The organism is uncultured Plantibacter sp., from assembly GCF_963518075.1.
In the GTDB taxonomy this organism is placed as follows: Bacteria; Actinomycetota; Actinomycetes; order Actinomycetales; family Microbacteriaceae; genus Plantibacter; species Plantibacter flavus_A.
Genome location: NZ_CAUQHZ010000004.1, coordinates 112979 through 226589 on the forward strand (window position 1 = coordinate 112979; position 113611 = coordinate 226589).

Here is a 113611-nt window from a genome sequence, read left to right on the forward strand (position 1 = left end):
AGGCGTCCGCCACTGACGGCGGCGATGGATGCGATGCTGATGATGCGACCGGAGCGCTGTTCGAGCATCGAGGGCAGGACCGCGCGCGTGACGTTGAACACCGAGTTGAGGTTGCGGTCCATCTGGGTCATCCAGGTCTCGTACGTCATCTCGTGGAAGAAGCTAACCGCGCCGCCGCCCGCACCGTTCAGCAAGATGTCGACCCCGCCCCACTCGTCGACGATGCCGCCGACGGCAGCTTGGACGGCGTCGAAGTCGGTCAGGTCGGCCGTCGCCGATGCGGCCCGCACCCCGTGTGCACGGACGAGCTCCGCCGTCTCCTCGAGCCCGGCGGCGTTGAGGTCGAGGCCGGCGACGTCGGCCCCCTCCGCGGCGAGCTTCTGGGCGATCACCCGGCCGAGCGCTCCTGCTGCCCCGGTGATGACGGCTCGTTTGCCCTGCAACCTCATGTGCGGTTCCGTTCCTCGTCCGGCGGGTTGAATCGCCGTGCATCGTCGTTGACTGTGGTCGTGCCGACATGATCGAGATCACGGGACGACGATCACCCATTCTCGTCGCCGTCTTGAAACGTGTCAATATGCATTCCGTCCAGCCCTCGTCATGCTCGAAGTGCCTCGCCGAGCGGAACTGATCCAACGCTTGACATGCGACCCGTGCGCGGTTAGCCTCGGCCATTGAAACGCTTCAACTTTGCTCGCGACCATCACCGCTCGCGTCTCAACATCACTGCCACATCTTCAAGGAGGAAATGTGTCCACAGCGCACCGGGCCCCGAAACGTCGGTCGGCCACCGCCATCGCCGCTCTCGGCGTCACCGCTCTCGCCCTGACCGCCTGCGCAGGGAACGGCGGTGCCTCGAGCGCCACGTCGTTCGACTACCTCGCGGCCGTCGAGAACTCGATCGTCCGCGATGAACTCACCGCTCTCGGCGACGGCGCGTGCGCCGCGAACGAGAAGGCGCTGCCGCTCAAGGTCGAGACCCTGCCCCAGGCCGACGTGCTCCAGCGCGTCACGCTGCTCGCCAGCCAGAACGCCCTGCCCACCACCTTCACCGCACCGACCGCACCGCTGCGGCCCGGCGGCACCCTCGGCGACGACGACACCGTCCTCGACCTCGAAGACACCCTCACCGAGCTGGGCGTCATGGACGACATCCTCCCCTCGGCCGTCGCCACCGTGAAGAACATCTACGGCGACCGGTTCGTCTCGATGCCCTACCAGTACAACGTTGAGGGCTTCTTCTACAACAAGACGATGTTCACGGACCTCGGCATCGCGGTCCCGCAGACGTGGGACGAACTGCTCGACGCCGCCGACACCGTCCAGGCCTCCGGCAAGTCCGCCTTCACGGTCTCCGGTGCCCAGGGCTGGACGATCACCCGCTACATCAGCACCTACCTCTTCCGGCTGCTCGGCCCGGACGCGATGAACGACATCGCCTCGGGCGACGCCAAGCTGACCGACCCCGAGTACGTCGAGGCGATCACCGCCGTCGCGGACCTCGGCAAGTACTTCGGTGCCGGCATCACGACGATGGACATGCAGACCGCGACGAGCGAGTTCTTCACCGGCAACGCGGCCATGATGTACAACGGCACCTGGATGCTCGCCGACGTCTACAACACCGAACTCAACCAGATCGGTGAGGACGCCGTGGGCTTCATGCCGTTCCCGACCGTCGAGGGCGGCAAGGGTTCGATCGACCAGTACCCGGCCAACACCGGTGCGGCGACCTCGTTCTCCACGAAGGGCTACGACGAGGAGAAGGTCGGCGGCTGGCTGAGCTGCATCGCGGAGAACTACGGCTCCAGCGTGCTGAAGAACCAGGGCGTCATCTCCGGGTTCAAGCTCAACGAAGAGGTGACCGACGTCCCCGCGCTCACCGCCGAGGTGCAGGGCATCATGGCCGACACCGATGAGACGGTCACCTGGTTCGAGACCTTCCTCCCCGAGAAGGCCGGCGTCGACGCCCAGACCAACGCCGCCCCGCTGCTCACCGGCGGCATCTCCCCCGAGGACTTCGCGGCGCTCGTCCAGGCCGGCGTGGACGCGGGTCTCAAGAAGTAACCGGCGATCCGGTCGCCCGGCAGTCGCCCGGCGACCGGATCCGTCCGTCCGCGGACATCCACCTCTGCAGCGGGTCTCGCACCTCGCCGCCCAGCCTCACGGTCCCCCGACCGACTCAGGAGCACAGCATGAAAGACGTCCTCGGCGACAGGAAGGCCATCGCCATCCTGCTGGGCCCGGCCCTGCTCATCTTCACCCTGGTGAAGCTCGTCCCGGTGATGTGGTCGTTCGGCCTCACCTTCTTCCAGGGCGACCTGCGCGGCTTCGAGTTCGTCGGCCTCGACAACTTCGCCCAGCTGTTCGCCGACCCGACGGCACCGGAAGCGATCTTCTTCAGCATCAAGTACTCGCTCATCGCGACGGTCGCGCAGATCGCCCTCGGGTACGCTCTCTCCCTCTTTTACGTCTTCGTCCTCAAGAAGGCGTCGACGCTCGTCCGCACGCTCGTGTTCTTCCCCGTGGTGCTGCCGACCGTCGCCGTCGGTCTGCTGTTCAAGCGCCTGTTCGAGGTCGCGCCGCAGACCGGACCGGTCAACGCCATCCTGAACGGCTTCGGCATCGACTCGGTGGACTGGTTCAGCTCGCCCGACAGCGCGTTCGTCGTGATCATCATCATGGACCTCTGGCGGTCGATGGGCTTCTACGCCGTCCTGCTCTATGCGGGGCTCCTCGACATCCCCGAGGAGGTGATCGAGTCGGCCCGCATCGACGGCGCCCGCGGCCTGAAGCTCGTCCGGTACATCATCGTGCCGCTGTCACTCCCCGTCCTGCTGTCCGCGGTGATCTTCAGTTTCAACGCGACGCTCAAGGTGTTCGACTCGGTGCTCGCCTTGACGGGCGGCGGGCCAGGGACGGCCACGACCCCGCTGACGCTCTACATGTACAACACGACGTTCACGTACCAGAACTACGGCTACGGCTCGACGCTCGCGTTCGTGCTCACGATCATGTGCTTCCTCGTGACGCTCCTGATCTTCAAGACCTCCCGCAAAGACCTGACGAAGGACTGACGCCATGACGACCGCCATCACCCCGGCGCCCGGCGCCACCACACCGGCCTCGAGCGGCAGCGGCGACGGATCCGGCACCGCCGTCCGCCGGCCGAAGATGCGTCGCGCTCCTCGCTCGCGCGCCTACTACCTGCGGAAACTGCCCTCGGTCATCCTCATCGGACTCCTGCTCGTGATCGAGATCTACCCGATCGTCTGGCTGTTCCTGTCCTCGTTCAAGAACCAGCGCGAGTTCCTGCAGGAGTCCACCTTCTCCCTCCCGGAGTCGTGGAGCTTCGACAACTACGTCACCGCCTGGACGACCGGCAACATCTCGCAGAACCTGCTCAACAGTGTCATCGTGACCCTGCCGTCACTCGTCTTCATCCTCATCTTCGGCGTCGCCGCCGCCTTCGCCCTCGAGGTGATGGTGTGGAAACGCCGCAACCTGACGCTGCTGCTGTTCATCTCCGGCATCATGATCCCGGGCCAGATGATCCTCGTGCCACTCTTCGTCGCCTACTTCAGCCTCGGCCTCACGAACACGTACTGGCCGATGATCATCACCTACACGGCGCTCGGGATGCCGCTGACGGTCTTCATGATGACCGCCTACTTCCGGGCCGTGCCGCGCGAGGTGTTCGAGGCGTCGACGATCGACGGAGCCGGCATCATCCGTTCCTTTTGGTCCATCGGACTGCCGATGGTGCGGAACGCGCTCTTCACGATCGGGCTCGTCCAGTTCCTCTCCATCTGGAACGACCTGCTCATCTCGCTGACCTTCACGACGAACGCCGACCTCCGCACCATCCAGGCGGGTCTGCTGAACTTCAGCGGGGAGTTCGGCCAGGTCGACTACGGGCCGCTGTTCGCGGGCATCTGCATCAACGTGTTCTCACTGCTCGTCGTGTTCGTGTTCCTCAACCAGCGGATCATGAAGGGGCTGGCATCCGGCGCGCTCAAGGGGTGACGCCGAAGTGCCCGAGGACCGCAGGATGGACGACATGATCGACGACGACACGACCCACACCTCCTCCACCGACCGGACGACCGCGGCAGTGGCGACACCAGACGACCTCCGACCGCTCGGCTCGACCGGGCTCGTCGTGAGCCCGGTCACGGTCGGCACCTCAGGACTCGGCACGCCGGCGAGCGCCGACGGCTCCACCGGCCCGGGCTCCACGGCGTTCGCATCGGCCGCCCTCCGTGGTCCGAATCTGCTTGTGGACACGTCGAACAACTACTCGGACGGACGCAGCGAGACGGCGATCGGCGACGCCATCCGTCAGAGCGGTCTGCCCGAGGGACGCGGAGTGGTGACGAAGGCCGACCAGGATCCGTCGACGGCGGTGTTCGACCGCGACCGGGTGCTGCGGTCCTTCGAGGAGAGCCTCGAGCGGCTCGGCGTCGAGCGCATCCCGGTGTTCCACCTGCACGACCCGTACTCGGTGTCGTTCGAGGAGGCGTCGGCACCGGGTGGTGCGATCGAGGGCATGCTGGCACTCAGGGAGCAGGGGCTGGTCGACACGATCGGGATCGCCGCGGGTGCCATCAGCGTGATGCTGCCCTACGTTCGCACCGGCGTCTTCGACGTGCTCCTCACCCACAACCGGTTCACCCTCGTCGACCGATCGGCGACCGGCTTGCTGGAGGAGGCGCGCTCGCTCGGGATGGGCGTCTTCAACGCGGCTCCGTTCGGGGGCGGACTCCTCGCCGGACGGCGCGGGCGCGACGGCAAGCCGGCCACGTACGCGTACCAGGCCGGTTCGCCCGAGTTGCTGGCCTGGGTCGACCGTGCCGACGAGCTGGCCACCCGCCATGGCGTCCCGCTCGCGGCTGCCGCACTCGCGTTCTCGACGAGATCGGAACTCGTCGACTCCACCGTCGTCGGGATGAACCGGCCCGAGCGATTGGAACAGGTCGAGACGCTGCGAACGACCCACATCCCCGAGGACTTCTGGTCGGACCTCGACGCACTCGGCACCCCGCCGAGCACCATCACCGACTGAGCCCGTTCTCCATCCATCCATCCACCCACCCGCTCCCCTTTCCCTTCCACTGTCCCTTTCTCAGGAGTCCGCCGGCGTGGCGTCCGCTGGCCGGGCCGGCGCGCCGATGACCTCCTGAGAAAGGGACGCCCGACGATGAAGGCCGCATCACGATGAAGGTTGCACGACGATGAACGACTCAGCAGGGCTCGCGGCGTCGTGGGTCGAAGACCCGATCCCGGGGACCGGCCGGCGGCGACCCCGTGCCGACGAACTGAGCGACGCACGTCGGCTGTCCCTCAACGGCGACTGGGCGTTCACGCTCTCGCCCACGGCCGACGGGACGGGCGACACCTTCGGTGATCCGTCGCTCGACGACTCCTCCTGGGACCGCATCCGGGTGCCCGCGCACTGGGTCCTCGAGGGCCACGGGCAGCCGCTGTACACGAACACCGCGTTCCCGATCCCGATCGACCCGCCTCGCGTGCCCGAGGAGAACCCGACGGGCGACTACCGCCGTACCTTCACCCTGCCGGAGGACTGGCGTCGCGCTGACACGGTGCTGCGCTTCCAGGGTGTCGACTCCTGCGGGACCGTGTGGTTGAACGGTGTGCTCCTCGGCCACAGCAAGGGCAGCCGTCTCCCGGTGGAGTACGACGTCGGCGAGCACCTTGTCCCCGGTGAGAACGTCCTCGCCGTGCGGGTGCACCGGTGGTCGAGCGGCACGTACCTGGAGGACCAGGACATGTGGTGGTTGCCGGGGATCTTCCGCGACGTCGACCTCCTGGAACGCCCGGCCGGCGCGATCGACGACGTCCAGGTCCGCGCGAGCTACGACCATCGCGACGGCATCGGCGTCCTGCGCGTCGACACCGACGTCCCCGGCCTCGTCGACGTCCCCGAGCTCGGCATCCTCGACCTCCCCACCGGCACCGCGACCGCTCTGCCGGTCGAGCCCTGGAGCGCCGAGGTACCGCGCCTCTACACGGCGCACCTCAGGCCGAGGCCGACCGATGAGACGCCCGTGGCCGACGAGACCGTCGAGCTGCGCATCGGGTTCCGCACCGTCTCCATCGAGGACGGCCGCTTCCTCGTGAACGGCGTCCCGGTGCTGTTCCGCGGGGTCAACCGGCACGAGCACGACCAGGACCGCGGCCGTTCACTCGACACGGAGACCATGCGGCAGGACATCCTGCTCATGAAGCAGCACAACCTCAACGCCGTGCGCACGAGCCACTACCCGCCCCACCCGGACTTCCTCCGCCTCTGCGACGAGCTGGGGCTGTGGGTGGTCGAGGAGTGCGACCTCGAGACCCACGGCTTCATCTACACCGACTGGGCCGGCAACCCGCCGACGGAGCCGGTCTGGGGCGACGCGATGCTCGACCGTGTCCAGCGGATGGTCGAGCGAGACAAGAACCACCCGTCGATCGTCGTGTGGTCGATGGCGAACGAGAGCTGGGTCGGCGAGAACTTCGACGTGCTGGAGCAGTGGATCCGCGAGCGCGATCCGTCTCGGCCGATCATTTACGAGCGCGATCCGTCGTATCGGAACTCGGACTTCTCCAGCCTCATGTACCCCGACCAGGAGCTGCTCGAGGCCATCGGCCGTCGCGAGGAACCGAGCCCCGTGGGCGTCGTGGCGGGGTCGCCGGACGACGTGCGTCGGCGGCGACTCCCGTTCCTGCTCTGCGAGTACGCGCACGCGATGGGCAACGGCCCGGGGTCGCTCGTCGACTACCAGCGGATCCTCGAGTCCTCCGACCGGTTCTGCGGCGGCTTCGTCTGGGAGTGGATCGACCACGGCTTCCGCAGCACCGACGCCGCCGGGAACGAGTTCGTCATGCACGGTGGCGATGTCGCCTTCCGACCGAACGGCGGACGCTACTGCCTCGACGGACTCGTCTTCGCCGACCGCACGCCCTCCCCCGGCCTCGCGGAGCTGCACGCCGCGATCAGTCCGGTCGAGCTCCTGGCGGACGCCACCACCGGCACGCTGACGGTCAGGAACAAACACGACATGCGGTCACTCGATCACCTGGCGCTCCGGTGGCAGCTGGAGGACGACGGCCTCGCCGTCGCGTCGGGTGCGTTGACGACACCGCCCGTCGACCCCCGGAGCGCGGCGACCGTCGACCTGCCGGCCGAGGCGACCGTGCCGACCGCCGGTGTCGATCCCGTCTCCGGCGCACCCGTCGAGCGTTGGCTCACCGTGCGCGCGGTCCTGGCGACCGACGAGCCGTGGGCGGCAGCGGGACACGAGGTCGCGTTCGGGCAGGCGCGGATCGCCGCCGACCGACCGGCGGATCCGACCGGCGTCACCGTTCCCGTGGCGGCCGCGGCACGCAGACCCCTCGCTCACGCCGACCGCACGCCGGGCCACCGCATCACCCTCGGCGCAGGCTCCTTCGACGCCCGCACCGGCCGACTCCGCGCGCTCGGCGATCTCGAGTTCGACGGGCCCGTCCTCGACATCATGCGCGCACCCACCGAGAACGACCGGGGCCAGGGGCCGCGGAACACGGCCGCAGCCAGTTGGAAGCTCACGGGACTCGACCGCTTCCTCCACCGGACCGACGCCGTCGAGCGGATCGACGACGGGCAGGGCGGCGGCCTGCGGGTCGCCGGCCGCAGCGCCCCGGCCGCGCACGGGCTCGGCCTGCACTGGACGTTCGACTGGACCGACGTGGGCGGCGCCCTGGACCTGTCGGTCACCGTCGTCCCCGAGGGGATCTGGGAGCACACCCCCATCGGCGATCACGTGCTGACGCTGCCGCGCCTGGGCCTCCGACTCGGACTACCGGGCAGCTACACGGATGCGACCTGGTTCGGTCGGGGCCCCGGCGAGTCGTACGTCGACAGCCTCGCCGCGGCGCGCGTCGGTCGCTTCACGAGCAGTGTCGACGGGCTCCAGACCGACTACCCGGTGCCCGAGGAGAACGGCAACCACGTCGGGACGCGGTGGGTGGAACTCTCCGGCGACGGCCTGCCGACCCTGCGAGCCGAGCAGCTGCAGGACACCGGCTTCGACTTCACCGCCAGACGATGGACGAGCGAAGCGCTCGAGGAGGCCCGCCACCCGCAGGACCTCCGAGACTCCGGCCGTGTGTGGCTCAACCTCGACCACGCGCAGCACGGGCTCGGCAGCTCGTCGTGCGGGCCGGCCCTGCCCGAGCGCTATCGGGTGCCGGTGGCGGAGACGACCTTCGGTGTGCGGCTGCGGACGCTCACGCCCGACCCTGCAGGATGAGGTTCCAGTACACCCAGGGCAGGACGTGGCGGTCGGCGATGAACGTGAACCGACGCTCCTTCGCGAGTCCGTTCCAGAACGGGATCGAGGGCTTCGGGCGGTAGCGGTCGTCGAACTCGGCGAACACCACCGTCCCGCGGGAGACCGTGAACGGGCACACCGAGTAGCCGTTGTAGACCGTGCTCGGCTCCCGGCCGGACCGCACGGCGACGAGGTTCTTCGCGAGGGTCTTCGTCTGTTGCCTGAGGGCTCCGCCGGACTTCGAGCTCATCACCGCGGCGGCGTCGCCGAGCGCCCAGACGTCCGGGAAGCGCGGATGCCGCAGGGTCAGCGAGTCGACCTCGACGAAGCCACCCGGGTTGCCGGGCTCGGCGAGCGCCGTTGCCGCGAGCCAGTCCGGAGCGGACTGCGGCGGCACCGCGTGGAGGACGTCGTAGGGGATCTCCTCCCGAAGTCCCCCCGTCACGCCGTCCTGCCCGCGATCCGGGCCGTCCTGCGGGTCGGTCCGCGCGATGGTCACCACGCGCTGCTCCGGGTCGACCGCGACGAGCTCGCGCGAGAACCGCACCTCGATGCCGTACTCGGCGACCTTGCGGTCGAGTTCGGCGTCGATCATCGGCATGCCGAACATCGTGGGTGTGGGCACGACGAGCACCACACGGATGTCGTCGAGGACGCCCGTCTGCCGCCAGTGGTCGCACGCGAGGTACATCGGCTTCTGCGCGGCACCCGAGCAGCTCGCAGGGCCGGCGGGCTGCGTGAACACGACGGTGCCGGAGCGGACCGACCGGAGCACGCGCGAGGCCTTCTGCGCGTACTCGAACGTGTAGTTGGAGATCCCCACCGGCGAGGCCATCGCCTCCGTCAGACCGGGCACGGCGTCCCAGTCCTGCTGGATGCCCGGAGCGACGATGAGCTGGTCGTACTCGACGGCGGTGCCGGATTCGAGTGTCAGCGTCTTCGCGACCGGGTCGACGGACCGGACCCGGTCCTGGATCCAGGTCACGCCCTTCGGCGTCACCGCGCGCTGGGGCCTCGTGGCCACCGACGCGGACGCGGTCCCGCCCGCGACGTGCGAGAACATCGGCTGGTACCGGTGGTGTTCGCGCGGTTCGATGACCGCGACGTCATCGACCCCGTATCGCCGGAGCCTGCCGGCGACGGACAGACCGGCGTTGCCGCCACCGATGACGACCACCTCGTGATGGAGCGGAGCCCTGCTGGAGTCGGTCACGGTGGCGGCGGCGCTCAGGATCCGGACTGACCGCGGCCGGTGGCGTTCTGCAGCCGGTCGATGTGCTCGGAGGCCTGCGCCTTCGTCAGGTCGGCGGGGAGCTCCTCGCCGGCCTCGCGCGCCAGAGTGTCGAGGTAGCTGCGCTGCGGGCCGGTCATCGGCTCGTCGCCGGTGACCCAGTCCTCGGGGTCCTTGCTCGCGCTCGTCGAGCTGTCGTCGCCCCGGGCCCCGAGGGTCTCCTCGGTGGCGCCGATCGTCTCGGGTGAGCCGGAGGTCGTGGCGTCGGGGGTCGTTGCGTCGGTCTGTTCTGCGTCAGTCATGCGGCAACGCTACGTCGAGCGGGCGATCGCGGAGGAGGGGTTGCGCGTCCACGTCGGACCGGTCTCGGAATAGCGATGGACGACCCCCGGTTGACCCAGGCGACCGCGTGCGGCCGCACCGTCCACGAAGGAGACCCATGTCCGACACCGCTTCCGGAACCGACCGATCCGCCGACGACCCCGCTTCGTCGCAGGGCGTCGCCATCGGCATCCTCGGTGCCGGCAAGGTCGGCACGGTCCTGGCACGACTCGCGGTCGCCGCCGGCTATCGGGTGCTCATCAGCGGTTCGCGCGACGCCGCCCGGATCGCCCTGACGATCGACGTCATCGCTCCGGGTGCCGTCGCCACGACCGCCGCCGAGGCAGCGACCCAGGCCGACATCGTCATCCTCGCGCTGCCCCTCGGCAAACATCGCTCGGTGCCCGTCGACGAGCTGCGCGGCAAACTCGTCATCGACGCCATGAACTACTGGTGGGAGGTCGACGGCCACCGCGAGGACCTCAGTGCGCCGGAGACCTCGACGAGCGAGCTGGTCGCCGCCTTCCTGCCGGAGTCCCGGGTCGTGAAGGCGTTCAACCACATGGGGTACCACGACCTCGACGGGGAGCCACGTCCCACCGGCGCACCGGGCCGCAAGGGCATCGCGATCGCCGGCGACGCCCCCGCGGACCGGGCGGCCGTCTCGGCCGTGGTGGACGCCCTCGGGTTCGACCCGGTCGAGATCGGGCCGCTGCGCGCTGGCGTCGTGCTCGAACCGGGGCACGAGCTCTTCGGGGCGAACATCGGTGCCGACGAGATCCGCGAGGTCGCCGAGGTGCGGGCGTTGGCCGAAGCCGAGGCCGGCGTCCGCTAGGCGACGCGGCGGGTTCCCGGACCGGTCTCGACCGTTCGTACCACTCTCGGGTGCAGCGCCGACTTTGGGCGTGCCGACCCGGGTCGCCTCGTCGAGCGCGTCGTCAAAGCCGTACTCAGCGAGGAGGAACGCCCGACCGGCCTCGGATGCCCCGTCGCCGGTCAACGGCATCGCGCTCGCGCGAACCGGGGTGCACTCATCCGTCGATCGTCCGATCAGCGCCTCGTTCGTTTCCGTGCCGATCAGCCCCGCACTGCCTGCTCGCGCTCGAACTCGTCCCGCCAGGAGTACTCGGGCTCGAAACCGAGTCGTGCGCGGGCCTTGTCGATGGACATGAGCGTCTCGAACTCGCCGAGCCCCGCCCGCAGCGGGACGCCGGGGAAGTGCGTCGCCGCGAGCTCCGCCGACGGCACGGTCGTCCCGTTGTCGGAGGCGCACACGTCGTAGACCTCGAAACCGGGCTCCGCTCGCGTCAGCGCCAGCGCGACCGCCTGCGCACCGTCGCGTGCGTCGACGTAGCTGAACAGGAGGTCGCGCCGGTACCCGGGCTCCGACGCCCGCGCGAACGTCCCGTACTCCCCGGGCGCCACGACGTTCGTGAACCGCAACGCGGTGATCGACGTCCCGTCGGCCCACCGCACCAGCTGTGCGGCCATCGCCTCCTCGGCGACCTTCCCGAGCGCATAGGTGTTGTTCGCGCGACTGACGGTCTCGTCGATCGGCAGGAACTCGGGCGCCTCATCGAACGGGAATCCCATGGCCGTGATGCTCGACGCCGCCACGATCGTCCGGATGCCCGCCCGCAGCGCCGCGTGCAGCACGTTGAACGACACGGTCAGGTTGTTGTGGAACGTCGCCGCATCCGGCACGAGCCCGTTCACCGGGATCGCGGCCAGGTGCACCACGGCGTCGAGACCTGCGAACCTCGCCGTCACCCCGAGCAGACTGTCGATCGTCTGCCCGTAGTCGGTCAGGTCCACACGGGTGAACCCCGGCCCGGCCGTGCCCGCGACGTCGAGTCCGTGCACGTCGTGGCCGTCCCGCAGCAGTCGTTCGACGGTGGCGGAGCCGAGCTTGCCCGAACTCCCGGTGACGGCGATGCGCATACGGACGATCCTAGGCTCGGGCCGGGAAGTCGGCGGGCAGCGGGAGTGCGGTCACCACGTGCCCGCCGGCGTCCTCCTCGTTCGCGTGCAGATGGCCGACGCGCCCACCGGCCGGGAGTCCCGTCTCCGTGAAGAAGCCACGGATCGTCTCGTACACCTCGACGATGTCGTGGGTGTCGCCCGCCTGCGTCAGCACGATGTCGCCTGACTGCACGTAACGCTCGCCACCGTCGACGAGCACCTTCCCCTTGCCCTCGGTGATGAACCAGATCTCGTGGTCGTCGTGGTGGTGCCGGTCGAACCGTCCGCCGTCGACCGACACCGCGAACCGCCCGATCGTGCCGATCTCGCTCCAGTCCGGCTTCGAACCCGGATGCACCCAGGAGCCCGGTTCGATCACCGGCATCAGCGATCCTGCTTCCAGCTCGGCGCCGTTCCGGCGTCGAGGATGCGCGCGTCGGGCAGGCCGTCGAGCCCCGTCTCCGCGCCACCAGGGGTGTACACGACCGACAGTCGCAGCGGGCGCCACGTCGTGTTGTAGGTGGAGTGCACGGTGTCCTTCGGGATGTACACGGCGTCGCCCTCGCGGATCGGGAACGCGGGACCGTCGCCGACGGTCTGCACGCCCTCGCCGGAGATCACCGTGATGACCTCCTCCTCGCCCGGGTGCTGGTGGGGTGCGTGGCCCTGTCCGGGGTAGACGATGACCTCGCCGACCGTGAGTCCGGCGCCCTCGTCGAGGTGCGGGGTGACGAGCCACTTGATGGTGCCCCAGTCGAAGACCCGGGTGGGGACCTCGTCGGGGCGACGGCCGGCGGTGGCGGGGGTGATGGCTGGTTCGGTCATGGGATGCTCCTCGTCGAGTGGTCGGGTGGTCGGTCGTGCCGTCGGTCAGCGGGTCTGGATGGCCTTGAAGTCTTCGATCTGGCGTTTGATCGCCCGCTCGGTCGGGAGGCGTTCGGCCGAGGACGCGCCGAAGAACCCGGCGACGCCCGTCGTGTTGGCGAGGATGAAGGCGGCGTCCTCCGGTTCGGCGATCGGACCGCCGTGGCACAGCACGATGACGTCCGGGTTGATCGCGACGGCCGCGTCGCGCATCTCCTGCACCCGGTGCGCCGACTCCTCCAGCGAGAGTGCCGTGGTCGCGCCGATCGTGCCGGCCGTCGTGAGGCCCATGTGCGGGACGAGGACGTCAGCACCCGCCTCGGTCATCGCGACCGTCGACTCGACGTCGAAGACGTACGGGGCCGTGAGGAGGTCACGCTCGGCGGCGAGGCGGATCATGTCGACCTCGAGGTCGTAGCCCATGCCCGTCTCCTCGAGGTTCTGGCGGAAGACGCCGTCGAAGAGCCCGACGGTCGGGAAGTTCTGCACGCCGGTGAACCCCATCGTCTTGAGCTCGTCGAGGAAGCGCTCCATGATCCGGAACGGGTCCGTCCCGTTCACGCCGGCGAGCACCGGGGTGTCGCGGACGATCGGCAGCACCTCCCGACTCATCTCCACGACGACCTGGTTGGCGTCCCCGTAAGCGAGCAGGCCCGACAGCGAGCCGCGACCGGCCATCCGATACCTGCCGGAGTTGTAGATGATGATGAGGTCGACGCCGCCCGCCTCCGCGGACTTCGCCGAGATGCCGGTGCCTGCCCCGGCGCCGATGACGGCCTGTCCGCGCGCGACGGTGGCGCGAAGTCGTTCGAGTGCGATGGTCCTGTCCATGGTCAGTCCTGTTCCGTGGTGTCGGTGCGGTTCCTGTCGCCGTCTCGCTCGATCACAGCGTGGAGGGCGTCGGCGGCGAGCCTCGCGAACACCGGATCATTGAGATGTTCGGGACGGTCGACGACCGTGACCGCGCTGCCCTGCACACCCGCGAGCACGGCTTCCATGAGTGCAGCATCCGCCTCCGCGTCGCGGAAGGGCAAGCCCTCGGCGTCGAGCGCCGAGACACCGCCGCGCGGGATCAGTAGCACGGTGGGGGCCTCGGCGCCGCTGAGCTTCGCCCCGATCCGCTCGCCCAGCTCGCGGTTCTCGTCGACCGTGGTGCGCATGAGCGTCACCGTCGCGTTGTGGACGAAGAAGTCGCGATCGGCGAACCGCTCCGGCACGGTGTCGCGAGGGCCGAAGTTGACCATGTCGAGCGCACCGAGGCTGACGAGCTGTGGGACGCCTGCCGCGCCGGCCGCGGTGAGTCGGTCTGGGCCCGCCGTCAGCACGCCGCCGACGAGATCGTCCGCGAGTTCGGTGGTGGTGAGATCGAGGACCCCTGCGAGCATGCCGCTCCGGGCGAGCGATTCCAGGGCCCGCCCGCCCGAGCCGGTGGCGTGGAAGACGAGGACCTCGTAGCCGAGTTCGTCGAGGCGCTCGCGGGCCACGTCGACCGCCGGCGTCGTGACCCCGAACATCGACGCCCCGACGAGCGGGCGGTCCGTCCGCTCGGCGGACGAGGCCGGACCGCGCGCCTGCGCAGCCGCCGCCATGCCGGCGATGGCCGCCACCGCGTTCCCGAGGACGGCACGGGAGATCTGATTGATCCCGGCGATGTCGACCACGCTGTACATGAGCGTCACGTCGTTCGCGCCGACGTACGGCGCGACGTCCCCGGACGCCATCGTCGACACGAGGAGCGTCGGGGCCCCGATCGGCAGTTCGCGGAAGACCCGGGCGGCGATGGCCGAGCCGCCGCTGCCACCGAGGGCGAGGACGGCGTCGACCCGCCCGGTGGCGTGCAGTCGGCCGATCACCGTCGCGGCACCTTCCGCCATCGCACTCACGGCGGCTCCACGGTCATCCGCGGCGAGCAGCGTGTCGAGATCGGTCCCGCCAGCGGCGGCCACCTCGTGGTTCGGGTGGTCCACGGCAGCGTCGTACCCGTGGGGCTCGCGCGTTCCGGCGTCGACGACCACGACGTCCGCGCCCAGTTCACCGAGACGACCGGCGACCCATCGGTACTCGGCACCCTTCGTATCGAGGGTGCCGACGAGCGCGACGGTCGGTCTGGCTGGTGCTTCGGGTGCGGTCATCGTCGCTCTCCATCGTCGTCGTCGTGAGCGCAGGACGGCCGTGTGTCGGCGCGCCCCACCTGACGGATCCGCTTCGACCTCGCCAGCGCCTCCATCCTGGTCCAGGTTTTGAAACGTGTCAAGAAGTGTTGCATCTTCCTCGCTTTCTCGCATACCAACGCTGTAGCATCGGCTTTTGAAACGTGTCAGAGTTGATCGCCGAGCGAGCTGCGACGCGCCCAGCCTGACGAAAGGACCAGCAGCCACGATGGTGACCACGAGCGCCCCCAGATTCGAGCACCTCCGCGAGGCCCGAGGGATCGGCGACGCCACCCCGAGGCTGAGCTGGACGAATCTGGCGCCCGCCGGCTGGGAGCAGCACGCCGCCGAGATCGAGATCACCCGCGACGGACGGGTCACGACCACGGGCCGGGTCGCCACCGGTGAATCCGTCCTCGTCGCCTGGCCCGCCGCTCCGCTCCGCTCGCGTGAGGTGGCATCGGTACGCGTACGGGTGTGGGGTACCGACAGCGGCCCTGGCCAGGCGGTCGAGGTGGCCGACTGGAGCCCGGTGGCGACGGTCGAGGCCGGCCTGCTCGCACCGGGCGACTGGGTCGCGGTGCCGGTCGCAGCCGACTGGGATGAGGAGCCGGAGAGCGACACGCGTCGGCCACCGCTGCTGCGGCGGGACTTCACCGTCGGTGCCGACCTCGTGTCGGCGCGGTTGTACCTCACAGCGCACGGTGTCTACGAGGCGGAGATCAACGGTCGTCGCGTCGGGGACGAGGCGCTCGCGCCGGGTTGGACCAGCTACGCGAGCCGGCTGCGCACAGCGACGCACGATGTCACCGAGCTCCTGCACCCCGGCGACAACGCGATCGGCTCCTGGATGGGCGACGGCTGGTACCGGGGTCGACTGGGGTGGCGCGGTGGCTTCCGCAACCTGTTCGGCTCGGACCTCTCGCTCATCGCCCAGCTCGAACTCCGCTATGAGGACGGTCGCGTCGAGACCATCGCGACCGACGAGCACTGGCGCGCCTCGTTCGGCCCCATCGTCAGCTCCGGCAACTACGACGGTGAGCACTACGACGCCCGCGAGGAGCTCCCCGGATGGTCGGAGCCCGGCTTCGACGACCGCGGGTGGGCCGGCGTACGGATCGGCACACGCGACTCGGCCACCTTCGTCGCACCGCAGGGACCCCCGGTGCGCGCGACGCAGGAGGTCGCGCCGATCGCGGTCCTCACGAGCCCGAGCGGCAAGCGCATCCTCGACCTCGGCCAGAACCTCGTCGGTCGACTGCGGATCCGGGTCACCGGTCCGGCGGGCGAGACGGTCGTGATCCGGACCGCGGAGGTCATGCAGGAGGGCGAGATCTACACCCGTCCACTCCGCGAGGCGAAGGCGACCGACAGCTACACCCTCGCCGGCCGCCCGGCTCCGGCGGACGGCGGTCCCGCGGAGGAGTGGGAGCCGCGGTTCACGATCCACGGTTTCCGGTACGCGGAGATCACCGGATGGCCGGGCGATCTCGACGAGGCGGTCACGAACGGCGACGTCGTCGCGCGGGTCTACCACTCCGACCTCGAGCGGACGGGCTGGTTCGAGAGCTCCGACGAGCGGGTGGACCGCCTGCACGAGAACGTGCTCTGGAGCATGCGTGGGAACTTCGTCGATCTCCCCACCGACTGCCCGCAGCGGGACGAGCGCGTCGGCTGGACCGGCGACCTGCAGGTCTTCGCGCGCACCGCCTCGTTCCTGTACGACGTGTCGGGCATGCTCGGCTCCTGGTTGCAGGACGTCGCGGTCGAGCAGCACGAGGACGGCACCGTGCCCTGGTACGTCCCGTTCATCCCCGACGACGGCCAGTGGACGCCGAACCGACCCGGCGCCGTGTGGGGCGACGTCGCCGTCCTCACCCCGTGGGTGCTCTACGAGCGCTTCGGCGACATCGGCGTCCTCGCGGCCCAGTACGACAGCGCGAAGCGGTGGGTCGACCTCGTGCACCGCCTCTCCGGCCCCGACCACCTGTGGAACGAGGGGTTCCAGCTGGGCGACTGGCTCGACCCGGCCGCACCACCGGATCGGCCGGCGGAGTCGCTCACCGACCGCCACCTCGTCGCCACCGCCTACTCGGCCTGGTCCACGGCGCACCTCGCGAAGACCGCCGCCGTGCTCGGTCGCATCGACGACGCCGAGCACTACGCCGAGCTCGCTGAGGCGACCCGCCGGGCGTTCCTCGCGGAGTACGTCGGCGAAGACGGGCTGATGACGAGTGATGCGCAGACCGCGTACTCGCTCGCGATCGCGTTCGAGCTCCTGCCGGACCCAGCAGCAGTGGACCGTGCCGGCGAGCGGTTGAGCGCCCTCGTCGCCGCCGCCGGCAACCGCATCGCGACGGGCTTCGTCGGGACGCCGATCGTCAGCGACGCGCTCACGACGTCGGGCCATCTCGACCGCGCCTACGACCTGCTGCTCGAGGACGAGTGCCCGTCCTGGCTGTATGCGGTGGGCCAGGGAGCGACCACGATCTGGGAGCGCTGGGACAGCATGTTGCCCGACGGGACCGTGAACCCGGGGCAGATGACCTCGTTCAACCACTACGCGCTCGGAGCGGTGGCCGACTGGCTGCACCGGGTCGTCGCCGGCATCGCTCCGTCCGCACCCGGCTACCGCTCGATCCTGTTCCGGCCCCGACCCGGCGGTGGGCTCACCCACGCCTCGGCCGTGCACCTGACGCCCTACGGTCGGGCGTCGATCGTTTGGCGGATCAAGGCTGACACGCTGCACGTCGAGGTCGAGGTGCCCACGGGGACGACGGCCGTCGTCGACCTGCCGGGCGCCGAGCCGGTGTCGGTGACGAGCGGTACGCACCGCTTCGAGGAGCCCGCGCCAACAGGAGGCCCGGAGCAGCTTGTCAGAGCAAGATTGCGATAACCAAAGCAACTCTGCCCACGCTCAGGAGGAGCTGCCGATAGGTGCAAGGCTAACCTTTCGGCGTTCAGTCTTTGCGCGACTCAGCGGGACTAGCTCACGAAACGCCGTGGACGGCGTATCTGCAGCGCACTGATGGCCACAAGGGAGCCACACGTCGCCTCACGACTAGGTCTTCTCAAACCGACAACCCAGGAAGGCAGGAGGAGGACACCTCATACCTGGATGCTCATGACCGGCAGGATTGACTGTCAACACCTGCGCTCTCACGACACGGCGTCCATTCGCTCCCCGGCCTTTTCGGATGACTAGCTAGCTTTGGAACGCAAATGGCTGCAGGTCATGCTAGCGTCCCATCAAGACGCGCGCCAGGAGCAATAGTGACGACAGATGAACAAACAGCCAATGAGTCGATTGTGGAACCCCCTCCTGCCTACGTTGGGCGGGTAGGGATTCTCCTTTTCGCGCAACCGCATCGTGAGCGCGCTGAGTCCGGGTCGCCGATCCCGACGACAGAAGACTTTTATGATCGCCTGATTGGCGCACTAGATGGCGACCCGCGTGTCGGGGAGGTCCGAGCAGCAAAATCGGGCGAGAACGTTTTTCGCGAGAGAAGGTACTCGATGGCCGGCCAAGGAGAACGTCTTGCGACTGATGCGCCGGCCGCGCCTCACCGCCACATCCACGTCGCAGAATTCGAGACACCGATACTTTTGAATCTACACGTTCCGAAGCGCCTGCAAGCGGGCGGCGGGGACGAACGCTCAGTCCCTGCCGATGAATACTGGGTCTCATGGGATGGAGTGCAGCTCCTCGTTTTGTGGGACTACAGCGCTTCGAACCGCCCGACGGGCTTTTACGGCGGCTTGATCGCAGTATCCGTGCTCCACGACGCTGTGAAGAAGATTGGGTTGACAACTAAGAGTCAACCCTGCGGTCCGTATTGCTCCTTCCCGTTCTCACATCAAGACCTACTCATCGCTCCGGACTTGGACACTACTACAGCCAAATTTGCCGACCGGGGCGAGAACCGCATTCGGGTGAGCTGTCCGCCAGAGCCGGATCCGCTCGAACTTGCAAGGCGGCTGTCGCGCCGCCTATCACATTTGGTATCAACGTTTGCTACCATGCGCAGTTTTGGCGAGACCGTCTCCGGCGCGGAAAAGCTGGCACGCCAGGACGTGTCATCGTTGCTAAAACTCCAATACGAGCTCGCAGAGACGAATGCAATGCATCCCTTGAAGAGCTTGCCCAAGCGATGGAGACAACGTGGACGCCGCAAGCAGATGGCTCATCTAATCGCGAAATTGTGGATGCGTTTAGCAACTCTGGAAGAAAACTATCGCCATTGGAAAGAAGGCCGCTTCTTGTATGACTCGAGCGCCCGGAGCGACGGCCTAGATCTGATCTTTCGATTGGAATATCCACAGTCTCAGAATAGTGTCGGATCCGTCGACATCGTGAGCCTTCGCGCCACAGTAGAACAACTGTCCGCCAGGGCGGATTCACACGTAGTCGCTATTGCCACGATTGCGGGCGCCACATCAGGTGCAGTCGTAGCGGGTTTCGCAACATTGCTTGCCTCCTTGAATGGGGCATGACTCGTAACAATCTTTGTGGGCTATCTTGAACAAAGCCCATCTGCGTATCTAGGCCATTTGTGACATTCGGCAAAGGCGACGAAACCAACGGGGCCATTGCCAACCGTCGGCCTGTTGCAGTCCGAGGCGGTTTCGGCGACCAGCGGGGCTCACCAGTCGGTGACTGCCCCGACGCTCTAGATCCATTCACCGGAATAGAACCGCTCCGCGCGACGCTGTAGTCAGCGTGAAGAAGATCGGGTTCCTGTCCTTCGGACACTGGCAAGACGTTCCGGGCTCCAGCGTGCGCACCGGACGTGACGCACTGCTGCAGAGCATCGACCTCGCGGTCGCGGCGGAGGAGGTCGGTGTCGACGGTGCCTACGTGCGCGTGCACCACTTCGCCCGGCAGCTCGCGTCACCGTTCCCACTGCTGGCGGCGATGGCGGCGAAGACCTCGACCATCGAGCTCGGCACCGGTGTCATCGACATGCGCTACGAGAACCCGCTCTACATGGCCGAGGAGGCGGCGGCCACCGACCTCATCAGCGACGGCCGACTGCAGCTCGGCGTGAGCCGGGGATCACCCGAGACGGCGCTCCGCGGGTCGGAGTCGTTCGGCTACGTACCGGGCGACGACGAGACCGACGCGGACATCGCCCGCTCGCACACCGAGGTGTTCCGGGCGGCCATCGCCGGAGCCGGTGTGGCCCGCGCGAACCCGCAGATGACGGGGACGAACGGACTGCTCGCGATCCAGCCGCAGTCGCCGGAGCTCGGCGAGCGCATCTGGTGGGGTGCCGGCTCGCGGTCCACGGCGGTGTGGACGGCGGAGCAGGGCATGAACCTCATGTCGTCGACGCTCCTCACCGAGGACACCGGGGTGCCGTTCGACGAACTGCAGGCGGAGCAGATCCAGATGTTCCGCGACGCCTGGTCCGAGGCCGGTCACGAGTGGCAACCGCGGGTCTCCGTGAGCCGCAGCATCCTGCCGCTCATCGACGACGAGACGCGCCGCTACTTCGGTCTGCGCGCCCAGGCCGACTCGAAGGACCAGGTCGGACACCTCGACGGCGGACTCGCGCGCTTCGGCCGCAGCTTCATCGGCGAGCCCGACGCCATCGCCGCCGAGCTCGCGGCCGATGCCGCCGTGCAGGCCGCCGACACCGTCCTCGTCACCGTCCCGAACCAGCTCGGCGTCGACTTCAACGCGCGCATCCTGGAGTCGATCGTCAAGGACATCAAGCCGGCGCTCGGGTAGCCCCCGAGGTTCACAACTCCTGCTGATCGCCCGTCGGCAGGCTGACATGCGCACCAGGCGCTGTCTCCACGGTCGACGGCAGACCATCCGCAGGAGTTGTGGTCACCTCGCTCAGGCCAACAGCTCGTCGAGCATTGTCGGCACCTGCCAGGCGCCGGCTCCATCGCGCTCGAGCGGGAGCTCGGCGGTGATCGCCGGGCCGGCGGTCGGCAGCGGCGCGAGGATGCGCGGTTCCGGCTCCAGAACCACCTCGATGCCGGTCGCCTGCAGCTCCTCCACGTCGAGCACGATGAGCACGAGCGGCAGCTGGAGTGACCCGTAGACGCGCTCGAGCACTTCGGGCAGCCGGTCGGCGGTCGTCGCGTGGACGAAGCCGGCGTCGACGAACGGCACGGCTCGCGTCGACACCTCGTACTCGCCGAACGGCCGACTGGCCTCCCAGTCGTCGACGATCGCGACATGCAGGATCTTCGTCATCTCCACCCTCTCCATTTAATGAGACGTTACCGTATCATTAGAGCATGGAATCGAGACGTGGTCGCCCGACGGCAGCCGAACGCGACCGCCGCCGCGACGCGATCCTCGACGCCGCCATCCGCCGGTTCACCGAGTACGGGTACGGCGGGACGACGATCGAAGGGATCGCCGCCGACGCCGGCGTGACGAAGCGGACCATCTACACCTGGTTCGGTGACCTCGCCGGCGTACTGACGGCGGCGGTCGAACGGCAGCACGGGTACCTCCTCGCGGCCGACCGGCCAGGGTCCGAGGCGGAGCCCCTCGAGGACGCGGCGACGCGACTCGTGCTCGCACTGCACTCGGACGTCTCGGTCGCGCTGCACCGACTCGTGATCGCGGAGTCTCCGCGCTTCCCCGAGGTCGCCGCCGGTTTCTACGCGGCCGGCCCGGCCCGCTCGATCGCGTTCCTCTCCGGCCATGTCGGCGAGCGGGCGGAGCAGCTCTACACGCTGCTCCTCGGCGAACCGCATCGACGCAGGCTGCTCGGCCTGGCCGCTGCGCCGACGCCGGATGCAGCACGGGCGCACGCCCGCGCGTGCCTGGCACTGGTCTCCAGCAGGAGCCACCCACCGCGCGCTCAGCGGTCGTAGACCTCGCGACGGTGCGCGATCCTGAAGACGGTCACCAACACGACGTCGTCGAGGATTTCGTAGAGGACGCGGTAATCGCCGACCCGAATCCGCCACGCGTTGTCGAATCCATCCAGCTTGCGCACACCAGTCGGTCGGGGGTCGGCCTCCAGCTCACCGATGGCGAGGAGCAGCCGTCGCCGCAACGGGGGATCGAGTTTCCTGAACTCACGAGCGGCAGCGGAGGTGAACTCGACCACGTACCTCGTCAAGCGTCGAGCTCGGCGCGCAGCTCGTCGAATGAAACGCGGGTTCCGTCGTCTTCAGCCCGAGCCGCCCGGAGCTCCGCCTCGTCTCGTGCCGCCTCGAAAGACTCCAGCAGTTCGAGGTCCTCAACACTGATGACCACAGCCGCGAGTTTCCCGTGCCTCGTCACACCGATCCGCTCGTGCGCATAGCCGACCCGCCCGAAGACGTCTGCGAGGCCTTCACGAAGCTCTCGCGTCGAGAGGGAGTGGGTGATTGTGTTCATCGCCCGATGGTATCAAACTGTGTACACAATTACATCTGTTCACAGATGGGGTATTCGGGGCATCAGCGTCCGGAAGTACGCTCAGCGGTCAAGCGTCACCACGTCGCTCAGGCCTGCGGTCGCGTCGGCGGCCAGGACGCCGTCACGCGCGAAGTCGGCCCACATCTGACGCAGGAAACGTCCGCGTCGATCGACCTCCTCCCAGGTCGCCGAGCCGATGAGCGCCGTCCGGCTCCACGATCGTTCGGTCCCGAGCAGGAGCGGCAGGTCGGTCACGTGCGACGCGCCGTACGGGCTGCCGGGCGGCGCCCAGCTGAGCTCGTACCGCGTGGCCCGACCACCCGACGCCCGATGCCGTTCGACGAACTTCCGGGCGTCGCGGGTGTAGGTCACGTGCGTGGTCGCGCCGACGAGCGCCCGCCGGATGGGGTCACCGACGAGCGGCGCCGAGGTCATGCGGGCGAAGGCCGGAATGAGCGGCACGTACAACCGGGTCTCCTCCGTCGTCGAGCCGATGAGCACGTCGATGCGCGACGCCACCTCACGCCAGGCGGTGTCGCGGTCGGCCTCCGCCGGAAGCGGCGCGTGACCGTACTGGGTGCCGAACGCCATGCCTCCGCGCAGTCCGAACCGACGAGCGGCTCGCTCCACCCGCTCCTCGAGCGCCAGCAACTCGACCACCGGCGTGTCCCGTGTCGGGCTGCCCGCCGCTCGCATCATCGCGCTCGCCATCTTGGCGCGCCCACTGCTGATGCCGAGGGGCGCGCTCTGGATGACTGCCCGCTGGAAGAGTCCCGCGGTGCCGTCGCTGATCATGAGGTGCGCGATCGCATCGCCGCCCGCCGACTGCCCGAACAGCGTGACCGACGCCGGATCGCCACCGAACGCGCCGATGTGCTCGTGGATCCACCGGAGCGCGAGGACGAGGTCCAGCAGGCCGAGGTTCGCCGGCAGCGTCTCGCCGTCACCGAGGAAGCCGAGGATCCCGAGCCGGTACGTGACCGACACCACGATGACCCGCTGCTCGACGACCAGGCTGATCGGATCGTAGACGTCGAGGTCGCCGGCACCCGTGACGTAGGCACCACCGTGGATCCACACCATCACCGGCAGCGACTCGTCCGGGCGCACGTCCGCAGGGATCGTGATCGAGAGCGCCTGGCAGTCCTCGGAGTCGACCATTCCCTCACCGGCGCCCTCGAGGACGGCCTCGAGCACTCGCGAGGAGCGCTGCGGTGAAGCAGGCGCCCGCTCGAAGGCCCGGAACGGCACTGGATCGCCGTCGGAGCCGACGGGAAGACCGGTCGACTCCGGCACCTCGAAGCGACCCGCGCGGGCGTACGGGATGCCGCGAGCTCGCACCACCGCGCCATCGACCCGCCCCAGGATCGTGCCGAGGGAGGTCTCGAAGCCGCGTACGTCCGCCTGCGGCATCGGAGGCGCGGAGGCCTCATTGCCAGGCGCTTCGGACGTCGGGCTCGCGTGCGACTCGGTCATCTGTCCACGCTATCCCCGAGCGGCCTGCGCACAACTCCTGCTCGACGGGCTCACACCGAAGACACGGCAGCCCGAACCGGGCCGAGCTGCTCGCCGATGGCCGGTCGAGCAGGAGTTGCAGACGACGGTCCTGTCTACGGAATGCGGATGTAGACCGGATCTCCCCAGATCGTCAGACGGTGCTGGACGTAGCGACCCCAGTCGGGAGAGTCGTACATGCCGCCCGCGCCGTCATAGATAGCGATGTGACCTTCCGGCCAGTAGAGCAGGTCACCGGCGACGGCCTCCGACGCCGAGATCTGCACGCCCGATGCGGCCTGCGCACCGGCACCGCGAGGCAGGGACACACCGAACGCCGCGAAGACGTACTGCACGTAGCCGTCGCAGGCGAAGCTGTCGGACGGGTCGTTGCCGTTGCCGTAGGGGACGACACCGACGAACTGCGCCGCGTAGGCGAGGATCGCCTCGCCGGATCGTGCGACGGCTGGGGCCGCGTAGGTGCGCCCCGCCGAAGCCGACGCGGACGACGAGGAGGCGGCGGATGCACTCGCGGCCGCCTCGGCTGCAGCAGCTGCGGCGGCGGCCGAGGCGGCGTCGACCTCCTCCTGGCTGGTCGCGCCATAGCCGTCGCGCACGAAGGGCACATCGGTTGCGGTCGACGGCACGGAGTACGACACCGACTGCATCGTCGCCGCAGACGGGATCGCGCCACCGGTGGCCGCATCGACGTCGACGCCGGCAGCGGCCGCCGGCAGTGACACCGACACGAAGAGCCCGGTTGCGAGCGTCATGACGCCGAACGTGGCGAACGGCTTGGCGCGCTTCGCGAAGGAGCTCTTGGCGCGTGGGGCCGAGGGCCGCTTGGTGGGCACGAGGTCGACGTGACGTCGCTCCTCCTCGGCGGAGGCGGTCCAGCTGGCGTCCTCGAGGCGAGCCGCGCGACGGGCGGCCCGCGGGCTGAGGGCCACGTGGCGGCCGCCGGTCCGGGCGAGGGTCGCGGCCGGAGTGTTCGGGTCGCGGCGCTCGAGGGCAGGGGTGGTGCTGGTCATGTGCGGGGTACCGTCCTGGGTCTCGGTCGCGTCGGGGGCGCGCTCGGTTCATGCTCGGTGGGTGCAGCATCGCCTCGGCAGAGCCGTCCCTCGATGACCGCGGTCGACCGGTTGCCCGATCCGAGGAAGGCGAAACGGCCACCCTACGTGGGCCTCCCTGAAAGGAACCTCCGCTCGGCGTGGCCTGTGGAGGACCGATGAAGCCGGACCCACTGTTCTGCTAGCATCGTGCTAGCACTCCATTTCCACGAGAGGTGACGACATGCCCACAGTGACCGTCCGCAATCTCGACGACGACACGAAGCGCGGTCTGCAACAGCTCGGCGCCTTGCACGGACGATCCATGGAAGCGGAGATCCGGGCGATCCTCGCCGCGGCTGTCAGGACGACGACGCCTGAAGACCTCCGCGCCGCCTCGGCCGCAGACATCGACCGACCCGGGCTGGCGGAGCGTATTCATCAGCGCTTCGTCGACCTCCACCTCGACGGTGAACTCGTCATCGAACTGCCCGAGCGCACCACGACCGTCCGACCGAATCCGTTCGAGGACGCTGCGAGCGCCGACGCGGATGACCAGACCCCGAGGTGATCATCCTCGACACGAACGTCGTCTCGGAACTGTTCAGACCACGGCCCGACCCGACGGTGGTCCGGTGGCTCGATCGGCAAGACGAGGCCGCCCTCCACCTCACGGCGATGACCGCTGCCGAGCTCCTCGAAGGAGCCCTGCGCCTCCCTGCAGGCGCTCGCCGATCGGCGCTCGTCGGGGCCGTGGCGACCGTGCTCGATGCCGACTTCGCAGGACGCGTCCTCCCCTTTTCTGCGGAAGCCGCGCTCGACTACGCGGAGCTCATGACGACGCGACGCCGCTCCGGCAACCCGATCGGACCTCAGGATGCGATCATCGCGGCCATCGCGCGATCCTCCGACGCCGCGCTCGCGACGCGGAACACGCGCGACTTCGCGGGTGTCGGTCTCCGCCTCATCGACCCGTGGGTCCCCGACCACCCGGCGTGACGCAGGGTGGCACCAGACTCAGGCCGGGTCGACGCCGACCGTCGACTGCCGGACGACGAGCTCCGGTTGGAAGACGATCTGCTCGGGCACGCGTCGAGCGCCAGCGTCCGCCTCACGGAGCAGGAGCTCGACGGCGGTGTGGCCGATGAGCGCGCTCGGCTGACGGATCGACGAGAGTGGGACGACCGCCGCCGACGCGAAGTCGATGTCGTCGTACCCGATCAGCGCGATCTCGTCCGGCACGCGCACCGAACCGAGCATGCTGAACGCCTGCAGGACCCCCATCGCGAGGAGGTCGTTGGCCGCGAACACCGCGTCGGGCCACTCGTCGCGAGGACGGTTCCGGATGGTCTCGCCCGCGGAACGGCCCTGCAGCACCGTCAACGCGGTGGTCTCCACGACCTCGAGGGTCACTTCGGCACCACCTGCCGCGGCTGCATCGACCGCCTGGCGCGCACCGGCGAGCCGATCGACGACCTGACGGAGCGAAGACGGACCGCCCACGACCGCGATGCGACGCCGACCGAGTCCGATGAGGTGCTCGACCGCGAGCCGCCCGCCCGCGACGTCGTCGACGGCGACCGATGAGAAGCTCGTGTCATCGGTCTGCCGGTCGACGAGGACCGTCGGCGTCCCGCGGTCGCGCAGCCGGCTGAGCCGGGTGAGATCGTCGCCGAGCGGGGTGATCAGGACGCCGGCGACCCGCTGCTCCTCGAAGAGGTCGAGGTAGGCGCGCTCGCGGTCGACGCTCTCGTCGCTGTTGCCGAGGAGGACGGACCATCCCTCGGCATCGGCTCGATCCTCGGCGCCGCGGGCGACGTCGGTGAAGAACGGGTTGCCGACGTCGAGCACGACGAGGCCGACACTGCGGCTGCGACCAGCCCGGAGCTGGCGGGCCGCGTCGTTCCGGACGAAGCCGAGCTCGTCGATCGCCGCGTGGACGCGGTCGACCGTGACGGGCGAGACCTTCTCGGGGCGGTTCAGCACGTTGGAGACGGTCCCGACCGAGACGCCGGCTCTCGCCGCGACGTCCTTCACGCTCGCGCTCACGGCTCCCCTTCGCCTGTCGGGCCCGCCGGGTGACGCCGGACGGGCTGGCTCATTGTTGCACGCAGGGCCTCCTCGCGCCCGCGCGGTCGGCTGTCCCCGGTCGTCTCCGTCCCCGACTCAGGAGTTCCCCGGCGCGGCGCCCCCGACCCCGACACACCGGACAACTCCTGAGAACGGGCGACGATCAGGCGGGATCGCCCGGCCTGGCCGACGCGACGGGCAGGGTGACGACGACCTCGAGACCGTGGCCGGGACGGTTGCGGAGCACGATCTCCCCACCCGCGTTGCGCGCGATGGCGGCGACGATCGCGAGCCCGAGACCGGAACCGTGCCCGGAGGACCGCGTCGCGTCCGAGCGACTGAACCGCTCGAGCGCCCGCGGTTCGAAGGCCGGGTCGAGCCCCCCGGCGTTGTCCGACACCCGCAGGGTGAGCTGACCACCGTCGTCGTCGAGCATGACCGACACCCGGCGCGGAGCACCCCCGTGCTCGGTGAACGCCTGCAGCGCGTTCCCTGCGAGGTTGTCGACGACCCGGCCGACCTCGTCGGCGCGCACGGCGTACACCGCCGCGCCGTCCCCCGGCCCGCTCTCGGCGATCGCACTCACGTACTCGACCTCGATCCCGGCCAGCGCGTCGTCCGAGGCGACCCGGAACCGTGCGCGCTCGACCGCTTCGAGCACGTCGGCCTCCAGCCTGGCCGCGCTCGTCCGCTCCTCCGGCGTCGCCGCCTCGATGCGGGACAACTCGAGCAGCGAGGTGACGAGCGCCGACAGCCGCGTCGCACTGCGCTCGGCCCCCTCGATGTCGGCGAGCAGTTGCTCGCGCGACGAGTCCTCGAGGCGCGCGAGTTCGAGCTGGGTGCGGAGGATCGCGAGCGGCGTCCGGAGCTCGTGACTCGCGTCGGACACGAGCTGCCGTTCGCGGTCGGCCGAGGCCCGCAGCCGCTCGATGAGGTCGTTGAGGGTGATCGCGAGCTGCGCGATCTCGTCGTCGGCACGGCCGACCGGCAGCACCTCGTCCGTCGACCGCTCGCTGAGACTCTGCGCACTCACCCGGAGCCGGGTGACGGGCCGGAGCGACACCGTCGTCAGGATCCACCCGCCGGCCGCCACACCGAGGACGAGGAGCGCGAAGGACCCGACGAGGAGGAGCCGCATCTGGACCAGGACGGTCGTCTCCTCGGCCTCGTCGCGCCCGGCGATGACGTACCAGGTGTCGCCACCGACGGTCACGGGCTGTGACAACAGGATGTAGGTGGCGGCACCGGCGTCGACCGTGGTGACCTCCCGCGTCGCAGCGAGCGCTGGGAGCGGCGCGGCGAGCGTCGTCGGCAGGCTGAAGACCGGGATGGAGCCGTCGGGGGCGATGACGGCGATGCGGGTCCCGAGGCCGGGCCCCTGGAGCGGGTCGTCGGGTCTCGCCTGCAGCGCGAACACGTATTGCGCGCCGTCACTGCGGAGCGCCTGCACGGTGCCGTCGCGGACGATGCGCTCCAGCTGGGCGTTGATCGCGAGCCCGGCGAAGAGCGACACGACGACGGCGATGAGCAGACTGCCCCCGGCGATCCGCGTGCGGATGCCGTGGTGCCGCGTCGACCGGCGACGGTCCGACGACACGCCGTCAGCTCCCTGCGGCGACGAGCGAGAACCCCACGCCGCGGCTCGTCACGATGCGGACGCCCGCCTCCGCCAGGTCGAGTTTGCGACGGAGACGACTGATGTACTGGTCGACGACGTTCGGGTCGATGTTGTCGAAGGTCTCCCAGACCTCCCGCAGCATGGCCGCCCGGGAGACGACGACGCCCGGCTCGGTCGCGAGCACCCGGAGGACATCGAACTCGGTCCCGCTCAGCGGCACGTCGTGGTCACCGACGCGTGCCCGGTGCCGGTGCAGGTCGAGCGTCAGCCCACCGACCTCCAAGCGCGGCTGCACGGTGAGCGCGTCCCGCCGCCGGACCGCGCGGATCCGGGCGGCGAGCTCGGCGAAGGCGAACGGCTTGATCATGTAGTCGTCGGCCCCCGCATCGAGCCCTCGGACCCGGTCGTCCACTGCGTCGCGCGCCGTGAGCAGGATCACCGCGAGCGTCGGGTCGAGGCCTTTGAGCTCGCGGCAGACGGCGAATCCGGAGAGCCCCGGGAGCATGACGTCGACGACCGCGACCTGGAAGCCCGCGTCGCCACCGGATGCCGGCGCGACCGCCTGCCGCGCGAGGTCCAGTGCGGTCGGGCCGTCGAACGCGGTCGTCACGTCGTGGCCGTCCGACCCGAGACCGCGGGAGAGGAGGCCAGCCATCTCGCGTTCGTCATCGACGACGAGGATCCGCACGGTCGTCCTCCTTCGCCATCGAGCATCCACAGCCTAGGCGAGCCGACCTGGGCACCGTTTCTGAAGGTCCTGTCAGGAACGACCGCTTCGCCTTGCCGCCCGCGATCCGGCGGCCATACAGTGCAGGTGCTCCCGACCCTGAATCGATTCACATCTCGCCGGGAGCAAGCCCCTCACCGTGGAGGAACGGACCCTCAATGACGATCGACCATCCAGCGCAGCCGGCGCGCACCGAGCCCGCCGGGCGCAGCGCCCAGCCGGCGCTCTCCCTCATCGGAGCCGCCAAGACCTTCGGCCCCGTCGTCGCCCTGGCCGACGGCACCATCCGGATCGAGGCCGGCGAGATCCACGCGCTCGTCGGTGAGAACGGCGCCGGGAAGTCCACGCTCGTGAAGATCCTCGCCGGGCTCTACACCCCCGATGCCGGCGACTTCACCCTCGCGGGGAAGCCCGTCGCCTTCCGTGGGGTCGCCGACAGCAAGGCCGCGGGCATCTCCGTGATCTACCAGGAGCCGACCCTGTTCCCCGACCTCACCGTCGCCGAGAACATCTTCATCGGCCGCCAGCCGAAGAACGGCCTCGGCCTCATCAGCACGGGCGCCATGCGGAAGGCCGCCCGCGCCCTGTTCGACCGCCTCGGCGTCCAGATCGACCCCGACCGCGTCGCCGAGGGCCTGTCGATCGCCGACCAGCAGATCATCGAGATCGCGAAGGCCATCTCGCTCGACGCCAAGGTCCTCATCATGGACGAACCGACCGCCGCGCTCTCCGGCGTCGAGGTCGACCGCCTCTTCCAGGTCGCCCGCTCCCTGCGCGACGCGGGCGCCGGCATCATGTTCATCTCCCACCGCTTCGAGGAGGTCTTCGCGCTGTGCGACCGCATCACGGTCTTGCGCGACGGCCGCTACATCGCCACGCACGTCACGAGCGAGACGACGGTCGACGCGATCGTCCGGCAGATGGTCGGTCGCGACATCGCCGCCCTCTTCCCCAAGCAGGACGCGGAGATCGGCGACGCGGTCCTCACCGTCGACGGGCTGTCGCGCGCCGGTGTCTTCTCCGACATCTCGTTCACGGTGCGCTCGGGTGAGATCGTCGCCCTCGCGGGACTCGTCGGCGCCGGGCGCACCGAGGTCGCCCGCGCCGTCTTCGGCATCGACCCCTACGACACCGGACGCGTCACGCTCGACGGCAAGCCGGTCAAAGCCGGCGACCCGCAGGCGGCGATCGACGCCGGCATGGGCTTCGTCCCGGAGGACCGCCGCAAGCAGGGTCTCGTGATGGACCTGTCGGTCGCCCGCAACGCGACCCTCACCCTCCGCCACCGGCTCGCGCGGTTCGGGATCATCTCCGGCCGCCGCGAACGCGAGGCGGCCGAGGAATGGTCGGCCCGCCTCCAGGTGAAGACCGGCTCCCAGGAGTACGCGGTCTCCACCCTCTCCGGCGGCAACCAGCAGAAGGTCGTCCTCGCGAAGTGGCTCGCCACCGAACCGACCTTCCTCATCGTCGACGAGCCCACCCGCGGCATCGACGTCGGCACGAAGAGCGAGGTCCACCGCCTCATCTCCGAACTCGCCGGTCGCGGCATCGCGATCCTCATGATCTCCTCCGAACTGCCCGAGGTCCTCGGCATGGCCGACCGTGTCCTCGTCATGCACGAGGGCCGGATCACCGCCGAGCTCACCCGCGAAGAAGCGACCCCGGAGACCGTGATGCACGCGGCCACCGGTTCCCTGGAAGGCGCACGATGACCGACACCACCACCAAGCCGGGAGGCGGCGGCCCCGTCACCGTCGCGACCGAGAGCACGACGAACCCGATCGCGTCGATCATGCGACTCCGGGAACTCCCGGTCACCGTCGCCCTCGTCGTCCTCGTGCTCGTGACCTACCTCGCGAACCCGCTGTTCCTGTCTGCCCAGGGGGTGAAGGACCTCCTCCTCAACGCGACGATCATGATCATCCTCGCCGTCGGTCAGGCGCTCGTCATCATCACCCGCAACGTCGACCTGTCCGTCGGCTCGATCCTGGGGCTCGTCGCCTTCGCGACCGGCACGATGTTCGCGACGATGCCGCAGCTGCCGATCATCGCGGTGTTCGCCATCGCGATGCTGCTCGGCGCGGTGCTCGGTGCGATCAACGGTGCGCTCGTCACGATCGCGAAGGTCCCCGCCCTCGTCATCACCCTGGGCACGCTCTACATCTACCGAGGCTTGAACAACGCGTGGGCCGGTGGCACGCAGTACTTCGCGGACGACCGACCCGACGCGTTCGGGAATCTGTCCGTCGACACCGTCCTCGGCTTCCCGGTCATCACCCTCATCGCGATCCTCGTCGTGGTCGTCGTCGCCGTCTACATGGCCGGCGCACGGTCCGGCCGCGACCTCTACGCGATCGGGTCGGACCCCGACGCCGCGAAGCTGTTCGGCATCCCGGTCGGCCGCCGCGTGTTCCTCGCCTTCCTGGCGAACGGCCTGCTCGCCGGACTCGCCGGCGTGCTCTACGCCTCCCGCTTCAACTCGGTCGGCGCGACCACCGGGTCGGGCATGGAGCTCGACGTCGTCGCAGCGGCCGTCGTCGGTGGTGTCGCGATCTTCGGCGGCAGCGGCTCCGTCGCCGGGGCCGCGATCGGCGCGATCCTCCTCACCACCATCACGAGCGCCCTCACCGCCCTACGCGTCGACAAGTTCTGGCAGCAGGCGATCGTGGGCATCCTCATCCTGGCCGCGATCGTCATCGACCGCGTCGCCAGCCTCCGTACGGCCAAGAAACTGCGAATGAGCGAGGCACGCGATGTCTGATCTGAAGACCCCGGCAGCCCCGAAGGCTCCGTTCACCAAGGGCTCCGGCCCGCTCGGCACCGACACCACCGGCGTGCTCGTGGCCGAACCGAAGGGCCGCACCGGCGCTTCGCGCATCCTGCTCGGCCGCGACGCCATCATGATCTACGCGCTGCTCGTCGTCGTCATCGGCGCCTGCCTGCTCATCCCGCGGTTCGCCTCCCCTGTCACCGTCGGCTTCCTCCTCCTCGACGTGATCCCGATCCTCCTCATCGCGATGCCGATGACGCTCGTGATCATCACCGGCGAGATCGACCTGTCCGTCGCGAGCACCGCGGGCCTCACGAGCGCCGTCATCGGTGTGCTGTGGGCCGGCGGCGGGATGGACATCGGGGTCGTCCTCCTCATCGGGCTGCTCGTCGGAGTCGTCGCCGGCGCGTTCAACGGCTTCCTCATCGCGGTGGTCGGACTCCCGTCGCTCGCGGTGACGATCGGCACGCTCGCGCTGTTCCGCGGTCTCGCGCTCGTCGTGATCGGCGACAACGCGGTCGCGAACTTCCCACCCGAGCTCACCGCGTTCTTCACGTCGAAGATCGGCTCGACCGGCATCCCCGTGGTCATGGTCGGGGTCCTCGTCGTCGTGCTCGCCTTCGGGGTCATCCTGCACCTGACCCCCTTCGGCCGCGGGCTCTACGCGCTCGGGTACAGCACGGAGGCGGCGAGCTTCGTCGGCATCAAGGTCGCCCGCTCGAAGTTCTGGCTCTACGTCGCGACCGGCGGCGTCTCCGCCCTCGCGGGGGTGTTCTGGACGCTCCGCTACTCGAGCGCCCGCAGCGACAACGCCTCCGGGCTCGAACTCGCCGTCATCGCGGCAGTGCTCCTCGGCGGCGTCTCGATCTTCGGCGGTAGGGGTTCCATCCCGGGCGTCGTCGCGGGTGTGCTGCTCATCGGCACCATCAACTACGCGCTCCGGCTCGGCCGCGTCTCCGACGTCGTCCTCATCATCGTGACCGGGACCCTGCTGATCGCCTCGGTGGTCGGCCCCAGTATCTTCGAATCCGTCAAGCAGTGGAACCACCACCGACGGATCCGACGCAGCCTGCCCCAGCACTGATCTCCCGATCGGCGCAGCCCTCGGGGCACCCCACGCCACAGCACCAGGCGTATCCAGAAAGGAACAGACAATGCAGTCGATTCGAAACCGCGCAGCAGGCCGTCCGGCCCGTCGCGCAGCGGCCCTCATCGCCGCAGCAGCCTCCCTCGCGCTGATCGCGACGGGGTGCGCCACCGGCGACTCCGCGGGATCAGGTGGTGGCGGCGGTGCCGCGGAGAGCATCACCTTCATCCCCAAGCAGCTCAACAACCCGTACACGGACGTCGTGCTCGGCGGCGGCAAGGACGGCGCGAAGGCGGCCGGCTTCAGCGCCACCGAGGTCGTCGGCCCGCTCGAGGCGAGCGCGTCCAGCCAGGTGTCCTTCATCAACGCCGAGACCCAGGCCGGCACGAACGTCATCGTCATCGCGGCGAACGACCCCGACGCCGTCTGCCCCGCCCTCAAGGAGGCCCGCGACGGCGGCGCGAAGATCGTCGCGTTCGACTCCGACACCAGCAAGGACTGCCGCGACGTCTTCATCTCACAGGTCGTCGCCAAGGACGTCGCCCTGATCCAGACGAAGCTCATCTCGGAGCAGATCGGTGGCTCGGGCGAGATCGCGATCCTCTCGGCCACGGCCAACGCGACGAACCAGAACGAGTGGATCAAGTACATGGAGGAGGAGCTCGCCTCCAACCCGGACTACAAGGACATCAAGCTCGTCGCCAAGGTCTACGGTGACGACGACGACACGAAGTCGTTCCAGGAGGCCCAGGGTCTGCTCCAGGCGCACCCGAACCTCAAGGGCATCATCTCGCCCACGACGGTCGGTATCGCCGCGACCGCCCGCTACCTCTCCACCTCGGAGTACAAGGGCAAGGTCGCGCTGACCGGCCTCGGCCTCCCGAACGAGATGCGTCCGTTCGTGAAGGACGGCACCGTCACCGCGTTCGCGCTGTGGGACCCGGCTCAGCTCGGCTACGTCGCCGCGTTCGCCGGCAAGGCACTCGCCGAGGGCACGATCACCGGCAAGGAGGGCGACACCTTCGAGGCCGGCGACCTCGGTGAGCGCGAGGTCGGCGCCGACGGCACCGTCATCGTCGGCCCGCCGACCACCTTCGACGCGTCGAACATCGACAAGTACGACTTCTGACCCGTTCGCAATTCAGGACGGCCTCGGCGCGTCGCCCCCGGACCCTCGGATCCGGGGGCGACGCGCCGTTCGCGTCCTGAATTGTGAACCGCACGTGCATCCGATGGCGGCGATATCGTGAACGCTGTGTCTCCCACCGCCGAGCCCGACACGACCGCGCTGACGCGGCACCTCCCGTGGAAGGAGGTCGTCGCCGACCGGCCCTGGGTCTTCCGCGACGCCGCCGTCGGCGCGGGCGTGGTCGTCGCGAGCGGGCTGTACCTCTGGTGGGCGGCCACGAGCCTGCCGCTGCGTCTCCCGGACGGATGGGAGGGCCTCGGCAGCGGGATCGAGATCGTCGCCGGCATCGTCGCCGTGGTCGCCGTGCTGGCGGTCGTCCTCGGCGGTTTCCTCCTGACGCAACCGCTCACCGAGCGTCGCCTCCTCCGCGTTCGTCGCTTCGCCGCGGACAACGGTCTGGAGTACCGGGCCAACGGTGCGCCTCCCCCACCGGTCGGCGTCGTCTTCGGCACGGGCCTGCACATCGCGGTCACGAACCAGCTGCGCAGTCCGGAGGGGCGACGGATCCGCGGACGGACCGGGCCGGCGACGGTCGGCGTGACGATCGGCGACGCGACCCTCTCGGAGCGTTCGGCCTCGGGCGGTGCCGGCAAGACCCGCGGTTCGGTCGGTTTCGTGCACGTCTCCCTGCCCACGCGGTCACCGCACCTGCTGCTCGACGGTGTCGCCAACAACGGCGGCGCGCGTCGCGGGATCGCACGCACCGTCGAACACGAACAGCTCGTCTCCCTCGAAGGCGACTTCGACCGGCACTTCGCCCTCTACGTCCCCCGCGACTTCCAGGTCGAGGCGCTGCAGGTGTTCACCCCGGACGTCATGGCGCTCCTCATCGACCACGGCCGGCGCTGGGACATCGAGATCGTCGACGACAACCTCTTCGTCACCACGAGCGGGAGCTTCCGGCTCTGGGACGCGTCGGAGATGCTGCGGCTGTTCCGGTTCATCGACCTGGTCGTCCCGAAGCTCGGTGGACGCATCGCCCGCATGAGTCCGGTCACCCCGCGTCCGTCGCGTTTCGACGCGGGGACCACCCGTGGGGCGCGACTGCGTCCGAGCCGGAACTGGGTGCTCGTCCCCGTCCTCGTGGTCGCCGGACTCGTCGTCGGTGCCGAGATCCTCGTCGCCGTCCTCGACTGACCGTCGTGCGGACCGCGTCGTGCGCAGCAGCGGTCAGCGGGGCTCGTCGCGACGGTCGTCGTCCCGCGCGAGCTCGGCTTCCAGCTTGCGGATGCGCTCGGCGTCCTCCGCGGCCTGGATCTCGCGTTCGAGGGCCGCGAGCTGCTCCTCGGTGCTGCTGACCGCGCGGTCGGGCTGGGACGGCGAGGGTGACAAGGATGCCGCGGGACCCCAGGAGCCGCTCGAACGGGACGCACTGCGCGGCCGACGCCCGGGGAACCTGATGCGGCTGTTCGACCAGTCCTTGCCGAGCAGGAACCACAGTCCGACGCCGATGAGCGGGATGAAGACGATGAGCAGTACCCACACAATCTTGGGCAGGTTGCGTACGACGGGCTCGGGCTGACCCACCACGTCGATGAGCGCGATGATCGTGAGGACGATGAGCAGCAACGACAACACGAACATGTCGTCAATCCTAGGCAGACCATCGGTGGGTTCGGCCAGGATGGTCGGATGAAGACCATCCCCCTGCCCCAGACCGACCTGACCGCGTCCAGCATCGTCCTCGGCCTCATGCGCATCGAGCCCCTCGACGACGAGGCGATCCGCACCCTCTTCCACACCGCACGAGACGCCGGCGTCACCGTGTTCGACCACGCCGACATCTACGGCTCGGAGCGTCACGGCTGCGAGCGCCGCTTCGGCGACGCCGTCACCCTCACCGCCGCCGAGCGCGAGCAGGTGCTCATCCAGTCGAAGGTCGGCATCCGCCCGGGCTTCTTCGACTTCTCGGAGGAGCACATCCTCCGCACCGTCGACGAGTCGCTCGCCGCCCTCAAGACGGACTACCTCGACCTCCTGCTCCTGCACCGCCCCGACAGCCTCGTCGAGCCGGAGGAGGTCGCTTCGGCGTTCGACGCCCTGCAGACCTCGGGCAAGGTCCGGAACTTCGGCGTCTCCAACCACACGCCGGCGCAGGTCGAGCTGCTGAAGGGCTCCGTCGAGCAGCCGCTCATCGTCAACCAGGTGCAGCTGAGCATCACCCACGCCCCGATCATCGCGTCGGGCGTCGCCGCGAACATGGCGGGCCTCGACCAGTCGATCGACCGCGACAACGGGATGCTCGACTACAGCCGCCTGACCGGCATGACCCTGCAGGCGTGGTCACCGTTCCAGGCAGGCTTCTTCACGGGAGTCTTCATCGGCGACCGCGAGCACTACGCGGAGCTGAACGACGTGCTCGACGAGCTCGCAGCCGCACACGGCGTGACGCCGTCCGGCATCGCGACCGCGTGGATCACCCGGCACCCCGCGAACATCCAGGTCGTGCTCGGCACCACCAAGCCGTCGCGCGTCGAGGAAGCGGCCGCAGGTTCCGACGTGACCCTGTCGCGAGAGGAGTGGTACCGCCTCTTCACCGCCGCTGGCCACACCCTCCCGTAGCGGTCGCCTCCGGACCGTTCTCAGGACTTCCGCGGCGTGTCGGGTGGAGATCGTCCCACCACACCGGAGGAGTCCTGAGAACGGGACGAGGGTCGCGCCGGGTACGCTCGGAGTGGAATCGGAGGGCAGCATGGCGAAGCACGACATCGGGTTCGCCGCCGTCGCCAGACTCGCCGGTGTCTCGAACGCGACCGTCTCCAACACGCTCAACCGCCCCGAGATCGTCGCCCCCGCAACGCGCGAGCGCGTCCTCGCCGCGATCGAGGAACTCGACTTCGTCCCCAACCGCGCCGCCGCCACCCTGCGGCAGGGCACGAACCGGCTCATCGGCCTCGTCATCCCCGACATCGCGAACCCGTTCTACTCGACGATCGCCCGCGGGGTCACCGAGGCCGCGGCCGAGCACGGCTACACGGTCGCGCTCTGCGTGAGCCATGACGACCCGGACCTCGAGCTCCGGCACTTCGAGATGCTCGCCGAGCACCGGGCTGCCGGCGCACTCGTCGCTCCGTTGACGGCCGACGCCTCCCGGCTGGCCCAGCTGCGACGGGTCGGCAGCCGCCTCGTGCTCATGGACCGCACCGCTCCCGAGGGCACCGGCTGCTCCGTCGCGATCGACGACGTGCACGGCGGGGAGCTCGCGGTCGCGCACCTGCTCGCCGATCCCGCCCGAGTGTCCGCCGGACGCGATGCTCCCGCCCTCGCCGACGGGTCGATCGTGCTCGTGAACGGCGACCTGGCGATCCCGCAGTGCGCCGATCGACGCGAGGGTGCCCGGAACGCGTTCGTCGCGGCCGGTCTCGACCCCGATGACCTCCGCGAGGTCACCGTTGACGAGATGACCGTCGACTCGGGGCGCATCGCGGGCCGTCGGATCGCGGCAGAGACACCGCGTCCGACCGGCGTGTTCTGCACGAACGACCAGCTCGCGCTCGGCGTCATCAGGGGGTTGAACGACGGTGGTCTCGCGGTGCCCGACGAGGTGTCGGTGGTCGGCTACGGCGATCTCGCGCTCGCGGCCGACGGGCGGGTGCCGCTCACCACGGTCGAGCAGCCGAAGGACGAGCTCGGGCGCATGGCCGTCGAGATCCTCCTGGCCGAGCTGGGCGCCGACCGCGCGGCACACGAGCATGTCACGCGGACGCTCGAGCCGCATCTCGTCGTCCGCGAGTCCGCTCCGATCCCTGCCTGAGCAGCGGCGAGGCTGGACGCGGCGGTGACGCCCGGGTACAGTCGTCACCAGTATTTAATCGATTAAATACTCCCGTACCCGCACCCATCCAAGGATCGACGATGACCCACACCGCAGCAGCCGTCCACCCGCTCCTCACTCCGAAGGCACGGCGGAAGCCCCGCATCGGCCTCGTCGCCGGCGGCCTCGGTACCTACTGGCCGCAGTTCCCGGAGCTGCTCCCCCAGCTCCAGGAATCGGCCCGGTACGTCTCGGAACGCTTCCAGCAGATGGACGCCGAGGTCGTCGACGTCGGCTTCATCTCGGACGCGCAGGAGGGCGACGCCGCGGCGGAACAGCTCCGACAGGGGGACTGCGACCTCATCGTCCTGTTCCTCACCACCTACCTCACCTCCTCGATGGTCCTGCCGATCGCCCAGCGCGCGAACACCCCGGTCCTCGTCATCGACCTGCAGCCGACCGAGCGGATGGACCACGCGAGCTTCGACACCGGCGCCTGGCTCGCCTACTGCGGGCAGTGCCCCGTGCCCGAGGTCGGCAACGTCTTCCGTCGCGCCGGCATCCCGTTCCGCTCGGTGTCGGGATGGCTGCGTCAGGAGTCGGCGTGGGACCGCATCTCGCAGTGGATCCGGGCGGCGCACGTCCGCGCAGCCCTCCGTCACGCCCGCCACGGCCTCATGGGACACGTCTACCCCGGCATGCTCGACGTCTCCACCGACCTCACCCTGCTGCCGACCACCTTCGGCTCGCACGTCGAGGTCGTGGAGTTCGACGACCTCCGGGTCCTCGTCGACGAGGTGACCGATGCCGAGGTCGCCGACCGCATGGCCCTCGCCAGGGAGGTCTTCACCCTCGACGACACGGTGGTCGAGGACGACTTCGCGTGGGGAGCGAAGGTGTCGGTCGGGCTCGACCGGCTCGTCGACGAGTTCGCGCTCGACAGCCTCGCCTACTACCACCGGGGTCGCGACGGCGAACAGCACGAGCGACTCGGGGCCGGCATGATCCTCGGCGCGTCCCTCCTCACCGCTCGCGGTGTCCCCACGACCGGCGAGTACGAGCTGCGGACGACGGTTGCGCAGCTCGCGACCCAGGTCGTCGGCGCCGGTGGGTCGTTCTGCGAGATCCAGGCGCTGGACTTCGAGGACGGAGTCGTCGAGATGGGACACGACGGACCGGCGCACCTCGCCGTCAGCTCCCGCGACCCGCTGCTGCGCGGCCTCGGGGTCTACCACGGCAAGCGCGGCTGGGGCGTGAGCGTCGAGTTCGACGTGCGCCACGGGCCCGTCACACTGCTGGGGCTGGGGCAGGACCGCGACGGATCACTCGCCTTCGTCGCTTCGGAGGGCGAGGTCGTCCCGGGCCCGCTGCTCGCGATCGGCAACACGACGAGCCGCGTCGACTTCGGGCGCGACCCGGGTGTCTGGGTGGACGAGTGGAGCGCGACCGGTATCGGGCACCACTGGTCGCTATCGCTCGGGCACCGGGCGGCGGACTACCGGGCTGCGGCGAGCCTGCTGGGGATCGACTTCCGCCAGGTGTGAGGCGCCGTCGGTCTCTGAGTCGAACGCGGACCTCGCGACAGGACGGATCAGAGCACGGCGCGAAGACGCTCCATCGCGGGCTCCACCACGGCGATCGGCGCCGGCCGCTGCAAGCCGTTCAGGGCGACGGCCAGCCGACGGGTGGCGCGATCGACATCGCCGCCACCCGCACCGAGCTCGCGGATCGGGGCGAGCAGCGCCGCACGTCGCAACCACGGCTCGTCCTGCATCCAGCGGTCGAGGACGCTCTCGGCCTTGGTCCGGGGCGTCCCGTCGAGGCGCTCCAGGAGCGGTCCGATGACGTCGGTGGCCAGCGGGTCGGCGAGCTCGGGCACCCGACCGGCGCGGACGAAGCCTTCGATCCTCGTCAGATCGGTGTGTTTGAGCACGGGGACGCTCGACTGCAGCAGGACGATCGCGGCGAGCCGGCGCTCGAAGACCGGCACGGCCCACAGCTCCGAGGCGAGGGCCGCCAGCTCGTCGTGCTCCAGTCCGCGGAACTTCCGGAGCGCGTCCCGCACGGTGCCGCGGACCGCACCGACCGAGGACCCGTAGGACTGAAGTCCGTCGCCCAGCCGCTCGGCCACGTCCGCTGCGCGATAGCCCTCGCCCTCGTATTGGAGCGCCGCGTCCATGAACTCCCCCGCAGCACTCATCCCACCATTCTCACCCCTGGCGCCGGGTACGGTGGAGCGATGACCGTCGTGATCGTGGGACTCGGACAGCTCGGCTCGGACGTCGCCGGGAGGCTCCTCGCCCGTGGTGACGACGTCGTCGGCGTGAAGCGCACGGCTCCCGAGTCGAACCCGGCCCCCGAGCCGAACCCAGCGCCCGGTTCGGTCGAGGGGCGCTTCACGCTCCAGCTCCGCGACCTCACGACCTCCGTCCCCGACCTTCCTGCGGACACGACGGCGATCGTCGTGGCCCTTGCGCCCCGGGCACGCTCGGTCGAGGCCTATGACGCCCTCTACCGCGACGGTGTCGGGCACCTCCTCGCAGCCGTAGCCGCACTGCCCGGCACCCCGCCTCGCATCCTGTTCGTCTCGTCGACCGCGGTGTGGGGCGAGGACGGCGGGGAGACGATCGACGACACCACGCCGGCCGTCCCGACCACTGGCACCGCACGCGCCCTGCTCGCGGCTGAGGAGTCAGTCCTCGCCACCGTGCCCGAGGCGAGCACCATCCGCTTCGGCGGCCTCTACGGTCCGACCGCCACAATGTTCGTCGACCAGGTCCGCGACGGCCGTGTCACCCGGCCCTCCGGCTGGACCAATCGCATCCACCGCGACGACGCCGCTGCCGTGATCGTGCACCTGCTCGACCTGCCGGCGGCATCGCTCCCGCCGGTCGTGGCGGGCATCGACGAGGAGCCGGTCCTGCTGTCGACGGTCGCCGACTTCCTCGCCGATCGACTCGGCGTCGCTCCCCCGACGCTCGACGACGCCGGACGCACGCCGGACGAACATCATCGCGGCAAGCGCATCACGGCGGCCGCCCTCCGCGACACCGGGTTCACCTACCGCTACCCCACCTTCCGCGAGGGCTACTCGGCGCAGCTTCCTTGATCCGACGATGGATCGGGGCGGTCACTGCTGCTTCGTCACCTCGGCCATCGCCCGTCGACCGGACGGTACGAGCACGGCGACGGCGAGCACCACGAAGGTGAGCACCCCGGCGACGACGAGGAGCAGTTCGACGGAGACGACGTCGGCGAGCGGCCCGAACACGATCATCCCGAGCGGCATCGACACCGCCATGACGATGCCGACGAACCCGAACACGCGACCCTGCCGCTCCGGTTGGACGCGCTCCTGCAGCAGGGTCATCGACGTCGTCGAGAAGAACGGCACCGCGAGCCCGAGCAGGAACATGAAGCCGAAGAAGACCCAGAGGTTCGTCGAGAGTCCGAGCCCGATGGACAGCGCCCCGAACACCACCGAGGACCCGACGATGAGGAGCACGCGGTTCCTGGTGCCGCCCCAGATCGCGATGATCGCTCCCCCGCCGACCATGCCGATGCTGAAGGCGAGTTCGTTCACGGTCAGCATCCACACCTCGTCACCGAAGGAGCGGGCGATCATGAGCGGCGTGAGGTAGGACGGCGCGACGACCAGCAGGAACACGATCGCGAAGAGGATGAGCAACCAGCGCACGAAGCCGTGGTGCCAGACGTAGCGCACACCCTCGGTGAGGTCGGCGAAATAGCCGGGACGCTCGCCCGAGCGCACGAGTGTGCGCACCGGCACGAGCAGCAGCAACCCGATCCCGATGGCGGCCGTGACGACGTCGACGAAGAAGATCGCGACGAGCGACGCGCTCGCGTACAGCGCGCCGGCTGCAGCCGGCGCGACGAGCATCATGGCCGACTGGATGGATCCGTTGATGCCGTTGACCCGCATGAGCTTGTCGGTCGGCGTGATCTGCGGGATGAGCGCCGACACCGCCGGCATCTGGATACCCGCGCCGACCGAGCGGATCGCGAGCGTGAGGAAGATGAGCCAGAGCTCGGCGGCGCCGTTGATGAGGAAGATCGCGAGCGCGAGGGTCGTGATGGCGATCGAGCCGTCGGCCGCGATGATGAGCAGCTTGCGGTTCATGCGGTCGGCCCACACCCCGCCGAAGATCGACACGATCGCCTGCGGCAGGAATCCCGCGACGGCGGCGAACGCGAGCACCACACCGGACTTCGTCTCGAGTGTGAGGTGCCACATGATCGCGTACTGCACGAGCATCGAGCCGAACAGCGAGACCGTCTGGCCGGACAGGAACACCGCGACGTCGCGACGCCAGTGCGGGCTCTCCGAGGCGACGGTCGTCTCCTCCGAACCGTCGGAACCGTCGATCGTGGGTGCATCGGGTGGCGCATCATCGGCAGCCATGCGTTCCACGCTAGGGAGTTGGCTCCGAGGTGTCCAGGGGTGATCGTCGCGGACGACGGGCGCGCCCTGACCGCCGAACGGTCGAGGCACCCTGTCCAGATCTTCAGACGTCCGGTCAGCCGGTGCGTTGACCCGCGGCCGATCGCCCGGATACGCTGCTTGCGATCCTCTGAATCGATTCAGAGTGTCCGTGAACCGAACCGAAAGGTGCGCCTCGATGACGAGTGCCCGACCCCTGCACCGCGTGTGCTTCCAGCTCCAGGTCAAACCCGAGCGCCTCGCGGAGTACCGCGAACGCCATGCCGCCGTCTGGCCGGACATGCTGCGGGCCCTCGCCGACACCGGCTGGCACAACTACTCGCTCTTCATCCGCGACGACGGCCTCCTCATCGGGTACTTCGAGACGGCCTCCCTTGAAGCGGCCCAGGCCGGCATGGCCGAGACCGAGGTCAACGCGCGCTGGCAGGCCGAGATGGGTGAGTTCTTCGTCGACCTCGACCTCCCGCCCGACCAGGGCTTCCTCCGGCTCACCGAGGTGTTCCACCTCGAGGACCAGCTCGCCGCCTTGCACGAGTAGCATCATTGAAACGATTCACGTATGCTGCAGTCAGCGCCGTGAACGCGCCCAAGACCACCGGAACACGCACAGAGAAGTGACCATGACCAGTTTCGACACCATCACCCCCCTGCTCGAGAAGCAGGCCATCGAACTCCCCTCCTGGGCGTTCGGCAACTCCGGCACCCGCTTCAAGGTGTTCACGACGCCCGGCACCCCGCGGACGCCCGAGGAGAAGATCGCCGACGCCGCCAAGGTGCACGAGTTCACCGCCCTCGCGCCGAAGGTCGCACTCCACATCCCGTGGGACCTCGTGGACGACTTCAGCGCGCTCCGTCGCTACGCCGAGGACCACGGCGTCGCGCTCGGCACGATCAACTCGAACACCTTCCAGGACGAGGACTACAAGTTCGGCAGCCTGACCCACAGCAACCCGGTGATCCGTCAGAAGGCGATCGACCACCACTTCGCCTGCATCGACGTCATGCACGCGACCGGCTCGCAGGACCTCAAGATCTGGCTCGCCGACGGCAGCAACTACCCGGGCCAGCAGGACATCCGCGGCCGGCAGGACCGCCTGGCCGACTCGCTCCAGCAGATCTACGCCCGCCTCGGCGAGGAGCAGCGACTCGTGCTCGAGTACAAGTTCTTCGAGCCGGCGTTCTATCACACCGACGTCCCCGACTGGGGAACGTCCTACGCCCAGGTGGCCCAGCTCGGCGACCAGGCCCTCGTCTGCCTCGACACCGGCCACCACGCGCCTGGCACGAACATCGAGTTCATCGTCGCCCAGCTCCTGCGTCTCGGGAAGCTCGGATCGTTCGACTTCAACTCGCGCTTCTACGCCGACGACGACCTCATCGTCGGTGCAGCCGACCCGTTCCAGCTGTTCCGGATCCTCTACGAGGTCGTCCGCGGCGGCGGCCTCGACGACGACTCGCCGGTCGCGTTCATGCTCGACCAGTGCCACAACGTGGAGGACAAGATCCCCGGTCAGATCCGCTCGGTGCTGAACGTGCAGGAGATGACCGCGCGCGCACTGCTCGTCGACCGCGACGCACTGACGGCGGCACAGGAGGCCGGCGACGTGCTCGGCGCGAACGGCATCCTCATGGACGCGTTCTACACCGACGTCCGCGGGCCGCTCGCCGCCTGGCGCGAGAGCCGCGGCCTGCCCGCCGACCCGTTCGGCGCCTACCTGGCCTCGGGCTACCAGCAGCACATCGCCGAGGAGCGCGTCGGCGGGACGCAGGCGAGCTGGGGCGCTTAGGCACACCCGAGCACGAGGAAGCCCCGCGACCGACCCGGTCGCGGGGCTTCATCCACATCCGGACGTTCACAACTCAGGACGCGCGCGGCGTGTCACCACGGGCGCGCCGGCCGAGTTCGCCGACGCGCCGGGACGGACCTGAATTGCGAACCGACCGAGCTGACTACTTCGCAAGGAAGGCGAGCAGTTGCTCGTTGACCTCGCGGTAGTGGGTCCAGAGCATGCCGTGCGGCGCGCCCTCGATCTCGACGTACTCGGCGGAGGGCAGCGCCTTCGCGAACACGCGACCGGTGGAGTCGATCGGCAGGACGCGGTCGCCGGTGCCGTGGACGATGAGCGACGGGACGTCGATCTTCGCGACGTCGGCCCGGAAGTCGGTCAGCCAGGTCGGCTGCGCCGCGACCGACGCGTACGGCGACGCGTTGTAGGCGAGCTGCGTGTTGGCCCGCAGCGCCTCCTCGCTCAGGCGCGAGCCGAGGTTCTCGTCCGTGTTGAAGAAGTTCTCGAAGAAGCTCGTGAAGAACGCGTAGCGGTCGTCGGTGACGGCAGCGAGGAGCCCGTCGAACACGTCCTGCGGGACGCCCGTCGGGTTGTCATCGGTCTGCAGCAGGTACGGCTCGAGCGATCCGAGGAAGACGGCCTTCGCGACGCGCTCCGAGCCGTAGGTGCCGAGGTAGCGGCCGACCTCGCCGGTGCCCATCGAGAAGCCGACCAGGACCGCGTCGTGGAGGTCGAGCCCGTCGACGACGGCCTTGAGGTCGGCGGCGAAGGTGTCGTAGTCGTAGCCCTCGGTGGGCTTGGAGGACTTGCCGAAGCCGCGGCGGTCGTAGGTGATGACGCGGTAGCCGGCGTCGAGGAGCGCCGCGGTCTGCTTCTCCCACGAGGAGCCGTCGAGGGGGTAGCCGTGGATGAGGACGACGGGCTGGCCGCTGCCGTGATCCTCGACGTAGAGCTCCACGGAGGTGCTGTTCTCGGTTCCGACGGTGATGAACGACATGGTTCGATTCCTTTCGTCTTCGGCGTCCGGGCTCGTCGCCCGGTTCCACGCCCCGAATTGAGAACGATCGTTCTCTTCGGTGTCCATCAGCATAGGGAACGATCGTTCTCAATGCAAGTACACTGATGGAATGACCAGCGAACAGACGATGACCATCGCGTCGCCGAGCCCGGCGAGCGCACCCGCGACACCGGCCTCCGTGCGCGACATCATCGTCGACGCCGCCGACCGCCTGTACTACGCGAAGGGCATCCAGTCCGTCGGCATGGACGAGCTGCGCTCGGCGGCAGGCGTGTCACTGAAGCGCCTGTACTCGGAGTTCCCGAGCAAGGAGGACATCGTCCTCGCGGTCATGGAGCGCCGGCATGAGCTCTGGACCACCGGCGTCAGCACGCTCGTCGACGACGCCGAGACACCCCGAGACCGCCTCCTCGCGATCTACGACTACCTGGCCGGCTGGTTCAGTGACGACTCGTTCCGCGGCTGCGGATTCATCAACGCCTTCGGGGAGCTCGGGGGCGTCTCACCGGTGGTCGCCACCATCACCCGCGAACACAAGGCGTCCTTCCAGGACTACGTCGCCGACCTCGTCGCCGACGCCGGCGCGCCGGCATCACTCGCTCCCCAGCTCGCGATCCTCGCCGAGGGCGCCCAGACAACCGCCGCCATCACGGGCTCCCCCGAGGCTGCGCTGCACGCTCGTCGCGCCGCCGAGACGCTCATCGACGCCGTTCCCTAGCGATTCGTTCGCCCATTTCCGGGCGAACGAAACCTCGTTTGCCCAGAAAGAGGCGAACGGATGTGGTCAGGCCACACTCTGATATATTTTCTGCTCAGACTTCCCCCTGGTTCCACGCGCCATCGTCGCGTCCCACCTCAATGGAGAGAGAGCATGTCCTCACCAAACGGCACACCTGCACCCAGCATCGAATCCCCCGGCACCCGACCACCGAAGGCCTTCCTCGGCCTGTCCGGCCCGTTGCTCTGGGGATACGTCGCGATCGCCTTCTTCATGACCGGCGACGGACTCGAGCAGGCGTTCCTCTCGGACTTCCTCGTCACCAGCGAGGGCTTCAGCACCGACCAGGTGGGCTCGCTCTTCACCGTCTACGGCCTGATCGTCGCGATCGGCGCGTTCGCCTCCGGTGTGCTGGCCGAGTACTTCGGACCACGGCGCGTCATGATCGCCGCCGCCGCGGGGTGGATCGTCTTCCACGCCGGCTTCGTGTACTTCGGCATCATGCAGCACGACTTCGCGATGATGCTGGTGATGTACGCCATCCGTGCCGTCGCCTACCCGCTGTTCGTGTTCGGATTCGTCGTGTGGATCTCCTACGCCGCCCCGCAGGACAAGCTCTCGTCCGCGATGGGCTGGTTCTGGTGTTCGTACTCGGTCGGCGTCGGCGTGTTCGGGTCCTATCTGCCGAGCTTCACCATCCCGGCGTTCGGAGCCGTCGAGACCATGTGGGGCGCGATCGCCTTCATCGCCGTGGGCGGCGTGCTCGCGGGCGTCCTCGTGCGCGGCAAGGGACCGGAGACCTCCGAGCCCCGCACACTCCGCGGCCTGGGCGAGACCCTCGTGACCACACTCGGCCTCCCGTTCCGGAACGTCCAGCTCGCCTACGGCATGCTCCAGCGCGTCATCAACCAGATCTCGCTCTACGGATTCATCGTCATGCTGCCGATCGTCTTCGTCCGCGACATCGGCTTCGAGCAGGGCACCTGGCTGCAGCTGTGGGGGCTCGTCTACATCGTGACGGTGTTCACGAACCTCCTCTGGGGCATCCTCGGCGACCGCATCGGCTGGATCCGCACCGTCCGCTGGTTCGGGAGCCTCGGCATGTTCGCGTCCACGCTCCTGCTCTACTTCATCCCGCTCGTCGTCGGGCCGAACCCCTGGCTCACGGGGATCGCCGTCGTCATGTTCGGGTTCGCGGTCGCGGCCTACGTCCCGCTGTCGGCGCTCATGCCGGCGCTCGAGCCGAACCACCGCGGCGGCGCGGTCGCACTCCTCAACCTCTCCGCCGGACTCTCCCAGTTCGTGGGGTCGCTGCTCGTCACCCTGCTCTGGACGTCCTTCGGCACCACGGCGACCGTCATCGCGCTCGCCTGCACCTATCTCGTCGGGTTCGCGGTGACGTTCCTGATGCGGGTCGACCAGGACGCCCTGGCGAAGGCGGAGACGACGCGGAGTATCCCGACGGTGCCCCAGCGCTGAGTCCGAACGGCCCAGCATGACAGCGGCCCGGAGCGCATTCCACCGATGCGCTCCGGGCCGTCGTCGTCATCGCCCGTCAGATGAGCGTGTACCCGCCGTCGATCCGGAAGCTCTGCCCGACGACGTAGGAGGAGCGCTCTCCGGCTAGGTAGACGACGAGGTCGCCGAGCTCGTCCGGCTCACCCATCCGGCCGGCCGGGATCCGCGACACCCAGTCCTCGGCCATGTCCGGATTGGCGGCGACGAAGTCGCGCGTCATGTCGCTCGCGAAGTAGCCCGGCGCGATGGCGTTGACCCGGATCCCCAGCGGCAACCACTCGATCGCGAGACTGCTCGTGAGCATGGAGACGGCGGCCTTCGAGGCGTTGTATGCGGCCTGCGTCTGCGGCACGTTCACGGCGAAGGCGGACATCGAGGACACGTTCACGATGCTCGCGAGGTGACCCGCGTCGCGACGGTCGGCGACGAAGCGTCGCGCGAACTGCCGGGACACGAGGAAGGTCCCGGTGACGTTCACCCGGAAGAGTCGGTCCCAATCGGCCACCTCGGTGTCGATCGCGCGGGCACCGTGCGTCATCCCGGCACTGTTGACGAGGATGTCGGGCGTCCCGAGGGTATCCGCGACGTGGTCGAGCGCGGCGTTCACGGACCCCTCGTCGGTGACGTCGACCGGGAGCCCGATCACCGCGGGCGAGACCTGCGCATCGAGGACCGACGCGGCATCGGCCACCGACTCCAAACGGTCGAGGAGGGCGACCTGGGCGCCGGCTTCGGCGAGCGCCGTGGCCATCGCGAGCCCGAGCCCACGGGCGCCTCCGGTGATGATCGCCGCGCGACCGGCGAGGAGTGGTTCGTGTGTGATTTCCATGGCGCCAGTCTAGAAGTTCCAGAAGCTCATATATTTTTGACTCGTCCGTACCTCAGGACGCTCGTGGCGCGCCGCGCACGCCACGCCACATCATGTCGGCGACGCGCCGGGGTGCTCCCGAGTTGAGGACCATTCGACATCCCCCGCTGTGACATCCTGTTCACACGGACACGAACGGACACGTCCGACACCGAAGGACAGGGGGCGGCATGGCCACGACCGGCACGCTCGGCGCCGAGGAACGGCGGACCCGGCTCACCGCGATCCTCGAACGCGACGGCAGCATCCGCCTCGACGACGCGGCTGCGGAGCTCGACGTGTCCTCGATGACCGTGCGACGCGACCTCGCCGACCTCGAGCAGCTCGGCCTGGTACGGCGCGTCCGGGGCGGGGCGATCCCGACCCTGCGCCCGAGGACCTTCACCGAGCGGTCCGCGACGGGCGTCCGCGAGAAGGGTGCCATCGTCGAGAAGCTCCGGTCACTCATCCCGACGGACGGCGCGATCGCGATCGACGCCTCCAGCACGGCCGGCGGCATCAGTCGACTGCTCGGCGAGTCGACGCTCACGGTGGCGACCAACTCCTACCCGAACTTCCTCCTCGCCGGCGCGAACCGCGAGGTCACGGCCATCCTCGTCGGCGGCCAGGCCGAGCCGCGCACCGACAGCTTCATCGGCCCCATCGCCTGCCAGGCGGCGTCGTCGGTGCTCTACCGGCGCTTCTTCCTGTCGGCCGCCGCGATCGACCCGACCGTCGGCAGTTCGGAGGTCACCCTCGAGGAGGCGCAGGTCAAGCAGGCCTTCGCCCGCTCCTCGGACGAGACGATCCTCGTCGCCGCGTCCTCGAAGCTGGGGCAGCGCGCGATGGCGGTCGGCTTCGCTCTGGCGGACATCGACCTCCTCGTCACGGAACTCGACCCCACCAACCCCGCGCTCGACGCCTACCGCGACGCCGTCGAACTCCTCTGAGCACCCGGTCCCGCACGTCCCGTTCTCAGGAGTCACCCGCGCGTCGCTCCGCGACGGCCGCAGCGCGCCGAGGCCCTCCTGAGATCGGGACATCGCCATTGCGAGATCTGTCACTTCGTGTGACACTTAACACGATTGAACATCGGGCACGGACGTGCCCCGACGAAGGAGTGCGAATGTCCGTGAACCCAACCGCTGCCGAGCTCATCGCCCGCAGCAACCGCCTCGGGAGCGACCCGAAGAACACCAACTACGCCGGCGGCAACACCTCGGCGAAGGGCACCGAGATCGACCCCGTCACGGGCGAGCCGGTCGAGCTCCTCTGGGTCAAGGGCTCCGGCGGCGACCTCGGCACGCTCAAGCCCGAGGGTCTCGCGGTCCTTCGCCTCGACCGCATGCGCGCTCTGCAGGACGTCTACCCCGGCCTCGACCGCGAGGACGAGATGGTCGCCGCCTTCGACTACACCCTGCACGGCAAAGGCGGCGCGGCCCCGTCGATCGACACCGCCATGCACGGCCTCGTCGACGCGGCCCACGTCGACCACCTGCACCCCGACTCCGGCATCGCCATCGCGACCGCCGCCGACGGCCCGGCGCTCACGACGACGATCTTCGGTGACAAGGTCGTGTGGGTCCCGTGGCGTCGCCCCGGCTTCCAGCTCGGCCTCGACATCGCCGCCATCAAGGCCGACAACCCGCAGGCGATCGGCACGATCCTCGGCGGACACGGCATCACCGCCTGGGGCGACACCTCCGAGGAGGCCGAGGCGAACTCGCTGTGGATCATCGACACCGCGGCCGCCTACATCGAGGCGAACTCCCGCCCCGAGCCCTTCGGTCCGGCGCTCGACGGCTACGCGGCCCTCCCCGAGGCCGAGCGTCGTGCGAAGGCGGCGGCCCTCGCGCCCACCATCCGCGGGCTCGCCTCCGCCGACCGTCCCGTCGTCGGCCACTTCACCGACAGCCCCGAGGTCCTCGACTTCCTGGCCTCGGCGGAGCACCCGCGCCTCACCGCACTGGGCACGAGCTGCCCCGACCACTTCCTCCGCACCAAGGTGAAGCCGCTCACGGTCGACCTGCCCGCCACGGCGAGCGTCGAGGAGGTCATCGAGCGTCTCGGCACGCTGCACGAGACGTACCGCGAGGACTACCAGGCCTACTACGACCGCCACGCCACGGCCGACAGCCCGGCGATCCGCGGTGCCGACCCGCTCATCGTCCTCGTCCCGGGCGTCGGCATGTTCAGCTTCGGTAAGGACAAGCAGACCGCCCGCGTCGCCGGCGAGTTCTACGTCAACGCCATCAACGTCATGCGCGGCGCCGAGGGGCTCTCGACCTACGCGCCGATCGACGAGGCCGAGAAGTTCGCGATCGAGTACTGGGCGCTCGAGGAGGCGAAGCTGCAGCGGATGCCGAAACCGAAGCCGCTCGCGACCCGCATCGCGCTCGTCACCGGTGCCGCATCCGGCATCGGCAAGGCCATCGCCACGCGTCTCGTCGCGGAGGGTGCGGTCGTCGCGATCGCCGACCTCTCACTGGAGAAGGCGCAGGCCGCGGCAGCCGAGCTCGGCACCACGGACGTCGCGATCGGCATCGCCGCCGACGTCTCGAACGAGGCAGCCGTCCAGGCCGCGATCGACGAGACGGTCCTGGCCTTCGGCGGGCTCGACCTCGTCGTCAACAACGCCGGTCTCTCGCTGTCGAAGTCGCTCCTCGAAACCACCGAGGCGGACTGGGACCTCCAGCACAACGTCATGGCGAAGGGCTCGTTCCTCGTCTCGAAGGCCGCCGCACGCGTGCTCATCGACCAGAAGCTCGGCGGCGACATCGTCTACATCTCGTCGAAGAACTCCGTGTTCGCCGGCCCGAACAACATCGCCTACTCCGCGACGAAGGCCGACCAGGCCCACCAGGTCCGTCTCCTCGCCGCAGAGCTCGGCGAGTACGGTGTGAAGGTGAACGGCATCAACCCCGACGGCGTCGTCCGCGGCTCCGGCATCTTCGCCTCGGGCTGGGGTGCGAACCGCGCGAAGACGTACGGCATCGACGAGCAGGACCTCGGCAAGTTCTACGCGCAGCGCACCATCCTCAAGCGCGAGGTCGTCCCCGAAAACGTCGCGAACGCGGTCTTCGCGATCTGCACGAGCGACTTCAGCCACACGACCGGACTGCACATCCCCGTCGACGCGGGCGTGGCCGCGGCCTTCCTGCGATGAGCGCGGCAGGCCGGAGCGGCACCGTCGCGGCGGTCGACCTCGGGGCCACGAGCGGGCGGGTCATGCTCGGCCACGTCGGCCCCGGCGAGCTGCGCCTCGTACCGGTCGCGCGGTTCCCGAACACGCCCGTCCGCACGCCGGACGGCCTGCACTGGAACATCCTCGAGCTGTACCGCTCGATCATCGCGGGGCTGTCGGGCGCAGCGAAGCAGGAGCCGCACCTGGCGAGCATCGGCATCGACTCATGGGCGGTCGACTACGGCCTCCTCCGGCAGGGGCGCCTCCTCGGCGCACCGTTCCACTACCGCGACGAACGGACGGCTGCAGGTGTCGAGGCGGTCCACGGAACGGTCCCCTTCGCCGACCTCTACCGCGTGAACGGCCTGCAGTTCCTGCCGTTCAACACCGTCTACCAGCTCGCGACCGAGCGCGACGCCGGCATGCTCGACGTCGCCGACACCGCACTCCTGGTGCCCGACCTCATCGCGCACTGGCTGACGGGTGCCCGTGTCGCCGAGGCCACCAACGCGTCGACCACCGGCCTCGTCCGCGCCGGCGAACCGACCGCCTGGGACACCGAGCTCCTCGGGCGGCTCCACATCCCGGCGACGATCCTCCCGCCCATCGTCCAGCCGGGCGATCGCATCGGGACGCTCCTCGAGGCGGTCGCCACCGAGGTCGGCCTAGCCTCCTCCACCCCGGTCACCGCCATCGGCTCGCACGACACGGCGTCAGCGGTCGTCGCCGTCCCGATGACGACCCCGGATGCCGCCTACATCTCGTGCGGCACCTGGGGACTCGTCGGGGTCGAGCTCGAACGCCCGGTCCTCACCGAGGCGAGTCGAGCGGCGAATTTCACGAACGAGGGCGGCGTCGACGGACGCACCCGCTTCTTGCACAACGTGATGGGACTCTGGCTCCTGAGCGAGTCGGTGCGCACCTGGGAGCGCGGGGGCGAGACGATCGACCTCCCCGGGCTCATCGCCCAGGCCGCCGCGGTCGACGCACCCGTCTCGGTGTTCGATGCGAACGACCCCCGGTTCCTCGCCCCCGGTGACCTGCCGGCGCGCATCGCCGGGTTCCTCACCGAGCACGGGCGGGCGGTCCCGCAGTCCCGTGCCGAGTTCGTCCGGTGCATCATCGAGAGCCTGGCGCAGGCGTTCGCGGACGCCGTCCACACGGCCTCCGAGCTGTCCGGGGTCCAGGTGCGCGCGATCCACGTCGTCGGCGGCGGATCCCAGAACACGCTCCTCTGCCAGCTGACGGCCGACCGTGCGGGGATCCCCGTCATCGCCGGCCCGGTCGAGGCGACGGCACTGGGGAACGTCCTCGTCCAGGCGAGGGCGGTGGGGATCATCGACGGCGACCTCGAGTCCCTGCGCGCCCTCGTCGCCCGTTCCTTCGAGCCGACCCGCTACGAGCCGCGCAAGCCTGCCGGCTCCACGACCGTCAGCCGGTAGCGTCGCAGCATGACCGCTTCTCCACTCATCGTCAGCCTGCCCGCCGACCTGCGCGAGGAGGTGCTGTCGCAGGGACCCCTCCCCGAGGGCGTCGAGTTCGTCGAATGGGATCTGCGCACCGAACCGCCGGTCGAGCACATCGACCTCGTCGTGCCCGTGTACCTCGGCTCGAACAAACCGCTCGCGAACGTCGGTGCGGTGACGCCGAAGCTCGTCCAGGTGCAGTCGATCGGTTACGACGGCCTCGCGGACCTCCTCCCGGAGGGCATCACCCTCGCCAACGCGGCGACCGTCCACGAGGCCTCGACGGCGGAGCTCACGGTCGGGCTCATCCTCGCCTCGCAGCGCGGCATCCCCGACTTCGTGCGGGCCGAGCGGACGGGCGAATGGCTGCAGAGCCAGCGCCCGAGCCTCGCCGACCGCCGCGTGCTCCTCATCGGGTACGGCGGGGTCGGTGCGGCCATCGAGGAGCGCCTGCTCCCGTTCGAGGTGGAGGTCACCCGGGTGGCGTCGAGCGCGCGGGAGGACGAGCGGGGGCCGATCCACGGCATCGACGAACTGCCCGAACTCCTGCCGCACGCGGAGATCGTCATCGTCGTCGTCCCGCTGACCGACAGCACCCGCGGCTTGATCGGAGACGGCTTCCTGGCGGCACTGCCCGACGACGCCCTGGTCGTGAACGTCGCCCGCGGCCCCGTCGCCGACACCGACGCCCTGGTGGAGCACGCGACGAGCGGTCGCATCCGACTGGCGCTCGACGTGACCGACCCCGAACCACTGCCCGCCGACCACCCGCTGTGGTCCCTGCCGAACGTGCTCGTCTCCCCGCACATCGGGGGTGCGACGAGCGCCATGCTGCCGCGGATGGCGCGTCTCCTGCGTCGGCAGATCGAACATCTGTTGGCCGACGAGGAGCCGGAGAACATCGTCCTCCGCACCTGAGACGGGCGTCGATATCCGTCGGAACCCCCTCGCAGAGAAATCTGCGAGAAAGGCTCGCGTTGAATCGGTTCAAGAGGTAGGGTTTGTGGTCTGACCACACCGAAGTGTCGAAGGAGGATCGATGAACGCACCAGCGACGGCCGCGACGGCCGCGGCCCCGGCGACGCAGCCCGCCACCCCAGCGGCGGAGCCCCGGGCCTGGGAGGTCGTGCTCGCCCGCATCGAGTCGGACCTCCTCAGCGGTGTCCTCACCCCCGGTGACCGCCTGCCCGGCGAACGACAGCTCGCGATCGACCTCGGCGTCGGTCGGTCCAGCGTCCGCGAGGCGATCCGCGTCCTCGAGGTCCTGGGACTCATCCGCACCCACACGGGATCCGGCCCCACCGCCGGCGCGATCATCGTCGCCACGCCGTCCGGTGGCATGGCCACCCTCATGCGGCTCCAGGTGGCCGCGCAAGGCTTCGCCGTCCAGGACGTGGTCGACACCCGGCTCGTGATCGAGACCGCGGTCGTCCACAGTCTCGCGTCGCGCGCCGGAACGACCGTCCCCGATCTCACACACCCCGAGGCCCTGCTCGACGCGATGGACCAGTCGACGCTCACGGAGGCCGAGTTCCTCGCCCTCGACGCGCAGTTCCACCTGTCGCTCGCCGAGGCGGAGGGCAACCAGGTCCTCGTCGCCACGATGTCCGGCCTCCGCGACTCGATCGAGCGCTACGTCCTCGCCGGCGTCCCGCAACTGGCGTCGTGGTCAGCCACCGCCGACCGCCTGCGCGCCGAGCACCGGGGCATCGTGGAGGCGATCCGCCACGCCGACGCCGAGCTGGCCCGCCAGTCCGTCCGCTCCCACATCACCAACTACTACCAGGCTCGCGAACGGTCAGAAGACGACAGTCCGCACCCCTCGACACCCACCTCAAGCGACAGTTCGCGGAAAGAAGAGACAGACCATGGTTGAACGCCGCATCCCCAAGCCCCATGACCTCCTGCCGCTCATGCAGTTCAAGAAGCCGGAGTTCAACGCTCGCCGGCGACGGCTGGCGGCCGCCACCACCATCAGCGACCTCCGGGCGATCGCGAAGAAGGTCACGCCGACGGCGCCCTTCGATTACACCGACGGCGCCGCCGAGGGCGAGATCTCACTGGCTCGGGCACGGCAGGCGTTCCAGGACATCGAGTTCCACCCGGCCGTCCTGAAGAACGTCGCGAACGTCGACACCGGCTGGGACGTCCTCGGCGAGCGTGTCGCGTTCCCCTTCGGCATCGCGCCGACCGGCTTCACCCGCATGATGCAGACCGAGGGCGAACGGGCGGGGGCCTCCGCCGCCGCGGCCGCGGGCATCCCCTTCACCCTGTCGACCATGGGCACGACCTCGATCGAGGACGTCAAGGCGGCGGCACCCGGTGGGCGCAACTGGTTCCAGCTGTACATGTGGAGCGAGCGCGAACGGTCGATGGCGCTCGTCGATCGCGCGGCCGCGGCGGGCTACGACACCCTCGTCGTGACGGTCGACACCCCGGTCGGCGGCGCCCGCCTGCGCGACGTCCGCAACGGCATGACGATCCCGCCGTCGCTCACCCCGAAGACCATCGTCGACGCGCTCCCCCGCCCGGCATGGTGGATCAACTTCCTCACCACGGAGCCACTGGCCTTCGCGAGCCTCGACCGCTGGTCGGGAACCGTCGCGGCGCTCATCGACACGATGTTCGACCCGACCGTCGGCCCGGACGAGGTCAAATACATCCGCGAGCAGTGGAAGGGCAAGCTCATCGTCAAGGGCGTCCAGTCGGTCGCCGATGCGAAGCTCGCCGTCGACCTCGGTGCGGACGCCGTCCAGCTCTCCAACCACGGCGGCCGCCAGCTCGACCGCGCGCCGATCCCGTTCCACCTCCTGCCGAGCGTCGTGCGCGAGGTGGGCAAGGACGCAGAGGTGCACCTCGACACCGGCATCATGAACGGCGCCGACATCGTGGCCTCCGTCGCGCTCGGTGCGCGCTTCACCTTCATCGGCCGCGCCTACCTGTACGGGCTCATGGCCGGTGGACGCGAGGGCGTCGATCGTGCGATCCAGATCCTCTCGGGTGAGATCGTGCGCACGATGAAGCTGCTGGGTGTCGCGTCGCTCGACGAGCTGCAGCCTCACCACGTGACGCAGCTGTCGCGGTTCACGACCCTGCAGCCGCTGCCCGAGCAGTCGACACTGAGTGCCGGACGCTCCACAACAGCGAAGCCCGCGACGTCGCCCGCCCGCAAGGCTCCGGCGCGGAAGCCCGCAGCCGCGAAGGCGTAACCGCCTCCTCACTCGACCGGCCCCGGTCACCGCGCGCGTCGAAGGATCCTTGTCGACACGCTTGGTGACCGGGGCCTTGGACGTCCTCGCAGGCGCACAGTTCCGTCCCGCGCTCTCGCCAGACGGCACGCCGCACGACGCGAGCGCGGGGCCGCCTCACGCTTCCGCATGAGACGACCCCGCCGCCGGCCTGGGCCGATCAGTCCTGCCCGAACCCCGGGCAGGACCGTGTCATCATTCCGTCAGATCCGAACCGACCTCCTCACGCTGACGGCGGCGCACGATGAGGCCGAAGCCCAGGGCGATCCCGAGCAGCGCGAGTGCCGCTGCGCCTCCGAGGAAGGCGCCCTCGGCTCCGGTCTTCGCGAGCGGACCGTCCGTCGATCCGGACGAGACGACGGGTGCCGGCGTGTTCGGTTCGGGCGTCTCCGGTACGACGATTCCGACGTACCAGGACTCGGTGGAGGCGGATACCAGCGAGCGAGGCTGCACGCCGTCGTCGAACGATCCAAACCCGTCTTCCGCGGTCGCCGTGACGACCCGGTGGTGTGCGCCGAGCTCGGCGCGCTCCTGGAGATCGACGCTGACCGACGCACCTGGTGCCAGCGCACCGTCGACGGACAAGGCCGACCGGGGCTCCATGCCGTCGTCGAGGACGACGTCCGTGAGTGTCCGCGGACCGGTGTTCGTCACGATGTACGTCCACGTGATGCCGTCGGCAGCCAGGATCTCCGGCCCGGGAGCCTCCTCGACGATTTCGCCGTTCAGCAGCACCTCGACGCTGATCTCACCGGCGGTCGGCAGCTGCACTTCGGCCAGGTCGTCGTCGGAGACGCGCGATCCATCGGCAGCATGTGCTCCCGACGCCGACACCTCGCGCGAGACGAAGCCCGCGTCGATGTCCGACTGCGTGATCGTGGTCTCGAACGTGGTCACTTCGATCGAGCCGGGGGCCAGGGACTCCCAGGTCCCGATCGTCTGTTCGTCGTCGTGGACCTCGACGTTCCGCAGCGTCGGCAGCCCGGCGTTCTCGACGGCGACGGTCCAGTCCACCGTGGCACCGACCGCGACCTCGTCACGGACACTGCCCACGATCGACACCGTCACCGCAGCACCCGTTGCCAGATCGATGGTGACCGAGTCGGAATCCTCGACGGTCTCACCGGCGAGGTCGACACCGGACGCGGCCGCATCCGTGGTCAAGGACCCTCGATCGATGTCGGCCTGCGTCAGCGTGTAGTCGACCGTCGCGACCGCGGACTCGCCGAGCTGCAACGTCCCGGGCTCGCCCGGCCACACCACCTCCGGCTCACCCATTCCAGCGAACCGGTCGCGGACCTGGACCTCCGTCAATGCGGTGCCGGCGCTCGTGTTCGTCGCGGTGAGCTCGAACTCGATCACCGAGCCGACGACCAGGTCGCCGTCAGGCAGGATCGCCCGCTCGTCGACCGTGATCGAGGAGTCGATCACACCCTGATACCAGCTGACGTCCTCAGCACGCACCGGACCCACCGGCCGATCGCCCGCCTCAACACCGGAGACCACGGCACGAACGAGCTGCTCAACGAACACCGCGTCGGCTGACACCGTGATGTCCGTGCTCTCGCCAGGGGCCAGCGTCTCGATGACCGCCAGCTCCGACCCGAACGAATCCGAGACGGACAGATCAGCAAGGGTGCGGATACCGGTGTTGGTGACCACGTACGTCCACTCGATCGACTCACCGACCGTCACCTCAGGACCAGGAGCCGAAACGACATCCTCTCCGTTCAACAGCACCTCGATCGACACCGCACCGGCCACGTCCAGCGGCACCTCCGCAGTGTCCTCATCGGTCACCGACGAACCGTCCGCAGCGTGGAACCCTTCCACCTCCACCGATCGGGATACCAGGCCGGCATCGATGTCGGACTGGGTCAGGGAAGTCTCGAACGTGGTGATCTCGATCGCCGCGGGCGCGAGGGTGTCCCAGCTGCCGATCGACTGTTCGCCATCGCGAACCTCGACATCACGCAGCGTCGGCAAGCCGGCGTTCTCGACGGTGACGGTCCAGTCCACCGCGGCACCGGCCGCGACCTCGTCGCGCACGCTGCCCACGATCGACACCTTCACCGCAGCCCCCGTGACGAGATCGACGGTGATGCTGTCGTCATCGCTGACAGCGCTTCCGAGCGCGTCGGTCCCGGCGACGGTCGCATCGTTGGTCAGGCGACCACGGTCGATGTCGGACTGCGTCACGGTGTAGCTCGCCGTCGCCTGCACGGTCGCCCCGGCAGCCAGCACACCGGATTCGGCGGGCCAGTCGAAGGCCAGTTCGCTCAGGCCCCGGAGGTCGTCGTCCAACTGGACGTCACTGAGGGTTCCTTGCCCGCTGTTCGTGGCGACGAAGGTGTAGTCGATGACCGAGCCGACCTCGAGATCCCCCTCGGGCAACGTCGCACGCTTGTCGAGCACGATGCTCGAGTCGACGGTCTGGTACCCGAACACGAGGTCGTCGCGACCACTTCCCATCGGGACCGTGAACGGACCGGCGACGTCGTCTCGGCGATCCTGCCAACCGGCGGTCTGCAGGTGTGACGCCGGGAGCGTCGTGCCGTCGACGACCACCTCGTACTCCTGGCTGGAGACGAGCCCGTCGATCGAGAACGTCCCGTCCGATGCGGTCGAGCTCTGCTCGATCGCATCGCCGCCGGCCGGACGGAGGTCGAGCCTCACGTCGGCCAGGCCGGGCTCGTCGGCCTGCTGCACGCCGTCGCCGTTCCGATCGTCGAAGACGACACCGCCGACCGTGGAGCCGACGACCTCGGACGTCTGGTTCGGCGTCCGGAGACGGACCGAGTTCGATCCGAAGTAGGCGTCGGCGCTGTTCTGGTAGACGTCTCCCGCCTCCTGCCCCTCCACCGAGAGGTCGAGACGGAGGCCACCCGCGGCCGTGGAGTTGAACCCGACGTAGACGACACGCACAGCGGTGACGGACGAGAGATCGGCGTCCTCGGCGAGATCGACCCACTCGACCTCGTCGCCGGGCGCATCGCCGATGAGGCGAGGATCGGCGGTCGTGATCTGCACGGTCGCCGGCTCGACGCCCAACAGGCGAAGGCTCTGGAGCGTGGCGGTCCCCGAGAAGCTGGAGCCGCGGGCGTCGCCGTTGTACGGCAGGACGTCGAGGAACACGACGTTGCCCTCGTAGTTGCTCCGGGTGAAGTTGTACCAATAGGTCGTGAAGTCGATCGACGTGTCGTCGGACTCGATCTGCGGCTTCCCCGCGGCGCCGCTCAGCGAGAGGGTGTCCACCTGCACGACGTTGACACGCGAGGACGCCTGGAGCGCCGTGTCGCCGATGCCGGAGAGGGTGCTCAAGGTGGACAGGGTGCCGTTGGTCCCGCCGGTCCAAGCATTCGGCTTGACCGGCCGCTGGACCGACACCGTCGTGCCGATGCGAACGGGCTTGAGCGACGTGGACGATGCATCGAGCACGACCGGGGCCGTGCTCTCGAGCGTGACGTACGCGGGGGCGCGGTCGTCGCGGGTGCCGGGGAGGCCATCGGGGCCGAGGTCGGCCTCGCGCACGCCGACGACTCGCCACGCCGGGTCGAGACGCGACACGTCGAAGGCCGTCACCGCGGAGTCGAGTCGCACCTCGGTGCGGACCGCGTCGAAGGTGATGGGCGCAGCGTCGAGGCGTGCGCCGGCCGGTCGAACCAGGCTGGTCTGCGCGATCTGGTCGACGGAGTTGCCACCGACGACCGACGCCGAACCCGCTGCCAGCGAATGGTTCGTGGTGAACAGCTCGACGCAGGTGCTCGTCCGCTGTCCGCGGGCACCGGTCTCGTCCGCCGTCCAGGTGTGATTGATCGTGATGCAGGATCCGACCGGCGCACGCGCCTCCAACGGGACACGGACGGACAGCTTGAAGTCGGCAACGCGCCCGATCACGTCCTTCTGCCAACTCTCTCCGAGGTACTGCACGCGCACTCCGGTGATCGCCGTGGGGCCCCCGGCCTCCTGCGGCGTGTCGAACCAGGCGTTGCTCTCGGGGTCCTGCTGATCGGTTCCGTTCGTGTACTGGACGAGGAACCGGTCGGCCGGCTGCTGCTGGAGGGTGCTGTCGCGGACGACACCGAAAGCCACGGCCGGGGTGTCGAGGACGAACTGAGCCTCCTCGGGATTCCAGAACTGGTGGGTGACCAGGTTCGTCAGCCCCTGGCTGCGGGTCTGGCCGGACTCCGCGCGGGTCGGCGGGGTGACCGTCCCCTCGGAGAAGAGCTCGGCGTCCGGCGACACCAGACTGTTGCTCACGCTCGTCCAGCGGGACGCGTTGAGCGGCGGATAGCTCGGCGTTCCGGAGATGTAGCGTGCTGCGGAGATGCCCGCCGTCGGCGGAGCGAGGACCCAGCCGCCCTCTTCGTCGTCCTTCAGGTTCTGCGTCAGACGCGCTGAGGACTGACCACCGATCGCACCGACGATGGTCGAGCCACCGTTGGTGGTCCAATCGGGACCCGTCAGGGTGTAGGGGATCACGATGGCATCGGCCGCCTTCTCAGGGACGTCGTCCTTCGGGTACCAGAGGGTCGGCCGGATGGCCAGGCGGGTGGGAGCCACGTCGCTGATCGGGAGGGAGGTGATCCGTAGGGTGATCTCCTTGCCGTCGACGGAGACGATTTCCGCAAGGTCGCTCTCGAGTTCGACGCCACCGGCGGTGGGACCGTCGTACGTCAGGGTGACGTCGATCGGGAGGTCGATCTCCATGGGCCGGCGCTGTCCGGCTTCGAGCAACGAGGTCAGCTGTACGCCGATGGACAGTGGAATCGCGTCCTCCAGACCGTTCCCGAAGTCGTACTGGCCGAGCGCGTTGGACTGGCCACCGACCGGCGTGAGGTCCGAGCGGTACTCACCCACGGTCGTGAGCGTCCCGCCGGACGCCTCTCGAGCGCCCGTGCCGTCCTCGTAGACGACCGTCGCGTCGTACACCGTGCCGGGGGCCGTCGTGAATCCGTTCATCGTCGCGGTGAGACCGTCGACCGTCACGAGCGACCCCGAGGGGATCGACATCGTCGCACGGAGCGTGCGCCCACCGTCCTCGAGCACGTAGCGGGAGGTGAACGTCGGAGAGTCGTTGTTCAACTTGATGAGGGACGATTCGTCCCAGACCCACCCCTCGGGCAGGGTCTGCGAGGCGACACCGTCGGTGAGTCCGTCGCTTCCGAGCGACCAGGCGAACATCGCCGAGGAGCCGGTCGCGATGAGTCCGTTGTCGGCAGCCGGGTCGAGCGTGCCGACGATGCCGTCGTCCGTGATCGAGAGCTTGAACTCGGTGAACGAGCCGACGGCTTGGAGGTCGGTGGTCGCCGCAGCCGGCGCCGAGAGCACACCACCGAGCGCGGTCGTGATGGCCAGGGTGCCGGCCATGAGTTGCAGGCGCGAACGCCAGCGAGGGGGTTTCATGCTGTTTCCTTCGAGAGAACGATTGCGGCCGGGCGGCCGCACGGGGACGGGATGTCGGGGAGGGTGGTCACTGAGCCGGCGCCAGGGTGTTGCCGGGGAAGGCGTCCTCGGCGAGCTCGGCGCCGTCGAGCCAGGCGAGGTCGTTGCCGGATCCGACGACGTCGACACGCTCGACGAAGTCGATGCTGATCGTGTTGTCGTCGCCGTCGACCGTGAGCGAGGTCGCCGAGTCCGCATGCAGCGTGACGGCGTCGGCTCGCACCGTCACGGCACCGCAGTCGCCGATGAGGCGCACGTTCGCGCCGTCCGAGCCGATGGTGACATCACGGCCGGTGCACTGGGTCACGGCAGGTTCGGCCACGCTGGCGATCGGTGCGGACGTACAGGCGACGAGGGTGCCGGCGAGCGCAAGGGTCACGGCGGCGAGGACGGCTGGTTTCATGGGGAGATCTCCGGTCGGTTTCCGAATGTCTGATTCTACACGTGAAATACTAGCCGACGAATGAGTGATATACAAGCGGTCACAAGAGCGCAAGCCGACACAACGACGGAACGCGCGACCCCTCAGGGCCGCGCGTTCCGTCGGATGCGCTGCGTGCGCGTCGGTGCCTGGGGCTCCGCCCCTACCCCACCCTCCTCCGCGCGCACGAGATCGCGATCGCAATCGCGGAGGACCCGAGCCCGGCGAGGATCAGGATCGCCGCCAGCGCGAACGGCCCGGAGTCGGCCCCCGTCCGGACAAGCGCCCCTTCCTCGGACGACCGATCGATCGGGGTCGGAGGCGGAACGACCACCGTCGCAGCGGTGATCGTCCAGGTGAACGTCGTGGAGGCGACCAGTTCGCCTGCGGTCGCCGAGACGGTCACGGCGAAGACACCGACGGTGGTCGGGATCCCCTGCAGCAGGCCCGTCGACGGGTCCAGACCGATGCCGCCGGGCAATCCCACCGCCGAATAGGTGACGGCTGAGCCGTCCGACGTCGTCGCGTTCGCGGCGACGGAGACCGCATCTCCCGACCGGTCGCTCCGATCGGCCAAGGGATCCAGTGCGATCGTCGGTGCCGGTGGATCCACCGTCAGGGTCGCTGCCGCAGTCGGCGTCGACCCGACCGAGTTCGTGAAGACCGCACGGTATCGCTGGCCCGACTGATCGACCGTCGCCGCCTCGATCGTCAGCGACGGTGCGGTCTCGTCGGCGAGATCACTCCAGGTCGCGCCCCCGTCGGTACTGACCTGCCAGACCACGGTGGTCGCCTCGACGCTCGAGGCCTGGGCCTCGAAGGTCGCATCACCGCCGGCAGCCACGCGCTGATCGACCGGGTCGGAGACGATGGACGGTGCCGTGGCGATGGGATCGATCACCGTCAGGTTGTTGCTCCGGATGCTCGTCACGAAGGTCCGATGGCGGGTCGGGTCGGTCGCGATCTGGAACGCGCCGATCGCGGGCACGTCCTGGACACGGGCGCCGGTGGCCGCATCGACCACCACGACCGTTCCGCCGTTCGACTGCGGGGACGTGAGGAAGGCCGACTCGAGCGCACGGTCGGCGGAGGTGAAGTAGGTGTTCGTGACGTCGATGGACCCGGACACCGCCCCGGTCGAGGTGTCGTGGACGGTCGCCGTCGGGCCGAGCTGCGCCGTGACGAAGGCGCTCGTCTCGTCCGAGGAGAGGAGGAGGCTCTGCGGCACGCGGTTCGTCGACCAGCTCGTCCGCAGCGTCCCGTCCGCGGTGTCGAACACGAGCACCTGGTCGTTGTTCGGCGCGACGGCGTACGCGGTGGTTCCTGCGGCGTCGACGGTGACCTCCTGCATCCCGGTCACAGCCGACCAGGTGGTGACCGGGACCGGAGCCGCCGGATCCGAAGCGTCGAGCACCGAGAGGTAGGCCGAGGCGGAGTTCACCACGTAGATCTGCTTCGTCGAGAGGTTCAGGCTGACGCCCGTCGGCGCGTTTCCGACGGGCACGCTGGCCACGACCGACGCGGACACGGGATCGATGACCGCGAGGGACCCCTGCAGCAGGTTGCCGGTGTATTGCGACACGTAGACGTAGCCGCTCGCCGGGTCGACCGCGATCTGTGATGGCAGGTTCGGAACGGCGACCGTCGTCACCCGCTCCAGCGTGTCGGCGTCGTAGACCCAGACGACGTTCGACGTCCGGCCCGACACGTAGACGAGCCCACGGTTCGGATCGACGGCGACCCCGTACGGTCGAGCGTCGAGTGTCAGGACGCGGCTCGCCTGATACTCCGGCGCGGCCGCCGACGCCGCTTGCGGCAGGCCGACCGACATGGTCATCGCCGCAACCGCGATCACCGCGGCGACGACCTTCTGAATCACGGGCATACGCCACCCCATCGCTCGAGCCACTCCCCCCACCGAGATCGTCGAGGAGTCCGGACCGCACCGACCGATCGCCTGAGCGAGGATCAGTTCTGCGGCGACTTCGCGACAGTTGTTGGTGAGGATAGCGGTCACGGGACCGCACCGACAACCGGTCGCGGAAATCGGCCAGCGCCGGTCGCTCGGGCCGGACTCGCGCGCTCACACCATCACACCGCCCTCCCCGGGTTGTCCCCGATGCCCTCCGTCGCTCCGTCGGGGACGATGGATCCGTCCGGACGGTCGCAGCACCTGCGCCGTCGGGCCGGTGTTCGACGATCGGGAGGCGACGGTGGCACACCTCCTCGTGATCGGTGGGAGCGGCCGCACCGGGCGGCTCATCATCGGCGAGGCACTGCGCCGCGGCCACTCGGTCACCGCGCTCGTCCGCGACCCCGCCGCCGTCGTCCCCGGCGACCGCCTGACGGTCGTCCAGGGGTCTCCACTGCGGAGTGAGGACGTCGAGGAGGCCATGCGTGGCGCGCAGGCCGTGATCATCGCCCTCAGTAACATCGGCTCGTCCGACTGGCCGTGGGCGCGCCAGGTGAGTCCTCCCGACCTCATCTCGAACGCCGTGCGGGTCGTGACGGATGCAATGCGCTCGCGTGGCCTGCGTCGAATCGTCCTCCTCTCCGCACTCGGAGCCGGCGAGTCGGTCCGGAGCGTCCCCGCCGGCCTGCGGTGGGCGACGCACTTCCTCCGACTCGGCACCGTCTACGCCGATCACGAGCAGGCGGACGCGTTCCTCCGCCGCTCGGAACTCGACTGGACCATCGTGCACCCGACCGTGCTCTCCGCCAGTGACGCCCGACGCCCGGTCGTGTCCTCACCACCGGGGAGCTGGCCGAGCTCGCTCCGCATCCCTCGCTGCGACGTCGCCGCATACCTCGTGGATGCGGTCGACGACGAGGACCTCATCGGCTCTGCCCCGGTCATCTCGTCAGGGCCGCGCCGCAGCTGACGACGAACCCGCCGACGGGCGCCATCGCGACTCAGGAGCCGGCGGCCGCCCGTGACGCTGCAGGACGACGCCCGATGATGCGGTCCGTCAGTTCGCAGACGCCCCACCAGGTGACGCGGAGCATGGCTTCGACGACGATGCCGCTCGTCATCTTGGACGCCCCGAGCGTCCGCTCGGTGAAGGTGATCGGCACTTCGACGATCCGCAGACCGGCGCGGTTCGCGTGCCAGAGCATGTCGACCTGGAAGCCGTAGCCGTGGCTGTGGACCTCGTCGAGCATCAGCCGCCGCAGTGCGTCAGCACTGAACACGCGGTAGCCGCCGGTCACGTCCCGCGCGGGCAGCCGGAGCGCGAACCGGGCGTAGGCACTGCCGACCCGCGAGATGGCCTCGCGATGCTTGGGCCAGTTGACGACGGTGCCGCCCGGGACCCAGCGCGACCCGAGGACGACGTCCGCCTCCGCGGTGGCCGCGAGAAGTGCCGGCAACTGCTCGGGGGCATGGGATCCGTCGGCGTCCATCTCGACCACGTTGCCGAATCCGCGGCCGATCGCCCAGGCGAAACCGGCCTTGTAGGCGGCGCCGAGCCCTTCCTTGCCGGTGCGGTGCAGCACGTGCACCGCGTCGTCCTCGGCGGCGAGACGGTCGGCGATCGCTCCGGTGCCGTCGGGTGAGTTGTCGTCGACCACGAGCACCTCGACGGATGGTGCAGCGGTACGGACGCGCGCGACGATCCTCTCCAGGTTCTCGCGTTCGTTGTAGGTGGGGATGATGACCACCGTGGAATCCATGTGCCGTCCTCGTGTCTGCTCAGCCAGCGTAGCGCGCTGAACAGGACCGTATCGGCGGCCTCCGACCGGACGTCCGGACGCTCAGGAAACGGTCGGCGAACGTCCGGCTGGGGATCAGTTGTTGCTGGCGAAATGCGCCGGGATGAAGATCGCGAGCGCGATCATGAGGATGCCACCCATGAACCAGACGGCCTGCAGGACGTCCGCGCGGAACGCCTCGCCGAACGCCCACATGCCGCCGGCGAACAGGGCGAAGGCGATCACGACCCAGAACCCCGTCGCATCACTCAGGGTGCCGGAGCGTCCTGCGTCGGCGCGGTCGTGGTCACGTCGTTCTCCGGCGTCCATGGGTGCCCTTCCTCAGGTTCAAGCGGTCAGTGCAGGTATACGCCGCGCCACCGGCACCCGCAACCCCTCGACATCGACCCCGGCCCCTGAGACCGCTCCGGTCCGGTCCCTGAGCTTGTCGAAGGGCTAGCCGCGCAGCTCCAGCGTGCAGCACTTCACGCCGCCGCCGCCGAGGAGCAGCTCGGACAGGTCGACGCCGATCGGCGTGTAGCCGCGCTCGCGCAGTTGACGCTCGAACCCGACGGCCCGGGCGGCGATGACGACCTCACGACCGTTCGAGATCGAGTTGAGGCCCAGGACGGCTGCATCCTCGGTGCTCACGTGGATCGCGTCGGGGTAGCGCTGCTCGAGGATGCGGTTGCTCGCCTCGTCGAACGCGGTCGGCAGGTAGGCGATGTTCGCGGGCGAGCCGTCGGCGGGAGCCACCGGGTCGAGTACAGCGATCGCGGTGTCGAGGTGGTAGAAGCTCGGGTTCACGAGGTTGAGGGTCACGACCTCGCGGTCGAAGATGCGCCGCACCTCGTCGTGGCTGCGGGGATCGGTGCGGAAGCCGGTCCCGGCGAGGATGGTGTCGCCGACGAGCATGATGTCGCCCTCGCCCTCGTTCACGAACTCGGGGCGCTCGACGCGGAAGCCGTTCGCCTCGAACCAGTCCATGTAGGCCGGCCCCTCGGGGATGCGCTCCTGGTAGGTGAACTTCGCCCCGTAGGCGGTGCCGTCGAGCGTGAAGCCGCCGTTCGCCGCGAACACCATGTCCGGCAGGCCGTCGAGCGGGTCGATGAGGTCGATCCGGTGGCCGAGATCGAGGTAGGCCTGGTGCAGCTGCTCCCACTGCGACACCGCGAGCGAGGTGTCGGTCGGGTCGTCCGGGTTCATCCAGGGGTTGATCCGGTAGCTGACCGTGAAGCGGTCCGGCCGGCACATGAGGTACCGGCGACGGTTCGCGACGCGGGTGCCGGTCGTGGCGTCCTGCGTGGTGGGGGTGGGGTGGTTGAGCGTCGACGACACGTCGGCCTCCAAACGAGCGAGGGTCGGCGGACGAGGTCCAGGGGCCCGGGGGCACGCCACGTTCATCATTGCATGCGATTCGCAGCGTTTTCACGGAGTTTGGCGCAGGAATACTGCGAAGTGGCAGCTTTTCACGCAATGATTGCGCTTACACTGAGTCTCATGGACAACCTCGACCGCGGCATCATCGATCTGCTCCGACAGAACTCACGCGCCGGCTACGGCGACATCGGCGCGGTCGTGGGCCTGTCGGCCTCAGCGGTGAAGCGACGCGTCGACCGCCTCGTCGCCGACGGGGTCATCCAGTCGTTCACGATCCAGGTCGACCCCACGGTCGACGGCATGCAGACAGAAGCCTACGTCGAACTCTTCTGCCGCGGCACCGTGTCCCCCAACGAGCTGCTGCGGATCCTGTCGGGCGTCCCGGAGGTCGTCGACGCCGGCACCGTCACCGGGAGCGCCGACGCCATCGTGCACATGCGGGCCCGGAACATCCCAGCCCTCGAGGACGCCTTGGAGAAGGTGCGGATCGCCCCCAACGTCGACCACACCCGCAGTGCGATCGTCCTCACCCGCCTCATCCACCGCCACATCGACTGACCCCTCCCCCGGCCCGCGAACGGTCACCAACGCACAGTGCGGCTCGTCGGAAGTCGCCATTCGTGACCGTTCGCGGGCAGGATGGGCGAATGGAGTGGACGATTCAAGCGGGGACCAGTGTGTTCGAGCAGCTGCGGACGCAGGTGATCGAGGCCGTCCGCGACGGGCGGTTGGCGACCGGCGCGAAGCTCCCGACGGTGCGCGGTCTGGCCGACGAGCTGGGGATCGCACCGAACACCGTCGCGAAGGCGTACCGACTGCTCGAGACCGACGGGGTCATCGAGACCCGGGGACGCGCGGGGACCTTCGTGTCAGCGCACGGCGACGCGATCGACCGGCAAGCGCAGCTGGCGGCGGCTGCGTACGCGGACCGCATCCGGGACCTCGGCGTCTCGCCGGAGGACGCCGTGGCGCTCGTGGAGGCCGCGCTCCGCGCCTGACGGCGGCTCGCCCTTCGACAAGCTCAGGGACCGGGGGAACGGACTCAGGGTCAGGGTCAGATGACGCTCTGGGACCACGGATCGGGGTTGCCGAACCGATGCGCGGTGATCGAGATCGCCTGTTCACGCAGGAACGGCAGGAGCTCCACCCGTCCGGCCTGGGTGACCGGTCCACCCCAGATCGCGATCTCGGGATCGCCGCCGAGCACCTCAGCGAGTCGCTTCGCGAGCGGCTCGGGCTCGGAGGCCTCCGTTCCGGGTTCCGCCTCCGCAACCGTCTCGGGACGCGGGCCGACGATCCGCACCCGGGTCGCGACCGGTGGCTCCTGGCCCAGCTCGCCCGTGTCGATCGACCCGCGTGCCGCCATCCGGGTCAGCCACTGCTCGTCGGTCTCGAGCGAAACCGGGATGCTGAGCTCCGACAGCCAGTCGCGCACCTCGCGCGGCAGCCGCCCACCGAGGCTGACGGTGAATCGCGACCGCGACCGCACCGCGGCGATGAGGACCCGCAGCGCGTCGCCCAGGTCGGCCCCCGACGCGACCCGCACCGCGACCGGAACCGGCCGGTAGCGCAGCAGGTTCCGTTCCACGCCGAGCTGCGAGACGTCCTTCACCTCGCCGAACTCGTTCCCCCACGCGATCGCATCACTGAGCGCCGACCGTCGCAGCACGTCGAAGGCTTCGTAGGTGAGCGACGGCTGGGCGGACTCGATGAGCTTCACGATGCGGGTGTCGAGCCCGCGGAGGTGCAGACTGCGGCTCGCCGATCCCGGATCAGGGCGCCACTCGCCGAGCCCGAACAGGTAGTTGGGGCCGCCGGCCTTCGTACCGGTCCCGACCGACGAACGCTTCCACCCGCCGAAGGGCTGGCGCTGCACGATCGCACCGGTGATGCCCCGGTTGACGTACAGGTTGCCCGCCTCGACGGTGTCGAGCCATTCCCCGAGATCGACCGGGTCGAGGGTGTGCAGGCCCGCGGTCAGTCCGTAGGGGGTCGCGTTCTGCAGGGCGATCGCCTCGGTGAGGTTCGCGGCCTGCATGACACCGAGGACCGGTCCGAAGTACTCGGTCACGTGGAAGGGCGAGCCGGGCTGGACACCGGTGCGGACCCCCGGCGACCAGAGGCGCTCGCTCGGCCGGCCGAAGTTGACCGAGGAGTCGTCGAGCAGCTTCGGCTCGACGAGCCACTTCTCGCCGAGGCGCAGCTCGGTGAGCCCGGCGAGGAGCTTCTCCCCCGCCGGCTCGACGATCGGCCCCATCTGCGTCCGCGCATCGGACGGCCAGCCGACCCGGAGCGAGCGGACGGCGTCCTCGAGCTGCCGCAGGAAGCGGTCGGATCGTGCCACTGAGCCGACGAGGATCACGAGCGACGCGGCCGAGCACTTCTGCCCGGCGTGCCCGAAGGCGCTCTTCACGATGTCGGCGACGGCGAGGTCGAGGTCGGCGCTCGGCGTGACGATGATCGCGTTCTTCCCGCTCGTCTCCGCCAGCAGCGGCAGGTCGGCACGCCACCCACGGAACAGCTGCGCCGTCTCGAAGGAGCCGGTCAGGATCACCCGGTCGACGGCCGGGTGGGAGACGAGCCGACGACCGAGTTCACCCTCCGCCACATCGGCGAGCACGAGGAGGTCGCGCGGCACCCCGGCGTCCCAGAGCGCCTCGACGACCACGGCCGCGCACCGCTTCGCCTGTGGAGCTGGCTTGATGATCACGCCACTGCCGGCGGCGAGGGCCGCGAGGACGCCTCCGGCCGGAATGGCGACGGGGAAGTTCCAGGGCGGCGTCACGACCGTGAGCGCGGAGGGGACGAAGCGCGCGCCGTGCACGCTCTCGAGCAGGGGTGCGTTGGCCGCGTAGTAGTGCGCGAAGTCGACGGCCTCGCTCACCTCGGGATCGGCCTCGGCGATCGTCTTGCCGGTCTCGCTCGCCATGACCTCGATGAGGTCCGCCCGACGGGAGGCGAGGACCCGAGCTGCAGCGTGCAGGATGGCGGCCCGTTCGGCGGCGGGGCGGGCTCCCCATCGCTCACCGGCGGTGCGGACCATCGTGATCGTGCGTTCGAGGACACGTGGGTCGTCGATGGCTGCGGCCGCGACCGCGGAGCCACCGAGGGTCGACTGCGGGACGCGCGCCAGGATCGACGCTCCCCACGCCCGGTTCGCCGCGAGCGAGGGGTCGGTGTCTGCGGTGTTCTCGAAGCCCGGGGCGCCGTCGACGACACCACCACGCTCCGAGCGGGCGAAGACCGCCGTCTCGACGTACGCGGAGGAGGGGTCGGCGTGGAAGCGGTCCTCGCCGCCGCTCGATCCGCGTTCCAGCCCGAGGACCTGCTGCGTGAGTCCGGCGTCGGGCGCCTGCGCAGGATCGCGGAAGCGGTCGTCCCCGTCGTTGTCGGACAGCGGTGCCTCCGGGGCCTCCGCGGCGCGGTCCTGCGTCCGGTTGGGGGTAGGCACCTGCCCGGCGGTCTCTCCGAGGGCGTCGACCGAGGCGAGGAACCGACGTCGCTCGCGTGCGAACAGGGTCGGCTTCTCGGCGAGCTCGAACACCGCCGACATGAAGTTCTCCTCGCTGGCGTTCTCCTCCAGACGGCGGACCAGGTAGGAGATCGCGACGTCGAACTCCTTCGGGTTCACGACGGGCGTGTACAGCAGCACCGCCCCGACGTCCCGCTTGATGGCCTCGACCTGACCGGTCGCCATCCCCAGCAGCATCTCGAAGTCCACCCGCTCACGTACACCGCGGTCGCCCGCGAGGAGCCACGCGTAGGCGATGTCGAAGAGGTTGTGCCCGGCGACCCCGACCCGCACGACGTCCGTGTGCGCCGGCGTGAGCGCCCAGTCGAGCACGCGCTTGTAGTTGGTGTCGGTCTCGCGCTTCGATCCGGTCGTCGCGAGCGGCCAGCCGTGGATCGCCGCGTCGACCCGCTCCATCGCGAGGTTCGCGCCCTTCACGAGCCGCACCTTGATGGGCGCGCCACCGGCGGCCACGCGCTGCTTCGACCAGGCGGTGAGCTGCATCATCGCCTCGAGGGCGTCGGGCAGATAGGCCTGGATGACGATGCCGGCCTGGTAGTGCAGCAGCTGCGGCTGGTCGAGGAGTCGGGTGAAGACCGCGATGGTGAGGTCGAGGTCGCGGTACTCCTCCATGTCGAGGTTGATGAAGGTGCCGGTCGCGAGCCCCTCCTCGTAGAGCGGCACGAGGCGACGGACGATGCGGTCGACGACCTGCTCGAACGACCACATGGACAGCTGACTGGCGATCGACGAGACCTTGATGGACACGTAGTCGACGTCGGGGCGCTGCAGGAGCTCGCGGGTGCCGGCGAGCCGTCTCGCCGCCTCGCCCTCGCCGAGGACGGCCTCCCCGAGGAGGTTCAGATTGAGCCGTGAACCGTCGGCGCGCAGCTTCGCGATCGCGTTGCCGAGCTCGCGAGGACGGCTGTCGACGATGAGGTGGCCGACCATGCCCCGGAGGACGCGTCGCGCGGCGGGTACGACGACCCAGGGCAGGACCGGACCGACCAGACCACCCGTGCGGACGGCGGCCTGCTCGTACCAGGGCAGGAACCGCGGCGTCCGACCCGCGAGGGCGGCGAGGGCGTTGCCGGCGACGAGCGGGTCCTCCGGGCGCATGACGCCGTCGACGAACCCGACGGTGAATTCGAGACCGTTGGGGTCGCGCAGCACGCCGGCGAGCCGCTCGGCGGCGGGATCGGTCGGAGCTTCCGCCCCTTCGTCGACCCACCTCGACGCGAGGGCGATCGCACGATCCGCGAGTCCGACCGCTTCGGTGGGACCCTCGTTCGCAACGTTCGCCATGCTGCTCAGCCTATGCTCCGATCCGGCGATCCCAGCTGAGGCTCGCGAGTACACGCCTGGCGGCTGAGGAGCCCGGTCGCCGAGCGCCCTCCCCCGGTCACTGAGCCTGTCGAAGTGCGGCTGCGAATAGGGTGTGGTCATGCATTCCGTCGAGCAGTACGACGCCGTCATCGTCGGCGGCGGGCACAACGGCCTCACCGCCGCCGCCTACCTCGCACGCGCGGGCAAGCGCGTCCTGCTCCTCGAACGCCTCGACCATACGGGTGGAGCAGCCGTCTCGGAACGTCCGTTCCCCGGCGTGGACGCACGTCTGTCCCGGTACTCGTACCTCGTCAGCCTGCTGCCCCAGAGGATCATCGACGACCTCGGGCTCGACGTCCGGCTCGTCCGGCGCCGCTTCTCCTCGTACACGCCCGACCCCGCGAACCCCGGTACGGGTCTCCTGATCGACAACCGTGACGACGACGCCACCGTCGCGTCGTTCGCGTCCATCGGGCATCCGGAGGACGCCGCGGGCATCGCCGAACTGCACCGTCGTATCGGCCACCTGGCCTCGGTGCTCTGGCCGACGGTGCTCGAGCCGCTCCGCAGCCGTTCCGATGCGCGTGACGCGGCGATCGCCGCCGCCGCGGACCTCGGGGTGCCGGCCGCTGAGGTCGCGTCGATCTGGTCGGCGGTGTTCGACGAGCCGATCGGCCGGGCCATCGAGGACGCCGCGCGTTCCGACCTCGTCCGAGGTGTCGTCTTCACCGATGCGCTCATCGGCACCTTCGCCCGCGCCGGCGACCAGACCTTGCAGCAGAACATCTGCTTCCTCTACCACCTGATCGGCGGCGGGACGGGCGACTGGGACGTCCCGGTCGGCGGCATGGGCGCGGTCACGGACGCGCTGCGCCGCGCGGCCGAGGAGGCCGGCGCCGAGATCCGGACGCTCGCCGAGGTGACCTCCATCCAGCCGGAGCACGGGCTCGTCGCCTACGTGGACCTCGCCGCGGAAGCGGAGCTCGAGGCGACCGAACCGATGCCGACGCTCGACCGGTTCCGGCCCCGCCCCGGGGTCGTCGTCCGCGGCGAGTGGATCCTGTCGGGCGCTGCCCCGGCGGTGCTGGAGCGCCTCCTCGACCCGGCGGCGGAGCAGCGGGCGGCCGCGGCCGCATTCGCCGCGTGGTCGGCAGCGCGGGGGACGCCGGTGCAGTGGAGTGGTACCGAAGCGATCCTTCCCACGGTGCCAGCGCCGGAGGACGGTGTCCCGCATCCCGAGGGCGCTCAGGTGAAGGTGAACCTGTTGCTGCGGAGACTCCCGAAGCTCCTCGACCCGGCCGTCGATCCGGCGGCGGCGTTCGGCGGCACCTTCCACATCAACGAGGGCTGGGCCCAGCTGGAGCACGCGTACCTCGAGGCGGAGGCCGGCCGGATCCCCGACCCGCTGCCGTGCGAGATCTACTGCCACACCCTGAGCGACCCGAGCATCCTCTCGCCGGAGCTGCAGGCCTCAGGGGCGCAGACGCTCACCGTGTTCGGCCTCCATGTGCCGCACCGGCTCGCGGTCGCGGCGGACGCGGTCCCCGGCGGCCACGACGCCTTCCGTGACGCACTGCAGGCCGCGGTGCTGCGATCGTTGGACTCGGTGATCGCGGAGCCGATCGAGGACCTGCTGCTGCGCGACGCCGAGGGGCGGCCCTGTATCGAGACGCGGACGACGCTCGACCTCGAGCGCTCCCTGGCGATGCCGGGCGGGAACATCTTCCACGGCCCGCTGTCGTGGCCGTTCCTGGAGGACGACGCCCCGCGGACGACGGCGGCCGAGCGGTGGGGCGTCGCGACGGCGCACCCGCGCGTCCTCCTCTGCGGCGCCGGGGCCCGACGTGGTGGCGCGGTCAGCGGACTCGGCGGGCACAACGCTGCGATGGCCGTCCTGGACGCCTGACCCGCACGCCGGAGAACGCGCTGACGCGCTCAGTGGTGGCGGTGGTCCTGGATGGTGATCTTCGGGCCGCGACGCGGCTTGTGGATGCCGCTCCGGCCGATGAGCCGCAGCACCCGCTGCCGGTGACCAGCCCAGGGTGCGAGCAGCTCGAGCATGCCGTCGTCGTCCACGGGTGAGCCGGTGAGCGCCTGACCCACCGAGGCTGCGAGGTGGTAGTCGCCGACACTCACGGCGTCGGGGTCGCCGTGCGCTCGGAGCGTCACCTCGGCGGCCGTCCATGCGCCGATGCCTGGCAGGCTCTGGAGGCGCCGTGACGCGTCATCGGGGTGCTCGTCGATCGTCCGCTCGATCGCGGCGGCGAGTCGCGACGACCGCACGACCGTCTCCGACCGTTGCGGCCCGACACCCGCCGTGTGCCACTCCCAGCTCGGAACCATCCGCCAGGTCTCGGCGGACGGCGCGACGACCATGCCCTCGGGTGCCGGCCCTGGTGCCGGGTCACCGTGCCGCCGCACGAGCAGGCGCCACGCACGCCACGCTTCGAGTGCGGTCACCTTCTGCTCGAGGATCGACGGCACGAGCATCTCGAACACGAGCCGGTTGCGGCTCAACCGCAACCCCGGGTTCCGTCGGGACACCTCGGTGAGGAGCGGGCTCCGGCTCACGTCGAGCTCCGACCAGTCGTCGTCGCGCCCCAGCAGCTCAGGCACGCCGGCGATCATCCACTCGGCTCCCGGGCCCCAGGCGGTCGCCTCGACCCTGCCGTCGCGGACCGTCGAGACGTACAGCGTCGCGCCACCGTGCGGTGTCCGCGCCGTCAGCCAGACCCCGCCAGGCGTACGGCGGTAGCAGGGTCCGTCGCCTCCCCGGGCGATCAGCCGCAGGGTGCCGTGGACGTCGAGTGGACCGCTCGGGCGGTACACCGTCCGCATCGGCTCCGCCTCGCGCGACACCGATCCGGTCGGCTGCAGCGCGGCCTCGACGGAGGACAGTGATGGAGCGGCGAACGATGCAGAGGCGGACATGGTGGTCACCCTACGTGGTGACCACCGACATCCGGCGACGCCGACGGCGGCTGAGGATCGCGAGGACGCCCCGACCGCCGCCGATCCGCTATCGCACCAAGCGGAAGTCATACCCGGCCTGATCGATGAACGTTCCGTTCACGCGTTGCTCGACGCGTCCGCCCTGGTAGCGGCCCGGGAGGTAGTCCCGACTCCATTCGACGGTCCACGAGCCCGAGGAGTCGGCCTTCGTCGTCCCGAGTCGGGTGCCCCAGGCTCCGATGATCTCGATGTCGGCCAGCGGTGTCGCCGTGCCGGTGAACACGGGCCGCGTACCGGTGAGGGTGTCGCCGATCCTCGGCGACGTCACCCTGAGGACGGATGCGACGGTGAAGTCGTAGACGGAGCGGTGCGTCTCGACGCCGCCGATGATCTGTCGGACGGTGCCACCCGCGTACCGGGCGGGGAGCAGCGACTTGTTCCAGCTGATCGTCCAGCGTCCACTCGCAGCGACGGCCTCGGTGGTGCCGACGAGATCGCCCCATGCGCTCCAGATCTCGAGCCTCGCACCGGGCTGTGCCGTGCCGCTGAACACGGGCACCGACGAGGAGATGACGCCACCGCTCGCGGGCGACTCCACGACAAGCGGTGCGACGACCGCGCGGGCGGCCACGGTGAAGTCGTACGGCGCGCGAGACTGCTCCACCCCGTCGATCTCCTGGCGCACGGAGCCGCCGCTGTACCGACCGGGGGTCAGGCTCTTGTTGATCGGCGCCGCCCAGCGATGGTCGTCTCCGACCTCGGCTGCAGCGATCTCCGTACCCCAGGCACCGATCACCCGGATGGTCGCGCCCGGCTCTCCACGACCGCTGAACACCGGGTCTGCGGTCTCGATGGTCTCCCCAATGGCGGGCGAAAGCAGGGTGACGTCCTCGACCGGGCCCGGCTCGGGCATGGGCTCCCGATAGGTGAACCGGAGCGGTGCCGTGGTGCGCTGTTCCCCGAAGACCTGCGTCGCGGTCGCGGTGTACGCGCGCGGCTCGAGCGTCCGGAGTGACTGCTGACTCCAGGCGCCGCTTCCGTCCACCTCGACGTCGACCAGCGTCACACCCGTCGTGTCATCGAGGACGGTCACCCGCGCGCCCGGTTCTCCGAGACCGGAGAACACCGGACGCGGATCGTCCACCGTGGCGTCGAGTGCGGGCGTTCGGACCGTCACCGCTGTGACGACGCGGTAGGTCAGCGACCAGTTCGCGGTCGAGTCGTCAGAGCGTTGACGAACGGTGCCGGACTGCGCTCCGGGCGCGAGATCGCGGGTCGGAACGGCAGACCAGGTGCCCTCTGCGGTGACGGTCGCCGTGGCGAGTGGTCCGCCGGACGAGTCGAGGACCTCGACGACCGCATCGGGCGTGCCTCGCCCGCTGAACACGGGACGTGGCTCCCGGACGACGGACCCGGGCGTCGGCGCTTCGAGGGTGACCGGGATGGCGACGGGGACGGGATCGAGTCCCTCCGGGGTGACCCGGTCGGCGTCCACGACCGAGCCGAACCCGCCCACGGCCAGCCTGCCGTCGAACTGACGGAGGAAGCCACCTGCTCCGCCGTTCGAGACGAGGCCGTATCCGCTGACACGGTCGTTCGCGAAGACCTCCCAGCCCCATTGCTGCGCGGTCGAGCCGGTGCAGACCGCCGGGTACACGTACTTGTAGGCCTGCGACGGATCAGGCTGGAGGCACCTCGTGACGCCTCCGACCGTGGTCATGACCGGACCGGACGCGTCCACCGACGGGAACGTCCAGCGGCCGGATGCGGCGAGCGCCTGGTCGAGCGTGGCGTGCAGCGTCACCCTGGCCGGGTTCAGGACGTCCGTCGAGCCACCGACCGCAAAGAAGGCGTCCGAGCCGGAGGGGAACGCCTGGCCGACGAACCTGCCCTCGACCGAGGACACCGCCGGGGTCGTGTCAGGCGCCGGCTCGGTGGCCCGGGCGGCCGGACCGGTGAGCAGACTCACCGTCATGCCGAGCAGACTGACGATGGCGATGGGGATGGGGAGTTTCATGGGCGACCTTTCGCAAGGGTGCGCCCGAGACGACCCGAGGGAGGGCCGTCCGGACGCACCGGCGGAGCGTTCGCGAACGAACGCGGTCAGCCTACAAGTATTCCAGTTGCTTAATCCAGTATGTCGACCAACTCTTCCGGTTCACCAGTCGCTCGGTGCCGACGCCTTCGTGGGCGGCAGGGCCACATCCCTCGCCCACTGCGCCTGCCATGCAGGGAGGTCGGTTGGAGCCGGGCCGGTGAGCTCGATGAGTTCCGAGAGCGCCACCACGCCGCCCGAGCGCTTGAGGAACCGACCTCGGACGAGGGCTTGCGTGTAGATCTCCCCGCCCACGACCACCCGGTGTTCGATGAACACGCCCTTGTCGTCATAGCCCGTCACGCGGGTCTCGACGGTGAAGCGCTGCCAGGGCTGCAGCGATTTCCGGAACGTGATGCTCTCACTCGACACCACCGGGTACCAGCCCAGGTGCTTGAAGCGATCCCAGAGTCCGTTCCGGATCAGGAGGTCGAACCGGCCGAGGTCGAAGATCGACAGGTAGACACCGTTGTTCATGTGGCCGAGGACGTCGAGGTCGGTCGGCAGCACGCTCAACCGGATCCGTCCGACGTCCCAGGTGTCGAGGCGCTCGCCGCGGCGGGCTCGACGGCGGGACTGCAGGAACATGGCGATGGTGCGGAAGATGAGGTGCACGGATGCGACCGTATCCCGCCGGCGCGGCGTCGTGCACCACGGTTGTCCCGACTCGACAACACCCGGGTCCTGGGACGCCTGGCGACGTGTGGCGTCCGACACACCTGGGCCGGATCGCCGACGGTCAGTCAGCGGCGACGGTGTTGCCCTCCCCACTGTCGGTGACCACCGGCGCCGACGAGGTCGCGACCTTGTTGCCGTTGGCTCCCTCGACGAACGTGACGTTGTCGACGGTCGAGACGTTCACGAGGGTGATGGAGCTGTTGAACGAGAGGTTCACGACGGCTCCCGTCACGGTCACGATGCTGTTGGAGGCCTCCACGACGACGTTCTCGCAGTCGCCGTCGATGGTCACGATCGAGCTGTCGTCGACGATGGTCGCCGTGCCGTCGACGCACTCATCGGTGACGTCGGGGATCGTGTACTCGGAACCGGTGGTGGACTCGGCGGCAACCGTCGGTGACGCGCTCGTCGTCGACGTCGCATCCGCGTCGGAGCATCCGGTGAGGGCGATGACGGCGAGGCCCGCGGCGGCGAGGAGGGTGGGTTGCTTGGGCATGGGTGCTCCTTCGGAGGCTCGGTAGGGGGAGGCAGGAGCCGCCGGCCCGGTGCAGTGACACCGGGCCGGCGGCCCGATGGTCAGCTCACTGGGTGAGGGTGAAGTCGTACCCGGACGAGGCGATGACCTTGCCGCCGACGGTCTCGGTCACGGTGCCGCCGAAGTACCGCGCCGGGAGATAGTCACGCGGCCAGGTGATGGTCCACTCCCCGGTCCGTGGGTCGGCGATCGCGGAGCCGAGGTCGGTGCCCCACGCGCCCGTGATCTGCACCCGCGCCCCCGGGTTCGCCGTACCGGTGAACACCGGCCTGGTGCCGGTGAGGGTGTCGCCGACTCTCGGCGAGGTGACGACGAGTCGAGGCTGGACGATCGTGAAGTCGTAGACGAAGGTGTGCGTCGGTACCCCGTCCACGAACTGCTTCACGGTGCCTCCGGCATACCGGCTCGGCAAAAGGCTCTTGTTCCATGTGATCGACCAAGCACCGCTCGCGTCGACCCGCTCCACTGAGCCGAGGACGTCGCCCCACGCGCCACGGATCTCGATGCGCGACCCCGGCTCGCCGGTCCCACTGAATACGGGGGTCGTCTCACTGATCGTCTCGCCGCGCCTCGGCGACTCGACCACCAAGGGGGCGATCGGCTCGTCCGGTGCCCTGACGATGTTCGCCGTGAAGTCGGCGATCGTGATGCGGGAGGAACCGTAGGTGACCTTGCCGCCCGTGGCCTCGCCGACGGGAGCGTCGTCGTTCGCCCGCAGCGTGAACCTCAGCGTGGTCGCGCCGACCGGCAAGACACCCCCGATGCCCAACGCGTCGAGTGTGAAGGCCGGGTGGTCGACCGCAGTGATCCGCGTGTTCGCCGGGTGGTAGACGTCGATGCGCTGACCACCGGCATCGGCGTTGAACGTCGCCTCCACCTCCACGGACTGACCGGGGGCGAGCGTCGGCGTGGGGATCGAGGCGCCGGGCGCGAGCGGCGACGGGACCGTGAAGTCGAAACGCACCTGGACATCCGAACCGGTCCCGCTCTGGGTCGCGGTGCCCGTGTAGCGGCCGGGCTCGAGCTGGATCGACGGAACCGACCAGGACGTCGAGTCCAGGGGGACACTGGTGCTCGCGAGCAGGGCCTGCGCGTCGGTGCGGATCGAGATGGACGATCCGGGCTGCCCGATACCGCTGAACGTGGGGGACGGCGTGTCCACCGTGGCGCCGATCGCCGGCGTACGCAGTTCGAACGGCTCGATCGGGGCCAGCTGCGACTCCACGACGACGTCGGTGAGCGCGTCCATCGTGAGCTCGACGAAGGTGTCGGTGTCGGTCCCACCCAGGGAGTACCGACTCGACACCGGGTACAGCGCGTAGCCGGCGACCCACGTGTTCGAGACGTAGCGCCACTCGAAGTCCTGCGACGGGGAACCGGTGCACGTCCGGGCTGCGACGAACGCCCGGGAGCCGTCGCCGGCGGGCGTCAGGCAGAGCGTCGAGGAGGCTCCCACGCCGGTGATCGGCCCGGCCGCACCGACGGAAGGGAGGGAATACGTTCCCGCGAGCGACGCTGCTCCGCCCACCGAGGACGAGTACAGCCGCTGGACGTTCCGACCCGACTCCGGCGCGGAGAGCCCGACGTACGCCGAGGATCCACTGGACCGGTTCTGCAGGACGAGCTTGCCGATCACCCTCGAGGTGCCTGCCGAAGGGGCCACGGCGTCCGGCGCACCGGGGACGTCCCCGGTGCCGAACGCGTCACGGGGTCCGTCGTCGTGCTCCTGGGGGTCGGCGATGGAACCGACGGGCGGAGCGGCGGACGCCGGGACCGGGACTCCCACCGCGGTGAGCAGGATGGTCGCAGCGGCCAGGGCCGAGAGCGTGGATCGCAGGAGCAAGGAGCGCGGAGCACGAATCAGAGCAGTCACGAGGACCGAGGCTACTCATCTGGAATATCGCCATGGGGGCTGCCGCCGAATCTGTGGAGAACTCGTCCCTCAGTCGGTCGGCACGTGCCGCTCGTCGGACCCGACGTACTCGGACAGCGGACGGATGAGCGCGTTCGACGCGAGCTGCTCGGCGATGTGCGCCGTCCACCCGACGATCCGAGCGGCGACGAACAGCGGCGTGAACGTGGCCGTGTCGAACCCGATCAGGTTGTACGCCGGGCCCGAGGGGTAGTCGAGGTTCGGCTTGATGTTCTTCCGCGCGACCATGTCCGCTTCGAGCGTCGTGTACAGCTCGAGGATCTCGGGCTTGCCGTAGTGCTCGGCGAGCCGCTCGAGCGCCATGAGCATCGTCGGCACGCGCGAGTCGCCGTTCTTGTAGACCCGGTGTCCGAAGCCCATGATCTTGCGCTTCTCGGCGAGCGCCGCGTCGAGCCAGGCGCTGGCCTGGTCAGCCGTCCCGATCTCGTCGAAGACGTGCATGACGGCCTCGTTCGCCCCACCGTGCAGGGCGCCCTTGAGCGCGCCGATCGCTCCGGTGACCGCCGAGTACAGGTCGCTGAGGGTCGAGGTGATGACCCGGGCGGTGAACGTCGACGCGTTGAAGGAGTGCTCCGCGTAGAGGATCATCGACACGTCGAACGCGTCGACGACGACCGGATCGGCCTCTTCGCCGAAGGTCATGAAGAGGAAGTTGGCGCTGTAGCCGAGGTCGTCGCGCGGCGGGACGAGCTCGAGGCCGTGGCGGCGGCGCTGGTCGTACGCGACGATCGCGGGCAGCTTCGCGTACAGGCTCGCGGCCTTCACCGCGTTGGCCTCAGGGGTGTTCGTCTCGGCGGTCGGATCGTTCGCACCGATCACGCTGACCGCCGTCCGGAGGGCGTCCATCGGGTGGCTCGTCGTCGGGAGGAGGTCGATGGCCGCCTTGACGTTGTCGTCGAGTGCGCGCTGGCCCCGCTCCGACGACGTGAACTCCGCGAGTTCGGCCCCCGTGGGCAGTTCACCGTTCCAGAGCAGGTACGCGACCTGCTCGAAGCTGCAGTGCTCGGCGAGCTCCTGGACCGGATACCCGCGGTAGAGCAGCGAGTTCGTCTCCGGGTTCACCTTCGAGACGCTCGTCACGTCGACGACGACGCCGGCGAGACCCTTCTTGATGTCGCTGGTCGCTTCGGTCATGCGTTGCTCCTTTGCGTACTGCCTGCGCGCGTCCTGCGCGCGTCGGTCGAGCTTGGCACCCGGCTCGCCCCTCGACAAGCTCGGGGAGCGGAGACCCAGGTGGTGTTCACCGGTGAGGGGACGCCTACCGGTCGATGGTGAAGTTGAAGACCGAGGTGTCGAAGCGGTTGTAGCCCTCGTAGTCGATCAGTTCGTAGAGGTCGGCACGGTGCTGCATCTCACCGAGCTTGCTCGTGAGCGAGCCCTCGTCGTTCAGCGTGTCGAGCGCGCGACCCGCGGCGCCCATCGCGATGCGGAGGAGCGACACCGGCCAGATGACGAGGTTCACGCCCACATCGGCGAGCTGCTGACTCGTGAACAGCTCGCTCTTGCCGAACTCCGTCATGTTGGCGAGGATCGGCACGTCGACCGCGTCGCGGACGGCGGCGAACTCCTCGAGCGACCGCATCGCCTCGGGGAAGATCGCGTCGGCTCCGGCGTCGACGAGCTGCTTGGCCCGGTCGATCGCGGCGTCGAGCCCGTCGACGGCGGCGATGTCGGTGCGCGCCATGATGAGCAGGTTCGCATCGCGCCGAGCGTCGACGGCGGCACGGATCCGGCCGAGTGCGGTGGAGGTGTCGACGACCTGCTTGCCGTCGAGGTGGCCGCAGCGCTTCGGGTTGACCTGGTCTTCGATGTGGAGCCCGGCGAGCCCGGCGTCCTCGATCTCCTGGACGGTGCGCGCGACGTTCATCGGCTCCCCGAAGCCGGTGTCGGCGTCGACGATCGCGGGCAGCTCGGTCATCCGGGCGATCTGCTTGGCGCGAGCGGCGACCTCGGTGAGGGTCGTCAGTCCGATGTCGGGCAGCCCGAGGTCGGCGGAGAGCACCGCGCCGGAGATGTAGACGCCGTCGAAGCCCTTCTGCTCGATGAGCCTCGCCGAGAGCGGGTTGAACGCGCCCGGGAAGCGCAGCAGCTCACCGGTGGCGAGTCGCTCCCGGAACAGCCGGCGCTTCTCTGCCGGCGTGGTCTCGCTGTACAGCATCAGCACGGTCCCTTCTGGAGGTCGGCCGGCATCAGAACAGGCCGGCCGGGTGGGGTGCCGAGGCGAGGACCCCGGAGGCGGCCTGGATGCTCAGCTGCTTGACCTCGTCGGCGTCGAGCTCCGGGAGGCGTTCGGCGAGCGCGAGGAAACGCTCGATCTCCTCCGCATCGAGGACGTCGGCGGCGAGCGTGCGGAACTTGTGGATGTAGTCGGCGCGTGCGAACGGCCGGGCTCCGAGCGGGTGGGCGTCGGCGACGGCGATCTCGTCGACGATGGTCGACCCGTCCGTGAGCGTGATCTCGATGCGCCCGCCGAACGCCTGTTCGGCCGGGTCGAGCGAGTGGTAGCGGCGCGTCCACTCAGCGTCCTCCGCCGTCGAGATCCGGTGCCACAGCTCGACGGTGTCGGCGCGGGTGGCACGTTCGGGACGGTAGGAGTCGACGTGGTGCCACGCGCCGTCCTGCAGCGCCACCGCGACGATGTAGGGGATGGAGTGGTCGAGCGTCTCGCGCGACGCCGTCGGGTCGTACTTCTGCGGGTCGTTCGCGCCGGAGCCGATGACGTAGTGCGTGTGGTGCGAGGTGTGGAGGACGATGCGGTCCACGGCTCCGGGCACGAGGACTTCAGGGTGCTCGTGGTGCAGCTTGCGGGCGAGGTCGATCCACGCCTGCGCCTGGTACTCCGCCGAGTGCTCCTTCGTGAAGGAGTCGAGGATCGCGAGCTTCGGCTCACCGGCGCCGGGCAACGGGACGTCGTAGGAGGCGTCGGGGCCGTCGAGCAGCCAGGCGACCACGCCGTCCTCGCCCTCGTAGATCGGTGACGGGCTGGTCTCGCCGCGCATCGCCCGGTCGACGGCCTCGACCGCCATCTTGCCGGCGAATGCGGGAGCGTGCGCCTTCCAGGTGGAGATCTCGCCCTTGCGCGACTGGCGAGTGGCCGTCGTGGTGTGGAGTGCCTGGCCGATCGCCTGGTGGATGGTGGCCTGGTCGAGGCCGAGCATCGTGCCGATGCCGGCCGCGGCGCTCGGGCCGAGGTGTGCGACGTGGTCGATCTTGTGTCGGTGCAGGCTGATCGCCTTCGCGAGGTCGATCTGGATCTCGTAGCCGGTCGCGATCCCTCGAACGAGGTCGGCGCCCGTGCAGCCGACGTGCTGGGCCACCGCGACGATGGGCGGGATGTTGTCGCCCGGGTGCGAGTACTCGGCGGCGAGGAAGGTGTCGTGGAAGTCGAGCTCGCGCACGGCGACGCCGTTGGCCCAGGCGGCCCATTCCGGGGAGACGCGGCGGGCGAGGTCGGGCCCGAACACCGTGGCACCGTCGCCGCCGGTGCTGACGGGGTGGCTGAGCGCCTGGGCGCGAGCCGAGGAGACGGGCCGGCGCGTGAGCGAGGCGGCTGCGACGGCGGCGTTGTCGATCACCCGGTTGATGATCATGTCGACGACCTCGGGCGTCACCTCCACCGGATCGGTCGCGACTCGGGCGAGCTGCCAGGCGAGCTGTCCTTCGCGGGCGAGGTTCTCGTCGCTGCGATGGACGCGCAGGTGGTGCTGGATCACGGGTGTTCCTTTCGGGTGCGGCCCGTCCGAGTGTGCTGCGGGGCGTCGCATCCTCCAGCCTACGCCCGCGGGTCCGTCGCGCCGCAGCAGGAGAACCGCCTGGGAACAGGACATTTCGCGTGGAACGGTCCTGCTGTCGCGCCGATCTCCTGGCATCTCGTTCTCCGCATTCACCCAGCCCGCGTACACCGCGCATACGGCGGCCGCGGCCAGAGTGACACGCATACCGACCCCTGACGAACCGAAGGAGACGACCGTGCCGATGCACACCCCTGGGGTACCGCAGACCCCGCACCTGTTCGGCGACGTGGTTCGAGCCGAGGCGCTCCACTACACCGAACTGTTCGCGGAGAAGCCGTTCGTGCCGGCCCTGCTGCTGTACTGCTCGAACGGCGCGTACCGCATCCTGTCGCCGGGCGAGGACCACCCCGGCAGTTACGTCGCCGAGGGGCCGCTGTCCGCTGAGCGGGTGCGCGTGAACTTCATCTCGTGGCCGTCCGAGGACTGGAACCGGAACGTCGCCTTCCACGTGCTCGACTTCGACCGGACGACCGGAGGGTTCACCCAGCGGCTGCGACTCCCGGGCGATCCCGAGCCGAAGCACCAGGCCGGCCGCCACACCGCGGTCACCGACCTCGGTGGCTGGGATGCGGACACGACGTGGGAGACGGCCGAGCCGCTCCTCCGCGAGACCTTCGAGGCACTCGCCCGCGGCTGACGGAGGGAGCGGTGGGCCGAGCGAGCGGCAGGCCGTCACCGGACGGGACGAAGCACCGTGTCCGGACGACCGCCGACGGTCGGGGTCAGGCGGCGAGCAGCTGCGGGTCGGCCGCCGGGCGCAGCGGAGTGATCGTCGCATCGGCGAGCGCATCCTCGGCCAGCGGCAGGTCGACGACGATCGGAGCCGCCGCGGTCTCGAAGCGGTCCGCGATGTCGAACATGAGCGCGTCGAGGCGGGTGCGGAGCGCGTCGGCGATGGTCACCACCACCTCGGAGGAGGCGTCCTTCCGGCCGCGTTCGATCTCCGACAGGTAGGGCGTCGAGACGGCTGCGGCGGTCGCGACGTCCTGCAGGGTGCGCCCCTGTTCGAGTCGACGCGTGCGCAGGGCCGCGCCGAGGGCTTCGCGGTACAACATGGCGACTCCTTCCGGCTGCGGGCGCGGGCTCCGTGACCGCGTGTTCTCACTGTAGGCGCGGGCCGGCCAGGCTCGGGGAGCACGCGTTCTGCCGTCAGCGGACAGCATTGCCCTTCGACAAGCTCGGGGACCTACACGCCCGCCCTTCGACGAGCTCAGGGACCGATGCCGAGGGCACCGCTACAGGAAGATGTCGGGGTAGAGCTCCGACTCGTCGACGCCCGGTGAGTACTTCGCGAGGTCGGTGACCCCGGCCTCCGCGAGGACGTCCTCCACGATGAGCGACCGACCCGTGAGCTCACGCGCCGACGCCGTCAGGACCTCGTAGGCCGCGTCGGCGTAGATCTCCGGGGTGCGACTCTTCGCCAGGAGGGCCTCGCCGCCGAGGATGTTGCCGACCGCCGCCGTCTTGATCGTCGTCTTCGGCCAGAGCGTGTTCGCGGCGATGCCGTCGCGTCCGAACTCGGCCGCGAGACCGAGCGTCACCATCGACATGCCGTACTTCGCGAGTGTGTAGCCGGTGTGCGCGCCGAGCCACTTCGGATCGAGGTTGAGCGGCGGTGACAGCGACAGGATGTGCGGGTTCTCCGCGTCCTTCAGCATGGGGATGGCCGCCCGCGACAGCATGAAGGTGCCCCGCACGTTCACGTCCTGCATGAGGTCGTACCGCTTCGCGTCGAGATCGAGGGTCCGAGCGAGGCTGATGACGCTCGCGTTGTTGACGACGATGTCGATGCCGCCGAACTCACCGGCGGTCTCGAACACGGCCCGTGTCATGTCGTCGTCGTTCCGGACGTCACCGAGGATCGGGAGCGCCTGCCCACCGGCCTCGCGGATCGCGTCCGCTGCGGTGTGGATCGTCCCCTCGAGGCGGGGATCGGGGGTGTCGGTCTTGGCGAGGATCGCGACGTTCGCACCGTCGCGGGCGGCACGCAGGGCGATCGCGAGGCCGATGCCGCGGCTGCCGCCCGACATGAGGATGGTCTTGCCGGCGAGGGTGGTCATGCGGTGGGCTCCTTCGGGGTGGTGGTGGTCGACGCAGCCGAGCGTTTCGCCGACGCGGCGGCGAACGCCGCGACGCGCGCGACCGACTCGGGTGTCTCGATCGCCGCACCGATCGTGCGGGCTTCGTCGTCGAGGGCATCCTGATAGCCGCGGCCGACGCTCTCGCGCAGCAGCCGCCGCGCCTGACCGAACGCGGCCGTGGCTCCGGCCAACCAGAACGCGGCCACCTCGCGGGCACGGGCGTCGAGATGCTCGGCGGGGACCACCTCGGTCACGAGCCCCCAGTCGAGTGCTTCGTCCGCGCTCAGCATCCGCGGCCCGAGGGTGAGCTCGAGCGCCCGACGCATGCCGACCGCCTCGGGCAACAGGGTGCTCACGCCGCAGTCGGGCGTGAGGCCGATGTCGGCGTACTTACTGACGAACTTCGCCCGGTCGGATGCGATGATCACGTCGGCGACGAGCATGAACCCCAGTCCGCCGCCGGCGACGGCGCCCTGGACGGCGGCGACGATCGGCTTCGCGACCGATTGCAGCGTCCGATGGCCCTCGTGGATGATGTCGGCGAGCTCGGTGACGAAGGCGCCCGTCGATCCTGCGCTGCCGTCACCCATCCGCGACATCGCGAGGACGTCGCCGCCCGCGCAGAACGCGGGTCCGTTGGCGTCGAACAGGACCGCCCCGACGTCGTCGCGCTCCGCGATCTCGAGGGCGAGGTCGCGCCACCGTCTGGCCGCACGGTCGTCGATCGCGTTGAGGCTCGCGGGCCGGTTGAGCGTGAGGTGCGCGAGGCCGTCGCTCACCTCGAAGAGGATGGTGTCGTCGCTGGTCACGGAGTGGCTCCTTGGTCGGTGGATGGGTTCGTCGGCATCGGAGAGCCGGTCATTTCGGCGCCATCCGGATCGCGCCGTCGAGGCGGATCGTCTCACCGTTGAGGTAGCCGTTCTCGACGATGTGCAGCGCGAGTGCGGCGTACTCGTCGGGACGACCGAGGCGGGCCGGGTACGGCACCTGGTGCCCCAGCGACTCCTGCGCCGCCTCGGGCAGTCCGGCGAGCATGGGCGTCTCCATGATGCCGGGCGCGATCGTCACGACCCGGATCCCGAAGCGCGCCACCTCGCGGGCGATCGGCAACGTCATCGAGTGCACCGCCCCCTTGGACGCGGCGTAGGCGGGCTGGCCGATCTGTCCGTCGAAGGCTGCGACGGACGCGGTGTTGATGATGACGCCGCGGTCTCCGGCGCCGTCGACGGGATCGCCGTCCGGATCGTTGTGCTGCATCGCGTCGGCGGTGAGCCGGATGACGTTGAAGGTGCCGAGGACGTTGACGCGGAGGACGCGTTCGAAGGCGCCGAGGTCCGCCGGACCGTCGCGGCCGAGCACCTTCGCCGGTGGCGCGATGCCGGCACAGTTCACGACGACCCGCAGCGGTCCACGCGACACCGCCGCTTCGACCGCCGCCTGCACCTGCTCACCGTCGGTGACGTCGGCGGGCACGAAGGTCGCGAACCCGCCGAGTTCCTCGGCCCGCTCTGCCCCGGGTGAGCCGGGGAGGTCGACGAGCACGACGCGCGCGCCGGCGTCGGCCAGCCGCGTCGCGGTCGCGAATCCGAGTCCCGAGGCGCCGCCGGTGACGATCGCCGAGCTGCCGGTCACATCCATGTCGTGGTTCCCTTCACCTGGTGGGCGCGCCCGTCAGAGGCGCTCGATGATCGTCGCGTTGGCCATGCCGCCGCCCTCGCACATCGTCTGCAGACCGTAGCGCCCGCCGGTCGCCTCGAGCTGGCCGAGGAGGGTGGCGAGGAGCTTCGTCCCGGAGGCGCCGAGCGGGTGCCCGAGGGCGATCGCCCCGCCACGCGGATTGAGCCGGTCGTCGTCCACCCCGAACTCGCGTTGCCAGGCGAGCGGGACGGACGCGAACGCCTCGTTGACCTCGAACGCGTCGATGTCGTCGATGTCGAGCCCACTGCGCCCGAGGATGCGGCGGGTGGCGGGAAGGATGCCGGTGAGCATCTCGATCGGGTCGCTCCCGACCGCGGCGAAGGAGACGAAGCGCGCACGCGGCGTCAGCCCCAGCTCGAGCGCCCGGACCTCGCTCATGACGAGCGCGGCGGAGGCGCCGTCGGTGAGCGGTGAGGCGTTCCCCGGCGTGATCCGCCAGGCGATCTCGGGGAAGCGCGCCGCGAGCCGCTCGTCGCGGAAGGCGGCGGGGAGTCCGGCGAGCGCCTCGGGGGTCGTCCCGGCACGGACCGTCTCGTCGGTCGTGACGACGGAACCGTCGGGGAGGGTGACGGCGATGACCTCGCCGTCGAACCCGCCGGACGCCCAGGTCGCGGCGGCGCGCTCGTGGGAACGGGCGGCGAAGGCGTCGAGTTCATCGCGGCTGAGGTTCCAGCGGGCGGCGATGAGTTCGGCGGAGACGCCCTGGCCGACGAGGCCCTCGGGGAAGCGGGCTCGGAGCTCGGAGCCGAAGGGGTCTGCACCCTGCACGTTGGAGCCCATCGGCGCTCGACTCATCGATTCGACCCCGCAGGCGATGACGACGTCGTTGCCCGCCGACATGACGCTCTGTGCGGCGAAGGTGGTGGCCTGCTGGCTGGAGCCGCACTGCCGGTCGATGGTGGTGCCGGGCGTCTCCTGCGGGAGGCCTGCGGCGAGCGCCGCGTTCCGCGCGATGTTCTGCCCCTGCTCGCCGGACTGGGTGACGCAGCCGGCGTAGACGTCCTCGACGACCGCGGGATCGATGCCGGTCCGCTCCACGAGCGCGCGGATCGTGCCGGCGAGGAGGTCCGTCGGGTGCACGGCGTTCAGCGCACCGCCCGGTTTGCCCCGGCCGGACGGCGTCCGGATCGCGTCGACGATCACTGCAGTGCGCATGGCCATCTCCTTCGAGGTCTGCGTCCACCCTAGGCCTGGCGCCTGCGCGGAAGGCGGCGGTTGTGGCCCTTCGACAAGCGAGGGGCCGGAACGTCCGTGTCCGCTGGACCGGCCCGACGATCCGCGGTCGGCGCCACGTACGATTGAGCGGTGGCCGACCCGAAGATCCTCCTCTACTACGCGTTCGCTCCCCTGGCGGACCCGGAGGCGATCCGGCTGTGGCAGCGCGACCTCTGCGAGTCGCTCGGTCTCCGTGGTCGCATCCTCATCTCGAAGGACGGCATCAACGGCACCGTCGGCGGCGAACTCGACGCCTGCAAGCTCTACGTCCGGAAGACGAAGGAGCACCCCGCGTTCCGCGACCTCGATGTGAAGTGGAGCGACGGCTCCGGCTTCGACGAGGACGACCCCGTCCGCACGGCCAGGCACCGGCCCGCGCCCTGGCGTCGGAGTAGCGACTTCCCGAAGCTCAGCGTGAAGGTGCGCGAGGAGATCGTGTCCTTCGGCGCCCCCGGTGAGCTCGTGGTGGACGAGCACGGCGTCACCGGCGGCGGGGTGCACCTGCAGCCGACGGAACTGCATGAGCTCGTCGCGGAGCGCGGCGACGACGTCGTGTTCTTCGACGGCCGGAACGCGTTCGAGGCCGAGATCGGTCGGTTCGCCGGCGCGGTCGTCCCCGACGTCGCGACCACTCGTGACTTCGTCGCCGAACTCGACAGCGGGAAGTACGACCACCTCAAGGACAAGCCCGTCGTCACCTACTGCACGGGCGGCATCCGCTGCGAGGTGCTCTCGGGACTCATGCGATCGCGAGGGTTCGGCGAGGTGTACCAGCTCGACGGCGGCATCGTCCGGTACGGCGAGCAGTTCGGCGACGACGGCCTGTGGGAGGGATCCCTGTACGTGTTCGACAAGCGTGGCTCGCTCGAGTTCAGCGATCACGCGGCCGTCATCGGGCACTGTGTCGTGTGCGACGCGTCGACCAAGCACCTGCAGAACTGCGCGGACCCCTCCTGCAAGACGCAGTTGGTCGTGTGCGAGGCGCACGCGGACGGGCCTGACGGCGGCCCGCGATGCGCCGTGCACGCAGGGTCCGAGGCCGCCACCGATGCTCGCACCGGCCAGCCCGCCTGATCCGCCACCGTCATGACCGCCCATTTCCGCCTCCGCACCGAGCTCGCCGGGACGATGCAGCAGGCCTTCGACCTCTCGCGGTCGATCGACGCCCACCTCGGCTCGATGGCGGACACCGGTGAGCGGGCGGTCGGCGGCGTGACCTCCGGGCTGATCGGTCCCGGCGAGACCGTCACCTGGCGGGCGAGGCACTTCGGTGTGTCGTGGACGATGACGAGTCGGATCACCGCGTTCGAGGAACCCCACCGGTTCACCGACGAACAGGTGTCCGGTCCCTTCCGGGCGTTCCGCCACGTCCACCTCTTCGAACCACTCGAGCGACCGACGGGGACGGCGCGGACCATCATGCTCGACGATGTCACGTTCTCGGCGCCGTTCGGTCCGCTCGGCCTCGTGGCCGAACACGTCGCGCTCACCCGGCACCTGCGACGGCTCATCGAGTCGCGGAACCGGTGGTTGGCGGAGGCACTTCGACAGGCTCCGTGACCGAAAAGTGCGGCTCAGTGACCGAAAGGTGCGGCTCAGTGACCGGAGGGTGTGGCGGTCCGGTCCCTGAGCCTGTCGAAGGGCGGATACCTCGACATCGAGACAACCCGACACCCGTCGTGCCGCGCCCTGACCGCGCACATCCACCCCTGCCAAGATGGAGCCATGGGTGCTCGCACGAAGTCGAAACTGGCCATCATCGGGGCGGGGAGCGTCGGTTCGTCCCTCGCCTACGCCTCGCTCATCCGCGGCAGCGCCCGGCGGGTGGCGCTCTACGACATCGACGGCAAGCGGGCCTCGGCCGAGGTCCTCGACCTCGCCCACGGGACGCAGTTCACCGGGTCGAGCAGCATCACCGGCGGTGACGACATCTCGGTCGTCGCCGATGCGGACGTCGTCGTGATCACGGCCGGTGCGAAGCAGGAGCCCGGCCAGACCCGACTCGACCTCGCGGGCACGAACATCCGCATCCTCGAGCAGCTGCTCCCGAAACTCGTCGAGCAGGCGCCGGACGCCGTCTACATGCTCGTCACGAACCCGTGCGACGTCCTCACCGTCGCCGCCCAGCAGATCACGGGGCTGCCGCGCGAACGCGTCTTCTCCTCCGGCACCGTCCTCGACACCTCCCGGCTGCGCTGGTTGCTCGCTGAGCACGCGGGTGTCGCGACCTCGGCGGTGCACGCACTCATCGTCGGCGAGCACGGCGACAGCGAACTGCCGCTGTGGTCGCAGGCGACCATCGGCCCCGTCCCGATCCTCGACTGGGAGCTGCCCGACGGATCGCGCTTCACGGAGCAGCAGCTCGACGAGATCGCGGTCGACGTCCGGACGGCCGCCTATCGCGTCATCGAGGGCAAGGGCGCGACGAACTACGCGATCGGGCTCTCCGGTGCACGCATCGTCGAGGCCATCCTCGGCGACGAGCACGCCATCCTGCCGGTGAGCACCGTGCTCGACGGGTACCACGGTGTCAGCGGGGTCGCCCTGTCGGTGCCGAGCATCGTCGACCGCTCGGGCGTGCGGTCGGTGGTCGAGGTCGCGATGTCGCCGCGCGAGGAACAGCAGTTCGCCGACTCGGCCGCCGCCGTCCGCGCGTCGCTCGACTCGCTCGGGCTGTAGCAGCCGACCTCGTCCTCGGCTCCGCCGTCCCTGTCTCAGGAAAGGTGCGGCGCGGCGCCCCGATGCGAGCCCGCCACGCCGGGTATCTCCTGAGACGGGGCCACAGGCGCCTGCACCGGGATCTCCCCCGAGCGGCCGATGCGCAACCGGTCTCGGCCCCGATAGCGTTGCGGGACGAGGCGCGGATCCGGCCGCGCCCCTGGGGAGGTACCGGATGACCGCTGGCGTGACGATCGAGTTCGACGGACTCTCGAAATCCTTCGGGGCGGTGCAGGCGGTCGACGACCTGACGTTCCACGTGGAACCGGGCAAGGTCACCGGTTTCCTCGGCCCGAACGGCGCCGGGAAGACGACGACCCTGCGCATGCTGCTCGGCCTCGTGCAACCGACGTCGGGGAGGGCGACCTTCGGGGGTGTCCCCTACGCCAAGCTGCCGGTGCCTGCCGCGACCGTCGGCGCGGCTCTCGAGGCGGCGAGCTTCGTCCCCGGCCGCACCGCCCGCAACCACCTGCGCGTGCACGCCTCGGCAGCGCGTCTGCCGGCGAACCGGGTGGACCTCGTGCTCGCGCAGGTCGGGCTGCTCGACGTCGCGGACCGACGCGTCGCCGGGTACTCACTCGGCATGCGACAACGGCTCGGCCTCGCGACCGCGCTCCTCGGCGACCCCGGTGTGCTCGTCCTCGACGAGCCGATCAACGGGCTCGACCCCGAGGGGATCAAGTGGATCCGCGGCTTCCTCACCGCGCTCGCGGCCGAGGGCCGGACCGTCCTCATCAGCTCGCACCTGCTCAGCGAGGTGCAGCAGTCCGTCGACGAGGTCGTGATCATCGCGAAGGGGCGGCTCGCGCACGTGGGCACCCTCGCGAGCCTTGACGCCGCCGACACCCTGCGCGTCGTCGTGAACTCCCCGGAGCACGAGCGGCTCGCCACAGCGCTGACCGCCGCGGGGTACACCTTCGACCAGGCCCGCTCGGGGCTCGTCGTGCACGACGTGGAGGCGATCGACATCGGCCGGGTCGCGCTCGCCGCCGGCATTCCGCTCAGTGCGTTGTCGCGGCATCGATCAGGGCTCGAGGATTCGTTCCTCGCGCTCGTCAGCGGTGGGGAGGACCACGCATGACCTCACTTCTGGCAGCCATCCGCTCCGAGTTCCTCAAGGTGTTCACCACCCGCGTGTGGTGGGGCCTCGCGCTCATCCTGTTCGTGTACGTCGGTTTCGCCGCGGCCGGGGCCGCTCTCCTCTTCGCCAACATCCCGGGTGCAGCCGAGTCCAGTGGCGCAGGGGCCCAGGCCACGAGCGAGATGCTCACCCAACCCGGTCTCATCTACGGCTTCGCGACGAGCATCGGGTACGTCTTCCCCGTCCTGCTCGGAGCGCTCGCCACGACCGGCGAGTTCCGGCATCAGAGCCTGACGCCGACGTTCCTCGCCAACCCGAACCGCGGTCACGTCCTCGTCGGCAAGGTCCTGGCGCTGACCGGGGTCGGCGCGCTGTACGGCGTGATCGCGCTTGTTGCGTCCGTCGGTCTCGGCGGCGGCGCCCTGGCGATCAGCGGCATCGACCCGATGCTGACCGACGCCGACACCTGGGCGCTCATCGGCCGTGCGGTGCTCGCGATGGCCCTGTGGGGTGCGATCGGCGTCGGTCTCGGGGCGGTGCTGCCGAGCCAGGTGGGCGCGATCATCGTCGTACTGGCCTTCACGCAGTTCGTCGAGCCGCTGCTGCGCCTCGCCTCCTCGTTCTCGGAGATCACCGCGTCCATCGGCCGGTTCCTGCCGGGTGCCGCGACGGACGCCCTCGTCGGGCCGAGCTTCTACTCGATGATGTCGGCGCAGCAGGACGCGCTGGCCTGGTGGCAGGGCGGACTCGTCCTCCTCGGTATCGGGGTGATCGTCGCACTCATCGGCTACGCCACGACCTGGCGCCGCGACGTCACCTAGGCACGGCGCGCGATGGCTCGCGCCAGGCGGCCCCTCGGCGGGGAGGCGTAGGCTCGACGGACAGCCACCGACCGGTCACCGCACCGGAGACAGGAGCACCATGGGCCGCGCATACCTCGTCGAGCAGGTCGAGCACGAGGGTGGCAAACCCACCCGGACGGTCGACCTCCGCGACCTCCCCGACGCCTCACTGCCCGACGCCGCCGTCACCGTCGACGTCGATTACTCGAGCATCAACTACAAGGACGCCCTCGTCCTCACGGGGAAGCCGGGCGTCGTGCGGTCGTTCCCGATGGTCGCGGGCATCGACCTCGTCGGCGTCGTCGCGGCGTCGAGTGATCCCGCGTGGACGGCCGGCGACCGCGTGGCCCTGTTCGGCGACGGCCTGAGCGAGACCCGGTACGGCGGGCTCTCCGAGCGTGCGAAGGTGCGGTCCGACGCGCTCGTCCGCGTCCCCGACCACGTCTCGAGCGCACAGGCCGCCGCGATCGGCACAGCCGGGTACACCGCGGCCCTCGCAGTGCTCGCGCTCGAGCACGGCAGCGCGACCTCCGGCGCCGTCCGCGTCGGCGGGCTCCCCGTGCTCGTCACAGGAGCGGGTGGCGGCGTCGGAGGCATCGCGATCGCACTGCTGGCCGCCGCCGGCTTCGAAGTCACCGCCTCGACGGGGCGGGTCGACGAGCTGGGTGACGCCCTGCGGCGGCTCGGTGCGACGTCGATCGTCGACCGCGCCGAGTTCGCCGAGGCCGGTCGCCCGCTCGGCAGCCAGCGCTGGGCGGGAGCCGTCGACTCCGTCGGCGGTCAGACGCTCGCGACGGTCCTGTCGCAGGTCGAGTACGGCGGGACGGTCGCCGCCTGTGGTCTCGCCGGCGGGTCCGATCTCCCGACGTCGGTCATGCCGTTCATCCTCCGCGGAGTCACGCTCGCGGGCGTGAACTCCGTCGAGGCACCGCTCCCCCTGCGGCAGGCCGCCTGGGAGCGCGCTACCACCGCGCTCGACCTCGACGTCCTCGACACCCTGACCGAGACGGTCCCCTTCGCCGACGCGACGGATGCGGCCGAGCGGGTCCTCGCAGGCTCGGTCCACGGCCGGATCGTCGTCGACGTCCGCGCGTGATCGGGCCCAAGGAACAGGCCCGGCCGTCCCTAACTCAGGAGAGTTGCGGCGCGGCGCACGCCCACCCGGGCGACACACCGGCCGACTCCTGAGACAGGGACATCACCCGACCCGCCGTCCCCAACTCAGGAGAGTTGCGGCGCGGCGCACGCCCACCCGGGCGACACACCGGCCGACTCCTGAGACAGGGACACCGCGCAGCGCTCCAGGAACGCGACAGCGGCCGGTGCCCGAAGGCGACCGGCCGCTGCCGACGGGACTGCTGAGACTCAGTAGCCGGCGGTCGACATGACCGAGCCGAGCGCGACGGCGTAGAAGATGCCGCCGATGATGCCGAGCACGACGAGGATGATGCCGATGATGACACCGATCTTGGCGAGCTGGTTCGGGTAGCCGGCGTCCTTCGACTGCTTCTGCGCGACGAGGCTGATGATCAGGCCGACGAGCGGCACGACGATCGCGAGGATGAGGCCGACGAGGCCGAGCGTCTTGCCCGGGTAGTCGGCGGGCAGGGCGCCGCCCGGCTGCTGCGGGGCGTTGTACTGGGGTGCGTTGGTCATGATGGTTCCTCTCGAGGATGGTAGATGCGCCACGGGCGCGAGCCAACAGTAGTGGGTTAGGTACCCGACAGGCGATGGGGACAACTCCCCAATCGACCGGATGTCACCGGGTTACGGGCAGGTGATGGTGGTGCCGCCGCTCGTGTGCGTCCCTGAGCCGAGCTCGCCGCAGACCTCGGAGATGGCCGATGCACCGATCGCGATACCCGCGATGATCGCGATGATCGCCAGCACGATGAAGACGATCGACAGGATGAGGCCGACCTTCGCCAGCGTGTTCTTGACACCCGCGTTCTTCGACTGCACCAGTGCGACGATGCTCAGGATGAGGCCGATCGGCGGAGCGAGGAACGCGAGGATCAGCCCGACGATGCCGAGCGTCTTGCCGGCGGTCGCGTCGCCGGCGGGAGCTGCGCCGCCGGAGTACGCGGGAGCGGAGCCGTACTGATCCTTCGGGGGCTGCGGCGCCTGGGGAGCCTGCGGCGGCTGGCCGGGGTACTCACCGGGAGGAGGAGTCGACATGGCTGTGGTCCTTTCGAACAGGCGGATCTGCGGAGGTTCGAGCGCGCCCAGAATACCGGTCAGACGTCGTTTTGTGCCCTGTTCGAGGGAAATGGTTGCGAACGGCCCTGATCAGCGCCAGGATGCGCTGGCACCGCGCCCTGGCCCACGATCCGGGCCCGGCCGAGACCGCCGTGCGTCCGGCAGCTCGTCCTAGTGCAGGTCGAGGGCCGCGATGAGCTCGGCGCTGCGACGGGTCGTGATGATGAGCCGCGAGTACTCCGCGTCTTCGAGATCGATGACGACCGACGGTTTGGTGCCCTTGATGACCAGGAAGTCCATGCCACCGTGGAACTTCCACTGGCCGATGGCGAGCGTCAACGGGATCGCGGTGCCGGGCGCTCGGATGCCCCGGACCCAGATCCACGGGTCGTCGGTGATGGTGGCGGAACGGATGCTCGACCGTGGCACGACGACGTTGCTCCGACGCAGCGAGAGCGCTTTGTCGTACGCGGACAGCTCGATCTCCAGTCGGTCGGGGTGCAGACGCAAGGAGGCCATGCCTCTAGTCTGCCAACCCCCACCGACGTTCGCGTTGCCGGAAGTTCACAAAGCGGTAACGCATGCCCTGTGCGACGTCCGCCGTCGGCGGTGGGGCGACCGTCCGACTCAGCGGATGGCCGCCGCAGCCGCGCGGGCCGCCGCGGGCAGGGCGTCGACGATGCGCCCGATCGCTTCGTCGTCGTGCGCCGCGGAGACGAACCAGGCCTCGTACACGCTCGGCGGGAGCGACACCCCGGCGTCGAGCATGCGGTGGAAGAAGGCCGGGTACCGGAAGGCGTCCTGCCGCAGGACCGCGGCGTAATCGGTCGGTGCCGTCTCGCTGAAGGCGAAGGAGAACAGGTTCCCGGCGCGTTGCACGGTGTGCGCGACCCCGGCCTCCGTGAGTGCGTTCGAGGTCGCCTCGGACACGATCGCGGCCGCCGCGTCGACCCGACGGTAGACGTCCTGGTCGGCGAGGCGCAACGTCTCGATGCCGGCGGCGAGGGCCACCGGGTTCCCCGAGAGCGTCCCGGCCTGGTAGACCGGGCCGGTCGGCGCGAGCAGGTCCATGAGCTCGGCGCGTCCACCCAGCGCGGCGAGGGGCATGCCGCCGCCGATGACCTTGCCGAAGGTGAAGAGGTCGGGCTGGTACACACCGACGGGGATGCTGATGGCACCGGTCGAGTTGGCGACGGCGTGGTTGCCGGCCTCCCAGGCCTCTGCGCCCGGCACGGGCTCCGTGCCCGGTGCGACGGCGGCGAGTCCGCGGTTGTCGAGCCCCCACCAACCGGCGGAGGAGACGCGGAACCCGGTGAGCACCTCGTCGATGATGACCAGCGCGCCGTACTCGTGCGCGAGCTTCACGACGCTCGCGTTGAACCCCGGAGCCGGCGGCACGACGCCCATGTTGGCGGAGGCCGCCTCCATGATGATCGCGGCGATGTCCTGGCCCCGCTCGGCGAAGACCTCGCGGAGTGCCGACCGGTCGTTGTACGGGACGACGATCGTCTGGGCGGCCGTCTCGGCGGTGACCCCGGCGGACCCCGGCAGGGCGAGGGTCGCGACGCCCGATCCCGCTTCGGCGAGCAGGCCGTCGGAGTGGCCGTGGTAGTGGCCGGCGAACTTCACGATGAGACTGCGACCCGTGGCACCGCGCGCGAGGCGGATGGCCGTCATAGTCGCCTCGGTGCCGGTGGAGACCATGCGCAGCTTCTCGATCGGCGCGACACCGGACGCCTGGACGCGCTCCTTGACGAGCTCCGCGAGCTCGGTCTCGGCCGGGGTGGACGCGCCGAAGGAGAGACCGCGGGCCGCAGCGGCCTGCACGGCCTCGACGACCTGCGGGTGCGCGTGTCCCAGGAGTGCGGGGCCCCACGCGCTCACGAGGTCGACGTACTGCACGCCCTCGGAGTCGGTGATGTAGGGGCCGGTCGCGGACACCATGAACCGCGGCGTACCGCCGACGGAGCGGAAGGCTCGGACGGGCGAGTTCACCCCGCCGGGGATCGATCGCTGGGCTCTGACGAATGCTGCGTCGTTCATCGGGTTCCTCCTGCGCGCAGGCCGCGCGCCTCATCCAACCAACCGGCGAGTTCGACGGCCCAGTAGCTCAGGACGACCTCGGCTCCGGCGCGCTTGATGGACAGCACCGACTCCTCGATCGCGCGTCGACGGTCGATCCAGCCCTGCTGGGCGGCGGCCTCGATCATGGCGTACTCACCGGACACCTGGTACGCCCAGACCGGGATCGACACCGTGTCCGCCACGTCGGCCAGGACGTCGAGGAAGCTCCCCGCGGGCTTCACCATGACGATGTCGGCGCCCTCGGCCTCGTCGATGAGGGCCTCGCGCAGACCCTCACGACGGTTGGCGGGGTCGAGCTGGTACGTGCGGCGGTCGCCCTGCAGTTGCGAGTCGACGGCCTCGCGGAACGGCCCGTAGAGCGCGGATGCGAACTTCGCCGAGTAGGCGAGGATGATCGTGTCGTCGAACCCGGCGGCGTCGAGCGTCTCGCGGACGGCGGCGACCTGGCCGTCCATCATGCCCGAGAGCCCGAGGAGGGCCGAACCCGACTCGGCCTGGGCCAGCGCCATGTCGCGGTAACGGTCGAGCGTGCGGTCGTTGTCGACGCGCCCGCGGTCGTCGAGGACGCCGCAGTGTCCGTGATCGGTGAACTCGTCGAGGCAGAGGTCGGTCTGCACGACCAGGGCGTCGCCCACCTCGGCGACGAGCGCACGGGTGGCCACGTTGAGGATGCCGTTGGGGTCCGTCGCGCCGGAACCCACGGCGTCGCGCTCGGCCGGGACACCGAAGAGCATGACCCCACCGATGCCGGCCGCGGCCGCCTCGGCCGCGGCGCGCTTGGCGCTGTCGACGGTGTGCTGCCGGACGCCCGGCATCGAGGAGATCTCGACCGGCTCGGAGACGCCCTCCCGAACGAACATGGGGAGCACCAGCTCCGCCGGGTCGAGTCGCGTCTCACTGACGAGGCGACGGATGGCCGGCTGCTGCCGGAGACGACGGGGACGGGTCTCGGGAATGCTCACCCGTCCAGCCTACGCGCCGCTACCGACCCGCCCTCCCGGTTCGCGCAGGGCGTGGAGCCGGTCAGCGGTTCTCGTCGCCGGCGTCCTCGTCGCGCTTCTGGCTGAGCGCCACGGACACGATCGCCTCGATCAGCGAGTCGACCGTCTGCTGCTCCGCCACGACGTCGACCCGGAGCCCGTAGCCTCGGGCGTCACGAGCCGTGCGGGGTCCGATCGCGGCGATGACGGTGCTCTCGGGGATCTCGGGGAACTGCGAACGGACCTGCTCCGCCACGCTGCCCGAGGTGACGAGGATGGCACGCACCCGGCCGCTGGCGACGTCGGCGACGATCTTCTCGGCGACCGGGACACCGACCGTGCGGTAGGCGACGACGGACTGGACGTCGTGCCCGGCGGCGATCAGGCCCTCCGTGAGGAGCGGCTTGGCGATGGCCGAGCGGAGTGTGAGGATGCGCTTCGGGTGCGGTTCGAGCGCCGTGAGCTCCTGCACCATGCCCTTGGCGGAGTTGTCCTTCGCCGGAACGAGGTCGACGCTGTAGCCGACGGCGGTGAGTGCGGCAGCGGTGGTCTCGCCGACGGCGGCGACCCTCGTCGTCTCGGGGATCCGGATCCGCTGCGAGGACAGCACGTCGACCGTGGTCGCGCTCGTCACGGTGAGCCAGTCGAACTCGCCCGCCTCGAGCGCCGCGAGCGCGGTCCCGAGGGTCTCCGGGTCGTCCGTGCTGGCGAAGTTGATCATCGGGGCGACGACGGGCGACCCACCCTTGCCACGGACCGTCCCGGCGACCGAGTCGCCCCACGGACCGCCGCGCGGCACGAGGACGCGCCACCCGCCGAGCGGCTTGGTGGCGGTGGGAACGGTGTTCGACTTCGTCCAGTCCTTCACGCAGCGCCTCCCAGGGGGGCGAGGTCGGCTGCGCCGGCCTCGATGAGCTCGTCCGCGAGCGAGACTCCCAGCGCGTCGGCCGCTTGCAGCAGCTCCCGCCCGTGTCCGTCGCCGGAGAACCCCTCCGCGCGGCTCTCCCGGTGGATCATCTCGGTGCCGTCGAGCGAGTAGACGGCGGCCTGCAGCACGAGGTCCTCGTCGTCGAGCCACGCTGCGGCGCCGACGGGAGCCGAGCAACCGGCCTCGAGTCGACGGAGCACGGCCCGTTCCGCCGTGGCCTGCCATCGGCTCGGCGCGTGGTCGAGCAGCGCGATGGAACCGGCGATGGACGACTCGTCGTCGTCGAGGCACTCGATCGCGAGCGCCCCCTGCCCCGGCGCGGTCGGCCAGGTGTCGAGGTCGAAGAGCCCGGTGACGGCGTCGAGCCGTCCGAGGCGGGTGAGACCGGCGGCCGCGAGGACGACGGCGTCGAGGTCGTCGTCGATGCGGCGCAGGCGGGTGTCGATGTTGCCGCGGATGTCGACGACCTCGAGGTCGGGCCGGATGCGCTTCAGCTGGGCGATCCGTCGCGGTGAGCCGGTGCCGATCCTGGCCCCCTGCGGCAGGTCGTCGAGCGAGCGGTCGTCCGAGGCGCACAGGGCGTCGCGTGGATCCTCGCGCATCGGCATGGCGGCGATCGTGAAGCCCTCGGCCGGAGCCGTCGGCAGGTCCTTCAAGGAGTGCACGACGAGATCGCACGCGCCGTCGAGCAGGGCGTCGCGGAGCGCGTTGACGAACACGCCCGTCCCGCCGATGGTGGAGAGCGACTCACGACTCGTGTCGCCCTGCGTCGTGACGGTGACGATCTCGACGTCCTCACCGGTGGCCGCCGTGAGGGCGTCGGCCACATGACCGGTCTGCGCCAGCGCCAGGGCGCTGCCGCGGGTTCCGATACGAAGGGTCATGGGGCGATCCCCGAGAACGCCGGTTTGAAGCCCAGCCGGGCGTTCTCGCAGCACCCGGGGCGGCAGACGTCGTACCAGGGGCCGAGGTCGGTCATGTGCGGTCGTTCCTCGACGGGCGTGCCGTCGCGGCGCTCGAGGACGAGGTCGACGAGTCCCTTGACGTAGGCGGCGGCGGTGCCCGGCGTCGGGACGCGGACGGCGGCCAGGCCGTGTTCACCGGCCGTCTCGATGGCCTCGTTGTCGAGGTCCCACATGACCTCCATGTGGTCGCTCACGAAGCCGAGCGGCACGATGACGATCGCCTTGCGGCCGGCGGCGGGCAGCTCGGCGATCGCGTCGTTGATGTCGGGCTCGAGCCACGGCATGCTGGGCGGGCCCGACCGGGACTGGTAGACGAGCTGCCACGGCACCGAGACGCCGCTGCCGACCGCGCCACCGAGGACACCGGCCTCACGGAGCTGGTCGATGGCGTTCGCCATGACGACCTCGGCCACCGCGAGGTGCTGGGCCTCGTACGCCCCGTGGTCGCCGAAGCCGCGGAAGTCGGGGCCGGAGCGCGCGGCGTCGCCGGTGGGGATCGAGTGCGTCGCGAAGAGCACCTCGATCTCCGTCTCGGCGGAGAGCTCGGGCTGTTCGCGCAGGTACTCGGCGATCGCCTCACGGACACCGTCGATGAACGGGGTCACGAAGCCGGGGTGGTCGAAGAACTGACGCACCTTGTCGATCTGGATCTCGCCCTGGAGGTTCGTCTCGTCGACGGCGATCGCGAAGTCCTCGCGGTACTGCCGACAGCTCGAGTACGAGGAGTAGGCGCTCGTGGCGATCGCGATGAGCTTCGTGAAGCCGCGCTCGTGCGCCTCGGTCAGCGCGTCGCGCAGGTACGGATCCCAGTTGCGGTTGCCCCAGAGGACCGGGAGGTCGATGCCACGGGACGCGAGTTCGAGCTCCAGGGCCGCCTTGAGCGCACGGTTCTGGTCGTTGATGGGGCTGACGCCGCCGAAATGGCGGTAGTGGTGGGCGACCTCTTCGAGACGCTCCTCGGGGATCCCGCGCCCGCGCGTGACGTTGCGGAGGAACGGGATGACGTCGTCCTGGCCCTCGGGCCCGCCGAAGCCGGCGAGGAGGATGGCGTCGTAGTCCGTCGGCTCGGAGACGTGCTCAGGACCGGCCGCTGCGGCGTCGGTCGCGCCGCGGACGATGCGCTCGGGGGCCTCGGCTCCGGTGCTCCCCAGGTTCATGGCTGCCATCAGCGCACCACCTCCAATGCCTCGGCGGGCGTGATACGGCGGCCCGTGAAGAACGGCACCTCTTCGCGCACGTGGCGGCGCGCTTCGGTGTTGCGCAGGTCGCGCATGAGGTCGACGAGTTCGACGACGTCGTCGGCCTCGAGCGGCAGGAGCCACTCGTAGTCGCCGAGGGCGAAGGAGGCGACGGTGTTGGCGAGCACACCCGTGAACGCCGCACCCTGACGGCCGTGCTCGGCGAGCATCTTGCGACGCTCCTCCTCCGGCAGGAGGTACCACTCGTAGCTGCGCACGAAGGGGTACAGGCAGAGCCAGCCCTTCGGCTCGATGCCGCGGAGGAACCCGGGGACGTGCTGCCGGTTGAACTCGGCGTCGCGGTGGACGCCCATGGCGTTCCAGGTGGGTGCCAGCGAACCGAGGATGGCGGTGCGGCGCAGCTCGCGGAGGCCGGCCTGCAGGCCCTCGGCGGTGTCGCCGTGGAGCCACAGCATGAGATCGGCGTCGGCGCGGAGGCCGGAGACGTCGTAGATCCCGCGCAGGGTCACGCCCTGGGCTTCGACGAGTGCGATGGATGCTTCGAGTTCGGAGACATGCTCTTCGCCGAGCGGCAGCGCACTTGCCGGCTCGCGGCGCAGGACAGCCCAGAGGGTGAATCCTGAGGGGCCAGTCGGGGTGGCTGAGTCGGTCGGGTGGTGCGATGCCTCGGCAGAGGCCGGGTGAGTCATAGTCCTATCCTCACCCAGTTCGGTCGAATGGGCAAAAGGGGCAGGTCACGATTGACACCGAGCCCAGCCTCACCGGCGATACAGTCGGGTGATGACCAGCGAGCAGCCTCCCGTCCAGTACCACGTCGCCAGAGCGGCCGAGATGGATCCGGTGACGCTCTACCGTGTGCTGAAGATCCGCGTCGACGTCTTCGTCGTCGAGCAGACGGCGCTCTTCGCCGATCTCGACGGACGCGACATCGAGGACGGGACCCTCATCGCCTGGGCGCAGGAGGGCGACGAGGTGCTCGCGACGATCCGGATCCTGACCGAGGCCGAGCACTCGGAGATCGGACGGGTGGCCACGGCGTTCACCGCCCGCGGGCGAGGTCTCGCCGCGGAACTGATCCGTCGCGCGGTCGCCGACCACGGGCATCGGGAACTCCGCATGGGCGCCCAGAAACGCCTCGCCGACTGGTACGGCCGGTTCGGGTTCGAGATCAGCGGCCCCGACTATGTGGAGGACGACATCGTGCACGTCCCGATGACGCGCGTCGCCACGCCGAGCGACTGACCGGCGGCGGGACGCGTCAGCGCACGATGGCGCGGACGATGCCCCATACGGCCAGCCCCGCCGCACCGGCGAGGCCCGCGACACCGGCGTAGAAGACCGCCGGGCGTTCGACCTTGACGGTCGCGATCTGCACGATGGCACGACGCTTGGCGCGGTGCACCTGCTTCGGGACGTTGAGCTTGTCCTCGATCGCGTTCAGTGTGGCGACGAGCTCGGCACGAGCCTGCTCGGGCGAGGGCGTCGCCCCCGGGAACTGGTCAACGGTCATACTCGCCGAGTCCCTTCACTGCCTTGATGTCTTCCTTCACGTTGTCCATCGGGCTCGGGTCCTCGTTGATCTTCTTGAAGTAGCGCAGCGCGATCAGTACGAGGACCGCAGCGACGAGGACGAAGAGCACGAAGACGCAGAGCGCCGCCAGCCACGAGGGCATGACGAGCGCGAGCGCGAGGATCAGTACAGCGACGAGCACGCCGACCGCGAAGAAGAGGAACACCGCGGCACCGGCGACGAAGGCCGCGCCGATACCCGCGTACTTGCCCTTGTGGGCGAGCTGCGTCTTGAGGTTGGCGATCTCGGCCTTGACCAGGTTCGAGACGACCCCCGGCAGCTGGCCGACGAGGGTCAGGAGGGACTCGTCGCGCTTGTCGTAGCGCGGCTCCGAGCGGTTGCGGTCACTCATGAACGGCATCGTCGGTGCTACTCGCCGCTCTTGGGCTTCGGTGCCGTCGTCTTGGGCGCGGCAGGCTTCCGCACTGCGGGCTTCGAGGCCGACGACGTCGAGGTGCCGGAGGCCGTGCGGGCGTCCTTGACCGTCTCGGACACGTCCTGGACGGTGTCCTCGGTCTTCGAGATGGCCTTGTCGAGCTTCTGGCCGGGCGTCGAACCCTGCTGGCTGACGACCTTCGCGACGGCGCTGACGCCGCTCCACAGAGCCGCGGGGACCTCACTGATGCGTGCCTTCGCGAAGTCCTCGACCTTGCCGCGCTGCGCGCGCACCGGCTTCGCGTTCCACAGCTTGACCCACTGCGTCTTGATCTGCTCGTAGCGTTCGCGTCCGGCGCGGGTACCGAGCACGTAGCCCGTGAGCCCACCGACGACGAACATGACCTTGCCCTTCATGGCGCCTCCGTCTGTTCGAGTGGTGCTGTGATGCTGCATCCAACGGGACCAGCGTAGTCGGGTGTCACTCCCACGCCACCATCCGGTCGGGGGTTGACAGGAAAAGATGCCGGGTCGGGCATATGGGCGCGTCTACCGCTGCAGCGCCTGATGGCGGAGTCGTGCCGCCGCCTCGTGGGCGTCGGGGACCACCGAGGCGAGCCCCGTCCCCGACAACCAGGCACCCGTGACCGCGAGGTCGGGCACCTCGGCCACCGCTTCCCGGATGGCCGTCGAGCGTTCACGCTGGCCGCGCGCGGCGGTCGGTTGCGTCCCCGTCCAGGAGATGCGGTGGAAGCCGCGGACGCTGCCCGGGTCGAGCTGGACGCCGAGCATCGCGGACGCGTCGTGCAATGCCGTCGAGAGCAGCTCCTCGTCGGTCAACGCGCTCGTCGCGTCGGCCTCGCCCTGACGGCCGAAGGACAGGCGGACGACGTGGCGGTGCTCGCCATGCTCCTTCGCGCGGTCGGCGAGCCAGGCCCACTTCGCCGTCGCGTGGGTGAGCGCCTTGGCGTGGAGCGTGGAGCCGGGTGCGACGAGCAGCCCGGAGCCACGCGGTGCGGCGTCGAGTGCCGGTTCGTCGAGCACGATCGTCACGAGTTCGATCGGCGCGGGCAGGACCGGGTCGCCCGCATCGTCGCCGGCGGCGGGGAGGTCGCGGAGCGCCGGCCCGACGTCGGCCAGCAGGTTGCGGGCCGGCTGCTCGGGCGTCGCGATGAGGACGAGATCGGCCTCGAGCACCCGACCGTCGGTCAGGGCGACGTACCAGGGGGCCTTCGACGCGCCCGCGGCGGCGGGACGCTCGCTCATCCGCGGGAGGCCGGCGTCGCCGAGGCCGACACCCGGTCCGTCCACGTCGATGTCGAACGGGTTCCGGGAGATCGCCGTGACGGCGACGCCGGTGATGAGCGTCGACCCCCACCGCTCGAGCTCCGCGGTCAATCCCTCGACGAGGACGGTCATGCCACCGTCGAGGCCGCCGACCGCGGCACCGGCGGGCGCGTTCTCCCGGAGGGCCGCGACGGCGAGGGACAGCGCCCCGGTGCGGGTCAGCGCGGCGTTCAGTCCAGGAGCCGCGCGGTCGACGTCGAGGTCGTCCGGAGCCGCCGAGTAGACGCCCGAGGTGACCGGTGCGACGAGGAGGTCGTGGACGGCCGCGCCCATGCGCTTCCTGACGAGCGCACCGAGGTTGTGCTCGGTGCCGATCGTGAGCGGCGGGCGGATGCGGTCGAGATAGGCGCGCAGGGCACCCTTCCAACCGATGACCCGACGGACGTCGTCCGCGAGGGGGTTCGTCGGGATGCCCAGCAGTCCCGCCTTGGGGAGCGGGACACTCCGCTGCGGCTGTCCGGGCTTGGCGACGTGCAACCAAGCCCCCGCCCGGTTGGGACGCACGACGCGGTCGGTCAAGCCCAGCTGCTCGATGAGCTCGACGACCGAGCCACCGCGCGTCGCGAAGCTCTCGGCACCGACGTCGACGCGGAGACCCGCGACCTCCGCGGCCGCGAGCGCACCACCGAACGACTCCTGCGCATCGACGACCGTGACCGAGATGCCGACCTTGGCGCAGTCGACCGCGCCGACGAGTCCGGCCACACCACCGCCGATGACGACGAGACGCTTCGGCTCGAGACTCATGCGGGCTGCCAATCGTGGGCGAGGGCGACGATGCGGGTCAGGACGTCCGGGTCGGTGTCGGGCGGGACCCCGTGGCCGAGGTTGAGGACGTGCGACGGCGCCGCCGTCCCGCGCTGGAGGATGTCGAGGACGTGCGCCTCGAGGACCGGCCAGGGGGCGGCGAGCAGTGCCGGGTCGATGTTGCCCTGCACGGGGACGCCGCCACCGAGACGTCGGATGCCCTCGTCGAGCGCCAGCCGGTAGTCGACCCCGACCACGTCGGCGCCGACCCGGTGCATCGCGCCGAGCAGTTCACCGGTCCCAACGCCGAAGTGCACCTTCGGGACGGCGAGGTCGGCGACGTGCGCGAGCGCGGCCCGGGAGGCCGGGGCGACGTGACGCTCGTAGTCCTCGAGGGAGAGCGCCCCCGCCCACGAGTCGAAGAGCTGCGCGGCCGACGCGCCGGCGAGCACCTGGGCGCGGAGGAAGCGACCGGTGACGTCCGCGCACCAGGCCATGAGCTTGGCCCACGAGTCCGGGTCGGCGTGCATGAGGGTGCGGGCGGCGAGGTGGTCCTTCGACGGCCCGCCCTCGACGAGGTAGGCGGCGAGCGTGAAGGGCGCGCCAGCGAAGCCGATGAGCGGCGTGCGGCCGTCGCCGATCCCCGCGAGCCCGGCGACGGTGAGCGCGACGCCTTCGCGGATGGGCGCCAGTGTGTCGTCGAGGACGGCGGGATCGAGCGCGACGAGCGCGTCGACCTCGGCGGCCGTCCGCACCGCCGACCCCATGACGGGACCACGGCCCGGCACGATCTCGACCGCGACGCCGGCCTGCTTCAACGGCACGACGATGTCGCTGAAGAAGATGGCCGCATCCGTCCCGTGCCGTCGGATGGGCTGGAGGGTGATCTCGCTCGCCATCGCCGGGTCGAGGCAGGCGTCGAGCATGGCCGTCCCGATCCGCAACTCGCGATACTCGGGCAGCGACCGGCCGGCCTGCCGCATGAACCAGACGGGCGTCCGCTCGGGACGGGTGCCGCGGTACGCGGTGATGAGCGGCGACGACCGGGTCACGCCGGTGACGAGGGGGTGTTCGGGTGGGAGACTCACCCCTCCATCCTCCCATCTCCGCCCTGAGAGGGAGGGGCGTGCGTGCGATCGGGTGAGGGTCACCTGGGTGGCTTCCCGGAGAGGCCGACGTGCCCGCTCGGGTAGACTCGTCGGGTGCTCATGTGTGTGACGGCGAGCCATAAGAACGCCACCTTCGACCTCCTCGAACGACTCTCAGTCGGTGCCGAGGGCGTCGCCGCGCGCCTGGTCGAGCACCACGAGTGCGTCTCGGGTGCCGTCGTCGTGGCCACCTGCAACCGGTTCGAGGCGTACATCGACCTCGACGAGCCCGTCACCGCCGCCGCATCCGTCGCCTTCGAGGCCGCTGCGGAGGCCGTCAGCGAGACCACAGGCATCCCCGCCGAGCAGCTGCGGGAGGTGTTCGACCTCAGCGTCGGCACCGCAGCCGCCGAGCACCTCTTCGCCGTGTCGGCCGGACTCGAGTCCGTCGTCGTCGGCGAGGGCGAGATCGCCGGCCAGGTGCGGCGCTCCCTCGAGGCAGCTCGCGCCGGTGGCACCACCAGTTCCGAGCTCGAGCGTCTGTTCCAGCGCGCGTCCCAGACCTCCCGCGGCATCAAGAACCGCACGCCGCTCGGTCGCGCCGGGCGCTCCATCGTGCGTCTCGCCCTGGACCTCGCGGAGAGCCGTATCGACGACTGGGCCACGCAGCGCGTGTTGCTCGTCGGCACCGGTGCGTACGCCGGCGCGAGCCTCGCCGCCCTCCGCGACCGCGGCGTCACCGACGTCCTCGTGTACTCGCCCTCCGGCCGTGCCGAGAAGTTCGCGCGCTCCCACGAGATCGGCTGGATCGGACACGACGACCTCGCCCGCACCACCGGTGAGGTCGACATCATCGTGACCTGCACCACCGCCGAGGGCCACGTCGTCGACGCCGAACTGCTCCGCGCGGGTCGCACGGCCGTCGCCGCCGACCACCGCGCACGAGCCGCAGCCGCCACGGACGCACCGACGCTCTCACTGGTCACCCCGGCCGCTCCCGAGCCCACCGGGGTCTCCGCCCTCGTCCACGACGTCATCACCGAAGCCGCCGCCGAGTGCCCGGTGCCGCACGCCTCGGCCCAGCTCGTCATCGACCTCGGCCTGCCGCGCAACGTCGACCCCGACGTCTCCACCGTTTCCGGTGTCGTCCTGCTCGACCTCGAGACCATCCGCATCCACGCGCCGCTCGAGGAGCTGCAGGCCACCGAGGTCGCGCGCTCCATCGTCAGCCGCGCCGCGCAGAAGTTCGCCGCGGTCGGCGAGGAGCGCAGCCTCGAGCCCGCCGTCGTCGCCCTCCGCAGCCACGTGCACGCGCTCGTCGAGGCTGAGGTCGCCCGTGCGACCGCGCGTGGCGACGACGACGGCTCGACCGCCCGCGCACTGCGTCACCTCGCCGGCGTGCTCCTGCACGAACCGACGGTGCGGGCGCGGAACCTCGCCCGCAACGGCGAGCAGGCCGCGTACACGACGGCGCTGCAGACGCTCTTCGGTATCGAGGTCCCCCAGGCACCGGCGGTCGTCGCTCCGGTCGCCGACACCGATTCGGCAGCTTCCGCCTCCTAGGCTTCCGACCCCACTGAGCCGTCTGGTCGCTGAGCCTGTCGGAGGGCGCTCGAACGACGAACGGGCACCGGCGCGATGCCGATGCCCGTCATGATCCGCCTGCCGAGCAGGCCGTGGATCAGTAGTCGTAGTTGTAGCTGCTCGCGGTACCGATCGCGCCCGCGATGAGCAGGACGTAGAAGATGATGAAGATGACACCGACGAGGACCGAGACGCCGCTCACGATCGTGCCGGCGAGGGCCAGGCCGCGGCCCTGCTCACCGGTGCGCTTGATCTGACCGAGCGCGATGATGCCGAGCACGAGGCCGACGACGCCGAACCCGACGAACGGGGCGATGAGCGAGATGATCGCCATGACGTTCGTCTTCGGGCCGGTCGGCTGCGCGTAGCCGTACGGGGCCTGGGGCTGACCGTAGGGAGCGGCGGGCTGACCGTAGGGGTTCTGCTGCTGACCGTAGGGAGCGGCGGGCTGACCGTAGGGGTTCTGCTGCTCACCGTACGGAGCCTGCGGCTGGCCGTACTTGGGCTGCTCGCCGTACTGCGGAGCCTGCTGGCCCGACTGCTCGCCGTAGGGCGAGGGCTGACCGTACTGCGGCGCCTGTTCCCCGTACTGCGGAGCCGGCGGAACCTGCGATTCGCCGTAGGCCGGCTGCTGGGGGTTCTGGCTCTGACCGTATGGGTCGTTCGGCTGGCCGGAGTTCGGATCAGTCATGAAGGTGCACCTCGCGCATAGGGGTTCGACGAACGGACTCATGCTTGCAGCGTGCCGTCGCCTTGTCAACACAGGGTAACCCGCGATCCCTGATGTCCACTGGGCTCGCGCGGCGCGCACCGGAGGCGGTGGCAAGATGGACGAGGGGGTGCGGATGGACGAGGAATCGGTGGCGGAAGCCGAGGACGTCTCGCTCGCCGACGCCCCGCCGGTCGCCGAGCGACCTGGCGCGCTGGCCATCGCCGGGATCGTCGCCGCCGACTGGGTCCACTCGGTCGTCTGGCACACGCGGGCCTTCTTCAGCGGGCGCATCCCGAAGGAGTACGCCCGTGGCGACGCGAGTCGACCGGTCGTCGTCCTCATCCCCGGCGTGTACGAGACCTGGGCGTTCCTGAAGCCGGTGGCCGACCGCCTGAACGCCGACGGCTACCGGATCCGCATCGCGCGCGGCCTCGGCTACAACCGCAAACCCATCCGCGACACGGCTGCCCGCTTCGCCCGTGCGCTCGGGCGGTTGCCGAAGCCCGCCGCAGGGTGCGTCATCGTCGCGCACAGCAAGGGAGGGCTCGTCGGGAAGGAGCTGCTCCTCACCGAACGCGAGCGGCTGGGCCTGCTCGGGGTCGTCGCGATCTGCTCGCCGTTCTCCGGATCGGTGCTCGCGAAGTACGTGGTCGACCCGAGCCTCCGTGCGTTCCTCCCGACGGACGAGACCATCGTCGCGCTCGGCGCCCCGCACGACGTCAACACCGACATCGTCTCGATCTACAGCACCTTCGACCCGCACGTGCCGTCCAGCAGCGTGCTGCCCGGAGCGACGAACGTGCTCCTCCCGGTGCCGGGTCACTTCGTGATCCTCAGCACGGACGAACTCAAGGACGCCGTGGAACTCGCCGTCGACGGGTTCGCCGACCGGGTGCGGCCCGCGCTGGACCCCGAGAGCCCGGCCGACCGGTGAGCCGTGCACCCGCGGGCTCGGGCAGCCCGCTCCCCGACATTCTCGTGTCCGCGGTCGCGATCGTCCGCGGACGGCGGGTCCTCATGGTGACGGCTCGCGGTCGCGACGTCCTGTACATGCCCGGCGGGAAGATCGACGCGGGCGAGACGCCGGCCGAGGCCGCCGTCCGGGAGGCACGCGAGGAGGTCGCGGTCGAGATCGATCCGGCGCGGGTCTCGCCGTTGTTCACGGTGGTCACGCAGGCGCACGGCGAGCCCGAGGGCCGGTTGGTGCGGATGCACGTCTTCGCCGCCGAGACGGACGAGACACCGACGCCCTCCGCCGAGGTGAGCGCGGTCCACTGGGTGGGCACGGAGTCACTCGACCGCTGCCCACCCGCGGGGCGTGAGGTGCTGGAACGCCTCGCGGCGGCGGGGCTCATCGACTGAGTGGGCGTTCGACAGCCGCATCCTGCCCTTCGACACGCTCAGGGACCGGAGGAGCGAGACCGGCTCAGTGCACGTACTCGAGGAGGTCCTGGCCGAGGATCCGGACGGCGTCGACCACCCCGAGGCGCGTGCCGAGCTCCGTGTCGTCGTAGCTCGTGCACACGGCGTAGCTCACGGCGCCGTTCGGGCCTCGGAGGATGCCCGCCTCGGCTCGCACACCGACCCCGGATCCGGTCTTGTTGAAGAGTTGGATGCCGTGGTCGGGCTCACGGTGGGCCAGCGGATCGAGCCCGAAGCCCGAGGCGACGAGCGAGAGGTCCGTGTTCAGCGACAACCAGGCCAGGACCCGGCGGCTCGTGGTGGCGTCGACGATCTCGCCCGTCGCGAGCGCCTGGAACAGCCAGGCGAGTTCGCGGGCGGAACCGACGGAGAGCTGCGGTGCGTTGTCGGGGCCGCGGTGGTCGCGGACGATGTCGAGGAGGGCCGTGCGCTTCAGCCCGATCTCCTCGGCACGGTGGCGGACGGCGTCGAGACCGATGTGGCGGAGCAGGACGTTCGTGGCGAGGTTGTCGCTCGTCGCGCCGACGAGGGCCGCGAGGTCGGCGACCGGGAGGGACGGCGCTTGGAGGTGCTGCCAGATCCCGGAGTCGGCGACCGCGTCGAGCGGCTCGCGGTCGAGAATGGTGAGGCCGCTGAAGTCGGCGTCGCCGAGGCGGGCCGCGACCTCGATGAGGAGGAGGACCTTGCCGATCGAGGCGGTGGGCACGACGACGTGGTCGTCGGCCGACATGAGCATCTCGCCGGTGGTGATGTCGTTGATCCGGAGGCTGACCTGCGCGCCCGACGCGGCCAGCTCACCGAGGGCGCTGAACCCGCGGGTGAAGGGTTCGATCTGGGCTGAGGCACGGTGGCGCCCTCGACGCGCATCGCGCGAACGGCGACGTTCCGACTCGTGCACTCGTGAAGCCACGGCTGACCGAACTCCTCTGCTCCAGATGGTGATCCCGACGATCCTGCGGCTGTGGACCTGCCCCGGTCAGCCCACTCGACGGCCCTCCGCCGACCCGCGCAGCGGGCCTCCGGATGTGCCGTCCACGGTATCGTAAGCGGCCTTCGCGCTGGCTGCGAATCCGGGCCTGGGAACGTCGTTCCCGGGCGCGTCGGTCCGACATCCGTCGCTTCACCACCCGTGAATCCGGCCGGTCCACCGCCCGGATCCCGTCGGGTCCGGAGCCTGATCAGACGCGAGCGCGGGCTGGGAACTGGGTCGCGAACTTGCCGCCACTGACGTCGATCAGCGCACCGGTGACGTAGCCCGCCTGGTCGCTCGCGAGGAACCGGACGACGTTCGCGACGTCCTCCGGTTCCTCCCAACGGCGCACCGAGAGTGTGTCGAGGAGTTCGTCCTGCTGCGCCGTCGGGAGCTCGGCGAAACCGTTCATCGCCGTCGGCACCATGCCGGGGGCGTAGGCGTTCACCGTGATGTCCCACGGTCCCAGCTCGCTCGCGAGGACCCTGGTGAGCTGCACCACCGCGGACTTCGACGCCGCGTAGGCCGCGCTGCCGACGCTCGGGATGACCGCGGCGAAGCTCGCGGCGTTGATGATGCGCCCGGAACGCTGTCCCTTCAGATACGGGATGACCGCCTTCGACACCCGGAACACGCCGCCGACGTTGACGTCGAAGCACCTGGTCCACGCGGCGTCGCTCGTCTCCTCGAGCAACGACTGCACGTTGATCCCGGCGTTGTTCACGAGGACGTCGATCCCTCCGAGCTCGGCGGCAGCCGCCGCGACCGCGCGCGACACGGAGTCCTCGGATCGCACGTCACACGTGATGGCGACGAGGCCACCGTGGTGGGTTGCCACGAGCGCGTCGAGGGAGGAGACGTCGAGGTCGAGCACCGCGACGCGGGACCCCTCGGCGAGGAAGGACTCCACGAGGGCGAGCCCGATCCCCCGAGCACCTCCGGTCACGATCACCCGTCGGTCCGTCAGGTCCAGCAGCATCGGTGTCTCCCGTCGTCCGAGCGCAACCCTCGACGCGTCGACCCGGTGCCGACGGCCGCGTACGCACCAGGCGAGTAAAACATACTTATGGTCGCCCGGCTCGCTACACTGGCGCCATGACGGATCGAGTGCTCTGGGTGACGGGTGGCGGCAGCGGTATGGGACAGGCCGTGGCGGTGTCGGCCGCAGAGGCGGGATGGCGCGTCGCCGTGACGGGGCGGCGGCGCGAGGCGCTCCTCGAGACGGTGGAAGCCGTCACCTCCGCCGGCGGTGTGGCCGTCGACGCGGAGGCCGACGCGACGGACCCCGCTTCGCTCGCCCGAGCCCATGAACGCATCGTCGCCGAGCTCGGCCCGGTCGACGACCTCGTCACCGCGGCGGGCCTGAACGCACCTCGGCGCCGGTGGGACGACCAGACGATGACGGAGTTCGCCGCGATCGTCGACACCAACCTCACCTCGGTCGCCCGCACGATCGACCTCGCGCTGCCTACCATCCGCGACGCGCAGGGACGGATCGTCGTCATCTCCTCCTTCGCAGGCTGGCGCTTCTCGACCAAGGGTGGCGTCGCCTACAGTGCGAGCAAGACCGCGCTCGCCTCGCTCTGCGCGACCCTCAACGAGGAGGAGGGACTCCACGGCGTCGGCGCCACCCACCTCTGCCCGGGCGACGTCGACACCCCGTTCCTCTCCATGCGGCCGCAGGTGCCGGACGCGTCGGCGCGCGAGACGATGCTGACGCCCGGGGACATCGGCCGCGCCGTGCGGTTCATCCTCGACGGCCCGCCGCACGTGCGGATCGACGAACTCGTGATCTCCCCCACCCGTCCGTCAGCACGGGCG

The 113611-nt window shown here is 69.9% G+C and carries 106 protein-coding genes (3 of these 106 running past the window's edge); 48 read left to right on the forward strand and 58 right to left on the reverse strand.

The genetic code is table 11. From position 1 onward, the window contains the following. On the reverse strand, positions 1 to 449 hold the 5' portion of the coding sequence (locus tag RWN05_RS07300) for an SDR family NAD(P)-dependent oxidoreductase (protein WP_064295740.1). The gene continues 301 nt to the left of window position 1, outside the view; 449 of the gene's 750 nt are visible here — the first part of the coding sequence; its start codon is at positions 447 to 449; the stop codon falls past the left edge of the window. 301 nt (positions 450 to 750) lie between these two features. On the opposite strand from RWN05_RS07300, the gene RWN05_RS07305 reads away from it, so the two are divergent. The 5 genes from RWN05_RS07305 (at position 751) to RWN05_RS07325 (ending at position 8294) form a co-directional block, all read left to right on the forward strand. Continuing rightward, a complete protein-coding gene (locus tag RWN05_RS07305; RefSeq protein WP_079003547.1) occupies positions 751 to 2067 on the forward strand; it encodes an ABC transporter substrate-binding protein in 1317 nt (438 codons plus the stop codon). Between the two features lie 128 nt (positions 2068 to 2195). Continuing rightward, a complete protein-coding gene (locus tag RWN05_RS07310) occupies positions 2196 to 3077 on the forward strand; it encodes a carbohydrate ABC transporter permease (protein WP_064295739.1) in 882 nt (293 codons plus the stop codon). Between the two features lie 4 nt (positions 3078 to 3081). Further along, positions 3082 to 4026 carry a carbohydrate ABC transporter permease gene (locus RWN05_RS07315; protein WP_314139097.1) on the forward strand — a complete coding sequence of 315 codons (945 nt, stop codon included), beginning with the start codon at positions 3082 to 3084 and terminating at the stop codon, positions 4024 to 4026. Positions 4027 to 4060: 34 nt separating this feature from the next. Then, on the forward strand, positions 4061 to 5065 hold the full coding sequence (locus RWN05_RS07320) for an aldo/keto reductase (protein WP_079004049.1): 1005 nt from the start codon (positions 4061 to 4063) through the stop codon (positions 5063 to 5065). A 169-nt stretch (positions 5066 to 5234) separates the two neighbouring features. After that, on the forward strand, positions 5235 to 8294 hold the full coding sequence (locus RWN05_RS07325) for a glycoside hydrolase family 2 TIM barrel-domain containing protein (RefSeq protein ID WP_314139099.1): 3060 nt from the start codon (positions 5235 to 5237) through the stop codon (positions 8292 to 8294). Here the strand turns inward: RWN05_RS07325 and RWN05_RS07330 are convergent. Next, complete coding sequence (locus RWN05_RS07330; RefSeq protein ID WP_314139100.1) at positions 8272 to 9528, reverse strand: FAD-dependent oxidoreductase; 1257 nt, start codon at positions 9526 to 9528, stop codon at positions 8272 to 8274. The two genes, RWN05_RS07325 and RWN05_RS07330, sit on opposite strands and share 23 nt — an antisense overlap. Before the next feature lie 14 nt (positions 9529 to 9542). Continuing rightward, positions 9543 to 9848, reverse strand: coding sequence for a DUF3072 domain-containing protein (locus tag RWN05_RS07335; RefSeq protein ID WP_064295746.1), 306 nt, complete (start codon positions 9846 to 9848; stop codon positions 9543 to 9545). 137 nt (positions 9849 to 9985) lie between these two features. Between RWN05_RS07335 and RWN05_RS07340 the strand changes: the two genes are divergently transcribed. Continuing rightward, the gene (locus tag RWN05_RS07340) at positions 9986 to 10702 is read left to right on the forward strand and encodes an NAD(P)-binding domain-containing protein (RefSeq protein ID WP_314139102.1); all 717 of its coding nucleotides are present in this window, start codon (positions 9986 to 9988) and stop codon (positions 10700 to 10702) included. A gap of 242 nt (positions 10703 to 10944) precedes the next feature. On the opposite strand, the gene RWN05_RS07345 is transcribed toward RWN05_RS07340, so the two are convergent. Genes RWN05_RS07345 through RWN05_RS07365 form a run of 5 tightly spaced genes read right to left on the reverse strand, consistent with a single transcriptional unit; the run spans position 10945 to position 14825 of the window. Next, positions 10945 to 11808: an NAD(P)-dependent oxidoreductase gene (locus RWN05_RS07345; protein ID WP_314139103.1), complete on the reverse strand. Its 864-nt coding sequence runs from the start codon at positions 11806 to 11808 to the stop codon at positions 10945 to 10947. 10 nt (positions 11809 to 11818) lie between these two features. Continuing rightward, positions 11819 to 12214, reverse strand: a complete 396-nt coding sequence (locus RWN05_RS07350) for an AraC family ligand binding domain-containing protein (RefSeq protein WP_314139104.1) — start codon at positions 12212 to 12214, stop codon at positions 11819 to 11821. Then, the gene (locus tag RWN05_RS07355) at positions 12214 to 12654 is read right to left on the reverse strand and encodes a cupin domain-containing protein (protein ID WP_064295734.1); all 441 of its coding nucleotides are present in this window, start codon (positions 12652 to 12654) and stop codon (positions 12214 to 12216) included. Before RWN05_RS07355 ends, RWN05_RS07350 begins: the two co-directional genes overlap by 1 nt. Positions 12655 to 12699: 45 nt before the next feature. Further along, positions 12700 to 13524, reverse strand: coding sequence for a phosphoenolpyruvate hydrolase family protein (locus tag RWN05_RS07360; RefSeq protein ID WP_064295733.1), 825 nt, complete (start codon positions 13522 to 13524; stop codon positions 12700 to 12702). Positions 13525 to 13526: 2 nt separating this feature from the next. Then, positions 13527 to 14825 carry a Tm-1-like ATP-binding domain-containing protein gene (locus RWN05_RS07365; RefSeq protein WP_314139105.1) on the reverse strand — a complete coding sequence of 433 codons (1299 nt, stop codon included), beginning with the start codon at positions 14823 to 14825 and terminating at the stop codon, positions 13527 to 13529. Positions 14826 to 15072: 247 nt separating this feature from the next. Between RWN05_RS07365 and RWN05_RS07370 the strand changes: the two genes are divergently transcribed. The 3 genes from RWN05_RS07370 (at position 15073) to RWN05_RS07380 (ending at position 20577) form a co-directional block, all read left to right on the forward strand. Beyond that, positions 15073 to 17739 carry a glycoside hydrolase family 78 protein gene (locus RWN05_RS07370; protein WP_314139106.1) on the forward strand — a complete coding sequence of 889 codons (2667 nt, stop codon included), beginning with the start codon at positions 15073 to 15075 and terminating at the stop codon, positions 17737 to 17739. A gap of 377 nt (positions 17740 to 18116) precedes the next feature. Beyond that, positions 18117 to 19337, forward strand: a complete 1221-nt coding sequence (locus RWN05_RS07375; RefSeq protein ID WP_314139107.1) for a hypothetical protein — start codon at positions 18117 to 18119, stop codon at positions 19335 to 19337. A 226-nt stretch (positions 19338 to 19563) separates the two neighbouring features. Continuing rightward, positions 19564 to 20577, forward strand: a complete 1014-nt coding sequence (locus tag RWN05_RS07380) for an LLM class flavin-dependent oxidoreductase (protein WP_314139109.1) — start codon at positions 19564 to 19566, stop codon at positions 20575 to 20577. A 111-nt stretch (positions 20578 to 20688) separates the two neighbouring features. Here the strand turns inward: RWN05_RS07380 and RWN05_RS07385 are convergent, their stop codons facing one another. Continuing rightward, positions 20689 to 21054, reverse strand: a complete 366-nt coding sequence (locus RWN05_RS07385) for a DUF952 domain-containing protein (RefSeq protein WP_079003557.1) — start codon at positions 21052 to 21054, stop codon at positions 20689 to 20691. Positions 21055 to 21098: 44 nt separating this feature from the next. Here RWN05_RS07385 and RWN05_RS07390 point away from each other — a divergent pair, with 44 nt between their 5' ends. Then, positions 21099 to 21686, forward strand: coding sequence for a TetR/AcrR family transcriptional regulator (locus tag RWN05_RS07390; RefSeq protein ID WP_314139110.1), 588 nt, complete (start codon positions 21099 to 21101; stop codon positions 21684 to 21686). Here the strand turns inward: RWN05_RS07390 and RWN05_RS07395 are convergent. The 4 genes from RWN05_RS07395 to RWN05_RS07410 form a co-directional block, all read right to left on the reverse strand. Beyond that, positions 21674 to 21925 carry a type II toxin-antitoxin system RelE/ParE family toxin gene (locus tag RWN05_RS07395; RefSeq protein WP_314139112.1) on the reverse strand — a complete coding sequence of 84 codons (252 nt, stop codon included), beginning with the start codon at positions 21923 to 21925 and terminating at the stop codon, positions 21674 to 21676. The genes RWN05_RS07390 and RWN05_RS07395 overlap by 13 nt on opposite strands. 8 nt (positions 21926 to 21933) lie before the next feature. After that, entirely contained in the window at positions 21934 to 22197 is a 264-nt protein-coding gene (locus RWN05_RS07400; protein WP_314139113.1) for a type II toxin-antitoxin system Phd/YefM family antitoxin, read from the reverse strand. An 81-nt stretch (positions 22198 to 22278) separates the two neighbouring features. After that, positions 22279 to 23694, reverse strand: coding sequence for a carboxylesterase family protein (locus tag RWN05_RS07405; RefSeq protein WP_314139114.1), 1416 nt, complete (start codon positions 23692 to 23694; stop codon positions 22279 to 22281). Positions 23695 to 23828: 134 nt separating this feature from the next. Then, positions 23829 to 24743: an NlpC/P60 family protein gene (locus tag RWN05_RS07410; RefSeq protein ID WP_314139115.1), complete on the reverse strand. Its 915-nt coding sequence runs from the start codon at positions 24741 to 24743 to the stop codon at positions 23829 to 23831. A 262-nt stretch (positions 24744 to 25005) separates the two neighbouring features. On the opposite strand from RWN05_RS07410, the gene RWN05_RS07415 reads away from it, so the two are divergent. Then, complete coding sequence (locus RWN05_RS07415; RefSeq protein WP_064295724.1) at positions 25006 to 25332, forward strand: FitA-like ribbon-helix-helix domain-containing protein; 327 nt, start codon at positions 25006 to 25008, stop codon at positions 25330 to 25332. Next, positions 25329 to 25760: a type II toxin-antitoxin system VapC family toxin gene (locus RWN05_RS07420; protein ID WP_064295723.1), complete on the forward strand. Its 432-nt coding sequence runs from the start codon at positions 25329 to 25331 to the stop codon at positions 25758 to 25760. The genes RWN05_RS07415 and RWN05_RS07420 overlap by 4 nt, the downstream gene beginning before the upstream one ends. An 18-nt stretch (positions 25761 to 25778) precedes the next feature. Here the strand turns inward: RWN05_RS07420 and RWN05_RS07425 are convergent, their stop codons facing one another. The 3 genes from RWN05_RS07425 to RWN05_RS07435 all read right to left on the reverse strand — a co-directional run bounded on the left by RWN05_RS07425 (position 25779) and on the right by RWN05_RS07435 (position 29137). Then, complete coding sequence (locus RWN05_RS07425; RefSeq protein ID WP_199687180.1) at positions 25779 to 26810, reverse strand: LacI family DNA-binding transcriptional regulator; 1032 nt, start codon at positions 26808 to 26810, stop codon at positions 25779 to 25781. A 184-nt stretch (positions 26811 to 26994) separates the two neighbouring features. Continuing rightward, the gene (locus RWN05_RS07430) at positions 26995 to 28428 is read right to left on the reverse strand and encodes a HAMP domain-containing sensor histidine kinase (RefSeq protein WP_314139117.1); all 1434 of its coding nucleotides are present in this window, start codon (positions 28426 to 28428) and stop codon (positions 26995 to 26997) included. A 4-nt stretch (positions 28429 to 28432) separates the two neighbouring features. After that, positions 28433 to 29137: a response regulator transcription factor gene (locus RWN05_RS07435; RefSeq protein WP_314139118.1), complete on the reverse strand. Its 705-nt coding sequence runs from the start codon at positions 29135 to 29137 to the stop codon at positions 28433 to 28435. A gap of 197 nt (positions 29138 to 29334) precedes the next feature. Here RWN05_RS07435 and RWN05_RS07440 point away from each other — a divergent pair, with 197 nt between their 5' ends. The 5 genes from RWN05_RS07440 to RWN05_RS07460 all read left to right on the forward strand — a co-directional run bounded on the left by RWN05_RS07440 (position 29335) and on the right by RWN05_RS07460 (position 35359). Continuing rightward, positions 29335 to 30888 (forward strand): sugar ABC transporter ATP-binding protein, encoded by a 1554-nt coding sequence (locus tag RWN05_RS07440; RefSeq protein ID WP_314139119.1) that lies wholly within the window; start codon positions 29335 to 29337, stop codon positions 30886 to 30888. Next, positions 30885 to 31937: an ABC transporter permease gene (locus RWN05_RS07445; protein ID WP_314139120.1), complete on the forward strand. Its 1053-nt coding sequence runs from the start codon at positions 30885 to 30887 to the stop codon at positions 31935 to 31937. The genes RWN05_RS07440 and RWN05_RS07445 overlap by 4 nt, the downstream gene beginning before the upstream one ends. Further along, the gene (locus RWN05_RS07450; protein ID WP_121292194.1) at positions 31930 to 33030 is read left to right on the forward strand and encodes an ABC transporter permease; all 1101 of its coding nucleotides are present in this window, start codon (positions 31930 to 31932) and stop codon (positions 33028 to 33030) included. The genes RWN05_RS07445 and RWN05_RS07450 overlap by 8 nt, the downstream gene beginning before the upstream one ends. 70 nt (positions 33031 to 33100) lie before the next feature. Then, positions 33101 to 34162 (forward strand): rhamnose ABC transporter substrate-binding protein, encoded by a 1062-nt coding sequence (gene rhaS / locus RWN05_RS07455; RefSeq protein WP_064294864.1) that lies wholly within the window; start codon positions 33101 to 33103, stop codon positions 34160 to 34162. A 126-nt stretch (positions 34163 to 34288) separates the two neighbouring features. After that, positions 34289 to 35359 (forward strand): hypothetical protein, encoded by a 1071-nt coding sequence (locus tag RWN05_RS07460; RefSeq protein WP_314139122.1) that lies wholly within the window; start codon positions 34289 to 34291, stop codon positions 35357 to 35359. Between the two features lie 33 nt (positions 35360 to 35392). On the opposite strand, the gene RWN05_RS07465 is transcribed toward RWN05_RS07460, so the two are convergent. Continuing rightward, positions 35393 to 35806 (reverse strand): PLD nuclease N-terminal domain-containing protein, encoded by a 414-nt coding sequence (locus tag RWN05_RS07465; protein ID WP_314139123.1) that lies wholly within the window; start codon positions 35804 to 35806, stop codon positions 35393 to 35395. Between the two features lie 48 nt (positions 35807 to 35854). On the opposite strand from RWN05_RS07465, the gene RWN05_RS07470 reads away from it, so the two are divergent. The 3 genes from RWN05_RS07470 to RWN05_RS07480 all read left to right on the forward strand — a co-directional run bounded on the left by RWN05_RS07470 (position 35855) and on the right by RWN05_RS07480 (position 39520). Further along, entirely contained in the window at positions 35855 to 36784 is a 930-nt protein-coding gene (locus tag RWN05_RS07470; protein ID WP_314139125.1) for an aldo/keto reductase, read from the forward strand. Positions 36785 to 36914: 130 nt separating this feature from the next. Then, positions 36915 to 37976: a LacI family DNA-binding transcriptional regulator gene (locus tag RWN05_RS07475; protein ID WP_314139126.1), complete on the forward strand. Its 1062-nt coding sequence runs from the start codon at positions 36915 to 36917 to the stop codon at positions 37974 to 37976. Between the two features lie 101 nt (positions 37977 to 38077). Beyond that, positions 38078 to 39520: an L-fucose/L-arabinose isomerase family protein gene (locus tag RWN05_RS07480; RefSeq protein ID WP_314139127.1), complete on the forward strand. Its 1443-nt coding sequence runs from the start codon at positions 38078 to 38080 to the stop codon at positions 39518 to 39520. Between the two features lie 47 nt (positions 39521 to 39567). Here the strand turns inward: RWN05_RS07480 and RWN05_RS07485 are convergent, their stop codons facing one another. Beyond that, on the reverse strand, positions 39568 to 40176 hold the full coding sequence (locus RWN05_RS07485; protein ID WP_314139129.1) for a DNA alkylation repair protein: 609 nt from the start codon (positions 40174 to 40176) through the stop codon (positions 39568 to 39570). 39 nt (positions 40177 to 40215) lie between these two features. Between RWN05_RS07485 and RWN05_RS07490 the strand changes: the two genes are divergently transcribed. After that, a complete protein-coding gene (locus tag RWN05_RS07490) occupies positions 40216 to 41085 on the forward strand; it encodes an NAD-dependent epimerase/dehydratase family protein (RefSeq protein ID WP_314139130.1) in 870 nt (289 codons plus the stop codon). A 21-nt stretch (positions 41086 to 41106) separates the two neighbouring features. Here the strand turns inward: RWN05_RS07490 and RWN05_RS07495 are convergent, their stop codons facing one another. Next, positions 41107 to 42399 (reverse strand): MFS transporter, encoded by a 1293-nt coding sequence (locus RWN05_RS07495; RefSeq protein ID WP_314139132.1) that lies wholly within the window; start codon positions 42397 to 42399, stop codon positions 41107 to 41109. 217 nt (positions 42400 to 42616) lie between these two features. On the opposite strand from RWN05_RS07495, the gene RWN05_RS07500 reads away from it, so the two are divergent. Both RWN05_RS07500 and rhaI read left to right on the forward strand, forming a co-directional pair. After that, positions 42617 to 42976: an L-rhamnose mutarotase gene (locus RWN05_RS07500; protein WP_314139134.1), complete on the forward strand. Its 360-nt coding sequence runs from the start codon at positions 42617 to 42619 to the stop codon at positions 42974 to 42976. Positions 42977 to 43058: 82 nt separating this feature from the next. Further along, positions 43059 to 44225 carry an L-rhamnose isomerase gene (rhaI, locus tag RWN05_RS07505; protein WP_175118044.1) on the forward strand — a complete coding sequence of 389 codons (1167 nt, stop codon included), beginning with the start codon at positions 43059 to 43061 and terminating at the stop codon, positions 44223 to 44225. Positions 44226 to 44388: 163 nt separating this feature from the next. Here the strand turns inward: rhaI and RWN05_RS07510 are convergent, their stop codons facing one another. Beyond that, the gene (locus tag RWN05_RS07510) at positions 44389 to 45222 is read right to left on the reverse strand and encodes an alpha/beta fold hydrolase (RefSeq protein WP_064294873.1); all 834 of its coding nucleotides are present in this window, start codon (positions 45220 to 45222) and stop codon (positions 44389 to 44391) included. Between the two features lie 148 nt (positions 45223 to 45370). On the opposite strand from RWN05_RS07510, the gene RWN05_RS07515 reads away from it, so the two are divergent. Together RWN05_RS07515 and RWN05_RS07520 are read left to right on the forward strand one after the other, a co-directional pair. Continuing rightward, positions 45371 to 45961, forward strand: a complete 591-nt coding sequence (locus RWN05_RS07515) for a TetR/AcrR family transcriptional regulator (protein WP_314139182.1) — start codon at positions 45371 to 45373, stop codon at positions 45959 to 45961. A 153-nt stretch (positions 45962 to 46114) separates the two neighbouring features. After that, a complete protein-coding gene (locus RWN05_RS07520) occupies positions 46115 to 47440 on the forward strand; it encodes an MFS transporter (RefSeq protein ID WP_314139135.1) in 1326 nt (441 codons plus the stop codon). A gap of 76 nt (positions 47441 to 47516) precedes the next feature. On the opposite strand, the gene RWN05_RS07525 is transcribed toward RWN05_RS07520, so the two are convergent. Continuing rightward, a complete protein-coding gene (locus RWN05_RS07525) occupies positions 47517 to 48308 on the reverse strand; it encodes an SDR family oxidoreductase (RefSeq protein WP_314139136.1) in 792 nt (263 codons plus the stop codon). 209 nt (positions 48309 to 48517) lie between these two features. On the opposite strand from RWN05_RS07525, the gene RWN05_RS07530 reads away from it, so the two are divergent. The 6 genes from RWN05_RS07530 (at position 48518) to RWN05_RS07555 (ending at position 56185) form a co-directional block, all read left to right on the forward strand. Further along, the gene (locus tag RWN05_RS07530) at positions 48518 to 49276 is read left to right on the forward strand and encodes a DeoR/GlpR family DNA-binding transcription regulator (RefSeq protein WP_314139137.1); all 759 of its coding nucleotides are present in this window, start codon (positions 48518 to 48520) and stop codon (positions 49274 to 49276) included. A 176-nt stretch (positions 49277 to 49452) separates the two neighbouring features. Next, positions 49453 to 51492 (forward strand): bifunctional aldolase/short-chain dehydrogenase, encoded by a 2040-nt coding sequence (locus RWN05_RS07535; protein ID WP_314139138.1) that lies wholly within the window; start codon positions 49453 to 49455, stop codon positions 51490 to 51492. Continuing rightward, positions 51489 to 52952 carry a rhamnulokinase family protein gene (locus RWN05_RS07540; RefSeq protein ID WP_079003579.1) on the forward strand — a complete coding sequence of 488 codons (1464 nt, stop codon included), beginning with the start codon at positions 51489 to 51491 and terminating at the stop codon, positions 52950 to 52952. The genes RWN05_RS07535 and RWN05_RS07540 overlap by 4 nt, the downstream gene beginning before the upstream one ends. Before the next feature lie 9 nt (positions 52953 to 52961). Then, positions 52962 to 53894: a 2-hydroxyacid dehydrogenase gene (locus tag RWN05_RS07545; protein WP_314139139.1), complete on the forward strand. Its 933-nt coding sequence runs from the start codon at positions 52962 to 52964 to the stop codon at positions 53892 to 53894. Positions 53895 to 54015: 121 nt separating this feature from the next. Further along, the gene (locus RWN05_RS07550; protein ID WP_314139140.1) at positions 54016 to 54852 is read left to right on the forward strand and encodes an FCD domain-containing protein; all 837 of its coding nucleotides are present in this window, start codon (positions 54016 to 54018) and stop codon (positions 54850 to 54852) included. Beyond that, the gene (locus RWN05_RS07555; RefSeq protein ID WP_079003581.1) at positions 54845 to 56185 is read left to right on the forward strand and encodes an alpha-hydroxy acid oxidase; all 1341 of its coding nucleotides are present in this window, start codon (positions 54845 to 54847) and stop codon (positions 56183 to 56185) included. The genes RWN05_RS07550 and RWN05_RS07555 overlap by 8 nt, the downstream gene beginning before the upstream one ends. A gap of 234 nt (positions 56186 to 56419) precedes the next feature. On the opposite strand, the gene RWN05_RS07560 is transcribed toward RWN05_RS07555, so the two are convergent. The 3 genes from RWN05_RS07560 to RWN05_RS07570 all read right to left on the reverse strand — a co-directional run bounded on the left by RWN05_RS07560 (position 56420) and on the right by RWN05_RS07570 (position 63975). Continuing rightward, positions 56420 to 61630, reverse strand: coding sequence for an SdrD B-like domain-containing protein (locus tag RWN05_RS07560; protein ID WP_314139141.1), 5211 nt, complete (start codon positions 61628 to 61630; stop codon positions 56420 to 56422). A 67-nt stretch (positions 61631 to 61697) separates the two neighbouring features. Further along, positions 61698 to 62072, reverse strand: coding sequence for a DUF3060 domain-containing protein (locus RWN05_RS07565; RefSeq protein WP_079003583.1), 375 nt, complete (start codon positions 62070 to 62072; stop codon positions 61698 to 61700). A gap of 181 nt (positions 62073 to 62253) precedes the next feature. Beyond that, the gene (locus RWN05_RS07570) at positions 62254 to 63975 is read right to left on the reverse strand and encodes a YncE family protein (RefSeq protein ID WP_167620529.1); all 1722 of its coding nucleotides are present in this window, start codon (positions 63973 to 63975) and stop codon (positions 62254 to 62256) included. A gap of 328 nt (positions 63976 to 64303) precedes the next feature. On the opposite strand from RWN05_RS07570, the gene RWN05_RS07575 reads away from it, so the two are divergent. Next, positions 64304 to 64972 (forward strand): NAD(P)-dependent oxidoreductase, encoded by a 669-nt coding sequence (locus tag RWN05_RS07575; RefSeq protein WP_167620530.1) that lies wholly within the window; start codon positions 64304 to 64306, stop codon positions 64970 to 64972. Positions 64973 to 65003: 31 nt separating this feature from the next. On the opposite strand, the gene RWN05_RS07580 is transcribed toward RWN05_RS07575, so the two are convergent. From RWN05_RS07580 to ddaH, 3 genes are all read right to left on the reverse strand, one after another. Beyond that, complete coding sequence (locus tag RWN05_RS07580; RefSeq protein ID WP_071260435.1) at positions 65004 to 65762, reverse strand: polyprenol monophosphomannose synthase; 759 nt, start codon at positions 65760 to 65762, stop codon at positions 65004 to 65006. Positions 65763 to 65876: 114 nt separating this feature from the next. Next, on the reverse strand, positions 65877 to 66110 hold the full coding sequence (locus RWN05_RS07585) for a hypothetical protein (RefSeq protein ID WP_079003586.1): 234 nt from the start codon (positions 66108 to 66110) through the stop codon (positions 65877 to 65879). 126 nt (positions 66111 to 66236) lie between these two features. Continuing rightward, positions 66237 to 67118, reverse strand: coding sequence for a dimethylargininase (gene ddaH / locus RWN05_RS07590; protein ID WP_346425808.1), 882 nt, complete (start codon positions 67116 to 67118; stop codon positions 66237 to 66239). A 162-nt stretch (positions 67119 to 67280) separates the two neighbouring features. On the opposite strand from ddaH, the gene RWN05_RS07595 reads away from it, so the two are divergent. Both RWN05_RS07595 and RWN05_RS07600 read left to right on the forward strand, forming a co-directional pair. Next, the gene (locus tag RWN05_RS07595; protein WP_064294884.1) at positions 67281 to 67718 is read left to right on the forward strand and encodes an Lrp/AsnC family transcriptional regulator; all 438 of its coding nucleotides are present in this window, start codon (positions 67281 to 67283) and stop codon (positions 67716 to 67718) included. Positions 67719 to 67807: 89 nt separating this feature from the next. Continuing rightward, positions 67808 to 68158: a GntR family transcriptional regulator gene (locus tag RWN05_RS07600; protein WP_079003587.1), complete on the forward strand. Its 351-nt coding sequence runs from the start codon at positions 67808 to 67810 to the stop codon at positions 68156 to 68158. A gap of 56 nt (positions 68159 to 68214) precedes the next feature. On the opposite strand, the gene RWN05_RS07605 is transcribed toward RWN05_RS07600, so the two are convergent. Continuing rightward, a complete protein-coding gene (locus tag RWN05_RS07605; protein WP_314139144.1) occupies positions 68215 to 71976 on the reverse strand; it encodes a bifunctional proline dehydrogenase/L-glutamate gamma-semialdehyde dehydrogenase in 3762 nt (1253 codons plus the stop codon). A gap of 139 nt (positions 71977 to 72115) precedes the next feature. On the opposite strand from RWN05_RS07605, the gene RWN05_RS07610 reads away from it, so the two are divergent. Next, complete coding sequence (locus RWN05_RS07610; RefSeq protein ID WP_079004055.1) at positions 72116 to 73903, forward strand: NAD(P)/FAD-dependent oxidoreductase; 1788 nt, start codon at positions 72116 to 72118, stop codon at positions 73901 to 73903. Positions 73904 to 73932: 29 nt separating this feature from the next. On the opposite strand, the gene RWN05_RS07615 is transcribed toward RWN05_RS07610, so the two are convergent. From RWN05_RS07615 to RWN05_RS07650, 8 genes are all read right to left on the reverse strand, one after another. Then, positions 73933 to 74928, reverse strand: a complete 996-nt coding sequence (locus RWN05_RS07615) for a DNA-3-methyladenine glycosylase (protein ID WP_240555582.1) — start codon at positions 74926 to 74928, stop codon at positions 73933 to 73935. Between the two features lie 88 nt (positions 74929 to 75016). Then, complete coding sequence (locus RWN05_RS07620; RefSeq protein ID WP_079003588.1) at positions 75017 to 76966, reverse strand: hypothetical protein; 1950 nt, start codon at positions 76964 to 76966, stop codon at positions 75017 to 75019. 141 nt (positions 76967 to 77107) lie between these two features. Next, positions 77108 to 77659 carry a thioesterase family protein gene (locus RWN05_RS07625; RefSeq protein WP_079003589.1) on the reverse strand — a complete coding sequence of 184 codons (552 nt, stop codon included), beginning with the start codon at positions 77657 to 77659 and terminating at the stop codon, positions 77108 to 77110. A gap of 124 nt (positions 77660 to 77783) precedes the next feature. Beyond that, complete coding sequence (locus RWN05_RS07630; RefSeq protein ID WP_314139146.1) at positions 77784 to 78218, reverse strand: hypothetical protein; 435 nt, start codon at positions 78216 to 78218, stop codon at positions 77784 to 77786. 85 nt (positions 78219 to 78303) lie between these two features. Further along, positions 78304 to 80130 (reverse strand): hypothetical protein, encoded by a 1827-nt coding sequence (locus RWN05_RS07635; RefSeq protein ID WP_314139148.1) that lies wholly within the window; start codon positions 80128 to 80130, stop codon positions 78304 to 78306. Between the two features lie 69 nt (positions 80131 to 80199). Beyond that, positions 80200 to 81324 (reverse strand): bifunctional 2-methylcitrate synthase/citrate synthase, encoded by a 1125-nt coding sequence (locus RWN05_RS07640; RefSeq protein WP_314139149.1) that lies wholly within the window; start codon positions 81322 to 81324, stop codon positions 80200 to 80202. A gap of 124 nt (positions 81325 to 81448) precedes the next feature. Beyond that, positions 81449 to 82348 (reverse strand): methylisocitrate lyase, encoded by a 900-nt coding sequence (gene prpB / locus RWN05_RS07645; protein ID WP_079004056.1) that lies wholly within the window; start codon positions 82346 to 82348, stop codon positions 81449 to 81451. Between the two features lie 31 nt (positions 82349 to 82379). After that, positions 82380 to 83903, reverse strand: coding sequence for an MmgE/PrpD family protein (locus RWN05_RS07650; RefSeq protein ID WP_240555583.1), 1524 nt, complete (start codon positions 83901 to 83903; stop codon positions 82380 to 82382). Positions 83904 to 84159: 256 nt separating this feature from the next. On the opposite strand from RWN05_RS07650, the gene RWN05_RS07655 reads away from it, so the two are divergent. Continuing rightward, on the forward strand, positions 84160 to 84621 hold the full coding sequence (locus RWN05_RS07655) for a hypothetical protein (RefSeq protein ID WP_153303549.1): 462 nt from the start codon (positions 84160 to 84162) through the stop codon (positions 84619 to 84621). An 85-nt stretch (positions 84622 to 84706) separates the two neighbouring features. Here the strand turns inward: RWN05_RS07655 and RWN05_RS07660 are convergent, their stop codons facing one another. From RWN05_RS07660 to RWN05_RS07680, 5 genes are all read right to left on the reverse strand, one after another. Then, positions 84707 to 85039, reverse strand: coding sequence for a helix-turn-helix domain-containing protein (locus tag RWN05_RS07660; RefSeq protein ID WP_205847548.1), 333 nt, complete (start codon positions 85037 to 85039; stop codon positions 84707 to 84709). A 180-nt stretch (positions 85040 to 85219) separates the two neighbouring features. Then, on the reverse strand, positions 85220 to 86044 hold the full coding sequence (locus tag RWN05_RS07665) for an NAD(P)-dependent oxidoreductase (protein WP_314139150.1): 825 nt from the start codon (positions 86042 to 86044) through the stop codon (positions 85220 to 85222). After that, positions 86041 to 86874 (reverse strand): enoyl-CoA hydratase/isomerase family protein, encoded by an 834-nt coding sequence (locus RWN05_RS07670; RefSeq protein WP_314139151.1) that lies wholly within the window; start codon positions 86872 to 86874, stop codon positions 86041 to 86043. The genes RWN05_RS07665 and RWN05_RS07670 overlap by 4 nt, the downstream gene beginning before the upstream one ends. 49 nt (positions 86875 to 86923) lie before the next feature. After that, on the reverse strand, positions 86924 to 87703 hold the full coding sequence (locus tag RWN05_RS07675; protein ID WP_314139152.1) for a 3-hydroxyacyl-CoA dehydrogenase: 780 nt from the start codon (positions 87701 to 87703) through the stop codon (positions 86924 to 86926). 33 nt (positions 87704 to 87736) lie between these two features. After that, entirely contained in the window at positions 87737 to 88918 is a 1182-nt protein-coding gene (locus tag RWN05_RS07680; protein WP_314139153.1) for a thiolase family protein, read from the reverse strand. 150 nt (positions 88919 to 89068) lie between these two features. Between RWN05_RS07680 and RWN05_RS07685 the strand changes: the two genes are divergently transcribed. From RWN05_RS07685 to RWN05_RS07710, 6 genes are all read left to right on the forward strand, one after another. Then, complete coding sequence (locus RWN05_RS07685) at positions 89069 to 90052, forward strand: rhodanese-related sulfurtransferase (RefSeq protein WP_314139155.1); 984 nt, start codon at positions 89069 to 89071, stop codon at positions 90050 to 90052. Between the two features lie 12 nt (positions 90053 to 90064). After that, a complete protein-coding gene (locus RWN05_RS07690; protein WP_314139156.1) occupies positions 90065 to 90538 on the forward strand; it encodes an SRPBCC family protein in 474 nt (157 codons plus the stop codon). Positions 90539 to 90703: 165 nt separating this feature from the next. Then, positions 90704 to 91657, forward strand: a complete 954-nt coding sequence (locus RWN05_RS07695; protein ID WP_064294901.1) for an L-lactate dehydrogenase — start codon at positions 90704 to 90706, stop codon at positions 91655 to 91657. 214 nt (positions 91658 to 91871) lie between these two features. Beyond that, positions 91872 to 92777: an ATP-binding cassette domain-containing protein gene (locus RWN05_RS07700; RefSeq protein ID WP_314139157.1), complete on the forward strand. Its 906-nt coding sequence runs from the start codon at positions 91872 to 91874 to the stop codon at positions 92775 to 92777. After that, positions 92774 to 93598, forward strand: coding sequence for an ABC transporter permease subunit (locus RWN05_RS07705; RefSeq protein ID WP_314139158.1), 825 nt, complete (start codon positions 92774 to 92776; stop codon positions 93596 to 93598). Before RWN05_RS07700 ends, RWN05_RS07705 begins: the two co-directional genes overlap by 4 nt. 100 nt (positions 93599 to 93698) lie before the next feature. Beyond that, complete coding sequence (locus RWN05_RS07710) at positions 93699 to 94715, forward strand: MDR family oxidoreductase (RefSeq protein WP_314139159.1); 1017 nt, start codon at positions 93699 to 93701, stop codon at positions 94713 to 94715. 269 nt (positions 94716 to 94984) lie between these two features. Here the strand turns inward: RWN05_RS07710 and RWN05_RS07715 are convergent, their stop codons facing one another. The 9 genes from RWN05_RS07715 to hemQ all read right to left on the reverse strand — a co-directional run bounded on the left by RWN05_RS07715 (position 94985) and on the right by hemQ (position 102664). Next, positions 94985 to 95275, reverse strand: coding sequence for a hypothetical protein (locus RWN05_RS07715; protein ID WP_064294905.1), 291 nt, complete (start codon positions 95273 to 95275; stop codon positions 94985 to 94987). Between the two features lie 111 nt (positions 95276 to 95386). Beyond that, entirely contained in the window at positions 95387 to 95797 is a 411-nt protein-coding gene (locus RWN05_RS07720; RefSeq protein WP_079003601.1) for a DUF4190 domain-containing protein, read from the reverse strand. 192 nt (positions 95798 to 95989) lie between these two features. Continuing rightward, entirely contained in the window at positions 95990 to 96337 is a 348-nt protein-coding gene (locus tag RWN05_RS07725) for a hypothetical protein (protein ID WP_064294907.1), read from the reverse strand. Positions 96338 to 96445: 108 nt separating this feature from the next. Continuing rightward, on the reverse strand, positions 96446 to 97861 hold the full coding sequence (locus RWN05_RS07730; protein WP_071260452.1) for a glutamate-1-semialdehyde 2,1-aminomutase: 1416 nt from the start codon (positions 97859 to 97861) through the stop codon (positions 96446 to 96448). After that, positions 97858 to 98865: a porphobilinogen synthase gene (gene hemB / locus RWN05_RS07735; RefSeq protein ID WP_314139162.1), complete on the reverse strand. Its 1008-nt coding sequence runs from the start codon at positions 98863 to 98865 to the stop codon at positions 97858 to 97860. Before hemB ends, RWN05_RS07730 begins: the two co-directional genes overlap by 4 nt. Positions 98866 to 98926: 61 nt before the next feature. Continuing rightward, on the reverse strand, positions 98927 to 99751 hold the full coding sequence (locus RWN05_RS07740; RefSeq protein ID WP_071260454.1) for a uroporphyrinogen-III synthase: 825 nt from the start codon (positions 99749 to 99751) through the stop codon (positions 98927 to 98929). Next, on the reverse strand, positions 99748 to 100695 hold the full coding sequence (hemC, locus tag RWN05_RS07745; protein WP_064294911.1) for a hydroxymethylbilane synthase: 948 nt from the start codon (positions 100693 to 100695) through the stop codon (positions 99748 to 99750). The genes RWN05_RS07740 and hemC overlap by 4 nt, the downstream gene beginning before the upstream one ends. After that, positions 100692 to 101942 (reverse strand): ferrochelatase, encoded by a 1251-nt coding sequence (locus RWN05_RS07750; protein WP_064294912.1) that lies wholly within the window; start codon positions 101940 to 101942, stop codon positions 100692 to 100694. Before RWN05_RS07750 ends, hemC begins: the two co-directional genes overlap by 4 nt. Beyond that, positions 101942 to 102664, reverse strand: a complete 723-nt coding sequence (gene hemQ / locus RWN05_RS07755; RefSeq protein WP_064294913.1) for a hydrogen peroxide-dependent heme synthase — start codon at positions 102662 to 102664, stop codon at positions 101942 to 101944. The genes RWN05_RS07750 and hemQ overlap by 1 nt, the downstream gene beginning before the upstream one ends. Before the next feature lie 91 nt (positions 102665 to 102755). On the opposite strand from hemQ, the gene RWN05_RS07760 reads away from it, so the two are divergent. Then, the gene (locus RWN05_RS07760; RefSeq protein ID WP_064294914.1) at positions 102756 to 103217 is read left to right on the forward strand and encodes a GNAT family N-acetyltransferase; all 462 of its coding nucleotides are present in this window, start codon (positions 102756 to 102758) and stop codon (positions 103215 to 103217) included. A gap of 16 nt (positions 103218 to 103233) precedes the next feature. Here RWN05_RS07760 and RWN05_RS07765 read toward each other — a convergent pair whose 3' ends face one another. The 5 genes from RWN05_RS07765 to hemE all read right to left on the reverse strand — a co-directional run bounded on the left by RWN05_RS07765 (position 103234) and on the right by hemE (position 107102). Continuing rightward, positions 103234 to 103485 (reverse strand): DUF3618 domain-containing protein, encoded by a 252-nt coding sequence (locus RWN05_RS07765; protein WP_064294915.1) that lies wholly within the window; start codon positions 103483 to 103485, stop codon positions 103234 to 103236. Then, positions 103475 to 103897 (reverse strand): phage holin family protein, encoded by a 423-nt coding sequence (locus RWN05_RS07770; protein ID WP_064294953.1) that lies wholly within the window; start codon positions 103895 to 103897, stop codon positions 103475 to 103477. The genes RWN05_RS07765 and RWN05_RS07770 overlap by 11 nt, the downstream gene beginning before the upstream one ends. Before the next feature lie 17 nt (positions 103898 to 103914). After that, positions 103915 to 104337: a hypothetical protein gene (locus RWN05_RS07775; protein WP_064294916.1), complete on the reverse strand. Its 423-nt coding sequence runs from the start codon at positions 104335 to 104337 to the stop codon at positions 103915 to 103917. Between the two features lie 132 nt (positions 104338 to 104469). Further along, complete coding sequence (locus RWN05_RS07780; RefSeq protein WP_071260460.1) at positions 104470 to 106014, reverse strand: NAD(P)/FAD-dependent oxidoreductase; 1545 nt, start codon at positions 106012 to 106014, stop codon at positions 104470 to 104472. Then, the gene (hemE, locus tag RWN05_RS07785; protein WP_064294918.1) at positions 106011 to 107102 is read right to left on the reverse strand and encodes a uroporphyrinogen decarboxylase; all 1092 of its coding nucleotides are present in this window, start codon (positions 107100 to 107102) and stop codon (positions 106011 to 106013) included. The genes RWN05_RS07780 and hemE overlap by 4 nt, the downstream gene beginning before the upstream one ends. A 120-nt stretch (positions 107103 to 107222) precedes the next feature. On the opposite strand from hemE, the gene RWN05_RS07790 reads away from it, so the two are divergent. Further along, the gene (locus tag RWN05_RS07790; RefSeq protein ID WP_240555839.1) at positions 107223 to 108665 is read left to right on the forward strand and encodes a glutamyl-tRNA reductase; all 1443 of its coding nucleotides are present in this window, start codon (positions 107223 to 107225) and stop codon (positions 108663 to 108665) included. 118 nt (positions 108666 to 108783) lie between these two features. Here RWN05_RS07790 and RWN05_RS07795 read toward each other — a convergent pair whose 3' ends face one another. Next, positions 108784 to 109377, reverse strand: coding sequence for a DUF4190 domain-containing protein (locus tag RWN05_RS07795; protein WP_064294920.1), 594 nt, complete (start codon positions 109375 to 109377; stop codon positions 108784 to 108786). A 154-nt stretch (positions 109378 to 109531) separates the two neighbouring features. On the opposite strand from RWN05_RS07795, the gene RWN05_RS07800 reads away from it, so the two are divergent. Continuing rightward, complete coding sequence (locus tag RWN05_RS07800; protein WP_139205363.1) at positions 109532 to 110332, forward strand: triacylglycerol lipase; 801 nt, start codon at positions 109532 to 109534, stop codon at positions 110330 to 110332. Further along, positions 110329 to 110760, forward strand: coding sequence for an NUDIX domain-containing protein (locus RWN05_RS07805; RefSeq protein ID WP_240555587.1), 432 nt, complete (start codon positions 110329 to 110331; stop codon positions 110758 to 110760). Before RWN05_RS07800 ends, RWN05_RS07805 begins: the two co-directional genes overlap by 4 nt. A 64-nt stretch (positions 110761 to 110824) precedes the next feature. Here RWN05_RS07805 and RWN05_RS07810 read toward each other — a convergent pair whose 3' ends face one another. Both RWN05_RS07810 and RWN05_RS07815 read right to left on the reverse strand, forming a co-directional pair. Continuing rightward, a complete protein-coding gene (locus tag RWN05_RS07810) occupies positions 110825 to 111730 on the reverse strand; it encodes a serine hydrolase (RefSeq protein WP_064294922.1) in 906 nt (301 codons plus the stop codon). Positions 111731 to 111998: 268 nt separating this feature from the next. Beyond that, entirely contained in the window at positions 111999 to 112769 is a 771-nt protein-coding gene (locus RWN05_RS07815; protein ID WP_079003608.1) for an SDR family NAD(P)-dependent oxidoreductase, read from the reverse strand. Positions 112770 to 112885: 116 nt separating this feature from the next. On the opposite strand from RWN05_RS07815, the gene RWN05_RS07820 reads away from it, so the two are divergent. Continuing rightward, positions 112886 to 113611, forward strand: the 5' portion of a protein-coding gene (locus tag RWN05_RS07820; RefSeq protein WP_064294924.1) for an SDR family oxidoreductase. 3 nt of this gene lie beyond the right edge of the window; only the first 726 of its 729 coding nucleotides appear in the window; the start codon lies at positions 112886 to 112888; the stop codon falls past the right edge of the window. Further along, on the forward strand, position 113611 holds a 1-nt sliver of the coding sequence (locus tag RWN05_RS07825; RefSeq protein ID WP_314139164.1) for an FCD domain-containing protein. Its footprint extends 677 nt past the window's final position; a 1-nt sliver of its 678-nt coding sequence is all that appears in the window; its start codon straddles the right edge of the window (only 1 of its three bases is visible, at position 113611); the stop codon falls past the right edge of the window. The genes RWN05_RS07820 and RWN05_RS07825 overlap by 4 nt, the downstream gene beginning before the upstream one ends.

Coding starts and splice junctions, on each gene's coding strand:
- RWN05_RS07525 (WP_314139136.1), bottom strand. CDS start 48,308: ATGGAAATCACACACGAACCACTCCTCGCCGGTCGCGCGGCGATCATC.
- hemQ (WP_064294913.1), bottom strand. CDS start 102,664: ATGACTCACCCGGCCTCTGCCGAGGCATCGCACCACCCGACCGACTCA.
- prpB (WP_079004056.1), bottom strand. CDS start 82,348: ATGCTGTACAGCGAGACCACGCCGGCAGAGAAGCGCCGGCTGTTCCGG.
- RWN05_RS07350 (WP_314139104.1), bottom strand. CDS start 12,214: ATGCCGGTGATCGAACCGGGCTCCTGGGTGCATCCGGGTTCGAAGCCG.
- RWN05_RS07360 (WP_064295733.1), bottom strand. CDS start 13,524: ATGGACAGGACCATCGCACTCGAACGACTTCGCGCCACCGTCGCGCGC.
- RWN05_RS07710 (WP_314139159.1), top strand. CDS start 93,699: ATGGGCCGCGCATACCTCGTCGAGCAGGTCGAGCACGAGGGTGGCAAA.
- RWN05_RS07595 (WP_064294884.1), top strand. CDS start 67,281: ATGGACAACCTCGACCGCGGCATCATCGATCTGCTCCGACAGAACTCA.
- rhaI (WP_175118044.1), top strand. CDS start 43,059: ATGACCAGTTTCGACACCATCACCCCCCTGCTCGAGAAGCAGGCCATC.
- RWN05_RS07790 (WP_240555839.1), top strand. CDS start 107,223: ATGTGTGTGACGGCGAGCCATAAGAACGCCACCTTCGACCTCCTCGAA.
- RWN05_RS07345 (WP_314139103.1), bottom strand. CDS start 11,808: ATGCGCATCGCCGTCACCGGGAGTTCGGGCAAGCTCGGCTCCGCCACC.
- RWN05_RS07550 (WP_314139140.1), top strand. CDS start 54,016: ATGAACGCACCAGCGACGGCCGCGACGGCCGCGGCCCCGGCGACGCAG.
- RWN05_RS07335 (WP_064295746.1), bottom strand. CDS start 9,848: ATGACTGACGCAGAACAGACCGACGCAACGACCCCCGACGCCACGACC.
- RWN05_RS07765 (WP_064294915.1), bottom strand. CDS start 103,485: ATGACCGTTGACCAGTTCCCGGGGGCGACGCCCTCGCCCGAGCAGGCT.
- RWN05_RS07725 (WP_064294907.1), bottom strand. CDS start 96,337: ATGGCCTCCTTGCGTCTGCACCCCGACCGACTGGAGATCGAGCTGTCC.
- RWN05_RS07660 (WP_205847548.1), bottom strand. CDS start 85,039: ATGTTGTACCGCGAAGCCCTCGGCGCGGCCCTGCGCACGCGTCGACTC.
- RWN05_RS07560 (WP_314139141.1), bottom strand. CDS start 61,630: ATGAAACCCCCTCGCTGGCGTTCGCGCCTGCAACTCATGGCCGGCACC.
- RWN05_RS07815 (WP_079003608.1), bottom strand. CDS start 112,769: ATGCTGCTGGACCTGACGGACCGACGGGTGATCGTGACCGGAGGTGCT.
- RWN05_RS07320 (WP_079004049.1), top strand. CDS start 4,061: ATGATCGACGACGACACGACCCACACCTCCTCCACCGACCGGACGACC.
- RWN05_RS07675 (WP_314139152.1), bottom strand. CDS start 87,703: ATGGATGTGACCGGCAGCTCGGCGATCGTCACCGGCGGCGCCTCGGGA.
- RWN05_RS07390 (WP_314139110.1), top strand. CDS start 21,099: ATGGAATCGAGACGTGGTCGCCCGACGGCAGCCGAACGCGACCGCCGC.
- RWN05_RS07495 (WP_314139132.1), bottom strand. CDS start 42,399: ATGGCTGCCGATGATGCGCCACCCGATGCACCCACGATCGACGGTTCC.
- RWN05_RS07405 (WP_314139114.1), bottom strand. CDS start 23,694: ATGACCGAGTCGCACGCGAGCCCGACGTCCGAAGCGCCTGGCAATGAG.
- RWN05_RS07490 (WP_314139130.1), top strand. CDS start 40,216: ATGACCGTCGTGATCGTGGGACTCGGACAGCTCGGCTCGGACGTCGCC.
- hemC (WP_064294911.1), bottom strand. CDS start 100,695: ATGACCCTTCGTATCGGAACCCGCGGCAGCGCCCTGGCGCTGGCGCAG.
- RWN05_RS07540 (WP_079003579.1), top strand. CDS start 51,489: ATGAGCGCGGCAGGCCGGAGCGGCACCGTCGCGGCGGTCGACCTCGGG.
- RWN05_RS07640 (WP_314139149.1), bottom strand. CDS start 81,324: ATGACCGAAGCGACCAGCGACATCAAGAAGGGTCTCGCCGGCGTCGTC.
- RWN05_RS07610 (WP_079004055.1), top strand. CDS start 72,116: ATGCATTCCGTCGAGCAGTACGACGCCGTCATCGTCGGCGGCGGGCAC.
- RWN05_RS07465 (WP_314139123.1), bottom strand. CDS start 35,806: ATGTTCGTGTTGTCGTTGCTGCTCATCGTCCTCACGATCATCGCGCTC.
- RWN05_RS07615 (WP_240555582.1), bottom strand. CDS start 74,928: ATGTCCGCCTCTGCATCGTTCGCCGCTCCATCACTGTCCTCCGTCGAG.
- RWN05_RS07370 (WP_314139106.1), top strand. CDS start 15,073: ATGGTGACCACGAGCGCCCCCAGATTCGAGCACCTCCGCGAGGCCCGA.
- RWN05_RS07665 (WP_314139150.1), bottom strand. CDS start 86,044: ATGACCACCCTCGCCGGCAAGACCATCCTCATGTCGGGCGGCAGCCGC.
- RWN05_RS07605 (WP_314139144.1), bottom strand. CDS start 71,976: ATGGCGAACGTTGCGAACGAGGGTCCCACCGAAGCGGTCGGACTCGCG.
- RWN05_RS07620 (WP_079003588.1), bottom strand. CDS start 76,966: ATGAAACTCCCCATCCCCATCGCCATCGTCAGTCTGCTCGGCATGACG.
- RWN05_RS07795 (WP_064294920.1), bottom strand. CDS start 109,377: ATGACTGATCCGAACTCCGGCCAGCCGAACGACCCATACGGTCAGAGC.
- RWN05_RS07325 (WP_314139099.1), top strand. CDS start 5,235: ATGAACGACTCAGCAGGGCTCGCGGCGTCGTGGGTCGAAGACCCGATC.
- RWN05_RS07535 (WP_314139138.1), top strand. CDS start 49,453: ATGTCCGTGAACCCAACCGCTGCCGAGCTCATCGCCCGCAGCAACCGC.
- RWN05_RS07760 (WP_064294914.1), top strand. CDS start 102,756: ATGACCAGCGAGCAGCCTCCCGTCCAGTACCACGTCGCCAGAGCGGCC.
- RWN05_RS07470 (WP_314139125.1), top strand. CDS start 35,855: ATGAAGACCATCCCCCTGCCCCAGACCGACCTGACCGCGTCCAGCATC.
- RWN05_RS07515 (WP_314139182.1), top strand. CDS start 45,371: ATGACCATCGCGTCGCCGAGCCCGGCGAGCGCACCCGCGACACCGGCC.
- RWN05_RS07445 (WP_314139120.1), top strand. CDS start 30,885: ATGACCGACACCACCACCAAGCCGGGAGGCGGCGGCCCCGTCACCGTC.
- RWN05_RS07695 (WP_064294901.1), top strand. CDS start 90,704: ATGGGTGCTCGCACGAAGTCGAAACTGGCCATCATCGGGGCGGGGAGC.
- RWN05_RS07480 (WP_314139127.1), top strand. CDS start 38,078: ATGACCCACACCGCAGCAGCCGTCCACCCGCTCCTCACTCCGAAGGCA.
- RWN05_RS07730 (WP_071260452.1), bottom strand. CDS start 97,861: ATGAACGACGCAGCATTCGTCAGAGCCCAGCGATCGATCCCCGGCGGG.
- RWN05_RS07555 (WP_079003581.1), top strand. CDS start 54,845: ATGGTTGAACGCCGCATCCCCAAGCCCCATGACCTCCTGCCGCTCATG.
- RWN05_RS07690 (WP_314139156.1), top strand. CDS start 90,065: ATGACCGCCCATTTCCGCCTCCGCACCGAGCTCGCCGGGACGATGCAG.
- RWN05_RS07400 (WP_314139113.1), bottom strand. CDS start 22,197: ATGAACACAATCACCCACTCCCTCTCGACGCGAGAGCTTCGTGAAGGC.
- RWN05_RS07800 (WP_139205363.1), top strand. CDS start 109,532: ATGGACGAGGAATCGGTGGCGGAAGCCGAGGACGTCTCGCTCGCCGAC.
- RWN05_RS07780 (WP_071260460.1), bottom strand. CDS start 106,014: ATGAGTCTCGAGCCGAAGCGTCTCGTCGTCATCGGCGGTGGTGTGGCC.
- RWN05_RS07315 (WP_314139097.1), top strand. CDS start 3,082: ATGACGACCGCCATCACCCCGGCGCCCGGCGCCACCACACCGGCCTCG.
- RWN05_RS07520 (WP_314139135.1), top strand. CDS start 46,115: ATGTCCTCACCAAACGGCACACCTGCACCCAGCATCGAATCCCCCGGC.
- RWN05_RS07580 (WP_071260435.1), bottom strand. CDS start 65,762: ATGGATTCCACGGTGGTCATCATCCCCACCTACAACGAACGCGAGAAC.
- RWN05_RS07485 (WP_314139129.1), bottom strand. CDS start 40,176: ATGAGTGCTGCGGGGGAGTTCATGGACGCGGCGCTCCAATACGAGGGC.
- RWN05_RS07630 (WP_314139146.1), bottom strand. CDS start 78,218: ATGCCCAAGCAACCCACCCTCCTCGCCGCCGCGGGCCTCGCCGTCATC.
- RWN05_RS07585 (WP_079003586.1), bottom strand. CDS start 66,110: ATGGACGCCGGAGAACGACGTGACCACGACCGCGCCGACGCAGGACGC.
- RWN05_RS07680 (WP_314139153.1), bottom strand. CDS start 88,918: ATGCGCACTGCAGTGATCGTCGACGCGATCCGGACGCCGTCCGGCCGG.
- RWN05_RS07510 (WP_064294873.1), bottom strand. CDS start 45,222: ATGTCGTTCATCACCGTCGGAACCGAGAACAGCACCTCCGTGGAGCTC.
- RWN05_RS07720 (WP_079003601.1), bottom strand. CDS start 95,797: ATGTCGACTCCTCCTCCCGGTGAGTACCCCGGCCAGCCGCCGCAGGCT.
- RWN05_RS07715 (WP_064294905.1), bottom strand. CDS start 95,275: ATGACCAACGCACCCCAGTACAACGCCCCGCAGCAGCCGGGCGGCGCC.
- RWN05_RS07475 (WP_314139126.1), top strand. CDS start 36,915: ATGGCGAAGCACGACATCGGGTTCGCCGCCGTCGCCAGACTCGCCGGT.
- RWN05_RS07310 (WP_064295739.1), top strand. CDS start 2,196: ATGAAAGACGTCCTCGGCGACAGGAAGGCCATCGCCATCCTGCTGGGC.
- RWN05_RS07545 (WP_314139139.1), top strand. CDS start 52,962: ATGACCGCTTCTCCACTCATCGTCAGCCTGCCCGCCGACCTGCGCGAG.
- RWN05_RS07705 (WP_314139158.1), top strand. CDS start 92,774: ATGACCTCACTTCTGGCAGCCATCCGCTCCGAGTTCCTCAAGGTGTTC.
- RWN05_RS07340 (WP_314139102.1), top strand. CDS start 9,986: ATGTCCGACACCGCTTCCGGAACCGACCGATCCGCCGACGACCCCGCT.
- RWN05_RS07500 (WP_314139134.1), top strand. CDS start 42,617: ATGACGAGTGCCCGACCCCTGCACCGCGTGTGCTTCCAGCTCCAGGTC.
- RWN05_RS07415 (WP_064295724.1), top strand. CDS start 25,006: ATGCCCACAGTGACCGTCCGCAATCTCGACGACGACACGAAGCGCGGT.
- RWN05_RS07770 (WP_064294953.1), bottom strand. CDS start 103,897: ATGAGTGACCGCAACCGCTCGGAGCCGCGCTACGACAAGCGCGACGAG.
- RWN05_RS07750 (WP_064294912.1), bottom strand. CDS start 101,942: ATGGCAGCCATGAACCTGGGGAGCACCGGAGCCGAGGCCCCCGAGCGC.
- rhaS (WP_064294864.1), top strand. CDS start 33,101: ATGCAGTCGATTCGAAACCGCGCAGCAGGCCGTCCGGCCCGTCGCGCA.
- RWN05_RS07450 (WP_121292194.1), top strand. CDS start 31,930: ATGTCTGATCTGAAGACCCCGGCAGCCCCGAAGGCTCCGTTCACCAAG.
- RWN05_RS07565 (WP_079003583.1), bottom strand. CDS start 62,072: ATGAAACCAGCCGTCCTCGCCGCCGTGACCCTTGCGCTCGCCGGCACC.
- RWN05_RS07700 (WP_314139157.1), top strand. CDS start 91,872: ATGACCGCTGGCGTGACGATCGAGTTCGACGGACTCTCGAAATCCTTC.
- RWN05_RS07440 (WP_314139119.1), top strand. CDS start 29,335: ATGACGATCGACCATCCAGCGCAGCCGGCGCGCACCGAGCCCGCCGGG.
- RWN05_RS07600 (WP_079003587.1), top strand. CDS start 67,808: ATGGAGTGGACGATTCAAGCGGGGACCAGTGTGTTCGAGCAGCTGCGG.
- RWN05_RS07530 (WP_314139137.1), top strand. CDS start 48,518: ATGGCCACGACCGGCACGCTCGGCGCCGAGGAACGGCGGACCCGGCTC.
- RWN05_RS07355 (WP_064295734.1), bottom strand. CDS start 12,654: ATGACCGAACCAGCCATCACCCCCGCCACCGCCGGCCGTCGCCCCGAC.
- RWN05_RS07775 (WP_064294916.1), bottom strand. CDS start 104,337: ATGAAGGGCAAGGTCATGTTCGTCGTCGGTGGGCTCACGGGCTACGTG.
- RWN05_RS07570 (WP_167620529.1), bottom strand. CDS start 63,975: ATGCCCGTGATTCAGAAGGTCGTCGCCGCGGTGATCGCGGTTGCGGCG.
- RWN05_RS07410 (WP_314139115.1), bottom strand. CDS start 24,743: ATGACCAGCACCACCCCTGCCCTCGAGCGCCGCGACCCGAACACTCCG.
- RWN05_RS07385 (WP_079003557.1), bottom strand. CDS start 21,054: ATGACGAAGATCCTGCATGTCGCGATCGTCGACGACTGGGAGGCCAGT.
- RWN05_RS07365 (WP_314139105.1), bottom strand. CDS start 14,825: ATGACCGCACCCGAAGCACCAGCCAGACCGACCGTCGCGCTCGTCGGC.